Origin of the sequence: Mycolicibacterium tusciae (assembly GCF_002086795.1) — a bacterium.
GTDB classification, from domain to species: domain Bacteria; phylum Actinomycetota; class Actinomycetes; order Mycobacteriales; family Mycobacteriaceae; genus Mycobacterium; species Mycobacterium tusciae.
The window spans coordinates 401,679-513,998 of sequence record NZ_MVIM01000003.1; the positions used below are offsets into that span (position 1 = coordinate 401,679).

General features: G+C 66.2%; 111 protein-coding genes (2 of these 111 running past the window's edge). 59 read left to right on the top strand and 52 right to left on the bottom strand.

Features of this window, described 5'->3' with window-relative positions; translation table 11 throughout:
• Positions 1-270, bottom strand: partial view of an Lrp/AsnC family transcriptional regulator gene (locus BST47_RS07865; protein ID WP_083124924.1) — the 5' portion only. It extends 240 nt beyond the left edge of the window; 270 of the gene's 510 nt are visible here — the first part of the coding sequence; the start codon lies at positions 268-270; its stop codon lies off the left edge, out of view.
• A 122-nt stretch (positions 271-392) separates the two neighbouring features.
• Between BST47_RS07865 and BST47_RS07870 the strand changes: the two genes are divergently transcribed.
• On the top strand, positions 393-1,898 hold the full coding sequence (locus BST47_RS07870; RefSeq protein ID WP_083124925.1) for a gamma-aminobutyraldehyde dehydrogenase: 1,506 nt from the start codon (positions 393-395) through the stop codon (positions 1,896-1,898).
• Positions 1,899-1,921: 23 nt separating this feature from the next.
• Here BST47_RS07870 and BST47_RS07875 read toward each other — a convergent pair whose 3' ends face one another.
• On the bottom strand, positions 1,922-2,782 hold the full coding sequence (locus tag BST47_RS07875) for a universal stress protein (RefSeq protein ID WP_083124926.1): 861 nt from the start codon (positions 2,780-2,782) through the stop codon (positions 1,922-1,924).
• 8 nt (positions 2,783-2,790) lie between these two features.
• A complete protein-coding gene (locus BST47_RS07880; protein ID WP_083124927.1) occupies positions 2,791-4,299 on the bottom strand; it encodes an APC family permease in 1,509 nt (502 codons plus the stop codon).
• Positions 4,300-4,412: 113 nt separating this feature from the next.
• Between BST47_RS07880 and BST47_RS07885 the strand changes: the two genes are divergently transcribed.
• Entirely contained in the window at positions 4,413-5,336 is a 924-nt protein-coding gene (locus BST47_RS07885) for a sigma-70 family RNA polymerase sigma factor (protein ID WP_083124928.1), read from the top strand.
• On the opposite strand, the gene BST47_RS07890 is transcribed toward BST47_RS07885, so the two are convergent.
• On the bottom strand, positions 5,299-5,907 hold the full coding sequence (locus BST47_RS07890; protein WP_083124929.1) for a carboxymuconolactone decarboxylase family protein: 609 nt from the start codon (positions 5,905-5,907) through the stop codon (positions 5,299-5,301). The two genes, BST47_RS07885 and BST47_RS07890, sit on opposite strands and share 38 nt — an antisense overlap.
• 92 nt (positions 5,908-5,999) lie before the next feature.
• Between BST47_RS07890 and BST47_RS07895 the strand changes: the two genes are divergently transcribed.
• Positions 6,000-7,100 carry an AI-2E family transporter gene (locus BST47_RS07895; RefSeq protein WP_083124930.1) on the top strand — a complete coding sequence of 367 codons (1,101 nt, stop codon included), beginning with the start codon at positions 6,000-6,002 and terminating at the stop codon, positions 7,098-7,100.
• Between the two features lie 34 nt (positions 7,101-7,134).
• Here BST47_RS07895 and BST47_RS07900 read toward each other — a convergent pair whose 3' ends face one another.
• The 5 genes from BST47_RS07900 to sdhC form a co-directional block, all read right to left on the bottom strand.
• On the bottom strand, positions 7,135-7,527 hold the full coding sequence (locus tag BST47_RS07900; RefSeq protein ID WP_083124931.1) for a heme-binding protein: 393 nt from the start codon (positions 7,525-7,527) through the stop codon (positions 7,135-7,137).
• Between the two features lie 727 nt (positions 7,528-8,254).
• On the bottom strand, positions 8,255-9,046 hold the full coding sequence (locus BST47_RS07910; protein WP_083124933.1) for a succinate dehydrogenase iron-sulfur subunit: 792 nt from the start codon (positions 9,044-9,046) through the stop codon (positions 8,255-8,257).
• Position 9,047: 1 nt separating this feature from the next.
• A complete protein-coding gene (sdhA, locus tag BST47_RS07915; protein ID WP_083124934.1) occupies positions 9,048-10,802 on the bottom strand; it encodes a succinate dehydrogenase flavoprotein subunit in 1,755 nt (584 codons plus the stop codon).
• Between the two features lie 22 nt (positions 10,803-10,824).
• Entirely contained in the window at positions 10,825-11,244 is a 420-nt protein-coding gene (locus BST47_RS07920) for a succinate dehydrogenase hydrophobic membrane anchor subunit (protein ID WP_083124935.1), read from the bottom strand.
• An 80-nt stretch (positions 11,245-11,324) separates the two neighbouring features.
• Positions 11,325-11,753 carry a succinate dehydrogenase, cytochrome b556 subunit gene (gene sdhC, locus BST47_RS07925; protein ID WP_083124936.1) on the bottom strand — a complete coding sequence of 143 codons (429 nt, stop codon included), beginning with the start codon at positions 11,751-11,753 and terminating at the stop codon, positions 11,325-11,327.
• A 244-nt stretch (positions 11,754-11,997) separates the two neighbouring features.
• Between sdhC and BST47_RS07930 the strand changes: the two genes are divergently transcribed.
• The 3 genes from BST47_RS07930 to BST47_RS07940 are packed head-to-tail and all read left to right on the top strand — an operon-like array spanning position 11,998 to position 14,831.
• The gene (locus BST47_RS07930; protein WP_083124937.1) at positions 11,998-12,420 is read left to right on the top strand and encodes a cytidine deaminase; all 423 of its coding nucleotides are present in this window, start codon (positions 11,998-12,000) and stop codon (positions 12,418-12,420) included.
• A gap of 7 nt (positions 12,421-12,427) precedes the next feature.
• Positions 12,428-13,744: a thymidine phosphorylase gene (locus BST47_RS07935; protein WP_083124938.1), complete on the top strand. Its 1,317-nt coding sequence runs from the start codon at positions 12,428-12,430 to the stop codon at positions 13,742-13,744.
• Between the two features lies 1 nt (position 13,745).
• Entirely contained in the window at positions 13,746-14,831 is a 1,086-nt protein-coding gene (locus tag BST47_RS07940; protein WP_083124939.1) for an adenosine deaminase, read from the top strand.
• 15 nt (positions 14,832-14,846) lie between these two features.
• Here the strand turns inward: BST47_RS07940 and BST47_RS07945 are convergent, their stop codons facing one another.
• Positions 14,847-15,659: an alpha/beta fold hydrolase gene (locus BST47_RS07945; protein ID WP_083124940.1), complete on the bottom strand. Its 813-nt coding sequence runs from the start codon at positions 15,657-15,659 to the stop codon at positions 14,847-14,849.
• A gap of 54 nt (positions 15,660-15,713) precedes the next feature.
• On the opposite strand from BST47_RS07945, the gene BST47_RS07950 reads away from it, so the two are divergent.
• On the top strand, positions 15,714-16,061 hold the full coding sequence (locus BST47_RS07950) for a VOC family protein (RefSeq protein WP_083125130.1): 348 nt from the start codon (positions 15,714-15,716) through the stop codon (positions 16,059-16,061).
• An 11-nt stretch (positions 16,062-16,072) separates the two neighbouring features.
• Here BST47_RS07950 and satS read toward each other — a convergent pair whose 3' ends face one another.
• A complete protein-coding gene (satS, locus tag BST47_RS07955) occupies positions 16,073-17,329 on the bottom strand; it encodes a protein export chaperone SatS (protein ID WP_083124941.1) in 1,257 nt (418 codons plus the stop codon).
• Positions 17,330-17,443: 114 nt separating this feature from the next.
• Between satS and BST47_RS07960 the strand changes: the two genes are divergently transcribed.
• Positions 17,444-17,893, top strand: coding sequence for an SRPBCC family protein (locus BST47_RS07960; RefSeq protein ID WP_083124942.1), 450 nt, complete (start codon positions 17,444-17,446; stop codon positions 17,891-17,893).
• Positions 17,894-18,005: 112 nt separating this feature from the next.
• Here the strand turns inward: BST47_RS07960 and BST47_RS07965 are convergent, their stop codons facing one another.
• From BST47_RS07965 to BST47_RS07975, 3 genes are all read right to left on the bottom strand, one after another.
• Positions 18,006-25,067 carry an Ig-like domain-containing protein gene (locus tag BST47_RS07965; protein ID WP_083124943.1) on the bottom strand — a complete coding sequence of 2,354 codons (7,062 nt, stop codon included), beginning with the start codon at positions 25,065-25,067 and terminating at the stop codon, positions 18,006-18,008.
• A gap of 255 nt (positions 25,068-25,322) precedes the next feature.
• Positions 25,323-26,405, bottom strand: a complete 1,083-nt coding sequence (locus BST47_RS07970; RefSeq protein WP_083124944.1) for a C40 family peptidase — start codon at positions 26,403-26,405, stop codon at positions 25,323-25,325.
• A 2-nt stretch (positions 26,406-26,407) separates the two neighbouring features.
• Positions 26,408-26,704 carry a hypothetical protein gene (locus BST47_RS07975; RefSeq protein ID WP_083125131.1) on the bottom strand — a complete coding sequence of 99 codons (297 nt, stop codon included), beginning with the start codon at positions 26,702-26,704 and terminating at the stop codon, positions 26,408-26,410.
• 48 nt (positions 26,705-26,752) lie between these two features.
• On the opposite strand from BST47_RS07975, the gene upp reads away from it, so the two are divergent.
• A complete protein-coding gene (gene upp / locus BST47_RS07980; RefSeq protein WP_083124945.1) occupies positions 26,753-27,376 on the top strand; it encodes a uracil phosphoribosyltransferase in 624 nt (207 codons plus the stop codon).
• A 675-nt stretch (positions 27,377-28,051) separates the two neighbouring features.
• Complete coding sequence (locus tag BST47_RS07985; protein WP_234809613.1) at positions 28,052-28,924, top strand: FAD-binding protein; 873 nt, start codon at positions 28,052-28,054, stop codon at positions 28,922-28,924.
• A 13-nt stretch (positions 28,925-28,937) separates the two neighbouring features.
• Here BST47_RS07985 and BST47_RS07990 read toward each other — a convergent pair whose 3' ends face one another.
• Positions 28,938-30,578, bottom strand: a complete 1,641-nt coding sequence (locus BST47_RS07990; protein ID WP_083124946.1) for a phospho-sugar mutase — start codon at positions 30,576-30,578, stop codon at positions 28,938-28,940.
• Positions 30,575-31,039 (bottom strand): MarR family winged helix-turn-helix transcriptional regulator, encoded by a 465-nt coding sequence (locus BST47_RS07995; RefSeq protein ID WP_083124947.1) that lies wholly within the window; start codon positions 31,037-31,039, stop codon positions 30,575-30,577. The genes BST47_RS07990 and BST47_RS07995 overlap by 4 nt, the downstream gene beginning before the upstream one ends.
• 88 nt (positions 31,040-31,127) lie before the next feature.
• On the opposite strand from BST47_RS07995, the gene BST47_RS08000 reads away from it, so the two are divergent.
• Entirely contained in the window at positions 31,128-32,246 is a 1,119-nt protein-coding gene (locus BST47_RS08000; RefSeq protein ID WP_207568558.1) for an AbrB family protein, read from the top strand.
• Here the strand turns inward: BST47_RS08000 and BST47_RS08005 are convergent.
• Positions 32,192-32,986 (bottom strand): purine-nucleoside phosphorylase, encoded by a 795-nt coding sequence (locus BST47_RS08005; RefSeq protein WP_083124948.1) that lies wholly within the window; start codon positions 32,984-32,986, stop codon positions 32,192-32,194. The genes BST47_RS08000 and BST47_RS08005 overlap by 55 nt on opposite strands.
• Positions 32,987-33,043: 57 nt before the next feature.
• On the opposite strand from BST47_RS08005, the gene BST47_RS08010 reads away from it, so the two are divergent.
• From BST47_RS08010 to BST47_RS08020, 3 genes are all read left to right on the top strand, one after another.
• Positions 33,044-34,225 carry a M20 family metallopeptidase gene (locus tag BST47_RS08010; protein ID WP_083124949.1) on the top strand — a complete coding sequence of 394 codons (1,182 nt, stop codon included), beginning with the start codon at positions 33,044-33,046 and terminating at the stop codon, positions 34,223-34,225.
• Positions 34,222-35,391, top strand: a complete 1,170-nt coding sequence (locus BST47_RS08015; protein ID WP_083124950.1) for a M20 family metallopeptidase — start codon at positions 34,222-34,224, stop codon at positions 35,389-35,391. The genes BST47_RS08010 and BST47_RS08015 overlap by 4 nt, the downstream gene beginning before the upstream one ends.
• 166 nt (positions 35,392-35,557) lie before the next feature.
• Entirely contained in the window at positions 35,558-36,445 is an 888-nt protein-coding gene (locus BST47_RS08020; RefSeq protein ID WP_083124951.1) for a type IV toxin-antitoxin system AbiEi family antitoxin domain-containing protein, read from the top strand.
• A gap of 91 nt (positions 36,446-36,536) precedes the next feature.
• On the opposite strand, the gene BST47_RS08025 is transcribed toward BST47_RS08020, so the two are convergent.
• The gene (locus BST47_RS08025; RefSeq protein WP_083124952.1) at positions 36,537-37,013 is read right to left on the bottom strand and encodes a gamma-glutamylcyclotransferase family protein; all 477 of its coding nucleotides are present in this window, start codon (positions 37,011-37,013) and stop codon (positions 36,537-36,539) included.
• 79 nt (positions 37,014-37,092) lie between these two features.
• Between BST47_RS08025 and BST47_RS08030 the strand changes: the two genes are divergently transcribed.
• Genes BST47_RS08030 through BST47_RS08040 form a run of 3 tightly spaced genes read left to right on the top strand, consistent with a single transcriptional unit; the run spans position 37,093 to position 41,158 of the window.
• The gene (locus BST47_RS08030; protein WP_083124953.1) at positions 37,093-38,508 is read left to right on the top strand and encodes an NAD(P)H-quinone dehydrogenase; all 1,416 of its coding nucleotides are present in this window, start codon (positions 37,093-37,095) and stop codon (positions 38,506-38,508) included.
• A gap of 56 nt (positions 38,509-38,564) precedes the next feature.
• Entirely contained in the window at positions 38,565-40,304 is a 1,740-nt protein-coding gene (gene glpD, locus BST47_RS08035) for a glycerol-3-phosphate dehydrogenase (protein ID WP_083124954.1), read from the top strand.
• Entirely contained in the window at positions 40,301-41,158 is an 858-nt protein-coding gene (locus BST47_RS08040; RefSeq protein WP_083124955.1) for a pseudouridine synthase, read from the top strand. The genes glpD and BST47_RS08040 overlap by 4 nt, the downstream gene beginning before the upstream one ends.
• On the opposite strand, the gene BST47_RS08045 is transcribed toward BST47_RS08040, so the two are convergent.
• Positions 41,150-43,006 (bottom strand): glycoside hydrolase family 2 protein, encoded by a 1,857-nt coding sequence (locus tag BST47_RS08045; RefSeq protein ID WP_083124956.1) that lies wholly within the window; start codon positions 43,004-43,006, stop codon positions 41,150-41,152. The two genes, BST47_RS08040 and BST47_RS08045, sit on opposite strands and share 9 nt — an antisense overlap.
• A gap of 555 nt (positions 43,007-43,561) precedes the next feature.
• Here BST47_RS08045 and BST47_RS08050 point away from each other — a divergent pair.
• Positions 43,562-43,846, top strand: a complete 285-nt coding sequence (locus BST47_RS08050) for an RNA-binding protein (protein ID WP_083124957.1) — start codon at positions 43,562-43,564, stop codon at positions 43,844-43,846.
• Positions 43,847-43,875: 29 nt separating this feature from the next.
• The gene (locus BST47_RS08055; RefSeq protein WP_083124958.1) at positions 43,876-44,646 is read left to right on the top strand and encodes an SDR family NAD(P)-dependent oxidoreductase; all 771 of its coding nucleotides are present in this window, start codon (positions 43,876-43,878) and stop codon (positions 44,644-44,646) included.
• Here the strand turns inward: BST47_RS08055 and BST47_RS08060 are convergent.
• Positions 44,615-45,400, bottom strand: coding sequence for an enoyl-CoA hydratase/isomerase family protein (locus tag BST47_RS08060; RefSeq protein WP_083124959.1), 786 nt, complete (start codon positions 45,398-45,400; stop codon positions 44,615-44,617). The two genes, BST47_RS08055 and BST47_RS08060, sit on opposite strands and share 32 nt — an antisense overlap.
• 31 nt (positions 45,401-45,431) lie before the next feature.
• Positions 45,432-46,115: a TetR family transcriptional regulator gene (locus BST47_RS08065; protein ID WP_083124960.1), complete on the bottom strand. Its 684-nt coding sequence runs from the start codon at positions 46,113-46,115 to the stop codon at positions 45,432-45,434.
• A 69-nt stretch (positions 46,116-46,184) separates the two neighbouring features.
• Here BST47_RS08065 and BST47_RS08070 point away from each other — a divergent pair, with 69 nt between their 5' ends.
• Together BST47_RS08070 and BST47_RS08075 are read left to right on the top strand one after the other, a co-directional pair.
• Complete coding sequence (locus tag BST47_RS08070; RefSeq protein ID WP_083124961.1) at positions 46,185-47,237, top strand: ferredoxin reductase; 1,053 nt, start codon at positions 46,185-46,187, stop codon at positions 47,235-47,237.
• 28 nt (positions 47,238-47,265) lie between these two features.
• Positions 47,266-48,369, top strand: a complete 1,104-nt coding sequence (locus tag BST47_RS08075; RefSeq protein ID WP_083124962.1) for a fatty acid desaturase family protein — start codon at positions 47,266-47,268, stop codon at positions 48,367-48,369.
• 3 nt (positions 48,370-48,372) lie between these two features.
• Here the strand turns inward: BST47_RS08075 and nei2 are convergent, their stop codons facing one another.
• From nei2 to hglS, 5 genes are read right to left on the bottom strand one after another with little or no spacing between them, the layout of a single operon-like run.
• Positions 48,373-49,131 (bottom strand): endonuclease VIII Nei2, encoded by a 759-nt coding sequence (gene nei2, locus BST47_RS08080; RefSeq protein ID WP_083124963.1) that lies wholly within the window; start codon positions 49,129-49,131, stop codon positions 48,373-48,375.
• Positions 49,132-49,137: 6 nt separating this feature from the next.
• Positions 49,138-53,697 (bottom strand): ATP-dependent helicase, encoded by a 4,560-nt coding sequence (locus BST47_RS08085; RefSeq protein ID WP_083124964.1) that lies wholly within the window; start codon positions 53,695-53,697, stop codon positions 49,138-49,140.
• Positions 53,698-53,729: 32 nt separating this feature from the next.
• On the bottom strand, positions 53,730-54,371 hold the full coding sequence (locus BST47_RS08090; RefSeq protein ID WP_083124965.1) for a TetR/AcrR family transcriptional regulator: 642 nt from the start codon (positions 54,369-54,371) through the stop codon (positions 53,730-53,732).
• 51 nt (positions 54,372-54,422) lie between these two features.
• Entirely contained in the window at positions 54,423-55,967 is a 1,545-nt protein-coding gene (amaB, locus tag BST47_RS08095) for an L-piperidine-6-carboxylate dehydrogenase (RefSeq protein ID WP_083124966.1), read from the bottom strand.
• A complete protein-coding gene (gene hglS / locus BST47_RS08100; protein WP_083124967.1) occupies positions 55,964-57,166 on the bottom strand; it encodes a 2-oxoadipate dioxygenase/decarboxylase in 1,203 nt (400 codons plus the stop codon). Before hglS ends, amaB begins: the two co-directional genes overlap by 4 nt.
• 30 nt (positions 57,167-57,196) lie before the next feature.
• Here hglS and BST47_RS08105 point away from each other — a divergent pair, with 30 nt between their 5' ends.
• Positions 57,197-57,649: an Lrp/AsnC family transcriptional regulator gene (locus BST47_RS08105; RefSeq protein ID WP_083124968.1), complete on the top strand. Its 453-nt coding sequence runs from the start codon at positions 57,197-57,199 to the stop codon at positions 57,647-57,649.
• Positions 57,650-57,701: 52 nt separating this feature from the next.
• Positions 57,702-59,042, top strand: coding sequence for an L-lysine 6-transaminase (lat, locus tag BST47_RS08110; protein ID WP_083124969.1), 1,341 nt, complete (start codon positions 57,702-57,704; stop codon positions 59,040-59,042).
• On the opposite strand, the gene BST47_RS08115 is transcribed toward lat, so the two are convergent.
• Positions 59,039-59,599, bottom strand: coding sequence for a restriction endonuclease (locus BST47_RS08115; protein WP_083124970.1), 561 nt, complete (start codon positions 59,597-59,599; stop codon positions 59,039-59,041). The two genes, lat and BST47_RS08115, sit on opposite strands and share 4 nt — an antisense overlap.
• 119 nt (positions 59,600-59,718) lie before the next feature.
• On the opposite strand from BST47_RS08115, the gene BST47_RS08120 reads away from it, so the two are divergent.
• The 4 genes from BST47_RS08120 to usfY all read left to right on the top strand — a co-directional run bounded on the left by BST47_RS08120 (position 59,719) and on the right by usfY (position 61,853).
• A complete protein-coding gene (locus tag BST47_RS08120; protein ID WP_083124971.1) occupies positions 59,719-60,399 on the top strand; it encodes a PAS and ANTAR domain-containing protein in 681 nt (226 codons plus the stop codon).
• A gap of 69 nt (positions 60,400-60,468) precedes the next feature.
• On the top strand, positions 60,469-60,840 hold the full coding sequence (locus BST47_RS08125; protein WP_083124972.1) for a hypothetical protein: 372 nt from the start codon (positions 60,469-60,471) through the stop codon (positions 60,838-60,840).
• Positions 60,837-61,454, top strand: coding sequence for a flavodoxin family protein (locus tag BST47_RS08130; protein WP_083124973.1), 618 nt, complete (start codon positions 60,837-60,839; stop codon positions 61,452-61,454). Before BST47_RS08125 ends, BST47_RS08130 begins: the two co-directional genes overlap by 4 nt.
• A gap of 90 nt (positions 61,455-61,544) precedes the next feature.
• Positions 61,545-61,853, top strand: a complete 309-nt coding sequence (gene usfY, locus BST47_RS08135) for a protein UsfY (protein ID WP_083124974.1) — start codon at positions 61,545-61,547, stop codon at positions 61,851-61,853.
• Positions 61,854-61,915: 62 nt separating this feature from the next.
• Here usfY and mbp1 read toward each other — a convergent pair whose 3' ends face one another.
• The 4 genes from mbp1 to BST47_RS30645 form a co-directional block, all read right to left on the bottom strand.
• A complete protein-coding gene (gene mbp1 / locus BST47_RS08140; RefSeq protein WP_083124975.1) occupies positions 61,916-62,152 on the bottom strand; it encodes a microaggregate-binding protein 1 in 237 nt (78 codons plus the stop codon).
• 103 nt (positions 62,153-62,255) lie between these two features.
• The gene (locus BST47_RS08145; RefSeq protein WP_083124976.1) at positions 62,256-62,453 is read right to left on the bottom strand and encodes a hypothetical protein; all 198 of its coding nucleotides are present in this window, start codon (positions 62,451-62,453) and stop codon (positions 62,256-62,258) included.
• 75 nt (positions 62,454-62,528) lie between these two features.
• Positions 62,529-63,545 carry a DNA topoisomerase IB gene (locus BST47_RS08150; protein WP_083124977.1) on the bottom strand — a complete coding sequence of 339 codons (1,017 nt, stop codon included), beginning with the start codon at positions 63,543-63,545 and terminating at the stop codon, positions 62,529-62,531.
• An 81-nt stretch (positions 63,546-63,626) separates the two neighbouring features.
• Complete coding sequence (locus tag BST47_RS30645; RefSeq protein ID WP_165799760.1) at positions 63,627-63,794, bottom strand: hypothetical protein; 168 nt, start codon at positions 63,792-63,794, stop codon at positions 63,627-63,629.
• A 121-nt stretch (positions 63,795-63,915) separates the two neighbouring features.
• On the opposite strand from BST47_RS30645, the gene BST47_RS08155 reads away from it, so the two are divergent.
• Together BST47_RS08155 and BST47_RS08160 are read left to right on the top strand one after the other, a co-directional pair.
• Positions 63,916-64,347 (top strand): ATP-binding protein, encoded by a 432-nt coding sequence (locus BST47_RS08155; protein ID WP_083124978.1) that lies wholly within the window; start codon positions 63,916-63,918, stop codon positions 64,345-64,347.
• Positions 64,344-65,132 (top strand): RNA polymerase sigma factor SigF, encoded by a 789-nt coding sequence (locus BST47_RS08160; protein WP_083124979.1) that lies wholly within the window; start codon positions 64,344-64,346, stop codon positions 65,130-65,132. Before BST47_RS08155 ends, BST47_RS08160 begins: the two co-directional genes overlap by 4 nt.
• On the opposite strand, the gene BST47_RS08165 is transcribed toward BST47_RS08160, so the two are convergent.
• The gene (locus BST47_RS08165) at positions 65,103-65,546 is read right to left on the bottom strand and encodes an STAS domain-containing protein (protein WP_083124980.1); all 444 of its coding nucleotides are present in this window, start codon (positions 65,544-65,546) and stop codon (positions 65,103-65,105) included. The genes BST47_RS08160 and BST47_RS08165 overlap by 30 nt on opposite strands.
• A 265-nt stretch (positions 65,547-65,811) precedes the next feature.
• On the opposite strand from BST47_RS08165, the gene BST47_RS08170 reads away from it, so the two are divergent.
• The gene (locus BST47_RS08170) at positions 65,812-66,348 is read left to right on the top strand and encodes a nucleotidyltransferase family protein (protein ID WP_083124981.1); all 537 of its coding nucleotides are present in this window, start codon (positions 65,812-65,814) and stop codon (positions 66,346-66,348) included.
• On the opposite strand, the gene BST47_RS08175 is transcribed toward BST47_RS08170, so the two are convergent.
• Positions 66,349-66,693, bottom strand: a complete 345-nt coding sequence (locus tag BST47_RS08175) for a hypothetical protein (protein ID WP_083124982.1) — start codon at positions 66,691-66,693, stop codon at positions 66,349-66,351. It lies immediately after the preceding gene.
• Between the two features lie 22 nt (positions 66,694-66,715).
• On the opposite strand from BST47_RS08175, the gene BST47_RS08180 reads away from it, so the two are divergent.
• Positions 66,716-67,414, top strand: a complete 699-nt coding sequence (locus BST47_RS08180) for an SDR family oxidoreductase (protein ID WP_083124983.1) — start codon at positions 66,716-66,718, stop codon at positions 67,412-67,414.
• Positions 67,415-67,431: 17 nt separating this feature from the next.
• Here the strand turns inward: BST47_RS08180 and BST47_RS08185 are convergent, their stop codons facing one another.
• The 7 genes from BST47_RS08185 to BST47_RS08215 all read right to left on the bottom strand — a co-directional run bounded on the left by BST47_RS08185 (position 67,432) and on the right by BST47_RS08215 (position 74,128).
• Positions 67,432-69,231 carry an acetyl/propionyl/methylcrotonyl-CoA carboxylase subunit alpha gene (locus BST47_RS08185; protein WP_083125134.1) on the bottom strand — a complete coding sequence of 600 codons (1,800 nt, stop codon included), beginning with the start codon at positions 69,229-69,231 and terminating at the stop codon, positions 67,432-67,434.
• A gap of 117 nt (positions 69,232-69,348) precedes the next feature.
• On the bottom strand, positions 69,349-70,149 hold the full coding sequence (locus BST47_RS08190) for a hypothetical protein (RefSeq protein ID WP_133056205.1): 801 nt from the start codon (positions 70,147-70,149) through the stop codon (positions 69,349-69,351).
• Between the two features lie 95 nt (positions 70,150-70,244).
• Entirely contained in the window at positions 70,245-70,649 is a 405-nt protein-coding gene (locus tag BST47_RS08195) for a SufE family protein (RefSeq protein ID WP_083124985.1), read from the bottom strand.
• Between the two features lie 26 nt (positions 70,650-70,675).
• Positions 70,676-71,563, bottom strand: coding sequence for a sulfurtransferase (locus BST47_RS08200; RefSeq protein WP_083124986.1), 888 nt, complete (start codon positions 71,561-71,563; stop codon positions 70,676-70,678).
• Between the two features lie 26 nt (positions 71,564-71,589).
• A complete protein-coding gene (locus tag BST47_RS08205) occupies positions 71,590-72,231 on the bottom strand; it encodes a Maf family protein (protein ID WP_083124987.1) in 642 nt (213 codons plus the stop codon).
• A complete protein-coding gene (locus tag BST47_RS08210; RefSeq protein WP_234809614.1) occupies positions 72,228-72,461 on the bottom strand; it encodes an acyl-CoA carboxylase subunit epsilon in 234 nt (77 codons plus the stop codon). Before BST47_RS08210 ends, BST47_RS08205 begins: the two co-directional genes overlap by 4 nt.
• Before the next feature lie 26 nt (positions 72,462-72,487).
• Positions 72,488-74,128, bottom strand: coding sequence for an acyl-CoA carboxylase subunit beta (locus BST47_RS08215; RefSeq protein ID WP_083124989.1), 1,641 nt, complete (start codon positions 74,126-74,128; stop codon positions 72,488-72,490).
• Between the two features lie 95 nt (positions 74,129-74,223).
• Here BST47_RS08215 and BST47_RS08220 point away from each other — a divergent pair, with 95 nt between their 5' ends.
• Both BST47_RS08220 and BST47_RS08225 read left to right on the top strand, forming a co-directional pair.
• Positions 74,224-75,030 (top strand): biotin--[acetyl-CoA-carboxylase] ligase, encoded by an 807-nt coding sequence (locus BST47_RS08220; protein WP_083124990.1) that lies wholly within the window; start codon positions 74,224-74,226, stop codon positions 75,028-75,030.
• Positions 75,031-75,051: 21 nt separating this feature from the next.
• Positions 75,052-75,570, top strand: a complete 519-nt coding sequence (locus tag BST47_RS08225) for a PH domain-containing protein (protein WP_083124991.1) — start codon at positions 75,052-75,054, stop codon at positions 75,568-75,570.
• On the opposite strand, the gene BST47_RS08230 is transcribed toward BST47_RS08225, so the two are convergent.
• On the bottom strand, positions 75,525-76,208 hold the full coding sequence (locus BST47_RS08230) for a GtrA family protein (protein ID WP_083124992.1): 684 nt from the start codon (positions 76,206-76,208) through the stop codon (positions 75,525-75,527). The two genes, BST47_RS08225 and BST47_RS08230, sit on opposite strands and share 46 nt — an antisense overlap.
• A 93-nt stretch (positions 76,209-76,301) precedes the next feature.
• On the opposite strand from BST47_RS08230, the gene BST47_RS08235 reads away from it, so the two are divergent.
• Genes BST47_RS08235 through BST47_RS08245 form a run of 3 tightly spaced genes read left to right on the top strand, consistent with a single transcriptional unit; the run spans position 76,302 to position 79,256 of the window.
• Positions 76,302-77,522 carry a 5-(carboxyamino)imidazole ribonucleotide synthase gene (locus tag BST47_RS08235; RefSeq protein ID WP_272937631.1) on the top strand — a complete coding sequence of 407 codons (1,221 nt, stop codon included), beginning with the start codon at positions 76,302-76,304 and terminating at the stop codon, positions 77,520-77,522.
• Positions 77,523-77,546: 24 nt separating this feature from the next.
• Positions 77,547-78,080, top strand: coding sequence for a 5-(carboxyamino)imidazole ribonucleotide mutase (gene purE, locus BST47_RS08240; RefSeq protein WP_083124993.1), 534 nt, complete (start codon positions 77,547-77,549; stop codon positions 78,078-78,080).
• A gap of 12 nt (positions 78,081-78,092) precedes the next feature.
• On the top strand, positions 78,093-79,256 hold the full coding sequence (locus BST47_RS08245; RefSeq protein ID WP_083124994.1) for an acyl-CoA dehydrogenase: 1,164 nt from the start codon (positions 78,093-78,095) through the stop codon (positions 79,254-79,256).
• 3 nt (positions 79,257-79,259) lie between these two features.
• On the opposite strand, the gene BST47_RS08250 is transcribed toward BST47_RS08245, so the two are convergent.
• The 3 genes from BST47_RS08250 to BST47_RS08260 are packed head-to-tail and all read right to left on the bottom strand — an operon-like array spanning position 79,260 to position 82,870.
• On the bottom strand, positions 79,260-80,672 hold the full coding sequence (locus tag BST47_RS08250; protein ID WP_083124995.1) for a multicopper oxidase family protein: 1,413 nt from the start codon (positions 80,670-80,672) through the stop codon (positions 79,260-79,262).
• 24 nt (positions 80,673-80,696) lie between these two features.
• Positions 80,697-81,365 (bottom strand): TIGR03089 family protein, encoded by a 669-nt coding sequence (locus BST47_RS08255; RefSeq protein ID WP_207568571.1) that lies wholly within the window; start codon positions 81,363-81,365, stop codon positions 80,697-80,699.
• A 38-nt stretch (positions 81,366-81,403) separates the two neighbouring features.
• Positions 81,404-82,870, bottom strand: a complete 1,467-nt coding sequence (locus BST47_RS08260) for an LCP family protein (protein ID WP_083124997.1) — start codon at positions 82,868-82,870, stop codon at positions 81,404-81,406.
• A 67-nt stretch (positions 82,871-82,937) separates the two neighbouring features.
• Here BST47_RS08260 and rfbD point away from each other — a divergent pair, with 67 nt between their 5' ends.
• The 3 genes from rfbD to manB are packed head-to-tail and all read left to right on the top strand — an operon-like array spanning position 82,938 to position 85,823.
• Entirely contained in the window at positions 82,938-83,819 is an 882-nt protein-coding gene (gene rfbD, locus BST47_RS08265) for a dTDP-4-dehydrorhamnose reductase (protein WP_083124998.1), read from the top strand.
• 22 nt (positions 83,820-83,841) lie between these two features.
• Entirely contained in the window at positions 83,842-84,747 is a 906-nt protein-coding gene (locus tag BST47_RS08270; protein WP_083125136.1) for a glycosyltransferase family 2 protein, read from the top strand.
• Positions 84,744-85,823, top strand: a complete 1,080-nt coding sequence (gene manB / locus BST47_RS08275) for a mannose-1-phosphate guanylyltransferase ManB (RefSeq protein ID WP_083125137.1) — start codon at positions 84,744-84,746, stop codon at positions 85,821-85,823. The genes BST47_RS08270 and manB overlap by 4 nt, the downstream gene beginning before the upstream one ends.
• Here manB and BST47_RS08280 read toward each other — a convergent pair.
• Genes BST47_RS08280 through cofD form a run of 3 tightly spaced genes read right to left on the bottom strand, consistent with a single transcriptional unit; the run spans position 85,805 to position 88,688 of the window.
• Entirely contained in the window at positions 85,805-86,356 is a 552-nt protein-coding gene (locus BST47_RS08280) for an NUDIX hydrolase (RefSeq protein WP_083124999.1), read from the bottom strand. The two genes, manB and BST47_RS08280, sit on opposite strands and share 19 nt — an antisense overlap.
• Positions 86,353-87,693, bottom strand: a complete 1,341-nt coding sequence (locus BST47_RS08285) for a coenzyme F420-0:L-glutamate ligase (protein ID WP_083125000.1) — start codon at positions 87,691-87,693, stop codon at positions 86,353-86,355. The genes BST47_RS08280 and BST47_RS08285 overlap by 4 nt, the downstream gene beginning before the upstream one ends.
• The gene (cofD, locus tag BST47_RS08290; RefSeq protein ID WP_083125138.1) at positions 87,690-88,688 is read right to left on the bottom strand and encodes a 2-phospho-L-lactate transferase; all 999 of its coding nucleotides are present in this window, start codon (positions 88,686-88,688) and stop codon (positions 87,690-87,692) included. Before cofD ends, BST47_RS08285 begins: the two co-directional genes overlap by 4 nt.
• Before the next feature lie 296 nt (positions 88,689-88,984).
• Between cofD and BST47_RS31580 the strand changes: the two genes are divergently transcribed.
• Positions 88,985-89,401, top strand: a complete 417-nt coding sequence (locus BST47_RS31580) for a WhiB family transcriptional regulator (RefSeq protein WP_083125001.1) — start codon at positions 88,985-88,987, stop codon at positions 89,399-89,401.
• Between the two features lie 9 nt (positions 89,402-89,410).
• Here the strand turns inward: BST47_RS31580 and BST47_RS08300 are convergent, their stop codons facing one another.
• Positions 89,411-89,833, bottom strand: a complete 423-nt coding sequence (locus BST47_RS08300; protein WP_083125139.1) for a metallopeptidase family protein — start codon at positions 89,831-89,833, stop codon at positions 89,411-89,413.
• 128 nt (positions 89,834-89,961) lie between these two features.
• On the opposite strand from BST47_RS08300, the gene BST47_RS08305 reads away from it, so the two are divergent.
• The 4 genes from BST47_RS08305 (at position 89,962) to manA (ending at position 94,201) form a co-directional block, all read left to right on the top strand.
• Positions 89,962-90,381 (top strand): DUF3499 domain-containing protein, encoded by a 420-nt coding sequence (locus BST47_RS08305; RefSeq protein ID WP_083125002.1) that lies wholly within the window; start codon positions 89,962-89,964, stop codon positions 90,379-90,381.
• An 85-nt stretch (positions 90,382-90,466) separates the two neighbouring features.
• On the top strand, positions 90,467-91,867 hold the full coding sequence (locus tag BST47_RS08310) for a phosphomannomutase/phosphoglucomutase (RefSeq protein WP_083125003.1): 1,401 nt from the start codon (positions 90,467-90,469) through the stop codon (positions 91,865-91,867).
• Positions 91,864-92,970 (top strand): TobH protein, encoded by a 1,107-nt coding sequence (locus BST47_RS08315; RefSeq protein WP_083125004.1) that lies wholly within the window; start codon positions 91,864-91,866, stop codon positions 92,968-92,970. The genes BST47_RS08310 and BST47_RS08315 overlap by 4 nt, the downstream gene beginning before the upstream one ends.
• Before the next feature lie 4 nt (positions 92,971-92,974).
• The gene (gene manA / locus BST47_RS08320) at positions 92,975-94,201 is read left to right on the top strand and encodes a mannose-6-phosphate isomerase, class I (protein WP_083125005.1); all 1,227 of its coding nucleotides are present in this window, start codon (positions 92,975-92,977) and stop codon (positions 94,199-94,201) included.
• A 15-nt stretch (positions 94,202-94,216) separates the two neighbouring features.
• On the opposite strand, the gene BST47_RS08325 is transcribed toward manA, so the two are convergent.
• Positions 94,217-95,599: an FAD-dependent oxidoreductase gene (locus BST47_RS08325; RefSeq protein WP_083125006.1), complete on the bottom strand. Its 1,383-nt coding sequence runs from the start codon at positions 95,597-95,599 to the stop codon at positions 94,217-94,219.
• Between the two features lie 52 nt (positions 95,600-95,651).
• Here BST47_RS08325 and BST47_RS08330 point away from each other — a divergent pair, with 52 nt between their 5' ends.
• The 7 genes from BST47_RS08330 (at position 95,652) to ahcY (ending at position 102,031) form a co-directional block, all read left to right on the top strand.
• Positions 95,652-97,121 (top strand): amino acid permease, encoded by a 1,470-nt coding sequence (locus tag BST47_RS08330; protein ID WP_083125007.1) that lies wholly within the window; start codon positions 95,652-95,654, stop codon positions 97,119-97,121.
• Between the two features lie 77 nt (positions 97,122-97,198).
• Positions 97,199-98,059 carry a type IV toxin-antitoxin system AbiEi family antitoxin domain-containing protein gene (locus BST47_RS08335; protein ID WP_083125008.1) on the top strand — a complete coding sequence of 287 codons (861 nt, stop codon included), beginning with the start codon at positions 97,199-97,201 and terminating at the stop codon, positions 98,057-98,059.
• Positions 98,060-98,208: 149 nt separating this feature from the next.
• The gene (locus BST47_RS08340; RefSeq protein WP_083125140.1) at positions 98,209-99,420 is read left to right on the top strand and encodes an alkane 1-monooxygenase; all 1,212 of its coding nucleotides are present in this window, start codon (positions 98,209-98,211) and stop codon (positions 99,418-99,420) included.
• Positions 99,417-99,590: a rubredoxin gene (locus BST47_RS08345; RefSeq protein ID WP_083125009.1), complete on the top strand. Its 174-nt coding sequence runs from the start codon at positions 99,417-99,419 to the stop codon at positions 99,588-99,590. The genes BST47_RS08340 and BST47_RS08345 overlap by 4 nt, the downstream gene beginning before the upstream one ends.
• Positions 99,587-99,769, top strand: a complete 183-nt coding sequence (locus BST47_RS08350) for a rubredoxin (protein ID WP_046185478.1) — start codon at positions 99,587-99,589, stop codon at positions 99,767-99,769. Before BST47_RS08345 ends, BST47_RS08350 begins: the two co-directional genes overlap by 4 nt.
• Entirely contained in the window at positions 99,766-100,443 is a 678-nt protein-coding gene (locus BST47_RS08355) for a TetR/AcrR family transcriptional regulator (RefSeq protein WP_083125010.1), read from the top strand. Before BST47_RS08350 ends, BST47_RS08355 begins: the two co-directional genes overlap by 4 nt.
• Before the next feature lie 127 nt (positions 100,444-100,570).
• Positions 100,571-102,031: an adenosylhomocysteinase gene (ahcY, locus tag BST47_RS08360; protein ID WP_083125011.1), complete on the top strand. Its 1,461-nt coding sequence runs from the start codon at positions 100,571-100,573 to the stop codon at positions 102,029-102,031.
• Positions 102,032-102,092: 61 nt separating this feature from the next.
• On the opposite strand, the gene BST47_RS08365 is transcribed toward ahcY, so the two are convergent.
• Positions 102,093-102,458 carry a heme-binding protein gene (locus BST47_RS08365; protein ID WP_083125012.1) on the bottom strand — a complete coding sequence of 122 codons (366 nt, stop codon included), beginning with the start codon at positions 102,456-102,458 and terminating at the stop codon, positions 102,093-102,095.
• A gap of 224 nt (positions 102,459-102,682) precedes the next feature.
• Between BST47_RS08365 and BST47_RS08370 the strand changes: the two genes are divergently transcribed.
• Complete coding sequence (locus tag BST47_RS08370; protein WP_083125013.1) at positions 102,683-103,966, top strand: lipase family protein; 1,284 nt, start codon at positions 102,683-102,685, stop codon at positions 103,964-103,966.
• 9 nt (positions 103,967-103,975) lie between these two features.
• Here the strand turns inward: BST47_RS08370 and BST47_RS08375 are convergent, their stop codons facing one another.
• Positions 103,976-104,662, bottom strand: a complete 687-nt coding sequence (locus BST47_RS08375) for a DUF899 domain-containing protein (protein WP_083125141.1) — start codon at positions 104,660-104,662, stop codon at positions 103,976-103,978.
• Between the two features lie 78 nt (positions 104,663-104,740).
• Between BST47_RS08375 and BST47_RS08380 the strand changes: the two genes are divergently transcribed.
• The 7 genes from BST47_RS08380 to BST47_RS08410 all read left to right on the top strand — a co-directional run bounded on the left by BST47_RS08380 (position 104,741) and on the right by BST47_RS08410 (position 111,383).
• On the top strand, positions 104,741-105,367 hold the full coding sequence (locus BST47_RS08380) for a dTMP kinase (RefSeq protein ID WP_083125014.1): 627 nt from the start codon (positions 104,741-104,743) through the stop codon (positions 105,365-105,367).
• A gap of 145 nt (positions 105,368-105,512) precedes the next feature.
• Positions 105,513-106,199 (top strand): two-component system response regulator MtrA, encoded by a 687-nt coding sequence (gene mtrA, locus BST47_RS08385; RefSeq protein WP_014208858.1) that lies wholly within the window; start codon positions 105,513-105,515, stop codon positions 106,197-106,199.
• Positions 106,196-107,833: an MtrAB system histidine kinase MtrB gene (gene mtrB, locus BST47_RS08390; RefSeq protein ID WP_083125015.1), complete on the top strand. Its 1,638-nt coding sequence runs from the start codon at positions 106,196-106,198 to the stop codon at positions 107,831-107,833. Before mtrA ends, mtrB begins: the two co-directional genes overlap by 4 nt.
• 14 nt (positions 107,834-107,847) lie before the next feature.
• On the top strand, positions 107,848-109,614 hold the full coding sequence (lpqB, locus tag BST47_RS08395; RefSeq protein WP_272937632.1) for an MtrAB system accessory lipoprotein LpqB: 1,767 nt from the start codon (positions 107,848-107,850) through the stop codon (positions 109,612-109,614).
• Between the two features lie 95 nt (positions 109,615-109,709).
• Positions 109,710-110,354 (top strand): hypothetical protein, encoded by a 645-nt coding sequence (locus BST47_RS08400; protein WP_083125017.1) that lies wholly within the window; start codon positions 109,710-109,712, stop codon positions 110,352-110,354.
• Positions 110,347-110,916 (top strand): DUF6529 family protein, encoded by a 570-nt coding sequence (locus BST47_RS08405; RefSeq protein ID WP_083125018.1) that lies wholly within the window; start codon positions 110,347-110,349, stop codon positions 110,914-110,916. The genes BST47_RS08400 and BST47_RS08405 overlap by 8 nt, the downstream gene beginning before the upstream one ends.
• Before the next feature lie 14 nt (positions 110,917-110,930).
• Positions 110,931-111,383 carry a QcrA and Rieske domain-containing protein gene (locus BST47_RS08410; protein WP_083125019.1) on the top strand — a complete coding sequence of 151 codons (453 nt, stop codon included), beginning with the start codon at positions 110,931-110,933 and terminating at the stop codon, positions 111,381-111,383.
• 19 nt (positions 111,384-111,402) lie between these two features.
• On the opposite strand, the gene BST47_RS08415 is transcribed toward BST47_RS08410, so the two are convergent.
• On the bottom strand, positions 111,403-112,320 hold the 3' portion of the coding sequence (locus BST47_RS08415) for a DUF2252 domain-containing protein (protein ID WP_083125020.1). The gene runs 390 nt beyond the window's last position; the window shows 918 of its 1,308 coding nt (coding positions 391-1,308); the start codon falls outside the window, past its right edge; its stop codon occupies positions 111,403-111,405.

The window sequence follows — 112,320 nt, forward strand, 5'->3', positions numbered from 1 at the left end:
ACCGATCATGGCCTGGCGCGCGAAGCCCAGTTGCATCGGATCGGTGACCGCGACGATCTGCATGACACCCGCGTCGACCATGCGCTGCACCCGCTGCCGGACCGCGGCCTCGGAGAGGCCGACCGCCTTGCCGATGCCGGCATAGGAACGTCGGCCGTCCTGCTGCAGCTTCTCGATGATCTGTTTCGACAAGTCGTCGAGTTGGAACGCCGCGCCAGGTCTGGACTGGTTGACACGGAACGACACGGGTCCAACGCCCGGGTTAGCCATGCATGAGATTGTGCACGGAATCCGTCGTAGCAAGCAACTATGACCATGAAATCACTCGTTTTGACGGCTTCGCGCTGCGGGAATGCGTAGCTTGGCCGGTTGGAGTCGGTTAGCGTTGAATGATGACGGTGTCTTCTCCCAAGACCGTGACCACGACGTTGGCAGGCAGCTGGATCGAAGGGGCGCCGGTGGTCACCGCCGGCGGCGTACATCAGGTGGTCAACCCCGCGGACGGATCGACGGTGGCCGAGCTGGCGCTGGCGACTCCGGCCGACGTCGACCGCGCCGTGGCTTCAGCCCGCGCCGCGTTGCGCGGCTGGGCGACGGCTACCCCCGTCGACCGCGCCGGGGTGCTCGCCAAACTCGCCGAGCTGGTCGACGTCAACGCGGAGGCGATCATCGCCGAGGAAGTGAGCCAGACCGGAAAGCCGGTGCGGTTGGCCACGGAGTTCGACGTGCCGGGCAGCATCGACAACATCTCGTTCTTCTCCGGTGCGGCACGCCATCTCGAGGGCAAGGCCACCGCCGAGTACTCCGGTGATCACACGTCGAGCATCCGGCGCGAGGCCGTCGGAGTGGTTGCGACGATCACGCCGTGGAACTATCCGCTGCAGATGGCGGTGTGGAAGGTGTTGCCGGCGTTGGCCGCCGGATGCAGCGTGGTGATCAAACCCGCCGAGCTCACACCGCTGACGACCCTGACGTTGGCGCGGCTGGCGACCGAGGCGGGTCTGCCCGACGGAGTTTTCAACGTCGTGACCGGCGCAGGCGGCGATGTCGGCGCCGCCCTGGCCGGACACCCTGACGTCGACGTCGTCACGTTCACGGGCTCGACCCCGGTGGGGCGCAAGGTGATGGCGGCGGCCGCGGTGCACGGCCACCGCACGCAGTTGGAATTGGGCGGTAAGGCGCCGTTCGTGGTGTTCGACGACGCCGATCTGGATGCCGCGATCCAGGGCGCGGTCGCCGGTGCGCTCATCAACACCGGACAGGACTGCACGGCCGCGACGCGCGCGATCGTGGCGAGAGATTTGTACGACGACTTCGTCGCCGGTGTCGCCGAGGTGATGGGCAAGGTGGTGGTCGGCGATCCGCAGGACCCCGACACCGACCTGGGCCCGTTGATCTCGATGGCGCACCGCGCCAAGGTCGCGGGCATGGTCGAGCGGGCACCCGGTCAGGGGGCACGCGTGGTCACCGGCGGCGTGGCGCCCGACCTGCCGGGATCGTTCTACCGTCCGACGCTCATCGCCGATGTGGACGAGGCCTCCGAGATCTACCGCGACGAGATCTTCGGCCCGGTGCTGACAGTGCGGTCGTTCACGGATGACGACGACGCGCTGCGGCAGGCCAATGACACCGCGTTCGGTTTGGCGGCTTCGGCCTGGACGCGCGATGTGTACCGCGCGCAGCGGGCGTCACGTGAGATCAACGCGGGTTGTGTCTGGATCAATGACCACATTCCGATCATCAGCGAGATGCCGCACGGCGGCGTCGGCGCGTCAGGATTCGGCAAGGACATGAGCGACTACTCGCTCGAGGAGTACCTCACGATCAAGCACGTCATGAGCGATATCACCGGGGTGGCCGACAAGGAATGGCACCGGACGATATTCACGAAGCGCTAACAGGGTCTCGCCGCGATGGAGCGCTAGTCGGCCTTCGGGACCACGATCACCGGGACGTCGACGCCGGCCAGAATGCGTGCGGCGGTCGACCCCAGGAAGATCCGCCGTGGTGCCGCGAAGCGCGCGGAGCCGACGACTAGCAGGTCGCCGTCGTCCCACCGAAGCTTCTTCAGCGCGGATTCCAGGGTCATACCTTCGGCAACACGCGATTCGATCTCGGGCGCGTCCGGAAGTGCCCGCGCCGCGACAGCGAGATTCTCTTCGGCGGCAGCCTTTTGGAGCTGGCGCACCTCTCGCGCGTTGGCGGCCTCGGTGAGATTCTCGGAAGACACCAGCGACACCATCCGGATAGCCAAGCTGGCGGCGCTGGCGAGGGTGATCGCGAACGGTAGCGGGTTGTCGTCGCCCGGACGGGTCGGCACCGCGGCGGTCACGGCCGCAAACGTCTCGTCCGGGTCGTCGGCGTATCCACGCGGGGCCAACGCCACCGGAATCGGCGATGAGTGCAGCAGGGCACCGGTCACCGGTCCGATGGTGTGGCCGCCGAAGAACCCGTCGCGCGCGCCGCCGACCACGATCAGATCCGAATCCTTCTGTTCGGCAAAGCCGACGAGCGATTCGGCGAACGACTCACCCACCATCACGGTGGACGATGCGCTGACACCGTTGGCGGTAAGCCGGTCGATCGCCCGGGAGATCCATTCCTCGCCACGCTCGATGAGCAGTTGTTGGTACTCCGCTCGCCCTGGATGGCCGTCCGGAAGTTCTTGCCGCACCACGAGAACGACGTCGACCTGCGCGTCGAAGGTCTTGGCGAGAGCGCTCGCAAGCGCGACGCCGTCGTCACCCGTCGGGGTTGCGAGATAACCGACTGTCAGATGCATTGCTTCTCCTAGAAGACGTCGGGGACCTTGACTTCGGTATTCGCGTTGAGAGTCTCGCCGCGGAAGAACCGTTTGGTCCCAAATGCGAAGCACGCCAGCATCAACGGGATGCCGAGCACGAGCATGCCGACACCGAGCACGAAGACGCCGCCGATCGGGCCGAACGCGGTGTAGCCGTAGTCCGGGGCGATCATGTCCTTGGCACTGATGCCGAACGCCGTCGCCATCGCGATTCCGCCGATCAGCGGGAAGATGCCCCGGAAGAACAGGTTTCGCGCCGAGGTGAACAACGTCCTGCGGAAGTACCAGACGCACGCGAACGCTGTGATGCCGTAGTAGAACGCGACCGCGAGCCCAAGCGATGCGACCGAGTCGGCGAGCGCGTTCTCCGACAGGAAGGTCAGCAACAGGTAGAAGAACAGGGCCGCCAGCCCCATCACGATGGTGCCGAAGGCCGGGGTCATGTAGCGGGGATGGACGTACGAGAACCGTTTGGGGATGGCCTCGTACACCGCCATCGACAGCGTGCCGCGGGCGGTGGGCAGGATGGTCGTCTGCGTCGAGGACAGCGCCGAGACGGAGACGGTGAGCAGTAGCAGGGAGGCCGCGATGGTTCCGGCGACCGGCTTACCGAGCACGGTCAGCACATCGTCGGTGTTCATCGGATTGTTCAATCCGATGCCCACCTCGCTGAACCCGGAGAACGACTGCACCGCATAGGCGACCAGCACGTAGGTGCACACCAGGATCAGTGTGGTGATCACCGCGGCGATACCGGGGGTGCGGCCGGGGTCCTTGGTCTCCTCGCCGACCGCCAGACAGGCATCCCAGCCCCAGTAGATGAAGATGCAGAGGATGATCGCGGCGGCGATCGAAGACATGTCCAAACCGCTCGGCCAGAGCCAGGACAGCTGCGGCGAGATCGCCTGGGCTCCGGCGGTTCCGGAGAACACGCGCACCAGCGCGATGATGCTGACGATGACCAGCACGCCGAACTGGATGGCGATCAACACATTCTGAAACCGCTCGGACACCACGATGCCGCGCGCACTGATCAGGGTCATCGCGATGATGAAGAAGGAGCCGAGCAGCACCTTGGCAAGGATATTCTCGGCGAGGTCGTCGAGGCCGAGGAACTTGAACAGGTAGATCGCCGCAATCTCGGCCACGTTGGCCAGCACGATGATCGCCGACACCGCAAGGCCCCATCCGCCGATCCATCCGATCCACGGGCCGAAGGCCTTGGTGCCCCAGGTGAACGTGGTGCCGCAGTCCGGAGTGTCCTGGGAGAGTTCCTTGTAGGCGAACGCGACAAGGAGCATCGGGATGAACGCGAGCACGAACATCGACGGTGCCTTGTCGCCGACCGCGAGGACGACGTAGCCGAGGGTGGCGGCCAGGCTGTACGCGGGAGCCACGGCGGCGAGGCCGATGACGATGTTGCCGACAAGGCCGAGGGCGCCTGCCTGCAGCCCCTTGTCGCCGACGGCGGGGGCGTCGGGTTCCTTGATTGCCATGTGCGGAATATACGGTTTGCGCGGTTTCCGCGCGGGTTCTAACCGGGAATCGAGGAATAAGCGCGATTTCGCTTCGGAATCAGTGCACGATTCAGCGGTTCTAGACTTGGGCCATGACCCGGCTTTCGGGAACCACGCGGATCGACGAATTCGAGGAATTGCGGCCGCACCTGCTGTCGGTAGCGTACCGGCTGACCGGGACGATCGCAGACGCAGAAGACATCGTCCAGGATGCGTGGCTGCGATGGGATCGCGCCGACTCCGATGCGATCACCGATCTGCGGGCGTGGTTGACGACGGTCGTCAGCCGGCTGGCGCTCGACCGGCTGCGTTCGGCCGCCCATCGACGCGAGACTTACTACGGCGAATGGCTGCCCGAGCCCGTCGTGACCGCGCTGGACGGCGACGATCCGCTGGCCGCCGTGGTAGCCGGTGAGGACGCGCGGTTCGCCGCGATGGTGGTGCTGGAGCGGCTGAACCCCGATCAGCGGGTGGCGTTCGTGCTGCACGACGGGTTCGCCGTGCCGTTCGGTGAGATCGCCTCGGTGCTCGGCGTTTCCGACGCGGCCGCACGCCAGCTGGCATCGCGAGCGCGACGCGCGGTGGCGGCCGCACCGCCCGCGGTGTCCGACGACGTGCACGCCGAGGTGGCCGGTGCGCTGATGCTCGCGCTCGCCGCTGGCGACATGAAAGCCGTTGTGGCCCTGCTGCATCCAGATGTGACGTTCACCGGTGACTCGAACCGCAAGGCGCCGACGGCCGCGCGCGTCATCCACGGTCCGGACAAGGTGGCGCGCTTCCTGTTCGGGCTGGCCGCCCGCTACGGGCCCGGAGTAGTGTCGTCGGGTCAGCCGGCGAACATCAACGGACAGTTGGGCACTTACTTCGTCGGGTCGCCGGCAGGTGACGGCTATCCGGAGATGATGCCGCGCGTCACGGCGATGACGGTGCGCGACGGAAAGGTCTGCGCCATCTGGGATATCGCCAATCCGGACAAGTTCACCGGCTCGCCGCTGCGCCGTCAGCGTCCTCGCTAGCCCACGGCACCCGACACGCATCGCCGGAGTTGAAGCCCTGCTCGGTGATGCCCAGCGCCGCGTACATCCGCGCGCGCATGTTCTCCACCCCGATCTGGTAGCTCAGCTCGATCACGCCGTCGTCGCCGAAGCGGCGCTGGAGATCGGCGACCTGCTCGTCGGTGATGGTGTGCGGGTCGGTGGTCATGGCGTTGGCGTAGGCGATGGCCGCGCGTTCGTCATCGTTGAAGAGCGGGGACGTGGCGTAGTCGTCGATGTGCTTGAGCCGGTCGACGTCGAGGCCGTCGAGACGCTGCAGCATCGAACCGAAGTCGACACACCACGAGCAACCGACGGTGCGCGCGGTCCAGAACACGGCGAGTTCGCGCACGTTCGTGGGCAGCTTCTTGGACGCCGAACCCAGCATGCCCTCGTGCACCACGTTGGCCAGCATCAGCCGCGGGTGATGTGCGGCCACGGCGAAGGGTTCGGGTACCTCACCGAACTTGCGCTTGGCGACCCGGTAGAAGACCTTGGTCATCAGCGATGCGTGCTTCGGGGATACGGGTTCGATGCGAGATGTCTGAGTCATAACCCTTAGACGAGGCAGGCCCGAAATGTGTGACACGGTGCTTTGGAGGGCCCAGACACTTGGAACCGGCCGTTGGCGGGTAATTAAGTCCAGTGGAGGATGAATCGACGACGTTTCCCAATCGCGGATCGATCTACGGCGCCCACCTTCGGTCCAGTGCGGTGGTGGCAGTGCAGTTCGTCGCGGTCGCCGCGGCGCTGTGGGTGCTGGCGTGGGTAGTGGGAAAGACGTGGGTGATCATCCTGCCCGTGGTGCTTGCGCTGATCGTGTGCACCGTGTTGTGGCCACCTGTGCGCTGGCTACGGCGCAAAGGCGTGCCCCCGGCGGCTGCGGTCATATCGGTTCTTCTGGTGGCCATGGCGGTGCTCGCCGGTGTGGTGGCGGCGGTGGCGCCTGCCGTCGTCGAGCAGTCCGCGGAGTTGGCCGAACAGGCTTCCGCCGGCGTCGTGCAAGTGCGGGACTGGCTGGGCGGTCCACCGCTGGATATCAGTGAGGCACAACTCGATTCAGCCGTCACTGCGATCAACGACCGGCTGAACTCCAGCAGCGCGCAGATTGCATCGGGTGTGTTCACCGGCGTGGGTGCCGCGACGTCGGCACTGGTCACCCTGTTCACCACGATCGTCGTGACGTTCTTCCTGCTCAAGGACGGGCCACGTTTCATCCCCTGGTTACGCGGCGTCATGGGGCGCCCTGCTGCGCCGCACGCTGCGGAGATACTCGAACGCGTCTGGTCGACCCTGGGGGGTTTCATCCGCACCCAGGCGCTGGTCAGCCTCGTAGACGCGGTGATCATCGGGATCGGCCTCGTGATCATGGGAGTGCCGCTGGCGTATGCGCTCGCGATCATCACATTTATCGCCGGGTTCGTCCCGATCGTCGGCGCCTTCGTCGCAGGCGGTCTGGCCGTCCTCATCGCGCTGGTCTCCAACGGACTGGTCGACGCGTTGATCGTGTTGGCGATCATCGTGGCGGTGCAGCAGCTTGAGGGCAACGTGTTGCAACCGTGGCTGCAATCGAAGTCGATGAACCTGCATCCAGTGATCGTTCTGCTCGCAGTGATGTTGGGCGCTGCCGCATTCGGCGTCATCGGTGCGTTTCTCGCGGTGCCGGTTGCCGCCGCGTTGGCGGTCGTCGTCCGTTACTACGGCGAGCAGGTACAGGAGCGGGCAGCCGAAGCTTCGCCTCCCTAACGCGCGAACATCAGCGCGCGCTTGCGCCGCGCGGTCAGGGGAATGGCGTGTTCGACGGATTCGGTTGCTGGTTGCAGCGATTCAGGAAGTCGACTGCGGGTTGCTTAATGCCCTGAAGTTCGGCCCGAACCTGCGGGTTGGCGTCTAGATACGCCTGCACCTGAGGTTGCATTTCCTCCCTCGATTGGCCCTTCAGGGTGGCGAAGAAGTCATTTACGGGAGGGTGGGTGAACAAATAGGTCGACGCCGCTGCGGCAACGCCCGCCCTGACGCCCGCCCAGTCGGCCGGCGAGCAATTCGGCGGCGCCGGTGGCGGCTGAGCGCTTGAAGGCGCGGCGGTTCCGAGAAACATTGCACCGGCCAATGTGACAGCGGCGACGGCACCCACTCCGGCCCGATGCTCAGGACGTCCCGACCACAGCATCATTGCCGACCTCCTCCATGAATGCGGCTACTCCTGCAATCCGAGCGTTAAGGCTTCCTGCACCGTATGAAGGCACGATAGGTCCGCTGACCCCGGCCCGTAAGCATATTCGCCAATGAGGCGTCGGCCCCGAACCTTTCGGGTCACCCGGGGAGAACTCGCCCGACCCGGCGCAGGCTCCTGCACACCGTCATGACGCGGTTGCAACGCCCGCGCTTATTCGAGCCCCCGCAGAGCCTGCGAATCGTAGGATCTCCACGCAGAGGGCAACCGAGAGAAGACACCGATGAAGCCTTGGCTACAACGCAGCGCCGTGTCTGCCGTCGTGTTGGCACTTCTGCCGCTGATTGAACTCGCGTCACCGGCGATGGTTCGCGCCCAACCACCACCGCCGCCGCCTTGCCCGCCGGGCATGTACTGGAATTTCACGACGCTCATCTGCGAATGGCCACTCCCTCCGGCCGTGTACGTCGATCCGTGGTTGCCCGTTTATGTCCCGGACATTGTCGATGTCGACCTCGACCTCGACGTCCCGATTCCTGGCCCTCCAGGTATCGGCCCTCCGGGTATCGGGGCCCCAGGACCTCCAAATGTCGGGCGTCCAGGTCCAGGTCCCCGGCCTATCCCACGCGGTGGCGGTGGCGGTCGGCGACGCTAGAAAGGCTGCTAGCTGCAGCGCTGCGCCTGCAGCCCTGACGGGATCGGGGCGTCGCGTCGGCAAACGATTCCCTTAACGCGCGAACATGAGCGCGCGCTTGACCTCCTGGATGGCCTGCGTGACCTGAATGCCGCGCGGGCAGGATTCGGTGCAGTTGAACGTTGTGCGGCAGCGCCACACACCGTCGACCTCGTTGAGGATGTCGAGCCGTTCGGCGGCGCCCTCGTCGCGGCTGTCGAAGATGAACCGGTGCGCGTTGACGATCGCGGCCGGCCCGAAATAGCTTCCCTCGCTCCAGTACACGGGGCAGCTGGTGGTGCAGCACGCACACAGGATGCACTTGGTGGTGTCGTCGTAGCGGTGACGGTCGGTCTGGCTCTGGATGCGTTCGCGGGTCGGCTCGTTGCCCGACGTCATCAGGTACGGCTTGATCGCACGGTAGGCGTCGAAGAACGGCTCCATGTTCACCACGAGGTCCTTCTCCACGGGCAGGCCGCGGATTGGTTCGATGGTGATGGTGAGCTGCTTGCCCGCCTTTTTCGGAAGCAGGTCGCGCATCAGGACCTTGCACGCCAAGCGGTTTACGCCGTTGATACGCATGGCATCTGAGCCGCACACGCCGTGTGCGCACGAGCGCCGGAACGTCAGAGTGCCGTCCAGATACCACTTCACGTAGTGCAGCAGGTTGAGCAACCGGTCCGACGGCAGGCACGGCACGCGATAGCTCTGCCAGCCCCCTGAATCGGCGAACGTGTCGGGATCCTCCGGGTTGAACCGGGCGATCTTCAGCGTCACCATCACCGCGCCATCCGGCACCGGTGGCAGCTCGGGGTCCTCGGTCGCGACCTCGGGAGCGATAGTCATGTCAGTACTTCCGTTCCATCGGCTCGTAGCGGGTCTGCACCACCGGCTTGTAGTCCAGCCGGACGTCGCTCAACAGATCAGTGCCTTCCTTGTAGGCCATGGTGTGGCGCATGTAGTTGGTGTCGTCACGGTTGGGGTAGTCCTCGCGGGCGTGACCACCGCGGGACTCTTTGCGGTTGAGCGCCCCGACGACGGTGACCTCGGCCAACTCCAGCAGAAAGCCCAGCTCGATCGCTTCGAGCAAATCGCTGTTGTAACGCTTTCCCTTGTCCTGCACGGTGATTCGGGAATAGCGCTCTTTGAGAGCATGGATGTCGGTGAGCGCCTGCTTGAGTGTCTCTTCGGTGCGGAACACCGCGGCGTTGTTGTCCATCGACTGTTGCAGCGCGCCACGGATGTCGGCGACGCGCTCGTTGCCGTGCTCGGAGAGGATGTCGCCGACCCAGCTGACGACCATGCCCGCCGGGTCCGCGGGCAGGTCGACGAACTCGTGGCCGAGCGCGTAGTTGGCGGCCGCGATCCCCGCACGCCTGCCGAATACGTTGATGTCCAACAGCGAGTTGGTGCCCAGCCGGTTGGCGCCGTGCACCGAAACACATGCGCACTCGCCCGCGGCGTACAGGCCCGGCAGGGGAGTGGTGTTGTCGCGCAGCACCTGACCGCTGATCGTCGTCGGGATACCGCCCATGACGTAGTGGCACGTCGGGTACACCGGCACCAGTTCGGTGACGGGGTCGACGCCCAGGTAGGTGCGGGCGAACTCGGTGATGTCGGGCAGCTTGGCCTCGAGCACGTCCGCGCCCAGGTGCCGGACGTCGATGTACACGTAGTCCTTGTTGGGACCGGCGCCGCGGCCTTCGAGCACCTCGAGCACCATTGAGCGGGCCACGATGTCGCGCGGCGCCAGGTCGACGATCGTCGGCGCATAGCGCTCCATGAAGCGCTCGCCGTCACCGTTGAGCAACCGGCCGCCCTCACCGCGCACCGCCTCCGAGATGAGGATGCCGAGACCGGCCAGACCCGTCGGGTGGAATTGATGAAACTCCATGTCCTCCAACGGAAGTCCCTTGCGGAACACGATGCCCAGGCCGTCCCCGGTCAGCGTGTGCGCGTTCGAGGTCGTCTTGTACATGCGGCCCGAGCCGCCGGTCGCGAACACGATCGCCTTGGCGTGGAAGACGTGGATGTCGCCGGTGGCCAGCTCGTAGGCGATGACCCCGGTCGCGACAGGGCCCGATTGCGTCTCGGTGATCGCGATGTCGAGTGCGTAGTACTCGTTGAAGAACTCGACGTCGTGTTTGACACAGTTTTGGTACAGCGTCTGCAGGATCATGTGACCGGTGCGGTCGGCGGCGTAGCACGCCCGGCGGACCGGTGCCTTACCGTGGTCGCGGGTGTGCCCGCCGAACCGCCGCTGGTCGATCCGTCCCTCCGGGGTTCGGTTGAACGGCATGCCCATCTTTTCGAGGTCCAGCACCGCGTCGATGGCTTCCTTGCACATGATCTCGACGGCGTCCTGGTCGGCGAGGTAGTCGCCGCCCTTGACGGTGTCGAAGGTGTGCCACTCCCAGTTGTCCTCTTCGACGTTGGCCAGGGCCGCACACATGCCGCCCTGCGCCGCGCCGGTGTGGCTGCGGGTCGGGTACAGCTTCGTCAGCACTGCCGTGCGCGCTCGAGGACCGGCTTCGACGGCGGCCCGCATACCCGCGCCTCCTGCGCCGACGATCACCACGTCGTAGCGATGTTCTTGAATCATGAGGTGAGCTCCCCGTAAAAGGTCATGCGATGCTCGCGTCGAAGGTGACGAGCACGTAGCTGCCCAACACCAGGGTGAAGCCGGTCGCCAGCAACAGCAGCGAGTTCAAATAGAACTTCGTGGTGTTCTTGCGGGCGTAGTCGCCGATGATCGTGCGCATGCCGTTGGCGCCGTGGATCATCGCCAGCCACAGCAGGGCCATGTCCCAGATCTGCCAGAACGGTGAGGCCCACCGCTGCGCGACGTAGTTGAAGTCGATGCGGTACACCCCGCCGTCCCAGATCAACATGATGAACAGGTGGCCGAGCGCGAGAAAGACAAGGGCGACACCAGAAAATCGCATGAACAGCCAGGCGTACTTCTCGAAGTAGGGGATGCCACGCGGACGCCGCGGCGCCCGAGGATGGTCCAGGCTGGCCGGGCGGTCGTACTCCTTCTCCATCACCGGGGCGATGCGGCCCTCCCTGTGATGCGGCGTCCAGGTTCCTCCCACCGCCCCGCCCGGCGTCCCGTCTGGCGCGCTCACAGGAACCGCTCCACCATGTGCATCCCGATCATGCCCAGGGCGGGAATGAAGACGGCGAGAAAGATGCCGATGACGACCCACAGCATCTGTTTCTGATACCGGGGGCCCTTGGCCCAGAAGTCGATGAGGATCACCCGGATGCCGTTGAGGGCGTGGTACAGGACCGCGACGACGAGGCCGATCTCCATCAGCCCGACGATCGGCGTCTTGTACGTCTCGATGACCTCGTTGTAGGCCTGCGGGCTGACCCGCACGAGCGCGGTGTCGAGCACGTGGACGAACAGGAAGAAGAAGATGGTGGCACCGGTGATGCGGTGCAGCACCCAGGACCACATCCCGGGGTCACCGCGATAGAGGGTGCGTCTACGCGACCGTTCGGATCGCGGAGCAGGCACCTCCGTGCTCGCGGGTGTTGCAGTACTCATCTGGCCTCCAACGCCTTCGATGGACGCTTGGGCTCGGAGCCGCCACGGCGGCCGGACGGTGGCCGTGGCTGCGAACCGCTGCCCAAACCTCGGGGCGACTCTAAACCCACTTGTACTCCCTAACGAACTACCGTTTAGCCGTCGGCGCACGTAAAACGGGAAAAGTTAGGGTTACCTTGGTCACTGGCGTACCGTGGGACGGGAGCTTCGGAATGCATTCAGAATCGATCCAGGCAAGAGCGACATGACATCCGAAATCGACTGGAAAATGCTGCGCCACAAAGCAACTGAGGCGTCCGTTCATGCGTACGCGCCGTATTCGGGCTTCTCCGTCGGGGCTGCCGCGCTGGTCGACGATCACCGGATGGTGTCCGGCTGCAATGTGGAGAATGTCTCATATGGCCTAGGTCTCTGTGCCGAGTGTTCAGTGGTCTGCGCCCTTCATTCCAGCGGGGGCGGAAGGCTCATCGCGCTGTCGTGCGTGGACCGTGCGGGAGAGGTGCTGATGCCATGCGGGCGGTGCCGGCAGGTGTTGCTCGAGCATGGCGGGCCCCGGATGCTGATCGACCATCCGATGGGGCCACGGCCGCTGGGTGAGTTGCTGCCCGACGCGTTCGGACCGCAGGACCTGGCACGGCGCGAGGGACCCCAGGAAGAAGTACCGTAATCCGGTGATGCAGTTCACATTCGACGCTCCGACGATCATCAGGACCAAGCGCGACGGCGGCGTGCTCTCCGACGCGGCGATCGACTGGGTGATCGACGCCTACACCCACGGCCGGGTGGCCGACGCGCAGATGTCGGCGCTGCTGATGGCGATCTTCATCCGCGGTATGACGCGATCGGAGATCACTCGCTGGACGGCGGCGATGGTGGCCTCCGGCGAGCGCATGGACTTTACAGATCTGCGCCGCAATGGAAAGCCATTGGCGTTGGTGGACAAGCACTCCACCGGCGGGGTGGGTGACAAGATCACGATCCCGCTCGTGCCGATCGTGATGGCGTGCGGCGGCGCGGTGCCGCAAGCGGCAGGACGCGGACTCGGACATACCGGCGGCACCCTCGACAAGCTGGAGTCCATCCCCGGGTTCACCCCCGAGTTGCCGAAAGCCCAGATTCGTCAACAACTTTGCGATATCGGCGCCGCGATCTTCGCCGCCGGTGAGTTGGCGCCGGCGGACCGAAAGATCTATGCACTGCGCGACGTCACGGCCACGACCGAATCACTGCCATTGATCGCCAGCTCGGTGATGAGCAAGAAGATCGCCGAGGGGGCCGCGTCGCTGGTGCTCGATTGCAAGGTGGGCTCGGGCGCGTTTCTCAACACCGAGGAGGAGTGCCGAGAACTGGCCCATACGCTCGCCGAGCTGGGCACCGAAGCCGGGCTGGTGACCCGGGTGCTGCTGACCGACATGTCGACGCCGCTGGGGCGTACGGTGGGCAACGCCATCGAGGTCGCCGAGTCTCTGGAGGTGCTGGCCGGCGGAGGCCCGTCAGACATCGTGGAGCTGACGCTGGCGCTGGCAGTGGAGATGCTCGACGCCGCCGGGATCGACGGTGTCGATCCGGCTCAGACGCTGCGGGACGGCACCGCCATGGATCGGTTCCGCAAGCTGGTCGCCGCGCAGGGCGGCGATCCCGGCGCCCTCTCTCCGGACGCGTTGCCCATCGGCGCCTATACCGAGACCGTCACCGCACCGCGTGGTGGCACCATGGAAAGCATCGACGCGATGGCAGTTGGTCTTGCGGTGTGGCGGCTCGGTGCGGGTCGCTCTGTGCCCGGTGAGCGCGTGCAGTCCGGTGCGGGTCTGCGTATCCACCGCCGTCCCGGCGAGCCGGTAGCACCCGGTGAGCCGCTGTTCACGCTGTACACCGAGACGCCGGAGCGTTTCGAAGCCGCGATGGCCGAGCTGGACGGCGGCTGGCGCGTCGGGGACCATGCGCCGCCCGAGCGCCCGCTGATCATCGATCGGATCACGAGCGGAGATTGAAATGGCTGCACTGACGTTGGAGTCGATCCGGCAGGCGCCCAAGGCGCTGCTGCACGACCACCTCGACGGCGGGCTGCGACCGGCCACCGTGCTCGAGCTCGCCGACGCGAACGGCTACAGCGACCTGCCGGCCACCGACGTCGACGGACTTGCCGAGTTCTTCCGCACAGCGGCGCACAGCGGGTCGCTGGTGCGCTATCTGGAGCCTTTCGCACACACCGTCGGAGTGATGCAGACACCCGAGGCCCTGCACCGGGTGGCCTTCGAATGCGTCGAGGACCTTGCCGCCGACAACGTGGTCTACGCCGAGATCCGTTTCGCGCCTGAACTTCACATCGACGCCGGCCTGTCGCTGGACGCGGTCGTCGATGCCGTGTTGGCCGGTTTCGCCGATGGAGAGAAGGCGGCCAGCGCCGAGGGCCGCTCCATTGTGGTGCGATGCCTCGTCACGGCGATGCGGCATCAGGCACGGTCGCTGGAGATCGCCGAGTTGGCCATCCGGTTCCGCGATAAGGGCGTGGTGGGCTTCGACATCGCGGGTGCCGAGGCCGGGTATCCGCCGACGCGACACCTCGACGCGTTCGAGTACATGCGGGGCAACAATGCCCGGTTCACGATTCACGCTGGAGAGGCGTTCGGGCTGCCGTCCATCCACGAGGCGATAGCGTTCTGCGGCGCCGACCGCCTCGGTCACGGGGTGCGGATCGTCGACGACATCACCGAGCGGCCGGACGGGACGGTGGAGTTGGGCAGATTGGCGTCGTTGTTGCGGGACAAGAGGATTCCGTTCGAGATGTGTCCCAGCAGCAACGTGCAGACCGGTGCGGTCGGCAGCATCGGCGAGCACCCGTTCGATCTGCTGGCCCGGCTGCGATTCCGCGTCACCGTCAACACCGACAACCGGTTGATCAGCGACACGACGATGAGTCAGGAGATGCTGCGACTCGTCGAGACGTTCGGTTACGGGTGGAGCGACCTTCAGCGCTTCACCATCAACGCGATGAAGTCGGCTTTCATCTCGTTCGACGAGCGCCTATCCATCATCGACGACGTGATCAAACCGCGTTTCGCGGTCCTGATCGGTTGACTTTCTGCTCGCCGATTACTGCAAGACGGCTCGCAGGGTATCGGCGAACTCCATTGGCGCACCCATGAATCCGCCATGGTCGCCGGGGAACACAACGGGTGCGCTGCCCAGCAGTTCGGCCAGAGCCGTGGAGGTCCGGTGCGTGAGCAGCTTGCCGGAGTCCGCGCCGATACCGACCATCACCCGCGTCGGGCCGGCCGTCAGCGCGCCGACGTCGGGCTCGTAGTAGCACGTCGGGCGCAGGTCGATGTCGAAGAAGCGGGCGGCTTGGCGCTGGCCGTCGGGCGAGGGCTCCGCGTCGGACTGCCGCGCATCGCCGGGTGACACGTCGAATCCGGCATTGACCATGAAGTGTGCCCATCCGGCTTCGAACCCCTCGCGGTGGAAGGTGTCGATGACCGCCTCGGTATTGGCACGCTGCTCGGTCGCGTCGGGCAGCAGCAACAGCGACGGCGGCTCGTGGGCGACCAGGGTGCGGATCCGCCCGGGATGCCGCGCTACGAGCGCCATTCCAGTCACGGCTCCGCCGCTGGATCCGAAGAGGTCGGCCGCCTCTGCGCGCAGGTCGTCGAGGATCGCGTTGACGTCGTCGGCGCGCTGTTCGACGCTGCATGGCGCATCCGGGTTATCGACGGTGCTGGCCGCGTAGCCCCGAGGGTCGTAGGTGACGACAGTGTGGTCGCTCGCCAGCGCGTCGGCCAGCGGGGCGAACTCGGCCGACGCCATCGGGGAGCCGATGACCAGTAGTAATGGTCCGTCGCCGCGGATTTCGTAGTGCAGCAGCGCTCCGGGCACGTCGACGGATCGGGTGGCGATAGGCAGGGTCATACGCGTGCAGACCGTAGGGCGGGCGAAAAGTCATCGCGGCGTACGGTGTCGTTCGTGATCACCGGGGCCCATGTCATCGTCTACAGCAGCGACGCCGAAGCAGACCGCGCGTTCTTCCAGGATGTGTTGCAGTACCCCAGCGTCGACGCCGGCGGGGGTTGGTTGATCTTCAAACTGCCGCCCGCTGAGGTAGCCGTGCACCCAGCCGAGGGCGCAGGTTCGCATGAGTTGTACCTGATGTGCGACGACGTCAACGCAACGGTAAACCACCTCAAGGCCGCGGGCGTGACGTGTGGCCCCATCAGCGACGAGGGCTGGGGCCTGCTCACCAGCATCAGACTCCCCGGTGGCGGTGACCTCGGCCTCTACCAGCCGCGCCACCCGAAAGCGACCGAACTGTAGGCGTATTCGTTCTATTCGGCGCGGAGCCGCGATTCGAGGAAGGCTTCCAGCGACTCCCACTGTGCAACCGCCTTCGCGTACGGGGGTGTCGGTTTCCGGACATTTTCCGGATCCAGCACGTACGAAACGATCTTGCCCAGCGGCTGGTCGGCGTCCAGGGACTCCTCGACCACGGTGTCCTCGGCGTAGTCGCCCACGTCCCTGAGCAATTCGACGGCCAGGTCCAGCTGGTCACGGTCGATCGCGTCGGGTCCTTCGGCGAGATAGTCGACGATCTCGGTGAGTACGTACACGTTCTCGTCGGCGACGTTCACGCGCAGCGACCCATCGTTGGCGGCCGTGCGGATGTCGTCGTATGTGGCCAGGTTTGAAATGTCGTGGTCGTGCTCGTCGGCCAGATACCGCGCCAATGCACGCTCGGATCCGAACACGCTGATGCGGCCGTTGCGACCGAGGAAGACAGGCTGATCGTCGAGGTAGCACCGCAGGGTGTAGTACGTACCGCCGGTGGTCATGATCCGCACCGGGTCGATGCCGACCTTGACCCAGAAGTCGTCGTCGCTGCCGAGCACCGCACCGCCGGCGTGGTCCTCGAGTTCGTCGGTCTCCTCGACGTCGTCCTCGCCGGTCTCGTCGACCTCGTCGACAACCTCCTCCTCGAGTTCGGGAGCGTCCTCGGCCAGTTCCTCGGCAGCCTTCTCAGCAGCCGCGGCGTCGACATCGGGGGTGCTGATGAGCTCGTCGATGGCATCGACGACGTTGTCCCAGCTGCGACCGATCGCCGACTCGATCTCGGCCCACCGCTTGCGGCCGGAGCGGCCTGAGAACGCGTCGACTCCGCCGCCGAGCTGGCTGAGCCCCGGGTTGCCGTTGAAGAACTTGCTGATCGCGGGGAGCTCGCAGACCGATCCGATGGACGATGCGATGGCCAGCGACCGGTGCAACTGCGTCACGGTCTCGTCGCTGGGCTTCTCCGCGGCCAGCTCCGGGACACCGACGACGTCGTACTGCCGCTCCTCGGTGGGGTTCAGCCGGTGCGCGTTTGCCTGAGTGAGCTTTTCCCAGGCGGGATGGTCGGCGAGGTCGTTGTCCTTGTTGGTCCTGACGAACGCGACCAGGTCAGCCACCGTTTCAAAAACATAGAGATCCTCGTCCTTGCCGAGAAACGCCTCCCACTCATCGCCCTCGTCGCGCCACCGCGGCGCCCATAGCGTGTAGAGGTCGCCCTTGGTCAGCCCAAGCCGGATCGGCACGATGTCAGCAGCCATGGCGCACAGAATAGCCACCGCGTTTGAGGGTGAGGCGTTCGCCGTCAGTAGGAACACAGCCGGAACCCGCGTTCGGCCCGATCTGGCTTTCCTGCGCGCGCGTACGATCTCCTGATGCACGGAGCGGTGACAGTCCATATCGAAGCTTCGCCACTGGACATCTGGAAGCTGGTCGCCGATGTCCGCAATACCGGCAAATTTTCGCCGGAGGTGTTCGATTCCGAATGGCTCGACGGAGTGACCGAGCCCGCCCTGGGGGCTCGATTCCGCGGTCATGTCAAGCGCAATGAGATCGGCCCCGTGTACTGGTCGACGTGCCGGGTGACGGCGTGCGAGCCGGGTAGAGAATTCGGTTTTGCCGTGTTGGTCGGCGACCGCGCTGTGAACAACTGGCACTACGCCTTCGCCCCTAGCGGTCGCGGAACCGACGTTACCGAGTCCTTCCGGACCATCGAATCGCCGGTCTTGCGGCCGCTGGAGTTCCTCTTCTACCTCCGCAAGCGACGGAACCTGCGTGATATGCGGACAACGCTCGAACGCATCAAGGCCGTCGTCGAAGCCTGATTTGTTCACGCGGTGGGTTGCCAGACCCCCTGAAAGCCTTGGCCTGCGTTGCCGGTTCGGGGCTTGCAAGAGCGCGAATAGCTCTCGGACACTGGCGGTTTCAGGGCTTCGCTCAGCTGACGTTCAAGGTGACCGTGGCAATCGGGCTGTCGACGGTCCCGTCGTTGACCTTGTAGGTGAAGGAGTCCTCACCGACGTAGTCGGTGTTGGGCTTGTAGGTGAACACGCGTTGGACGCCGTCGAAGAACAGTTCGCCGTGCGTGGTGCCGCTGATCAGCGTTGCGGTCAGGGTGTCGTTGTCGACGTCGGATGATCTGTTTTGCAGGCTGAAGCCGATGAAGCCGTTCTTGGGGAAGGGGATCGTGTCGTTGTTGATCACCGGCGCGTCGTTGACCGGAGTGACGGTGATGTTCACCGTCGTCGACGCCGATTTGTCGATGCCGTCGGAGACTTGGTAGCTGAAGGAGTCGGGGCCGTTGTAATTCAGCGACGGCGTGTAGGTGAACGAGCCATCAGGGTTGATTGCAAGAGTTCCGTGCGTTGGCGCGATCGCATCGGTGATGAGCAGCTGCTGGCCGTTGGCGTCGGTGTCGTTTGTGAGCAGTCCGGGGGCGGGGATGGTCAGCGTGGTGTCCTCGGCGGTGGTGTAGGCGTCGGTGTTGCCCACCGGGGGGGCGTTGTCGGGGTCGTCGACGGGGGTGATGGTGAAGTTCACTGTGATGGGCGCCGAGGTCACGGTGCCGTCGGACACTCGGTAGGTGAAGGAGTCGGTGCCGTTGTAGTTGGCCGTCGGCGTGTAGGTGAAGGCACCGTTCGACAAGACTTCGATCGTGCCATGCGACACCGAGGTGCGGTTGCTGATAGCCAGGGGGCCTTCGGCGTCAAAGTCGTTGGCGAGCAGCCCAGGGGCGGGGATGGTCAGCGTGGTGTCCTCGGCCAGGGTGTAGGAGTCGGAGGTGCCGACGGGGGCGTCGTTGACGGGGTTGACGGTGACGTTCACGGTGGTGACGTTGCTGTTCAGCGTCCCGTCGTTGGCCGTGTAGGTGAATGAGTCTGACCCGGAGTAGTTGGCCGCGGGGGTGTAGGTGAACGATCCGTTGGGGTTGAGCGTGACCGTCCCGTGCAGGGGATCGGCGACCTTCACGGCGGTCAACGGGTTGCCCTCGACATCGGTGTCGTTGCCCAGCACGCCGGCACCGGTGATGACGAGCGGGGTGTCCTCGTTGGTGCTGTACGCGTCGTCGGTCGCGGCTGGGGCGTCGTTGACCGCATTGACTGTGATGGTCACGGTGGCCGTGTCGCTGTCGAGGGTGCCGTCGTTGACCTTGTAGGTGAACGAGTCGGGCCCGTTGTAGTTGGCGGTGGGGCTGTACGTGAACGATCCGTTGGGGTTGAACGTGACGGTTCCGTGGGCGGGGTCGGTGACCTTCACGGCGGTCAACGGGTTGCCGTTGGGGTCGGTGTCGTTGGCCAGCACGCCGGCTCCGGCGATCACCAGCGTGGTGTCCTCGATGGCGGTGTAGGCGTCGTTGGCCGCGGTCGGCGCGACGTTGGCCGCATTGACCGTGATGTTCACGGTGGCGACGTTGCTGTCCAATGCGCCGTCGTTGACCTTGTAGGTGAACGAGTCGGGCCCGTTGTAGTTGGCCGTCGGGGTGTAGGTGAACGATCCGTTGGCGTTGAGCGTGACGGTTCCGTGGGCGGGGTCGGTGACCTTGACGGCGGTCAACGGGTTGTTCTCGGCGTCGGTGTCGTTGCCCAGCACGCCAGATCCGGTGACGACGAGGGCGGTGTCTTCGTTGGTGCTGTACGAGTCGTTGGTCGCGGCTGGGGCGTCGTTGACGGGGTCGACCGTGATGTTGACCGTGGCGACGTTGCTGTCGAGGGCGCCGTCGTTGACCTTGTAGGTGAACGAGTCGGGGCCGTTGTAGTTGGCGGTGGGGCTGTACGTGAACGATCCGTTGGGGTTGAACGTGACCGTCCCATGCGCGGGGTTGCTGACCTTCACGGCGGTCAACGGGTTGTTCTCGGTGTCGGTGTCGTTGCCCAGCACCCCGGGTCCGGTGACGACGAGCGCAGAGTCCTCGCTGGTCGAGTAGGCGTTGTTGACCGCCACCGGTGGGTTGTTGGCGGTCGCAGCCACCGTGACCTCGGTCACCTTTCCGGGTGCACCGACCCTCCCGCCTGCGACGTAAACGCGCTGGCCGTCGGGATGTGCCAATATTCCGACGCTGGACACGCTCGGGGAGCCGGCAATCAGGCTCAGCACCGCGGCGGATCTCGCGATGTCGAACACCTGTACCTGGGCGGCGTTTTGTTCTGCGACGTATAGGAGCGAGCCATCGGGACTGACCGCTAGAGCTACCCGAGTGCTGAAGCCGCCAAGGGGGATGGACGTAATGCCGTTGGTCGGATCGTTGTCGGTGTCGACAAGAGCGTTGGTCGCTGCGTCGATGACGCTCACCGAATGCGAGTTCAGGTTGAGGACGTAGACCCGGTCGCCGCTGACCGCGATCGAAATTGGCGAGGCGCCCACGGTGATGTTCGTGGTGCCGTTGGTCGGGTCGTCGTCGGTGTCGACGACCGTGTTGGTAGTCGTGTCGATCACCGCCACCTGGCCGGGACTGCTCTGGTTGCCGAGCAGCCCGACGTAGACGCGCCGACCGTCGGCGCTCGCCGCCATCGCGCGGGGACCGACCCCGACGGGGATGGTCTGTACCACGGTGTTCGTATAGGGGTTGATCACCTTTACATCGGAAGTGCCCGTCACGTATACACGCTGCCCGTTAGCCGTGTCCACGAATGTCACCCCCAACGCGTCGCCGCTGAACAATGTGGTCCCAGTGACGGTGTTGGTTTCGGTGTTGATTATTGTCACCGTTCCACTGCCGCTTACAGCGAGCCGTCTACCGTCCGGGCTGAGTGCCATGCCGAAAGAACCCCCGTTGACTGGGATGTTCTGGATCACGGTGTTGGTTTCGGTGTCGATCACCGCGACCGAGCTGGGCGAGCGTTGGGCGACGTAGAGGCGTGTGCCGTCGAGGCTGAGCACCATCCCGGCAGGACTTTCACCGGCGAGGTTGATGGTGTCGCTGACGGTGGCCTGGATGACCGTGACCGTGACAGTGGCGGTGGAAGCCCCGTTGAGGGTGTAGGTGAAGGTGTCGGTGCCGTTGAAGTCGGCGTCGGGGGTGTAGGTGACGCCGGTGCCTCCGGCAGTGATGACTGCGGTGCCGTGGGCGGGATCGGTGACGCTTTGCACTTGTTTGGCGCCACCGTCCACGTCGGTGTCGTTGGCCAGCACATTCAGCGTGGTCACTCTGTTCTGAGCGACGGTGGCGATGTCGTTGGCGGCGACTGGGGGGGAGTCGGCCGCGATGACAGTAACCGTGACGGTGGCGGTGGAGCCGCCGTTGAGGGTGTAGCTGAAGGTGTCGGTGCCGCTGAAGTTGGCGTCGGGGGTGTAGGTGATGGAGCTGCCGTCGGCGGCAGGGACTGTCGTGCCATTGGCGGGATCCGTGACCTCTACTACCGTTTTCAGTCCGGCGTCGATGTCGGTGTCGTTGGCCAACACCTGGATGACGGTGCCGGTGCTGTCCTCGGCGACGGTGGCGGCGTCGGGGATCGCGACCGGTGCGTCGTCGACGGCGGTGACGGTGATGGTGACGATGGCTTCGTTGCTGGTGGCGCCGTCGACATCGTTGACCCGGTACGTGAAGCTGTCGGACGTCACCTCGGTGCCGTTGGAGGCGTAGCTGACGGTGCCGTTGGGGTTGACGGTGACACTTCCGGCGGTGGGCTGTCCGGTGATGACGACCGTCGCCGGGTTGATACCGCCGTCGACGTCGGTGTCGTTGGCGGTGAGCGCGATGGTGGTGCTGGCGCCCTCGGCGACGGTTGCCGCGTCGTCCACCGCGACCGGCGGATCGTTGACGGGGATGGCGGTGGTCGAGGACATCAGGACTGTGTGACCCACGCCCGCGGCGACCTGCGTGTAGGTCACTCCGGCCGGGAGCGCCGGGATGTTCTCCCCGCCGGAGTCCGAGAAGTCGCCGCCGACACCGATGACGGTGCCGTCGGAGCGCAACAACACCGTGTAGTTGATGGCGACGTCGACTTGGGTGTAGGCGACCCCGGCTGGCGGCGCCGGGATGTTGAGCAGCCCGCCGAAGGTCTGGCCGATACCCACTGCGGTGCCGTCGGAGCGCAGCAGCACCGTGTTGCCGAAGACGCCGGCGGCCACCTGGGTGTACTTGACCCCGGTCGGCAGTGCCGGGATGTTGATCTGCCCGGAGCTGTTGCTGCCGACGCCCACGGCGGTGCCGTCGGAGCGCAGCAGCACTGTGTGGTAACCGGCGTTGCCACTGCCGCCGGCGGCAACCTGGGTGTATTCGACTCCCGTCGGCAGTTCGGGGATGGCGGGGCCGCCGATGGTGACGGCGGTGCCGTCGGAGCGCAGCAACACCGTGTGAGTCACGCTGGCCGCCACCTGGGTGTAGGTGACGCCGTCGGGCAGCTCCGGGATCGCGGGTCCGCCGAGGGTCACGGCGGTGCCGTCGGAGCGCAGCAACACCGTGTGATCGGCGCCGCCGTCGGAATCGAAGACCTTCGTGTAGGTGACGCCTTCCGGCAGCGGGGGGATGTTCGTCTGACCGTAATAGTTGAAACCGACGGCGACGGCGGTGCCGTCGGAGCGCAGCAACACGGTGTGAAGGCGGCCGGCACCCACCTCGGTATAGGTGACCCCGGCGGGCAGTGCCGGGATGTTGAGCTGACCGGCATTGTTCAGACCGACGGCGGTTACGTTGTTGGCGGTGCCGATGTCTCTGGTGTCGGTGGAACTGGTGCCGTGGGTATCGGTGACAGTGACGGTGACCGGCACGAGGGCGCCGGGATTGGCGGCCGCCCAGGTTGGGTCGGCGACCACCTGGAAGCCGCCGCCGGGCAGTGGGGTCACCGTGACCGGGATGGTGGCATCGGCGGCGGTCACCGTGGTCGATATCGCGTCGCCGTCGATATCACTCGCGGTCACCGACACGACCCAGGTGTTACCGACCCCCGGCGTGGACGTCACTTGCTCGATGACGGGGGCGGCCTCGTTTACGGCGGTGATGGTGACGGCGACGGTGGCGGTGGAGCCGCCGTTGAGGGTGTAGGTGAAGGTGTCGGGGGCGGTGGTGGTGAACGCGTCCGGGTTGGGTGTGTAGGTCAGCGTGGTGTCGGTGAAGGTGACGGTGCCTGCGGTGGGTTGGGTGACCGCGGTGATCTGTTTGGGGCCGGCGTCGGGGTCGGTGTCGTTGGCTAGTACGTCGATGGTGGCGGTGGGGCTGTCTTCGGTGATGGTGGCGGTGTCGTTGACTGCGACCGGGTTGTCGTCGACGGCGATGACGGTGAAGGTGACGGTGGCGGTGGAGCCGCCGTTGAGGGTGTAGGTGAAGGTGTCGGTGCCGTTGAAGTCGGCATCGGGGGTGTAGATGATGGCGGCGCCCTCGCCGATGACGGCAGCAGTGCCGTTGGTGGGCTGGGTGACTGCGGTGATTTCTTTGGGGCCGGCGTCGATGTCGGTGTCGTTGTACAGGGCGTCGAAGATGAAGGCGCTGTCTTCGTCTGTCGTGGGGAAATCCGGATTGGCCACCGGGTTGTCGTCGACTGCGGTGACGGTGACGGTGACGGTGGCGGTCGATTCGCCGTTGAGGGTGTAGGTGAAGGTGTCGGTGCCGTTGAAGTCGGCGTCGGGGGTGTAGGTGACCGTGGTGTCGGTGAAGGTCACCGAGCCGCCGGCGGGGTCGGTGACGCTCTGCACCTTGATGGGTCCGGCATCGGCGTCGGTGTCGTTGGCCAACACCTGGATCAGGGTGGGACCGCTGTCCTCGGCGACGCTGATCGGGCCGTCGTCGATGGCGGTTGGGGTGTCGTCGACGGGGGTGATGGTGATGGTGGCGTTGGTGGTGGAGGTGTGTCCGCCGCCGAAGGACAGACCATCGAGGCCGTGGACGTGCCAGGGGCTGGCTTCGTCGGAGACGGTGTAGCTGAAGCTGTCGGTGCCGGTGTAATTGGCGTTCGGGGTGTAGGTGAACGTGCTGTCCTCGTTGAGCACCACCGAGCCGTGGGCGGGTTGGGTGTAATCGGTCACGGTCAGCACGTCGCCGCCGGGCAGGCCGGCGACCGGGGCACTCACGTCGGCATCAATGTCGTTGGCCAGCACCGCAATATTCACGCCGGTGTCTTCAGAGGTGGTGATCGTATCGAGCACCGCGGTGGGAGACTTATTGAAGAAGCTGCGTTGCAGTTCGCGTTGCACCCACCCGAGCACGATGAACAGCATCATCGGCGGGGCGGGGGTGGCCGGGCCTGGCGAGAAGATTGACGTCAGAAGTGTGTTGATCGCGGTGATGGCGATGTTGGCCAGCGCCGCCGGCGCCCCTGATAGCGCGTCGATCAGATTGGCTGGCTGAGCGGTCAGCGGCGTGGGGGCTGGGGTGAGCGGCCCGGCGGTGGTGAACATCTGCGGTGCTGCGGGGTCTTCGACGGTCAACGTGCTCATCGTGCGGGCGCTGGGCTGCCCGACGCTGAACTGCCCGGCGTCCGCGTCACTGCCTTGGTCGGTGGGGCCGGTGGGATCCCCGATCAGGGTGCGGCCGTTGGTGTCGGCGGGTGGGAGTAGGTCGTCGGTCGGCGGCTCGGGTGTCACGACCGCGGTGTCGATAGCCGCGGCCGGCGGAGGGGTCTCCGCCTGCGTTACTGGCGTCTGGGGGGTTTGCACGATCGGGGTCGGGGTGGTGGCGCCCTGCTCGGCGTCCTCGCCTGGATCGGCGTCCTCGTCGCGGTCGGAGTCTTCGTCCAGACCGGATAGGTGCGCGCCGCCGGTGTTGGAGAAGTTCATCTCCGGCACTGTGGGCCCGGTGCCGGTCGTGGGGCCCTGTGCCGGCGCGCTGTCCGGAGTGGTCTGCGGCACAGCGGTATTGATGACGGTGTCGGCGGGACCGGACGGATCGTTTGATGGGGCATCGGCAGAGTCATTGGCAGTGTCTGGCGCGTTGTCCGAGGATTGCGTACCGTCCTCGGCCCATGCCACCGCTGGGCTGCCGATGCCGAATCCGGTCGCCGCTGCGACCCCGACACCCAACGCCACGGCCAACGCACCAACCCGACCGATATACATCGCATGACCCATGTCAGCATCCCTGACGACCCAGAGGTCGCCGCGAAACCAGGGTCGATGAGGTTTCGGTCGGTGCCAGCCCGATCGCGTCGCCAGTAAAGGAGACAGCAAATTAACTGTGCCGTCAAAGCCTAGCCGAAACCCGCGTCCTTCGGGGCAAGATTGGCCTTGGCGCCGTCTTCGCGACCTCGCCGAGGCACTCGCACGCGGCGGGGCCAGTCATCGCGGCCACGCCGCCGGTAGCAAGACGATGCCCTGGACGCGTCGTCACGCCGTCGGCCGCCAGAAGCCCTGGAAGCCCTGACCGGCATTCGTGGCCCGGATCGGCGACAGTTGCACCGGGTCGCCGGCCTCGACCATCTGGCCGTTGCCGACGATCATCGCGACATGGCCATCCCACACGGCGAGGTCGCCCGGCCGCAAATTGCCTGCCGCGACAGGCGCTCCCACGTCTTGCTCCTGTGCCAGTCGCGGAAGACTCAGTCCCGCTTCGGAATACGCCCACTGGGTGAGTCCGCTGCAGTCCAAACCGATTCCCGGCGTCGTGCCGCCCCAGTCGTACGGCACTCCCAGCTGCGTCAGAGCATGGCGGACAGCGCTGGCCGCCGTCGCATTCGGCGCCGTGGCGGTGCTGCCATCGGGGAGCCGGATCGCGACGCCGTCGCCGAAGACACCGGCTTCCGGTAACGATGCCGGCGGATCCGGCTTGAACAGCGAAGCCAGATCACCGAAACCCGAACCCGAGGTGTCACCGGACAAGGGGCTCATCGGCGCAGCTCCGCCCATTCCCGAGCCCATCGACGGCATTGCCGACCCGATCCCGGACGGTGCCGTTGATGCCGCTGGCGGAGCCGACGGGCGGGCCAGTGCCGAGGCGTGCTCGTCCAGCTCGGCCTGAAGTTCCTCGACCACTGAGAGGGCGTCGGCGAGCGACCGCTGCGCCTCGGCCCGCAGCGCCGCGACGACCTCGGGTGAATCCAGGAACGGCTCCAGGGCTGCGGCGCGCGATTCGAAGTCCTCGATGATGTCGCGCAGCCGCTCATGCGCGCGTGTCACTGCGGCCCCGGCGGTGCTTGCCACCGCATTCATCCGGTCGGCACGATCGGCCAAGCTGTCGATGGCCGACTGCGTCCTCGCCATGAAGGCAGCTGCCCCGTCGGCGCCCGCCCCGGTCCATTCGGTCTGACGCCACGACCGTCTGGTCGCCGCCGATATGTCGGAAAGCGCGTCTCGCGCCCGGGCCAGTGCCGCGACTGGCTCGGCAGCAGTATCTCCGGACCATCCCGGACCGACCATCGACTGCACCGCTCGCAGTGGTGCCGTCAGCGCAGCGACCAGAGCGCCGGTCATGGTCAGGCGTCCGCGATGCGGGTGCCCGCGGTGCTGTCGGCCGAGTCGTAAGCGGACGCAACGGCGTACGCCGCGGCATCCGACGCCCACAGTCGCTCGCTGAGTGTGGCGGCCGCGCGGGATCCGTCGGCCACGGCCTCGGTCAGGGCGGACAGGAAGCCGGCGCCGACGGGTCCCAGAGACCGTCCGGATGCCGCAATCGGCAGCGAAGACAGCGTGGCGGCAACGTCGGCGAGGTCGTCGGCGTGAGCTGAGTTGGCGGATCCCAGCGCACGTATCGCATCGGTATCGGCGAACATGCGCTTATGACGGCCTCCGGGCCCGATCGGTTCCACTAATGTGCGCGCATGGACGTTCGTGTCATCGACCATCCGCTCGCCGCGGCGAGGCTGACCACGCTGCGCGACGCCAATACCGACAACGCGGCGTTCCGGGCGGCGCTGCGCGACCTCACCCTGATGTTGGTCTACGAGGCCACCCGTGACTCCGCCACCGAAACCGTCACGGTCCGCACCCCGCTCGCGGAGACCACCGGGCACCGGCTGGCCAATCCGCCGCTGCTCGTCCCCGTCCTGCGAGCCGGCCTCGGCATGGTCGACCAGGCACACGCGTTGATCCCGGAGGCGCGTGTCGGCTTCGTCGGCGTCGCTCGCGACGAGACAACACACCAACCCACACCGTATTTGGAGTCGCTGCCCGACGATCTGAGCACCCAACCTGTCATCGTGCTAGACCCGATGCTGGCCACCGGTGGTTCGATGGCCCACACGATCAAACTGCTACAGGCCCGCAATGTGGTTGATGTGACGGCCATCTGCGTCGTGGTCGCACCCGAGGGCCTCGCGGCGCTGGAAAGCGTGGCCCCGGATCTGCGTCTGTTCACCGCGACGATCGACGAACGACTCAACGACATCGCCTATATCGTTCCCGGCCTCGGCGACGCGGGGGACCGACAGTTCGGGCCGCGTTAGCCGCCTACGGGCTGCGCGCCGAACCGTGAGGATTAGCGGAAAGCCTTTACCGTCGGTCACTAAACAATTGGCTATAAAGTCGTAATCTTTCCCACGTTTGGGAATTCTGACCCAGCGCTGCGGCATCTCGAATTTCGTGCTATTTCGCTTTGCTAAAAATCCGTTATGACGTCTCTTGCGGTAGCTGCGTCATGCTGGACCCGCTATGAGGACATGTTTGCGTGACAGCCGTACTGCTTGGCCGCGGCTGACATCGGTTGCGGCGATAGCATGCGGTCAAGCGGCGATAAATCGAAACTGCCAGTAACCAATGGCAATATTCTTGCACGTAAATAAGGGATTGCCGCGAGGCTTTCCTGGCGCATCGGTATTGCATCGATTTCCTGGCCTGGCTAACCTTGGTCCGCGCGTGAGGTGCTGAGGGGTGTCACCCACGGCGTCCCGGCGGTCGAGTTGAGTTCGTCACAGCGCAGTGCGGCAAGACTGGCTAACTGTTAGCCTCCGCGCATAGCAATGAATTTGTCTGACTCGCAGTTTCTGTTCAGAAACGAGACGCGGTAACGGCGTAGCCAGCTAGTGACTAAATCGGTAGGGGAATGCGTTGCTGAAAGTGTGCAGATGCGTCGATTTTGCACAGGGCGCCGGCGTAGTGGTCGACCGTGTCGCGGTCGCGCCGTGAGTGCCGAGATGGAGCTCATGACCATGTTCAACAGCGAACTCGTCGACATCGTCTGTATCGGATCGGGCAGTGCCGGCCTGGCTGCGGCCATCGCGGCGGCGGATGAGGGCCTATCCGTGTTCGTGGCGGAGCCGCGTCGACGGTTGTCGCAGGCGGTCGACGCCGACGCCGAATCGTGGGTCACCGTGATCCAGCGGCATTGGGGCGTCGAGGAGTTCGACGGACCGACGGCCGGCTACCTCCATGAGCTCACCCATGACCTGGGATCGCCACGCCGATCACATGCGCAGGGTCACCTGCCGATCGGTTCCGTCGAATCGTTCGAGGATGCGAGCATCGACCGGTATGGGGCCGTCCCGCCGTTCCGTGGCAGCGAGATGGGGCTGTGGGCGCGCGACTGCCTGACTTCGCCGTACGGCCTTATTTTCAGCCGGTTGTCACCGCTTTCGATGTCCGAGGTGCGGATGCAGGACGGCACGATGATCAGAGCCCGTGCCATCGCGGAGATCCCGCCGTCTCGCCGATCTGGGATGACGCTTCGTCATTGGTTGCGAGACATGGCAAAGGAGCGAGGGGTCAGGATCCACGGGTCGAGCGCCATCCAGCGTCTGCTCTTCAGCGAGGGCCAGCCCGTCGGCGCCGTGCTCGAGACCCCTGACGGCATCCGCCACGTCCGGGCAAGCAGCGGTGTGCTGCTCGGCACCAGTAACTCGATGGCCGACGACCTGCTCGTCAGGCACCCGGAGTCTGTCCTGCGCGATGGCCGGCTGTCCCTGGTGAGCAGGAACGCAAGTCGATTCGCCCGATTGGAACTGCTGACCACCGCGGAGAGTATGAGTCTCTGCGCACAGCAGAGTCAGCTGGCGTGACCTGACCAGCGGTTCACCACCGCTGCGCCTGATGCCTCAGCTGTGCGGCCAGCGCTTCGGCACGTGAGCGCGCCTCACCAAGATCGTGGACGTCGCCGCAGCGAACTTCGATGTAGCACTTCACTTTCGGCTCCGTTCCCGACGGCCGCACGACGACCCGGATCGTGGTCGGTCCGTCCTCGCTCGAGAGGACCACCGCGTCGGTGCGCAGCGGCTCGGTCGCGTGCCGGAGATCGGTGAGCGTCACGTCGAATCCTGCGAGTACGTCCGGTGGCGCCGTGCGTAGCCGGTCCATCACTGCTTCGGCCTCACCGGAATTCGCGACCTGTCGCGACACCGTGGTCGTGGTGTGCACTCCGTGGCGGCGGGCCAACTCATCGAGCGCATCGAGCAGCGTGTGACCGCGATGCCGGAGTGCGACCACCAGATCACATATCAGTACCGCAGCGCTGATGCCGTCCTTGTCGCGTACGGATGCGGGATCTACGCAGTGCCCGATCGCCTCTTCGTACGCGTAGACCAGCGTGCAGGCCGGCAGGTCGTGGTCGGCGCGCACCAGCCATTTGAACCCGGTCAACGTCTCCACATGGCATGCGCCGTGCCCGGCGGCGATGGCCGCGAGCATTCGCGACGACACCACCGAGTTCGCCACCACAGTGGCCGCCATGACGGGGCCGGGTTCGATCTGGGAGAGGATGTAATCGCCTAGCAACCAACCAGTTTCGTCGCCGGTGAGCATCCGCCAACCGTCGGGTGTGGGTACGCCGACCGCGCATCGGTCCGCATCGGGATCCAGCGCGACCGCGATGTCGGCGTCGATGTCGGCGGCCAGTTTCAGCAGAGCGTCCACGGCGCCCGGTTCTTCGGGGTTGGGTAGCGCCACCGTGGGGAAGTCTGGATCGGGGGCGAACTGACTGTCGACGACGTGCACGTCGTCGAAGCCGGCACGAACCATCGCGTCGAGCACGAACTCCCCGCCGACACCGTGCAACGGCGTGAGCGCTAGTCGCATCGATCCGTGGGTGTGTCGCACCTGGGCCGCGCGTTCGACATAGCGCTGAACGACGTCGACGCCCGAGGGGGTGACCGCCTGCCGGCGAATCTGGTCGGCGTGCGGGGCGTCGGCCATCGCCTGCTCGATCTCCCGGTCGACCGGTGGCACGATGGGGAACCCGTCGTCGAAGTAGACCTTGTAACCGTTGTCGGTCGGCGGATTGTGTGACGCCGTGATCTGGATGCCCGCGACCGCACCGCCGTGCCGCACGGCGAACGCGACGATCGGAGTGGGCACCGCGGTGAACATCAACTGCGGGGAAAACCCATGAGCGGCAAGCACTTCAGCGGCGGCAAGGGCGAAATCGTCAGAGCCGTGCCTGGCGTCACGGCCGACCACGACCTCGTGGCCCTGCAGGCCGCGGTTGGTGAGCACCTTGGCCAGAGCCCAGGTGGCGCGCAGCACAACCGCGAGGTTCATTCCGTTCGGTCCGCCGCGCAAGGGCCCGCGCAGTCCGGCGGTCCCGAACGTCAGGGGATGTGCGAACCGCTCGTCGAGATCGGCGTCGGTGCATTCGAGAAGTTCGGCGACGGTCCTCGGGTCGGGATCGTGAGCGATCCACTCCTGCGCGGCGGTCGAGGTCCACTGTCGCGCTGTCATTCGTTCAGTGTGCCCACTTTGGAGTCGGCGTATGCGAGCTTGCGCAGTACCGGCGCCACGAGCATCACCAGGTCGAACTCGAGCTCCGAGAGATTGTCGCGCATGGTCGCGTGGAGCCACGCGTCGCGCTCGGCGCGGTCGGCCTCGAGTAGTTCGGCGCCTGCGGCGGTGATCTCGATGAGCTGGCGGCGGCGATCGACCTCGTCGGGCCTGCGCGCGATCAGCTCACGGCTCTCCAGCGCGTTGATGCTGTCCGTCAGCGACTGCACCCGGACGCCCAGCCGGACGCCCAGCTCGGCCGGGGTGGTCACACCGGCGCGGCTCACCTCTGCGAGCAGTTGCATCTGGCTGAGGGTCAGCCCGTGATCCGGGCGGTGGCGGCGCATCTGCTGATTGACGGCGACGATCGATTCCCGCAGCTCGGTGGCAGCAGATCTGCGTGCGGGCTCAGCATCGTCCATATACAAGTTATACCTTGGTAATTAGCGATAGTCGACGACAGTAGTCGCAGTTTGCATCGTGAGTTTACTAAGAGGATACTTGTAATCAATGGTGATAAGAACGTTGCCCAGATGGTCGCTGCTGGTAGCGGTGACCGTCGCTGTCACCTACCCGCTGACCCTGGTTGGGGTGCCGTCGGCAGCGCTGTTCGCCGCGCTTGCCGTCGGCATCGCATTGGCGCTTTCGTCCCTGGCCCCCACCCGGGTACCCCGGCCGGCGGGTATCGCTGCGCAGGGCGTACTCGGCGTCTACATCGGCACGATGGTCGACCAGAACGCCGTCCACGCGCTCGGTCCACACTGGCCGATCGTCATCGCCGTTGCGGTCGCCACTCTGTTGCTCAGCGTCGTGTGTGGTGCGCTGCTGTCGTTGCACCGCGATGTCACTCCACTGACGGGGTCACTGGCGCTTGTGGCAGGCGGCGCGTCCGGACTGGTGGCGATCGCCCGTGAGCTCGGCGGTGACGACCGCGTCGTGTCGGTGGTGCAATACCTGCGGGTGGCGTTGGTGACGGCGTCGATGCCCGTGGTGGTGACGCTGGTCTATCACGCCGACAAGTCGCATCCCGGCGCGGTGATGACCCAATCCGACTCCGCTCCTTGGTATCTGAGCATCGGCATGCTCATCGCACTCGTCCTGGTCGGTGCCACCGTCGGCAAGCTGATCCGGCTGCCCGGCGCGGGTCTGCTGGGGCCTCTGGCGCTGACGGTGCTCCTCGAGGTGACTGGCCTGGACTTCGGCTTGTCAGTGCCGATGGTGCTGGTGCAGCTGGCCTATGCGTTGATCGGGTGGCAGGCCGGACTGGCGTTCACCCGCGATGCGATGCGCGCGGTCGGACGCCTACTGCCGACGGCGATCGGCTTGATTGTCGTGCTCAGCGTCGCGACGGCCGGGCTGGGCGTCGTGTTGGCGCACTTCGCCGGACTCACCCCCCTCGAGGGTTACCTGGCCACCAGTCCCGGCGGCGTCTACGCCGTATTGGCCACCGCCGTCGAGACGGGATCCAACGTCACGTTCATCATCGCCGCGCAGGTGGTGCGGATCCTGCTGATGCTGTTCGCCGCGCCGCTGCTGGCCCGCAGCATGGTGTGGCTGAACTCCCGACTCACCCGTCAGAGCCGGGCGATGACCCCGGCGAGCAGGGAACCCATCAGCGTCGCGGACTGACGGCCCGCCGCCAACACTTCGTCGTGGCTCAGCGGCTGACCCGTCATTCCCGCCGCGAGGTTGGTCACCAGCGACACCGCCAGGACCTGTGCGCCGGCGGCGCGCGCAGCGACGGTCTCGTGCACCGTCGACATGCCGACAAGGTCCGCCCCGAGCGTGCGCAGCATCCGGATCTCGGCCGGCGTCTCGTACTGGGGTCCGTTCAAACCGGCATAAACGCCCTCGGCGAGCGCCGGGTCGATCTCGCGGGCGACGGCGCGCAGCCTGGGGGAATAGGCGTCGACCATATCGACGAAATGTGCCCCGATCAGCGGTGACCGGCCCGTCAGATTGAGGTGGTCGCTGATCAGCACCGGTTGTCCGACGGCGAAATCCTCACGCAGGCTGCCCGCCGCGTTGGTCAGCACGATCGTGCGCGCACCGGCCGCGCACGCCGCGCGCACCGGATGGACGACGTGGCGCAGATCGTGGCCCTCGTAGGCGTGAATTCTGCCGACGAACACCAGCACCCGACGGTCACCGATGTGCAGCGAGAGCATCTGGCCGCCGTGTCCCTCGGCCGTGGGTGGAGTGAATCCGGTCAACTCGGCGACCGGTACCACCGCGACCGGGTCGCCGAGTTCGTCGACCGCGGGAGCCCAGCCCGAACCCAAGACAATCGCGACGTCGTGCTGTTCGACGCCGGTGCGCGCGCGGATCTGTGCCGCCGACTCGGCGGCAACCGCATCCGGCGTCGTCACGGTGGGCAGCTTAACCGTCGAATCGGCACTCAATAGGTGCAGTGAGATACTTCGAGGATGCCCAGAGCCACCGCGTCGAGTTGCGTCGAGGACGCGGTCAACCGACGCCGCAGTGATCTGGTCGAGCTGTCGCATTCGATTCATGCCGAACCCGAACTCGCGTTCGCCGAACACCGCAGCTGCGCGAAGACGCAGGCGCTGGTCGCCGACTTCGGTTTCGAGATCACGAAGGGGCTCGGCGGCCTGGACACCGCCTTCAGGGCCGACTACGGCAGTGGCCCGTTGGTCATCGGGATCTGCGCCGAGTACGACGCGCTGCCCGGCATCGGACATGCCTGCGGCCACAACATCATTGCCGCATCGGCGGTCGGCACGGCGCTGGCGCTGGCCGAGGTGGCTGATGAGCTCGGGTTGACGGTGGCGCTGCTCGGGACTCCCGCCGAGGAGGCCGGCGGCGGGAAAGTGTTGCTGCTCAACGCGGGAGCGTTCGACGACATCGTCGCCACCGTGATGCTGCACCCCGGTCCGCTGGACATCGCGGCCGCGCGTTCGCTGGCGCTCTCTCAGGTCGCCGTCGACTACCGCGGGCGAGAATCGCACGCTGCCGTGGCGCCGTACCTGGGCATCAACGCCGTCGACGCGATCACCGTCTCGCAGGTCGCGATAGGGCTGCTGCGTCAGCAGCTCGCGCCCGGCCAGATGATGCACGGCATCGTCACCGACGGCGGACAGGCCACCAACATCATTCCGGGCTACGCCCAGATGCAGTACACGATGCGGGCCAACGATGCCGCGTCGCTGCGTGAACTCGAGCAGCGGATGTCCGACTGCTTCCTCGCCGGTGCCGTCGCGACGGGCTGTGACTACACGGTGGCGGAGACCGAGCCGCCCTACGACGAGTTGGCCCCCGATTCGTGGCTCGCCGACACCTTCCGCGACGAGATGGTGCGGGTGGGCCGCACGCCGGTGCCGGCCGAGGTCGAAGCGGCTTTCCCGCTGGGCAGCACCGACATGGGCAACGTCACCCAGGTGATGCCCGGTATTCATCCGATCGTCGGGATCGACGCGGGCGGTGCGTCGGTGCATCAACCGGCGTTCGCAGCGGCGGCGGCCGGGCCCACCGCGGACGCAGCGGTGGTCGAGGGTGCGATCATGCTGGCTCGTACGGTGGTCAGGCTCGCCGAGACAGCGGCCGAAAGAGATCGCGTGCTCGAGCTGAAGGCGAGGCGAGCGGCATGAGTCTGCGCGACGCAACCGAACTCTGGCTCGACGCCCACTACCCGGACCTGGTCGCATGGCGCCGCCACATGCACGCCCACCCCGAGTTGGGGCGTCAGGAGTTCGCGACCACCCAGTTCGTCGCCTCGCATCTGGCCGACGCGGGTCTCAACCCGAAGGTGCTGCCCGGCGGCACGGGTCTGACGTGTGACTTCGGACCCGAGCACGGGCCCAGGATTGCATTGCGTGCCGATATGGACGCGCTGCCGATGGCCGAGCGCACCGGCGCTCCTTACGCATCGGTGGTGCCCAACGTCACTCACGCCTGCGGTCACGACGCGCACACCTCGATCCTGTTGGGCACCGCCCTGGCGCTGGCGTCGGTGCCGGAGCTACCCGTCGGTGTGCGGCTGATCTTCCAGGCCGCCGAGGAGCTGATGCCGGGCGGCGCGGTCGACGCCATCGCAGCGGGAGCGTTGTCGGGGGTGTCGCGCATCTTCGCGCTGCACTGTGATCCGCGGCTGGCCGTCGGCAAGGTCGCGGTTCGGCCCGGTCCGATCACCTCGGCCGCCGATCAGCTCGAGGTGACGCTGCACTCGCCCGGCGGGCACACGTCGCGACCGCACCTGACCGGCGACCTGGTCTACGGAATAGGCACCCTGATCACGGGCGTGCCGGGGATCCTGTCCCGGCGCATAGATCCGCGCAACAGCACGGTGATGGTGTGGGGTGCGGTCAATTCGGGCACCGCGGCCAACGCGATTCCGCAGACGGGCACCCTGGCGGGCACCATCCGCACGGCCAGCCGGGATACTTGGGAAACGCTGGAAGACATTGTGCGCGAGGCGATTACGGCGTTGCTGTCACCGTTGAACATCGATCACACCGTGCAGTACCGGCGTGGAGTGCCGCCGGTGGTCAACGAGGAGATCTCGACACGCATCGTCACCCATGCGATCGAGGCGATCGGCCCCGAGGTGCTGTGCGACACCCGCCAGTCCGGTGGCGGCGAGGACTTCTCGTGGTACCTCGAGGAAGTGCCCGGTGCGATGGCGAGGCTGGGGGTGTGGTCGGGTCGCGGGCCGCAACTGGATCTACACCAGCCGACCTTCGACCTCGACGAACGCGCGATGGCGGTCGGGGTGCGGTTCCTGGTCAACATCGTCGACCAGGCCGCGCAGTTCTAGCTTCAACCCATCTGTCGCGAGCGGCCGTGTTTGTACGGCGACACGCGGGTAACCGCGTGCATTTCGGGGTCGCTCATCCCCTGTCACTGTCCACAAATCCCGACCCATCCACAGATGGTCGTCAGGCCCTGCTGGACGAGCGTGCGCTATCCGATGCTGTTGACTCATGGATCCAGAACTTCAGCTGCTGTTCGATAGGCAACGGGGCGTAGCGACGAGTCGTCAGATCCTGACGTACATGACCAGGCGTGCATTCGAGTCTGCAGTGGATTCCGGTGCCCTGGAGCGGATTTGGCAGGGCATCTATTGCCTCGGTGAACCGGACGACGGTCTCCGCCTACGCGGACTCGATCTGTCCTGTGGAACCACGGTCGCCACCTGTCTCGGCACCGCCGCGGCGATGTACGGCTTCGACACCGAAGACCCGGCCGACCTTCATGTGCTCAATCCGCCGAATTCGCACCTGAGATCGGCCGATGGACTGGTGGTGCATCGCCGTGATGGTGCGCCGCTGACGACGATTGACGGCCGTCCGGCTACGGCCCCCGCTTGGACGGCGGTCGAAGTGGCGCGCTCACTGTGGCGGCCGCGTGCCTTAGCGACGCTGGATGCCGCGCTGCGCAGCGGTACATGCACGCGGCCAGAGATGTGGCGAGCAGCACTTGCTCAGGCGGGGCGCCGAGGCGTCGTTGCCGTCCGGGACCTGATCCCGCTGGCTGACGGGCGCGCGGAGTCGCCGATGGAGAGCGAGGCGCGGTTGGCGATGATCGACGGTGGCCTGCCCATTCCCGAGGTGCAATACGAGATCATCGACGGAAACGGCGGGCTCAGACGAGTAGATTTCGCTTGGCCGAAGGAGCGAATTGCCGTCGAATACGACGGTCTCGATTGGCACAGCGGACCCGACGCCATGCGCCGCGACCGCAGGCGCACAGCCGCGCTGCAGGATGTCGGTTGGACGGTGATCGCGATCGTCTTCGAGGATGTGCGGTATCGCAGCAAGGAGTTCGTCGCTCGTATCGATGCGCAGTTGCGGCGCGCTCAGGCCGCGTGAGGGACCGCAAAATGGACGCAAATCACGGCGTGTCGGCGTACAAACACGGCCGTCCCCTGCTTGCGCGGGGGCCCACGCGCAGCAGGAGGTTCTAGGTGGTGCCCGGACCGATGTTACGAGCCGGGCGGGTGCGTAGACTGTGCACGTATTCCTCTGGCGCGCCGGCAATTTCAGCGGCATCGGCCATCACGCCGATATAGCGCGCCGAGGGCAGGCCGCCCTCCCATGCGTCGACCACGTACAGCCACGCGAGCACCGGCTCGAAACTGGTGTCCGACGCGGTGCGATGCACCCGGCACCGGATCTTCTTGTGGATGCCCAGCTCCGAGCCCTCCCAGCGGTCGAGGTTCTGCTCGTCGTCCTTGGTCATGTCGTAGAGCACGACGAACACGCTCGACGTGGGATCCTCGACGACAGTCGCCAGCGCGCCTTCCCAGCCGATGTCCTCGCCGCCGAACGTCAGCCGCCAGCCGTGCAGCCACCCGGTGCCGGCCATCGGTGAATGAGGGGCCCGCTCCTGCATCTGCTCTGGATGCATGTTGGAGCCGTAGGCGGCGTAGAGCGGCACCAGGAAACTCTAAGGCTTGCGGGCCCGGCTTTGCCGACAGGCTGGGCGATCGACCGTCGGCTTGGCTAGCGTTGAGCCCGTGGCAACGCGCATCGTCATCATCGGCGGCGGCCCCGCCGGCTATGAGGCCGCACTGGTGGCCGCCGCTCGCGGACCCGAGGTCGCCGAGGTCACCGTGGTCGACACCGACGGAATCGGCGGTGCCTGCGTGCTCTGGGACTGTGTCCCGTCCAAGACGTTCATCGCCTCCACCGGCGTGCGTACCGAGCTGCGTCGCGCCTCTGGCCTCGGGTTCGACATCGCGATCGAGGACGCCAAGATCTCGCTGGACCAGATCCACAACCGCGTCAAGACCCTGGCGAAGTCGCAATCCGCCGACATCGGTCATCAGCTGTTGCGCGAGGGCGTCACCGTCGTCCACGGACGCGGCGAGTTGGTCGACGACACCTCGGGCATGGCCCACCACCGGGTCAAGGTCACCACGGCAGGCGGTCGGGTCGGCACCCTCAAGGCCGACGTGGTGCTGATCGCGACGGGGGCCAGCCCGCGGGTGCTGCCGAACGCGAAGCCCGACGGTGAGCGGATCCTGAACTGGCGTCAGCTCTACGACCTCACCGAACTGCCCGAGCATCTGATCATCGTCGGGTCCGGTGTCACGGGAGCTGAGTTCTGCAACGCCTACACCGAACTCGGCGTGCAGGTGACCGTGGTCGCCAGCCGCGACCAGATCCTGCCGCACGAGGACCGCGACGCGGCGGCTGTGCTCGAAGAAGCTTTCGCCGATCGCGGCGTGAAGCTGGTCAAGAACGCCCGCGCCGAATCGGTGACCCGAACCGCCGACGGCGTGCTGGTCACAATGGCCGACGGCAGAACCGTCGAGGGCAGCCATGCGCTGATGACGGTCGGCTCGGTGCCCAACACCTCGGGCCTGGGGCTGGAGAACGTCGGTATCGAGCTGGATTCTGGCAACTATCTGAAGGTCGACCGGGTGTCGCGCACGTCGGCGTCGGGGATCTATGCGGCGGGCGACTGCACCGGTCTCCTGCCGCTCGCCTCGGTGGCCGCCATGCAAGGGCGCATCGCGATGTATCACGCCCTGGGTGAGGGAGTGACGCCGATCCGGCTTCGCACCGTCTCCGCGGCGGTGTTCACCAGGCCCGAGATCGCCGCGGTCGGGGTGCCGCAGACGGCGATCGACAGCGGAAACGTGCCCGCGCGGACACTGATGCTGCCGCTCAACACCAACGCCAGGGCCAAGATGTCGCTGCTGCGGCTGGGCTTCGTCAAGATCTTCTGCCGCCCCGCCACAGGCGTCGTCATCGGCGGCGTGGTCGTCGCCCCGATTGCCTCAGAACTGATCCTGCCGATCGCGCTGGCGGTGCAGAACAACCTCTCGGTGACCGACCTGGCCCAAACGCTGTCGGTATACCCGTCACTGTCCGGGTCGATCGTGGAGGCGGCACGAAGGTTGATGGCGCACGACGATCTGGACTGAGCCCACGTAACCTGGGACAGGGCGAACGTACCGACCAGTAACTAGGAGCCGTTTCAGTGAGCGACCCGATCCCCGCGAACGGGCAGACACTGCTGAGTCCGGAGCAGCGCGCAGAGGCCTGGGAGCGCCTCGGCAGCGAGCAGTTCGACGTCGTGGTCGTCGGTGGTGGGGTGGTCGGCGCGGGTGCCGCCCTGGATGCGGCGACGCGCGGCCTCAAAGTGGCCCTCGTCGAGGCGCGCGACTTCGCGTCCGGCACGTCGAGCCGCTCGTCGAAGATGTTTCACGGCGGCCTGCGCTACCTCGAGCAGCTGGAGTTCGGGCTGGTTCGCGAGGCGCTGCACGAACGTGAGCTCTCGCTCACCACACTGGCACCGCATCTCGTCAAGCCGCTGCCGTTTATGTTCCCGCTGACCAATCGGGTGTGGGAGCGGCCCTACATCGCGGCGGGGATCTTCCTCTACGACCAGTTGGGCGGCGCGAAATCCGTTCCGGCGCAGAAGCATCTGACGAAATCTGGCGCACTGCGGTTGGCGCCAGGGCTGAAGCGGTCGTCGCTGATCGGCGGTATTCGCTACTACGACACCGTCGTTGACGACGCGCGCCACACCATGACGGTGGCGCGTACTGCGGCGCACTACGGAGCGGTGGTGCGGACCTCGACGCAGGTCGTGTCGTTGCTGCGCGAGGGCGACAGGGTCGTCGGGGTCGAGGTGCGGGACTCCGAGAATGGCCACGTGACAGAAGTGCGGGGTCACGTGGTGGTGAACGCCACCGGTGTGTGGACCGACGAGATCCAGGCGTTGTCGAAGCAGCGCGGGCGTTTTCGGGTGCGGGCGTCCAAGGGTGTGCACATCGTCGTTCCGCGCGACCGCATCGTGAGCGAGGTGGCGATCATTCTGCGCACCGAGCAGTCGGTGCTGTTCGTCATTCCGTGGGGCACGCACTGGATCATCGGCACCACCGACACCGACTGGAATCTCGACCTGGCCCATCCGGCGGCGACCAAGGCGGACATCGACTACATCCTCGAAACCGTCAACACGGTGCTCGCGACGCCGTTGACACACGACGACATCGACGGCGTGTACGCCGGTCTGCGTCCGCTGCTGGCAGGTGAGAGCGAGGAGACGTCCAAACTCTCGCGCGAGCACGCGGTGGCGGTTCCCGCGCCCGGCCTGGTGGCGATCGCCGGCGGCAAGTACACCACCTACCGGGTCATGGCCGCCGATGCCATCGACGCTGCGGCCGAATACGTTCCGGCCCGGGTGGCGCCGTCGATCACCGAGAAGGTGCCGCTGATGGGCGCCGACGGCTACTTCGCGCTCATCAACCAGACCGAACACGTCGGGGTGCATTACAAGTTGCATCCCTATCGGGTGCGGCATCTGCTCGACCGGTACGGCTCGCTGATCGGTGAGGTACTGCAGATGGCTGAGGGCCGGCCCGATCTGCTGACGCCGATCACCGAGGCCCCGGTGTATCTGAAGGTGGAGGCGTGGTACGCGGTCGCGGCCGAAGGAGCGCTGCATCTGGAGGACATCCTGGCGCGGCGGATGCGCATCTCGATCGAGTACCCGCACCGCGGCGTGGACTGCGCGCGCGAAGTCGCCGAAGTGGTTGCGCCCGTGCTGGGTTGGAGTGACGACGACATCGACCGCGAGGTGACGACCTACCTGGCGCGGGTCGAGGCCGAGGTGCGCAGCCAGCAGGAACCCGACGATGAATCCGCCGACGCTCTGCGGGCCGCCGCGCCGGAGGCGCGCGCCGAAATTCTCGAACCGGTACCGCTCAATTGAGGCGTCCCGCACCGTTGCCGGTCCGCGACGGACTCGGCCCGGCACGGGTGCGATTGCGGGGCGGATCGGTGCTCGTCGAGTTGGCCTCGCGGTTCGGGGAAGCGGCTGCGGAGAAGATTCGTAGCGGGGAAGTGGTGACGGCCGACGGCAGCGTCGTCGGGCTTGGGACCATTCTGCCGCCAGGCGCCTTCGTCTACCTGTATCGCGAACTGGGCGAAGAGGTTCCGGTGCCGTTCGACATGCCGGTCCTGTATCGCGACGATGACATCGTCGTGGTCGACAAACCGCACTTCCTTGCGACGATGCCGCGGGGCAGGCACGTCGCGCAGACGGCGCTGGTGCGCTTGCGCCGTGAACTAGACCTGCCTGAGTTGTCGCCGGCGCACCGATTGGACCGGTTGACGGCGGGCGTGCTGTTGTTCACGGTGCGGCGCGAGGTGCGCGGCGCGTATCAAACGATGTTCGCGCGGGGGCTCGTCGATAAGACGTATCTAGCGAGGGCGGCGGTGTCGTCGCGGGAACTCCCAGTGGTCCTGCGCAGCCGGATCGTCAAGCGACGCGGACAGTTACAGGCGTTCGAGGAGCCGGGCGAGCCGAATGCCGAAACCCTGATCGAGCATCTCGGCGACGGGTTGTACCGGTTGACGCCGCGCACCGGACGTACGCATCAGCTGAGGGTGCACATGGCCGCGCTGGGGCTCCCGATCGCCGGCGACCCGTGGTATCCCAACGTGGTTGACGTGGCGCCCGACGATTTCTCCGCGCCGCTGCAGCTGCTGGCTCACCGTCTCGAATTCGACGATCCGCTCTCCGGTGAACGGCGGGTGTTCGTCAGCAGCCGATCGCTAGCGTGACCCCGCGGCGATGACCGCCCGGTTGCGGCCCGCAACCACCGGCAGGTCGACCTTCATGATCTGCCGGTCGTAGGTCAGGTAGCCGTTGACTTCGTTTTCGACATCCGTTGTCTGCGTGTAGATCGCGCCTGACAATCCGATCTCGTGCACGACCCGCTCGAGATCGACGCTGACCTCGACGTAGCGCTGGGTCAGCCGCGCCTTGCTGTCGGTCATCTCGTAGGCCATCGGCGGTCCCGGCCACCGGTTGCGTTCTTCGATCAGGCCCAGGCCCCCGTACTCACCGTTGACGGTCACCCTGCCGTCGCGCACCACCGGCTGACCCGGACCCACGTAGGTGTGGTCATCAAAGATGTCGCCGGTCCGGCTGTCGCCGCGCGACTTACAGCAGTTGGCCCCGCTGTTCGGGACCACCAAGCGCGTGCGGTCCTCGGCCTTCACCGCCCTGGCGATCCTGGCCGTGTCGTACTCGCCCCAGCCCTCGTTGAAGGGCACCCAGCCGACAATCGACGTGACACTGCTCAGCTGGTGGACCATCTCGGACAGTTCGTTTTCGAAGTGCGCCTGGGCGTCGCGACGCGGTGTCGGTGCCGGCCCCGTCGGGACGTCGAGCGACACGTCCAGTGACGGCATGTCCTGCCACACCAGCAGTCCCAGCTTGTCGGTCCAGTAGTACCACCGCGCGGGTTCGACCTTGGCGTGCTTGCGGACGAAGTTCATGCCGAGCGCCTTGATCTGCTCGAGGTCGAACTTGATGGCATCGTCGGTGGGTGCGGTATAGATTCCATCCGGCCAATAGCCCTGATCCAGCGGGCCGTGCAGGAACGTGATCTTGCCGTTCAGCGCGATCCGTGCCCTGCCCTGTGCGTCCTTCACCGTGCTGATCGTGCGCAGGCCACCATAGCTGGAAACCTGGTCGACGACCTTGCCCGAACGGGTCACCAGCCGGGCCGTCAGGTCGTAGAGGTACGGATCTTCCGGTGTCCACAGGTGCGGGGACGGCACCCGCACGCGCAGCGTCGCACCCGGCTTTCCCGACGCTCGTGCGACGACCTCCCCACCCGGCTTGGAGACGACGACTTCGGCTCGCTGATCGCTCGCGCCCGAAACGCGCGGCGTCACAGTAAAACTGGCCAGATCCGGCGTGATATCGAGCTTCTCGATGTGGGCGACCGGCACCGGTTCCATCCACACCGTCTGCCAGATGCCCGACGCTCCGGTGTAGAACAGGCCGGCGGGGTTGTAACGCTGCTTGCCGACGGCGAAGCCGCCCCTTTCGTTACGGTCCTCGACGCGGACGGTCAGTTCCTGCCGTCCCGACGGCCGCAGCGCGCTGGTGACGTCCGCGCTGAACTCCGTGTAGCCACCCTCGTGACGCGCCACCTGCTTGTTGTTCACCCAGACAGTGGCGATCTGGTCGACGGCGCCGAAGTGAAGCAGCACATGCCGGTTGTCCCAGTCCCGAGGGATCTCGAACACCTTGCGGTACCACATTTGATCGTCGTGTCGCTGTATCCCGGACAGTGCGGACTCCGTCGGAAACGGCACCAGGATCTGCTCGCGGTAGTCGCGTTCCGGCGGCGGCGTGGTTGCCCCGGCCTTGGCGGGCCTGCCGGTGTAGCCCCACAAACCGTTGAGGTTCAACCATTTCTTCCGCGCGAGCTGTGGGCGCGGATACTCGGGCAGCGCGTTGTTCGGTCCGACCAAGGCGGTCCACCTCGTCGACAACGGCGGAGTCTTCGGCTGCCAGACGTCGGCCGCATGGGCCGGAGTGGTCGCGATCGTGATGCTGCCCAGCAGTACCGCCGCCACAGTCAAAGTGATGCGGACGAGTCGAATCCTCGTCATTGCGGGGGTGCCGGGAGGGTACGACCGGTGGCGCGAGCAGGCATGAACATCCCCCAGGGATCGAAAGAACCAAGGACCTGACGTGGCGGCGCCTACCTCCAAGGTCCCCCGGCACACCGATGCGTCGCAGCAAACGTAGCGGGAAGTCGCCGCCGAGGGAAGTGGGCGAGCCTGGCAATTTCCGAAGAATCATGTGGCGCAACGTTCAGGCTGCGGACGCCGATCCTGCGTGTGCGGCACGCCGATAGGCGTGAAAACGCTTTCTACCAAGTCGTTGTCGACGGGTATCCGGGTTGCGAAGGTTCACCGAGCAGGATCTCGGCTCTCGGCGGACCGCCATGCGGTCCCGGCCCACCGCTGACGTTTGTGCGGGCCGGTGCACAGCTGCGGCGCATATCACACAGCAAAGTGGGTGCGGGCGGGTGGGTGACACCTTCGGCCGATGCTGATCCACTTGGCCGTCAACTCGCCCGGTTCTTTCCGATCGTGATGCGCGGGCGGGTGCAACAATTTGTTGCGCGCCGTCCTATCGGCGCCCCTTTCAGAGGAGCGAACGTGCGCAAGACATTGCTCTGTGCCGCGGCGGTGTTGTTCGCGGGCGGTCTGGTGAATGCCGGCACGCCCACCGCCGACGCCACACTGTGCGGATCCGTCGGTGGCAGGTTCGTCGACGTGACCGGCTGCAGCGACCCGTTGTCCTATCTCAATGACGCACTTCCCCCGCCTCCACCTCCGCCGCCGCCACCGGTGCGTAGTAGGGCGGCGGCGGAGGCGGTGGCGCCGAACGTCGATGTCTGCGCCAGCGTTGGTCGGCGCATCAGCGTCAGCGGTTGCATCTAGCCTCGACCGGCGTCTGTTTGACTGACCGCGTGGACCGCGCAACGTTTGACCGCTTGTTCGACCTGACCGACCGCACCATCATCGTCACCGGCGGCACCCGCGGCATCGGGTTGGCCCTGGCCGAGGGTTTCGTCCTGGCGGGCGCCCGGGTGGTGGTCGCCAGCCGCAAACCCGACGCGTGTGAGCAGGCCGCACAGCACCTGCGCGCGCTCGGTGGTGAGGCCGTCGGAGTCCCCACCCACCTCGGAGACGTCGGCGCACTCGAGGCCCTCGTGGACAAGACAATCGAGGCGTTCGGCGGCATCGACGTCCTGGTGAACAACGCCGCGAACGCGCTGGCGCAGCCCCTCGGAGAGATGACCGCCGACGCGCTGGCGAAGTCGCACGAGGTGAACCTCCGCGGACCTGTGCTTCTCGTGCAGGCGGCACTGCCGCACCTGAAGGCCAGCTCACACGCTTCCGTGGTGAACATGATCTCCACGGGGGCGTTCAACTTCGCGCCGGGAACAGCCATCTATTCGTCGAACAAGGCGGCGTTGATGTCCTTCACTCGATCGATGGCCGCCGAGTACGCCTCGGCCGGTATCCGGGTGAATGCCATCGCACCGGGGCCCGTCGACACCGACATGATGCGAAACAACCCGCAAGAGGCGATCGCCCGCATGGCCGGCAGCAACCTGATGAAGCGTCTTGCCCAACCGGATGAGATGGTCGGCGCCGCATTGTTGTTGGCATCCGACGCGGGGAGCTACATGACCGGAGCGGTGATCATCGCTGACGGTGGCGGAACGCCTCGGTAGCGTCTGCCATCACCCCGCCCGTCGACGCCAGGATCTGGCTGCGATTCTCCAGGTGTAGCGCCGCCTCGAGGCTTGACGCGTCCAGGTTGGCCCATAGCACCTGCTTGGTCGACTCCACGCCGAATTTGCCGTAGCCACACAGTGTTTCGGCGATGGCCCGGGCGTCGTCGACCACCGAGCCGTCCGCGGAGATCCGAGAAACCAAACCGAGCCGCAGTGCCTCCTCGGCGTCGACCGCACGCGCGGTCAGGATCAGGTCGAACGCCGGGCCGGCCCCGACTATCCGCGGCAGGGTGTAGCTGACGCCGATGTCGCAGCCGCCGAGGCCGAGCTTGATGAACTGAGTGCAGAAGCGTGCGGACTCGGACGCGATGCGGATATCGCAGGCCAGCGCGATACCCATCCCGCCGCCGTAGGCCGCCCCGTTGACCGCTGCGATCACCGGCTGCCGAAGGCGATGGATCTTCGCGGTGAGGTCGGCGATCCTTTCCTGCCAACGCATTCCGGACCGGGGGAACTCGGTCCCTCCGCCGGCCTTGTTGGGGTTCGGATCGGTCAAATCCAGGCCCGAGCAGAACCCGCGTCCGGCGCCGGTCAGCACGACGACGCGCACGTCGTTGTTCGCCCGGATCCCGTCGAGGGCGGTGTGCAGGTCCTCGACCAACTCGTAGGACAGTGCGTTGAGCTTCTCCGGCCGGTTCAGCGTGAGGACGGCGATGTCGGGCCTGGGGTAGGTCAATTCGAGATGGGGCATGGGCGAAACGTTAGCCCGGTGCCGGATGGCCTCAGACGGTGCTGCGCCAACCGGTGACGCCCACGACGATCATCCGCAGCTGCTTGACCGCAATGCGCCTGATCTCGTCGAGCGCGACCGAGTCGTTGGCGTCCTCGATGGCCTCCGCGATCGAGATCATCGCGTTGACGAACAGGCTGGCCAAGATGTTGAGATCCTCGCCGCTCCACGTATTGAGCCCGGGGAAGCGGGCGAGGTCGATCGCCAGTTCCGACGTGATCAGACGGATCTCGGTACGGATGGCGTACCTCAGCACGGTCACGCCGCTGGATCGCTCACGGCCGATGAAACGCCAGTGTTCGCGACGCTCGTTGACGCCCTCGATCAAGATGTCCACCGACGACTCGATGACCCGGTTCGGATCGAGCTTGCCCGCCCGCGCACCGCGCAGCATGTCGCGAAGGGCGCGGAAGGATTCGTCGATGAGCACGAGGCCCAGCGCCTCCATCGACTCGAAGTGGCGGTAGAAGGCCGCAGGCACGATGCCCGCCTCACGAGTCACCTCGCGCAGACTGAGCGCCGCGAAGCTGCGCTCCTCCAGCAGGCGCAGGGCAGCGGCGACTATCGCCCGCCTGGTCGTCTCCTTGCGCTCCTCCCTGGAGAGGGTGTCGCGGGACCGGGGCTTGCTTGACCTGCTCGAACGGCTCGTTCGTGAACTGGGCGTACGATTGTTCACTTTGTGAAACCTACCACAACCTGGGCGAATCGGTTGACGCGCACCCCGCGAACGGCGCACGGTATACACATGTTCACTCAAACTTTGACACGCCGCGTGCGACGGTCGCCTCTTCTGGAGTTGCTGACCGGCCCCCACGGCGTGGATCGATACACCGAGCTGGTCGACCCGACCTGGACGCGGGCAGACGCCCGCGCGAAGGTGATCGCAGTGCGACGGCAGACCCCCCGCAGCGTCACTCTGACGCTGGAACCGAATCAGGCGTTCACTGGTTTTCGCGCCGGACAGCACATCAACCTCACCGTCGAGATCAACGGCCGTCGCCGCACCCGCCCTTACTCACCGGCAAGTGCCGAAGGCTCCCCGTACATCGAGCTGACGATCGGCCGCCACGACGGCGGGCTGGTCTCCACCTACCTCTGCGACCACGCCCGCCCCGGAATGGTCGTCGGGCTGGACTCCGTCGGCGGCGACTTCGCGCTGCCGACCGAGCGGCCCCGCCGCGTGCTGTTCGTATCGGGCGGTAGCGGCATCACCCCGGTGATGTCGATGCTGCGCACGATGCGGAACGAGGGGTCCGATCGCGAGATCGCCTTCATCCACTACGCACGAAACGCGCAGGAAGCCTGCTACGCAGACGAGCTCGGCGCGATGTCTGGTGTCCGGGTACTGCACGGCTACACCCGGGCCGGACAGGGCGATCTCACCGGCTACTTCGATGCGGACCACCTGGCCGCGGCGATGCCCGAGCCCGACGCGGTCTACGTGTGTGGTCCGCAGGCACTCGTCGATGCCGTCCGGACACACGTCCCGAACGCGTTGTCGGAAAGCTTTGTCCCGCCTGCATTCGCCCCGTCGACCGAGACATCCGGCGGCCGAATCGCATTCACCGACAGCGGTGTCGAGCTGACCGACGACGGCCGGCCACTGCTCGAGCAGGCCGAGGCATCAGGCCTCACGCCGGAAAGTGGATGCCGGATGGGCATCTGCGGCAGCTGCACCCGCCGCAAGACCAGCGGCGTCGTCAAGAACCTGATCACCGGAACCGTATCCAGTAACGAATCGGAAGACGTGCGTATCTGTGTGTCCGCTCCCGTCGGCGACGTCGACATCGCGCTTTAGATCCGAAACGGACCAGAAAGGACAAGCCATGACTACAGCCACCACCCAACAACCGAAGACCATCTCGAAAACCGTTGGCGGCAAGACCGTCACCATGAGCCCCGAGCAGGCCGACGCGTTCGGCCGCGAACTCGACGCGCTGAAGGAGCGTGTGATCGCCGACCTCGGCGAGCGCGACGTCACCTACATCCGGCGGATCATCAAGGCGCAGCGCGGTCTGGAGGTCGCCGGCCGTGCGATGCTCTTCGGCGGGATCTTTCCGCCGTTCTGGCTCGCAGGCACTGCGATGCTGGGTATCTCGAAGATCCTCGACAACATGGAGATCGGCCACAACATCATGCACGGCCAGTACGACTGGACCGGCGATCCGACGCTGGCGGGCAAGAACTTCGAATGGGACACCGCCTGCCCGGCCGACCAGTGGCGGCACTCGCACAACTACATGCACCACACCTACACCAACATCGTCGGCATGGACCGCGATGTGGGCTACGGGATCTTGCGGATCACCGAGGACCAGAAGTGGAAGCCGTACTTCCTCGGCAATCCCGTGTGGGCATTCCTGCTGATGGTGCTGTTCCAGTACGGCGTCGCGCTGCATGAGATGGAGACCGAACGCATCACCGCGGGCGAGATCTCGATTGCGGACAAGCGCGAGATCCTCGAAGGGATCTGGCGTAAGACCAAGAAGCAGACCCTCAAGGACTACGTGGCGTTTCCGCTGCTGGCCGGCCCATTCGCGCCCTGGGTGTTCGCCGGGAACATGACGGCGAACCTGATGCGCAACGTCTGGTCCAACGTGATCATCTTCTGCGGACACTTCCCGGAGGACGTGCAAGAGTTCTCCATCGAGGAAACCAAGGCCGAGACGCGTGGCCAGTGGTACTTCCGTCAGATTTTGGGATCGGCGAACCTGACCGGCGGCAAGCTCTTTCACATCTTGAGCGGCAACCTGTCGTTCCAGATCGAGCACCATCTGTTCCCCGACATCCCGGCGCACCGCCATGCCGAGATCGCGCCCGAGGTGCAGAAGATCTGCAAGCGCTACGGCATCCCCTACAACACGGGACCGCTGCCGCGGCAGATCGCCACTGTCTGGCGCAAGATCTTCAAGCTCGCGCTGCCCAGCTAACTGTTACGTCTGACAGTTCGGACACCAGTAGGAGACACGGTCTCCGCTGGTGTCCGACTGTATGAGGGTGCCGCAGCGCCGGCATGGACGTCCCACCCGGCCGTAGACCCACAGGTCGCGGCCGGCGCGGGTGTCACCGGTCGTGGTTCGATTGATCCGAGAGCGGTTGAGCCACAACATGTCACGAGCCCGCTGCACCATGCGCAGCGGGTCTTTGACGTCTCCCGCCGGTGTCGTCGGCAGATACCCGGTGACAAAGCACAGTTCGTTGGCGTAGACGTTGCCGACGCCGGCCATCACCCGCTGATCCAGCAATGCCTCGGCGAGCGGGCGCTGCGGGTCGGCCACCAGGTTGTCGCGCGCGATACGCGGTTCCCAGTCGTCGCCGAGCAGGTCGGGTCCGAGATGTGCGACGACGTCCATGTCATGGTCGCGTTTGAGAATCTCCAGTACTCCAAGATCGATACCGGCGGTGCGGGAATCGTCGGTTTCCAGGATGATTCGGATCTTGTGGGGCTGCACTCGGCGGATCTGCCCGCCGACCAGCCACGCCCCGTCCATTTTCAGGTGCGAGTGGATACTCGCATCCCCGACGCGGATGAAGAGGTGCTTACCCCTGCTGATCACCTCGTCCACGACGCAGCCCGTCAGATCCACCGTCGCAAACTTGGGAACTCGGACGTCGCACCGTGTGAGTGTCTTACCGGCAAGCGCCTCCCGTAGCTTGGTCGCAGCACGAAAGACGGTGTCACCCTCAGGCATCGGCCGTCACCGCAACCTGAGTCCTCGCGGCGTGCGTGAGAAGCCGGCGCCGATCAGGGCGTCCTGAACGGCGGCCCGCTGACCGCCCCCACCCGGTTCGAGCACCGGCACGCCGTTGACCTTTTCGACGAGGAACGACTGCACCCGCCCCGCGCTCACCAGATCCGCCAGGGCGGCCCCGGCCGCGATGTGCGCGTCGGCGTCCTCGGTGAAGCTCAGCAGCGAGCGTCCACCGCGTTCGAGGAACCACACCAGTTCACCGTCCACCAGCGCGACGAGAGCCCCGGCTTTACGGCCCGGCCTATGCGCGACGTCTTCGTCGGAGGTGGCGCGAGTCGGCCATGGCAGCGCTGCGCCGTACGGATTGGCCGGGTCGGCGGCTGCCATCGCGACCGCGTGGTATTCGCGGTGATCGGGGTCGATGCCGTCCAGGTAGGAGCGCAGCCTGTCGACCGTCGACGCCACCGCGAACTGGGCGCCACCGAGTGACTCGACGAAGTACCCGCGCTGACACCGGCCGGCGTCCTCGAATGCCGTCAACACCTTGTAGAGCATGGCGAAGCCGCCAGGCACCTGTTCGGATGTCACCGCGCCCTTGGTCAGCACGCCGTGCCGACCGAGCAGCAACTCGGCCTGGAAATGTGCTCGCACTGTCGATTCCGGTTCGGCCGTCGGGAGCGCGGACCAGCGGCCGGCCACCACGGGATCGGAGGTGCGCGTCTGCGCGTGTGCGACGCTGTATCGACTCAGCCGCGGCGGGCGTTGACGCTGGCGGTGTGCCGGGGAACCATGGCGGCCCGACGAGCGGCGGGGACCCGTCAGCATCGCTCGCACCGGCGCGAAGGTATCGCCGCTGACCCAACCCGCCCAGATCAGTTCCCACAGCGCCTGTTTCAGTTCGTCGGCCGGGTTATCGGCGAGCTGGCGGAAAAAGTAGGCGCCGCCGCCGCCAAGCGTCTCCATGATCTGACGGTGCGTGTCCGTGAACTCGATCTCCGTCGGTGCCGCCAGCGTCATCGGCGCCGAATCTGCCGGGTGGAAGGCGATCCACCCGTCGCCGCCGCCGATTTGTCCCACACCCGACCAGGTGACCTCCCCGGACGCCAACAGCTCGTCGAGCATCGCGGGCTGGTAGTCGCGCACCCGCAACCCGAACACCAACGGCTCCACCGCTGAGGCCGGAATCGGCACTCCCGCCAACTGATCGATGACCGCCGCGAGCCCGTCGACACCGCTGTTGTGGGTCGACCCGATCTGCTGCCACGCGGGTAGGAAGCGCCCATAGGCGGCGGTACTGACCGGCTCGACCTGCGCCCGCAGCGCGGCCAGCGATCGGCGGCGCAGGATCTTCAGGACGTCGGAGTCGCACCATTCGGTGGAGTCGCCCGCTGTGTTGCGTGTCGCCGCCGGGGCGGCTCCGGAGGTGAACTCGCCGCGAATCAACCTGCCGTCGGTCGCCATACGGCCCAGCACATCGGCGGTGACCCGCAGGCCGAGACCGAACCGGGCGGCCGCGTCATGTGTGGTGAACGGACCGCGGGTGCGGGCATACCGGCTGAGCAGTTCGCCCAGCGGATCGTCGACCGATTCGGTGAAGGCCGTCGGCACCCCGACCGGGACGGCGACCCCGACCCCGTCGCGCAGCAGCCCGATGTCCTCGACGGCCACCCACCACGACCGGTCGGCGTACGTCACCGTCAGCGCGCGCTTGCTGGCCAGTAACCCGTCGAGCCAGCCGCCAACCTCGGAAGTGATGCAGCGTTCGGCGATTTCGGGCTCCGTGAGTGGGCCCAACACCCGCAGCAGGTCGGCCACGCCTTCGGCATCGCGCGCCCGCCGGTCGTCGCTGAGGTGTTGCAACTGCCGCGTGGTCGAGGCGATGACCTGCGGATCGAGCAGCTCGCGCAGCTCCACCCTGCCGAGCAGTTCGGCCAACAGCACGCTGTCCAAGGACAGCGCGGCCGCGCGCCGCTCGGCCAGTGGGCTGTCGCCCTCGTACATGAATGCGCCGACATAGCCGAACAGCAGCGACGCCGCGAACGGTGACGGCGTGGTTGTCTCGACCTCGACCAGCCGCAGCCGGCGTTGCGCGACGCGGTTCATCAGCTCCGTCAGCGCCGGCACGTCGTACACATCCTGCAGGCATTCGCGCACCGCCTCCAGCACGATCGGGAAGTCCGGATACTTGCGTGCGACGTCCAGCAGCTGGGCGGCCCGTTGCCGCTGGTGCCACAGAGGCGACCGTTTGCCGGGGTGGCGGCGGGGGAGAAGCAGTGCGCGGGCGGCACATTCGCGAAACCGCGAGGCGAACAGTGCCGAACCGCCGACCTCCGCGGTGACGATGGGTTCGATCTCGTCGGCGTCGAAGACGAAGAGGTCGGCACCTGGCGCGGCGTCCTCGGTGTCCGGCAGTCGCACGATGATGCCGTCGTCAGACGCCGTCGGCTTCTCGTCGATGCCGTAGCGCTCGCGGAGTCGGCGCGAGACAGCCAAAGCGAGTGGGCCGTGCACCCGCAATCCGTACGGGGAGTGCAGGATGACGCGCCAGTCGCCGAGTTCGTCGCGGAACCGCTCCACCACGAACGTCGTATCCGTCGGCACAACCGACGTGGCTTGACGCTGCTCGTCGAGCAGTTGCCACAGGTTGTTGGCGGCGTACTCGTCGAAACCCATTGTGTGGCAGCGCTCGTCGAATTCGTCACGGCCGAGTCGGGCCAGCTCACCGGTGAACGCGCCGACGGCCGCTCCGAGTTCGGCCGGTCTGCCTACGCTGTCGCCGCGCCAGAACGGCAGCCGGGCGGGCTGCCCAGGCGCGGGAACGACCAGCACTCGGTCATGGGTGATCTCGGTGATGCGCCAGCTCGTCGCACCGAGAGAGATGACGTCGCCGGGTCGCGACTCGTAAACCATCTCCTCGTCGAGTTCGCCCACCCGCGAGGGCTTTTCCGAATCGGTGGCCAGATAGACGGTGAACAGGCCGCGGTCGGGGATCGCGCCGCCGGACGTCACGGCCAGGCGCTGCGCACCGGGCCGGGCGGTCAACGTCCCCGCATCACGGTCATACACCAGTCGTGGACGCAGTTCGGCGAACTCGGTGGACGGATACTTCCCGGACAGCAAGTCGAGCGTTGCCTCGAATGCGCTGCGCGGCAACGTCGCAAAGGGTGCGCTGCGGCGAACCGCGTCGAACCAGCGGTCGGCGTCCAACGGCTCGAGTGCTGAAGCCGCGACGGTGTGCTGGGCGAGGACGTCGAGCGGATTGGTCGGCACCCGCATGGTCTCGATGTCACCGCTGAGCATCCGCTTCACGGTGACCGCACATCCGATCAGATCCGTGCGGTGCTTGGGAAACAGCACACCCTGGGAGATCTCACCGACCTGGTGCCCCGCACGTCCGATGCGCTGCAGCCCGCTGGCCACCGACGGCGGCGCCTCGACCTGGATCACCAGATCGACCGCGCCCATGTCGATACCCAACTCGAGGCTGGATGTGGCGACGACGGCCTTCAGTCGGCCCGACTTCAGATCGTCCTCGACCTGTGCGCGTTGCTCCTTGCTGACCGAACCGTGGTGCGCGCGGGCCAGCAGTGTCGGGGCGCCCAACGACGCGCCGCTGGCCATCAGCTGCGCCGGGAAGCCCCCGCCCACCTTCGGGTTGTGCTCCATGGACACACCTTCGCCAGTGCGTTCGGCGTGAATCTCGTTGAGCCGCGACGTGAGTCGCTCGGCCAGCCGCCGGGAGTTGGCGAAGACGATCGACGAATTGTGCGTCTCGATCAAGTCGACGATGCGTTCCTCGACGTCGGGCCAGATGGTGTTGTTCTCGAGGTTGGCCATATCGGGAACGGGCACCGTCACGGACAGGTCGAAGGTCTTGGCCGCGGGTGGCGCCACGATGGTGGTGCGGGCCTGGCCGGACAGGAACCGCGCGACCTCCTCGGGCGGGCGGACCGTGGCGGACAATCCGATGCGTTGCGCAGGCTGGTCCAGTAGCTGGTCGAGCCGCTCCAGCGACAACGCCAGATGCGCGCCGCGCTTGGTCGCTGCGACGGCGTGCACTTCGTCGACGATGACCGTCTGCACCTCGGTGAGCGTCTCGCGGGCAGCGGAGGTGAGCATCAGGAACAGCGACTCCGGCGTGGTGATCAGGATGTCCGGCGGCCGGGTGATCAGCTCGCGGCGCTGAGCGGGTGTGGTGTCACCGGAGCGGACGCCGACGCTGATCTGGGGTGCGGGACTGCCACTGCGCTCGGCGAGGCGGCCGATGCCCGTCAACGGGGTCCGCAGGTTGCGCTCCACGTCCACGGCCAGCGCCTTCAGGGGCGATACGTATAGGACCCTCGTGCCTGCCGACGCGGGCCTGGGTTCCGAGGAGGCGAGGCGGTCGATCGCCCACAGAAACGCCGCGAGCGTCTTGCCGGAGCCGGTGGGCGCGATGACCAGTGTGTTGTCGCCGTCGGCGATGGCGGACCATGCCTGCGTCTGCGCAGGGGTCGGCTCGGCGAACGTTCCCGTGAACCAGTCGCGGGTCAGCCCACTGAACCGGGCAAGGGGACTGGTGCTCATCTAGCCATCGTGCAGCAGGACACCGACAACTGTCAGGGACGTGCGGCCGCGATGGTCTCTGCCAGCGCTTCGGGGATCCCGGGAACCCGCGAGACCGAGTCCAGCAGAGCGTGCGTGCACGCATCGGCGACGACGTCGACGTCGGTCGACGGGTCCATCATGCGTTGCCTGCACATCTCGAGGGTGAAGGCCAACCATCCGTAGACGACGATGCGCAGGTCGCGTTCGACCTTGGCGTCCAGCTGATCGCCGGCGAGGCCGGCGACGATGCGTTCGGCCTGCCGGTCGTTGTCGACGTCTTCGATGCCGCGCAGGACGGGATCGGTGCGGCCGAGGCCCACGTGGGCCGCCCAGGCGACGTTCGGGTTCTCGTCGTAGTAGCGGAGGTAGGCGATGACACCTTCACGTAGCTGGTCGAACAGGCTCAGGTCGGGTCGTGGCTGCGCGTTGGTCGCGTTGAACAGGCGCTCACTCTCGGCGCTCACCACCGCCGCGAAAAACGCCCGCTTGTCCGGAAAGTAGTGGTACATCAGCGCGCGCGATACGCCCGCCCGCTCGGCGATCTCGTCGATGCGGACCTCGTCGTAGGGTCGCTGTCCGAACACCTCGGCGCCGAGGGTGAGAAGTTCATTGCGGCGCTCGTCGGGAGACAACCGCCGTCGGGGCCCAGCCATCAGGCCATCTTAGTTGACATATGTACAACAGTGCGAACGTGTCACGCCGGTTCAGCCGAAGTGCACACCCTGGGCCAGCGGCAGCTCCGACGAGTAGTTGACGGTGTTGGTGGCCCGGCGCATGTACGCCTTCCACGAGTCCGACCCGGACTCACGCCCGCCGCCGGTCTGCTTCTCGCCGCCGAAGGCACCGCCGATCTCCGCGCCTGAGGTGCCGATGTTGACGTTGGCGATGCCGCAGTCAGAACCGTCGGCGGCCATGAACCGTTCCGCCTCACGCATGTCCGTCGTGAAGATCGACGACGAAAGACCCTGCGGCACCGCATTGTTCATCGCAATCGCGTCGTCCAATTCGTCGTAGGTCAACACATAGAGAATCGGTGCGAACGTCTCGGCGTGCACTACGTCGGTCTGCGCGGGCATGCGGACGACCGCCGGGGCGACGTAGTAGGCGCTGTCGTCACCCAGTTCGTGGCGCTCGCCCCCGAACACCTCGCCGCCGTCGGCGCGTGCCCGCTCGAGTGCCCTGACCATGTCGCGGTAGGCGGTCTCGTGGATCAGCGGACCGACCAACGTGCCGTCGGCCGTCGGCTCACCGATCGGCAGCTGCCGGTAGGCCGCCACGATCCGGCCGACGAGTTCGTCGGCGACCGACGAGTGCACGATCAGCCGGCGCATCGTCGTGCATCGCTGTCCGGCGGTGCCCGCGGCGGAGAACACGATGCCGCGCACCGCGAGATCCAGATCGGCCGACGGCGTGACGATCGCGGCGTTGTTCCCGCCGAGCTCGAGCAGCACCTTCCCGAATCGCTGAGCCACCCTCGGCCCGACCTGCTGACCCATCCGAACCGAACCCGTAGCGGACAGCAGGGCCACCCGGGGATCGTCGACCAGGCGCTCGCCGACCTCTCGGCCACCCTGGATCAGCCGGCTGACCTCCCGCGGGACGCCCACTTCGTCGGCGGCTCGCTCGATCAGCGCCTGGCACGCCAGCGCCGTCAGCGGCGTCAGCTCCGAAGGCTTCCACACCACCGTGTCACCACAGACCAGCGCGATCGCCGTGTTCCAGGCCCAGACCGCCACCGGAAAGTTGAACGCAGTGATGACCCCGACCACGCCCAGCGGATGCCACGTCTCCATCAGCCGGTGCCCCGGCCGCTCGGACGCGATGGTCTTGCCGTAGAGCTGACGCGACAGTCCGACGGCGAACTGGCAGATGTCGATCATCTCCTGCACCTCACCGAGCGCCTCGGACGTGATCTTGCCCGCCTCGAGAGTGACGAGCGCCGCGATATCGGCCTTGTGCTCGACCAGCAGCTCGCCAAGGCGTGCGACCAACGCGCCGCGGACCGGCGCGGGAGTGGTCCGCCATGTCGTAAATGCCTGCGCCGCTTCGGCAATGGCTGCATCAGCCTCGTGCGGGCTGGTCGCTGCGACGGTGAACAGCACGTCGCCGGTGATCGGGGTGCTGGCTTGCAGGCCGTGACCACCCGGCTCAGCGATTTCGGCCGGCGAACCGACAGCTGCCAGGGCGCTGCGTGCCTGGGCCCGCAAAGCGTCGGCGGTGGGGAGGTGAGACTTCTGCATGGTCGTCATTGTGATGCGGCTTTCTCGTAGAGCTCGTAGGGATCGTGAATGTGGTGGCCGATTCGTCCGGCCATCCAGTGCAGGCTGTACTGCGAACTGTCCGCCTCGTCGGCGGCTTGCGCGTCGGAATCGAGGTTGGAGCGGAAGATCCCGGCCGCTGACGCGGGCAGAAAGTCCTCGTAGACAACCGGTTTCGACGGATCGCCACCGCGGTAATAGGCCAGCCCCGACGTTGCCATGGCCTCGTCGGTCGTGGGGAAGTATGTGCTCCACATCGCTGCCGGGTCAGCTTCAGCCATGGCCTGGTCGTAGCGTCGCCTGCCCTCGGCGGTCAACGCGACGCCGCGCGACTCGACCTCCCCGAAGCGGACGCGCAACGTGCCCTCGGATACCTGGCCATTCTCGTCGCGGAAACGTCTCGGTTCGGACAGCGCCCGAAACGACGTCTGCCGCAGCAGCACGGCGGGCCCGTCGCAGCGCGGGGGTCCCTGAATCGCGTCGATCATCGCTACGCCCCGCCGCGACATCCGCAGGTACAGCTCGTCGATGTCAAGAACCCGCGGCGTCAGGTGATTGATGTGTGTGGTTCGCACCCCGGCGATGTCGGCGGCGACCGCGGACACGCGGGCCAACTCGTCGTACCACGCCCGGTCGATCGGCTCACGTGATAGGGCGAACGCGTCGACGGCGGCGGCAACGAACCGGTCGGCGCTGTCGCGATCGGTGCCTGCGTCGGACGCGATGCGCCGCGCCTCGGCGATCAGCGCGGGATCGAACAGCTGCCTGCCGGCCAGGAACCGCTCTACTCGGGCGCGCAGGTCAGGGGCGAAGAATCTCTCGTCGGCCGTGGCCAACATCGAGGTGAACACCCGAAACGGGTTGTGCTCCAACTCGTCTGAATCGATCGGCCGAAACGCCGTCGACACCACCGGCACGGGGGAGCCGGCGTCGCGAAGATCGTAGAAGCCGACCGGGAACATGCCGAAGGCGGCGAACAGGCCTGCGACGTCGGCGAGTTCGCGTGGGCTGCCGACCCGGATCGCGCCGTGACGCTCGGTGATCACCCGTTCGGTAGCGCCCAGTTCGCGGTTCACCTCGGCGCTGACCTCGACGAGCGTCGAGTACAGCGGCACCTCGGCGGCGTACAGCCGAGACAGCGCGGCGGCGAACTCCGCACGCAACTGCCAGGTTTGAACGCGGGCCGTCATTTTGCGCCTCTGCTCGGATACAGTGCCGCCATGAGCGAACCGCTCGATGACATCGACCGTGTGCTGGCGCGTGAGTTGGTGGCCGACGGACGCGCGACGCTGGCGCACCTCGCGGAAACCGCTGGACTTTCGGTGTCGGCGGTCCAGTCCCGTGTCCGAAGACTGGAGTCGCGCGGCGTTGTGACGGGATACACGGCGAGAATCAACCCCGAAGCCGTCGGGAAGATGCTGTCGGCGTTCGTGGCCATCACTCCTCTCGATCCCTCTCAACCCGATGATGCTCCTGCGCGGCTCGAACACATCGACGCCATCGTGTCGTGTCACTCGGTGGCCGGCGAGGAGAGCTACATCCTGCTCGTGCGTGTCGAGACCCCGCGGGCGCTCGAAGACTTACTGCAACAGATACGCACAGCGGCGAACGTACGCACCCGAAGCACCGTCATCTTACAGACTTTTTACGATGGACGCGACTATGTGCCGTAATAGTTACGGCTTTGGAGTCATTTGACCGTAAAAGTTCTGCTAATATTGGCTCATGACCGCTGTCCTGACGCAATCTGCCCAAGATGTCTCCGCGGCCTCGCTGGTCCGTCCGGCCGACGTCCATGACGTGCTGGCCCGCAGCATCCTGGCCGACGGTATGGACCTCGTGCTCGACATCGACCGATCTTCCGGCTCGTACCTGGTCGACGCCCGTACCGGCAAGCGCTACCTCGACATGTTCACGTTCTTCGCGTCGTCGGCCCTCGGGATGAACCATCCGGCGCTCGCGGATGACGAGGACTTCCGCGCCGAACTCGCCCAGGCCGCGGTCAACAAACCCAGTAACTCCGACATCTACTCGGTGCCGATGGCGCGTTTCGTGTCGACCTTCGCGCGCGTGCTCGGCGACCCGGCGCTGCCTCACCTGTTCTTCGTCGACGGGGGAGCGCTGGCCGTCGAGAACGCGTTGAAGGTTGCGTTCGATTGGAAGAGCAGGCACAACGAGGCGAACGGGATCGACCCCGCCCTCGGTACCAAGGTGCTGCATCTGCGCGGCGCCTTCCACGGCCGCAGCGGCTACACGCTCTCGCTGACCAACACCGACCCCAACAAGGTCGCCCGGTTCCCGAAGTTCGACTGGCCGCGCATCGACGCGCCGTACCTGAGGCCCGACGCCGACATGGATGCGGTGGAGGCGGAGTCGCTTCGCCAGGCCCGAACGGCGTTCGAGGCCCACCCGCACGACATCGCGTGCTTCATCGCCGAGCCCATCCAGGGTGAGGGCGGCGACCGCCATTTCCGGCCGCAGTTCTTCGCAGCGATGCGCGACCTGTGCGACGAATTCGACGCGCTGTTGATCTTCGACGAGGTGCAGACCGGCTGCGGAATGACCGGAACCCCCTGGGCGTACCAGCAATTGGGCGTTGCGCCCGATGTGGTCGCATTCGGCAAGAAGACGCAGGTGTGCGGCGTCATGGCCGGCGGCCGGGTCGACGATGTGCCCGACAACGTGTTCGCCGTCAGCTCCCGCATCAACTCGACGTGGGGCGGCAACCTCGTCGACATGGTGCGATCTCGGCGCATCCTCGAGGTCATCGAGTCCGATCAGCTGACGATCCGGGCCGCCCATGCGGGTCGATACCTGCTCGACCGGCTCGCTGAGCTTGCGGTGGAGTTCCCGGAGCAAGTGTCCGATGTCCGAGGGCGCGGCCTGATGTGCGCATTCAGCCTGCCCAGTGCGGCACAGCGCGACGAGCTGATCGCCAAGCTGTGGGACCGCGGCGTGATCATGCTCGCCAGCGGACCGGACAGCCTGCGGTTCCGGCCCGCGCTGACGGTATCGCGCCCAGAGATCGACGCCGCCGTCGACGCGGTGCGGGACGCGCTGCGCTAAACCTCGGTCGGTGTGGTGGGCACTGTCAGGCGTTGGATGACCGCCCGCAGGCGGGGCAGATCTGAGCCGCCGACCAGTTCACAGCCGTGCAGCTCCGCCAGTTTGCGTGCGGCAGCGGTGAATTCGTGGTTCGTGACCACCATGGTGCTGGCACAGTCGTGCATCGGAGCACCCGCAACTACCTCCTGGATGGCGCCCGCGCCGACGGGTCGCGCCTGCCGTTTGCACTGAATGGCAACGCGATTGGGACGCCTGCCGACGATGATGTCGACGCCCCAGTCGCCGGTGGTCGACGTCATGATCACCGGCGCGCCGCTGGACCGCGCGATCCGTGCAACAAGGTCCTCGAACTCGGTGCCCGACATCGCCGCGGCCACATTCTCGCGGCGGTGGGGGGTACTGATGCCGTGGATCGCGCCGCGGATGAAGTGCGGCACCGCGCCGATGACCACCGGAGCCGCCGCGGCGACCACCAAGCTCCACCCCGGCGTCATGCCCAGCATCCAGGCGACCGCGCCGAGGCAGCCCGCGGTGAGCAATTGCCACTTCAGCGCCACGCGGCGAATGGTAGAGGCGCGCGCCGACATCGGTTCCCAGCCACGCCGCAGACTGTCCGATATGCGAAAGGTCGCACCAGCTGCAATACGCACTGGCAGAATCCCGCGATAATCTGTCAATGACCGATGAGCTGGCCGAACTCGGAGGGCAGACGCCCATCGAGCACGCGCTGGCCGGAGGCGATCCGCAGCGTGTTGGTTCGTTCAAGTTCTTCTTCGCCGACGAACGCTGGGAGTGGTCAGCCCAGGTTCAGCGGATGCACGGTTACGAGCCGGGCAAAGTGCAACCGACCACTGATCTGGTGCTCTCGCACAAGCACCCCGACGACTACGGCCAAGTCGCCGCGACGCTGGACGAGATCCGCCGGACGTCGGGCGCCTTCTCCACCCGGCACCGCATCATCGACACCCACGGTGAGATTCACCACGTCGTGGTGGTGGGTGATCAGCTGCTCGACGACGCCGGGGCGGTGGTGGGGACACACGGTTTCTATGTCGACGTGACACCCTTCATGCAACAACGTCACGACCGGATCCTCAGCGAGGCGGTCGCGGAGATCGCGGAGACCAGAGGCGGCATCGAGCAGGCAAAAGGCATGCTGATGGTGGTCTACCGGATAAGTGCCGACTCGGCGTTCGAGCTGCTCAAGTGGCGCTCACAGGAGACAAACACCAAGCTGCGGGACCTGGCCGAACAGATCAGCAGAGATTTCCTGGAGCTGCGGTACGACGAGGTGTTGCCGCCCCGCAGCGCGTACGACCGCCTGCTGCTCACCGCGCATCAGCGCCTCTCGACCTAGGGTTTACCAGTTCAACGCGCAGGGAATCTTCTACCCGTTCTGATCGGTGACTTTCGGGAGAGTCCAGCCGTGTACCAAAGCCCTGAGCGTGTGCGACAAGACGACGCCAACGTGCGTGACGCTGTGCGTTTCGGCGCGGCGTTCGCCGTGGCAGGCATCGCGTTCCTGTTCACCGCCGCCGTCTGGGTGAGTACGTGCAGCGGCGCGACCGCGGACACGGTTGCTTGCGGCGTACCCCAACGCACCCTGCTTGCCCTCGGGGCACCCGTCATCCTGCTGATCGGCGGGCTGCGCGCCTTCTTCCGCACGTACCAGACGTGGCGCAGGCAGGAAACGTGGTGGGCATGGCAGGGCGTCGGCTGGTTCCTGCTGACGACGATGCTGCTGGTGCTGACGATGAGCATGCCGCCGCTGGCCGGATCTGCGGTGTTCGGCGGATGACTGATCAGCCGCTGACGGCGGTTGCACTCGTTTGCAGCCTCAAGCCCAGCCCGGCACCATCGAGTAGCGAGTTGATGGCCGAGCACGTCTGCGAACAGCTGCGTGAGCAAGGCGTGAAGACCGAATCGCTGCGTTGCGTCGATTTCGCCATTTCGCCCGGTGTCGAGGCCGATATGGGTGACGGCGACGAGTGGCCGAAGATCCGCGAAAAGGTGTTGAAATCCGACATTCTGGTGCTGGCCACGCCGGTGTGGCTGGGCAATCCGTCGAGTGTCACGCAACGAGTACTGGAACGCCTGGACGCCGAACTGTCCAACACCGACGACGCGGACCGGCCGCTCATGGTCGGCAAGGTTGCGGTGGTCGCGGTCGTCGGCAACGAAGACGGCGCGCACAAGGTCATTGCCGATTGCTTCCAGGGGCTCAACGACATTGGATACGCGATTCCCGCGCAGGGTTCGACGTATTGGAACGGTGAGGCCATGCAGTCCAAGGACTACAACGACCTCGACGAAGTGCCCGAGGCGATCGCTTCGGCCACGGCGGCGGCGGCCCGCAACGCTGCTCATCTGGCGAGCTTGCTGCGCGAACGGCAATACCCGTCCTACCGGTGATGTTCGTTTCTCCCACAGCGGAGTCGGGTAGTTCTACCGTTGAATCAGCCCGTTTAGGGCGGCCACAGGTATGCCTAGAGAGGAGTACCGATGAAAGGCCCGAAGGATCCCGTCGACCATGCGAGAACTACCCGTCCGCATGCCGGGGAGTCAATGAAAGACAACAAAATCATGCCGGGGCTCATCCTGATAGGAGTGGCCCTGGTGCTGTTCGTCTCTTGCCTGGCGGCATTCGCCACCAAGCATCATGACGTCGGACTGATGCTGGCTTCTTTGGCCGGCGTCGGATTCGTCGCCGGTGGCGGATGGCTGATGATCGAGCACCTGAGGGTGCGGCGAATCGAAGACCGTTGGTACGCAGAGCATCCCGATGCCCTGCGGCAGCGACCGAGCAGTTAAAGACGCCGCGACAGGAAAAGGCCCAGCCGACTGGCCGGGCCCTTTCTCCGTGCGTCTTGACGCTACTGCTCGGACTTCTGACGCTCCTCGGCTGCCTTGGCTCCGCCTCGTGCGGCTTCGGCCTCCGCTTCCTTCTTGGCGGCGTCCTGCTGGGCGTCGGCCTTGTCCTGCTGGGCCTTGCCTTCGCGGACCATGTCATCGCGGCCGGTCACCGTGCCGACGGCTTCCTTCGTCTTGCCCTTGACATCCTCAACGGCACCCTTGATGCCTTCTTCAGGGCCACTGTTCTTCTCAGTCATATGCTGCCTTTCCGCTAGCTAGTGGAATCGGTCCAGCCCACTTCTTGAGCGTGGGGCCGCAGGGATTGCCCCGCGATCAAAGGGTTACCCGGGGCTGTGGACGCTAAACGCGATCGTCGTCGGGGTCGATGTCGACCGTTTCCAGCTGTTCCTGCCAGTCGGCGGCGGCGGCCTCGAGGGGCAACTCGCCGGGGGGCTCGGCAGCTGCTTCCTCATCCAGACCCGGTTCGCTCACCGGCCGTTGTTGGTCGGCGGCGTCGGCGTCGGGAACGTCGTAGGGGAGGTCTTGATCGTCGCGCATGATGCTCGACGATACTCCGTCCCGGATCCGAAAACGTTTTGGTGCTTGAGTTTTTGGTCTCGTACGGCCTTGGCGCTAGCTCTTTGCGACCTTGCGGATCAGGCGTGCGGTGCTGCGGTCCAGAAGCTCTTGCCGCTTGGCTGGGGCTCGGGTCTTCGCGGCGCGCTTGGCGGCGGCCACGATAGTCAGGCCGGATTCATAACCCTCGACGACGCGGGGATCCACGTACGAGCGGCGCGCCACGGCTGGGGTATTGCCAAGTTCCTCGGCGACCTCCTTCATGACGGCCGATTCCACGCGCTTGATCACGGACTTGTTCTCCGGCGGATCGGCGTCGACGAATGCCGCCGCCGCCAGCACCGTGCCGTGCCATGTGCGTAGATCCTTGACCGTGTACTCGTCGCCGACCAGTTCCTTGAACCGGCTGTTGAGATCGTCGGCGTGCAGGTCGGTCCACCCGGAACCGTTGCGGCACACCAGTAACCGCTCACCCCGATGCGGTCTGCGTATCAGCGCGCGCACCGATCTGACGACCTCAGGATCCTCGATCAGCAGGGTGCGGCGAACCCCGCTCTTGGCCGGATAGTCGAACTCAACCGCGTCGCTCTGCAGCGTCACATGTTCGCAGAGCAACGTCGCAAGGCCGAAGGAGTTGTTCTCCTCGACGTACTGTTCTGACCCCGAACGGAAGTAGCCGAGGTCGAGCAATTGCAGCGCCAGAGCGATCACCCGGTCGCGGGTGAGCCCCCGGCCGCGCAAGTCCGACGCGATCTGGCGCCGCATGTCGGGCAGTGCCGCCGACATGTCCAGGGCCCGGTCGAATTTCTCCTCGTTCCGCTCCTGCTGCCACTTCTGGTGGTAGAGGTACTGGCGTCGGCCGGCGGCGTCTGTTCCCACCGCCTGGATGTGGCCGTTGGGATGAGGGCAGATCCACACCTTCTTCCAGGCCGGTGGGATGACAAGCCCTTTGATGCGGTCGAGCGTCGTGGTATCGGTGATCGACGCACCGTTGGCGTCGTAATAGGAGAACCCGCGGCCGCGCCGGACTCGGCGCAGTCCGGGGCCACGGAGTTCGCTACGACGCAGCCGCATGTTTGGCGGACGACCACGTGAGGGTAAGGGACCTGGACCATGGCGAATCACGAACCACGCTGGACAAGCTCATCTGCGGCATCACTGCATCATCGGCGCGAGGATGAGGAACGCCCCGGCATATATCGCCACCAAGATCAAGATCAACGCCAACAGGACCATTCCGGCAGTCACGATGATTCGGCGCAGTCCCCGGGTGCCGCCCGGGTCTGCGTCGTCGAGTCGGCTGTGCGACCCCGTGTGCTTCATGACCGGGGTTTACCCGGCTCGGGCGCATGCCACACTTTGGTACCGACTGCTTGCGGTAACGCCCGTGGTTAGCCGGGAGCGGACCTGGGGTAACCTCGCTTCGATATTGCCGGGAGGTCAAATGGCCGACGTTGCCAACACGAACGGGCACCTACGGAACGCCGGGTCGGTCGAGCTTCGGGTCGCCGCCACTCTGGAAAACCTTGCAGTGCTGCGCACGCTCGTGGCGGCGGTCGCCACATACGAGGATCTGGACTTCGACTCCGTCGCCGATCTGCGGTTGGCGGTCGACGAAGCGTGTACGCGCCTCATTCGCTGCGCGGTCCCCGATGCCACACTGCTGCTCGTCGTCGATCCGCGCGAAGATGCGGTTGTCATCCACGCGTCGGCGCCATGCAAGAGTCCCGACATCCTGGCCCCCGGCAGCTTCAGCTGGCACGTGCTGAGCTCCCTGACCGACGATGTACAGACTTTCCAGGACGGGCAGGGCCCTGAGGAAGGACAGGTCTTCGGGATCTCGATGACGACAAGGCGAGCGAGCTCGTTGCAGTGAGCCCTTCGACGTCACAGGGTTCGTCATCGCGATCGAACTCTGAGTACGCGGATGTCGCGGACATGTTTCGCGAGCTCGAGGGCGTACCCGAAGACAGCGCGGCCTTCCAGCGACAGCGAGACCGCATCGTGGAACGCTGCCTGCCTTTGGCCGACCACATCGCCCGTCGGTTCGATGGGCGCGGCGAGTCCCGCGACGATCTCGTCCAGGTCGCCCGTGTCGGTCTGGTGAACGCGGTGATCCGCTTCGATGTGAACGCCGGATCGGACTTCGTGTCGTTCGCGGTGCCGACGATCATGGGCGAGGTCCGGCGACACTTCCGGGACAACAGCTGGTCGGTCAAGGTGCCCCGGCGGCTCAAAGAGCTGCACCTGCGGCTGGGCGCCGCCACAGCTGAACTGTCTCAGCGACTCGGCCGCGCACCCACCGCCTCGGAACTGGCCATCGAACTGGAGATGGACCGCGACGAGGTCGTCGAGGGTCTGGTCGCAGGCAGCTCCTACAACACGCTGTCCATCGACAGCGGCGGTGGAGGTAACGAGGACGCGCCCGCGATCGCCGACACGATCGGCGACGTCGACCTGGGACTAGACCAGATCGAGAACCGGGAAGCGTTGCGGCCCTTGCTCGCAGCGTTGCCCGAGCGGGAACGAACGGTTCTGCTGCTGCGCTTCTTCGAATCGCTCACGCAGACCCAGATCGCCGAACGAGTAGGTATTTCGCAGATGCACGTGTCCCGGTTACTCGCGAAATCTCTAGCGCGGCTGCGGGACCAACTGCAGTAGGCGGGGCGGTTCTCCCTGAACCGCCGACAGAGCGGTGTCGACGCCGCCGAAGAACGGCAGAAGCGAATCGGGATCACAGATCTGCAGCAGCCGCGCGACCGCCGGGCTGGGTACTGAAGCCCAGGCGATGGATTCGCCGGCGCAGCGCACGTTGAGTGTGTGCAGCGCCGAAAAGCCGGATGTGCCAAAGAAATCGACGCCGCTCAGGTCGAGCACCAAGCGGTTGATGTGATCGCCGTGTCGCAGCGCGTAGTCCACGAGTGCCTGCGCGTTCGCCGCGTCGATCTCGCCGTGCGCGGTGACCACAGCGGTGTTCGGCGGTAGCGAACGGGTCGCGAAATGCGCCGAATGCGACTCGGCGTGCTCGATCAGGGCCTCCGGTGGTGTCGGAGCATCTTGGGTTGAGGTAGACATTGTGACTCCATCAGTGGTGAATACATCGATTCGTACTGTGGCTCACGTCAAATCTGGGCCCTGCGCTTTTGAAAGCCTGGCTGCAGGGCCACAGCCCTGCACGTCGATGACGTTTGCAGCTGGCTGTGATTTCAACCTGACTCGAACCCTACGCCACACGATTGGAAACGACAACGTGAATGACGCGGACGTCATAAGTCCAGTTCACAGCGGTGGACGCGGCGCCCGTTTGTCTGAAACGCCTGGTAGACCCACACTTGTCGACATGTCGACCACGGCCGCCGGTATTTTGCTCGCCGCTGGGGCGGGCGTGCGGTTCGGTATGCCGAAAGTGCGTGCTGTACAAGGTGAGTGGCTGAAATCAGCGGTGGCGGCCCTACATCACGGCGGGTGCGACGACGTAATAGTCGTGCTGGGCGCCGCGATCGTCGATGTGCCTGCTCCCGCCCGCGCCGTCATCGCGACTGACTGGTCAGACGGGTTGTCGGCATCGTTGCGTACGGGTCTGTCGGCCGTGGCGGCCGACTTCGCGGTGCTGCACACCGTCGACACCCCCGACGTAGGCGCCGAAGTGGTGGACCGGGTGCTGGCCGCAGCGCGATCATCGACGTCGGGCCTCGCGCGCGCGTACTTCGGCGACACGCCCGGCCACCCCGTCGTCGTCGCCAACCGGCACTGGACCGAACTACTCCGAGGACTGCGCGGCGACGAGGGCGCGCGCACGTTTCTCTCAGCACGCTCAGATGTCGTCGAGGTGGACTGCGCCGACCTGGCGACCGGCCGCGACATCGATACCCCGTGATCAGCCGCCGATCGGATCAGTGATCGTCAGCCCCAGCATCGCCGTCGCGAAGCGTCGCACCGCCTGCTCGGCAACCGCGACGGCGTCGTCGTGGCCGTCGCGCGCTCTGGTCCGCAGAGTGCGGGCCACCGGATCGATACTCACCTCGGCCAACATCTCACCCGTCGTCGGTTCGCAGACCGCCCACGTGTATCCGGTGTCGGAGGCCCATCGCGCCGTACAGCGCGCCACGTAGCCAGGATCGGACTCGCCCATTGCGGCGAGCGCGGGACGGTCGTCCATCAACTCGTCCGCACGCAGTGCGCGCAAATACCAAGCGCCGGCGTTAATCTCCACGGGCTCCACCCGTCGATGGTAGGCATGGCCTATGAGGATCACAGTGATCGGTGCGAGCGGTCTGATCGGCACCAAGGTGGTGGCCCTACTCGAGGCTGACGGGCACGAGGTCGTCGCGGCATCGCGTGGATCTGGTGTCGACGTCCTCAGCGGCGACGGGCTCGGCGAGGCGCTGGCGGGGGCCGACGCGCTCGTCGATGTCACGAATTCTCCGTCGTTCGAAGACGGGCCGGTGTTGGAGTTCTTCACCAAGGCGACGGCGAATGTGGCGGCGGCCGCGAAGAACGCCGGGGTCGGACACTATGTTGTGCTGTCGATCGTCGGTGTGGACGGTCTTCCGCTCAGCGGGTACATGCGGGCCAAGGTCGCGCAGGAGAAGCTGCTCAGTCAATCCGGAATGCCCTACACCATCGTGCGCGCCACGCAGTTCGCCGAGTTCACCGACGCCATCACCGGATCGATGACCGTCGGCGACGAGGTACGCGTTCCCGATGCGCTGATTCAGCCCATCCCGGCGGACAGGGTCGCCTCCGATGTCGCGCGCGCCGCCGTCGCCGGACCGCTGAACGGTGTCGTGAACATCGGTGGGCCGCAGAAGATCCCGTTTGAGCAGATGGCCCGCGACACGTTGGCCCGGCAGGGCGACGACACCAAGACCGTCGTCGTCGACCCCGAGGCCGGCTACTTCGGCACGCCACTACAGCGCAACAGCCTCGTCACGCCCGATTAGCTCGATTCGGGTGAGGCCTACTTGATCTCGGCGAGCACCGTGCCCTGCGTGACGGCCGCACCGGGCTCGACCGCGAGGCCGGTGATGACGCCGTCCTTGTGCGCGGTGACCGGGTTCTCCATCTTCATCGCCTCGAGAACCACGACGAGATCGCCGGAAGCAACCTCCTGACCCTCTTCGACAGCCACCTTGACCACAGTGCCCTGCATCGGTGCCGTCACCGAATCGCCGGATGCCGCCGCGCCGCCGGACGAACCGCGCTTGCGTGCCTTGGGCTTCTTGCGGACGACGCCGCCGCCCGCGGGCGCACCACCGCCGCCGCCGATGGCCAGATCACCGGGCAGCGACACCTCGATGCGCCGGCCTCCCACCTCGACGACGACCGACTGCCGCGGAATGGTGTCTTCCTCTTCGATCGCTTCACCGCCGGTGAAGGGTTCGACGGTGTTGTCCCACTCGGTTTCGATCCACCGGGTGTGCACGTCGAACTTCTCGCCGTCTCCGATGAACGCCGGGTCGGACACCACGGCGCGGTGGAACGGAATGACCGTCGCCAGGCCCTCGACATGGAACTCGGCCAGCGCGCGGCGCGAGCGGGCCAGCGCCTCCTCGCGGGTGGCGCCGGACACGATCAGCTTCGACAGCATCGAGTCGAACTGGCCGCCGATCACCGAACCGGCCTCGACGCCGGAGTCCAGCCGCACACCGGGACCGGTGGGGATGTCGTAGCGGGTGACCGGGCCGGGCGCTGGCAGAAAGCCGCGGCCAGCGTCCTCGCCGTTGATGCGGAACTCGAACGCGTGCCCGCGCGGCGTCGGATCCTCGGTGATGTCCAATGCCTCGCCGTTGGCGATCTTGAACTGCTGCAGGACCAGGTCGATGCCCGCGGTCTCCTCGGTGACCGGATGCTCGACCTGCAGGCGGGTGTTCACCTCGAGGAATGAGATCAGCCCGTCCTGGCCGACGAGGTATTCGACGGTGCCTGCGCCGTAGTAGCCGGCCTCCTTGCAGATGCGCTTGGCGGACTCGTGAATCTCCTTGCGCTGTGCGTCGGTCAGGAACGGCGCGGGCGCCTCCTCGACGAGCTTCTGGAAGCGGCGCTGCAGCGAGCAGTCGCGGGTGCCTGCGACGACGACGTTGCCGTGCGTGTCGGCGATGACTTGAGCCTCGACGTGGCGCGGCTTGTCCAGGTAGCGCTCGACGAAGCACTCACCGCGGCCGAACGCCGCGACGGCCTCACGGGTGGCCGACTCGAACAACTCCGGGATCTCTTCGATCGTGCGGGCGACCTTCATGCCGCGGCCGCCGCCGCCGAACGCCGCCTTGATGGCCACCGGTACGCCGTACTCCTCGGCGAACGCAACGACCTCGTCGGCGTCCTTGACTGGGTCGGGGGTTCCCGGAACCAGCGGCGCCTCGGCGCGCGCGGCGATGTGCCGGGCGGTGACCTTGTCGCCGAGATCGCGGATGGACTGCGGGCTGGGCCCGATCCAGATCAAGCCGGCGTCGAGCACGGCCTGAGCGAAATCGGCGTTCTCCGAAAGGAATCCGTAGCCGGGATGGATGGCGTTCGCGCCGGATTTCTCGGCCGCCTCCAAAAGCTTTTCGAAGACGAGGTAGGACTCGGCTGAGGTCTGGCCGCCGAGTGCGAAGGCTTCATCGGCGAGCCGCACGTGAGGTGCGTCGGCGTCGGGTTCGGCGTACACGGCCACGCTTGCAAGCCCGGCGTCCTTGGCTGCCCGGATCACCCTGACCGCGATTTCCCCGCGATTGGCGACGAGCACCTTGGAGATCTTTGAGCTGGCGTGACTTGCCACTGCGCCTCCTGACGGCATGGATTTTAAGAAACGTCTTTAAGAATGTATCGGAGGCAGTTTAGGCGGCAGCACGACGCCCACGCCAAGCCGGTATCGGTTACTCCCGGGTAGCCCCATTCACTGTGCTCGGTTGCGCATCAATTGATCGGCGCTGGTTCGCCGTTTGCGCTTGGCGTCGCGCCGCGCCCTCACCGCTCGAACGAGCGAGCCCTCCCGTCCATAGGGATGGCCGTACTGCAGCACTAGCGTCACTCGCAGAGTGTCGTTGGCCCAGGGCAGCACGGCGTGAAGCGCGCGGTATCCCCTGAAGAGGTACGCATCGCCGGGCCTGAGCGGGATGGTGAATGCGGACGGATCGCCCTGATAGCGGCGGCGCATCCGGCGCCCGTATATCTGTTTGTGCACGAGCAGTCGCTCGGCCGCGCTCAGCGCGGCCCAACGGCGGTGCGGGCGATGGTCGGGGAATATCGCCACCTGACCCGCCCCGTCGGCGGGAACGACGATCGGAACAAGCATGGTCACCGCATTCGCGTCGTAATGCCAGTCGAACGGCGGGGTGTCCGCGTCCGAACCGTCGAGTATGCGAAGGACTCGCTGCTGATAGCCCGCGTAATCCGATTCCGATTCGGGGAACGACGTCAGCGAATGCAGAAAGGCTTCGACGCGCTGGTCCTCGGCCAGTGCCGCGATGGTCGGGCACTCCCAGGAGTCCCCGTAGACCAAGCTGTGCTCACGCCACCCGTGGCGAGCAAGGTAGTCGTTCACCTCGGTGCGCGCCGCGCTGAGCCACTCCGTCGGGATGACGCCCTCGAGTGTGACGAGTCCGTGCCGGTGAAGGTCAGCCTGGGCGTGGTCGACGCGGCTCGGCAGGCTCACCGCTACCGCAGTATTGAGGCGCTGACCGTCCGCTTCGATCACCGCAGAGTCATACCCGGAAGGTCGTGGCTCTATTCGCTGTTGGTCGCCGCACACAGATCGCCGACCGGTGTGGACAGGCTCATCGTCGGGTGTGACTATCTCAGCCGCTTCTTGATGCGGGCGAGCATCGCGGACATGCCACGCAGTCGCAATGGGCTGATCAGCGCGGCCAGGCCGAGTTCGCTGTAGAAGTCGTCGGGTACCGCGAGGATGTCATCGGCGGGCTGTGAGTCGAGTCCGGCCGCCAGGATCGCCGCGAAACCACGCGTGGTCGGCGCCTCCGCGGGGGCGCTGAAATACAGCCGGACGTTGTCCCGGTCGGCGGCGTCGACGTGGAGGAACAGCGGTGACTGACATTCGGGCACCGGCTCCATGGCCGCCTCTTCCAGTTCGGCGGGCAGCGGCGGCAGTTCACCCGCGAACTCCAGTAGCAGCTGCAGCTTGTCCTGGCCCTGCATCTCCTTGAAGTCGGACACCACCTCGGCCAGCGCGGTGGGCATTGGGCGGGGTGGTGGGACGACCGAAGTCATGTCGCTTCGCCAGGCTCTTCCCCGACGGCCACGGGCACCCGCACCGCGTTGCCCCACTCGGTCCAGGAGCCGTCGTAATTACGCACGCCTTCGCGGCCCAGCAGATGCGTCAGCACGAACCAGGTGTGGCTGCTTCGCTCGCCGATGCGGCAGTACACGACGGTTTTGTCGTCGTCGGACAGGAAGCCGTACAGCTCGTCGAGTTCAGCGCGGGTGCGGAACTGGCCGTTGTCCCTGGCCGCCTTGGCCCACGGGATCGACCGTGCGGTCGGGATGTGCCCGCCGCGCAGCGCGCCCTCCTCGGGGTAGTCGGGCATGTGGGTGCGCTCCCCGGTGTACTCCTGCGGTGAGCGGACGTCGATCAGCGGCTGCGAGCCGATGATCTCCAGCACGTCCTCCTTGAACGCGCGGATCGGCGCGTCGTTGCGTTCGACGACGGGGTAACCCGTGGTCTGTTTGGACGGTACGTCCAGGTTCGTGTCGCGGCCGTCGGAGATCCACAGGTCGCGTCCACCATCGAGCAGGCGCACGTCGGGGTGGCCGAACAGCGTGAACACCCACAGGGCGTAGGCGGCCCACCAGTTGCTCTTGTCGCCGTAGATGACGACGGTGTCGTCGCGGGAGATGCCCTTGCGGTTCATCAGCTCGGCGAACTGGGCGCCGTCGATGTAGTCGCGGACCGTCGGGTCGTTGAGGTCGGTGTGCCAGTCGATCTTCACCGCGCCGGGGATGTGGCCGGTGTCGTAGAGCAGCACGTCCTCGTCGGATTCGACGATGGCCAGACCGGGCCTACCTAGGTTGCCCGACAACCAATCGGGGGTGACCAGGCGTTCCGGGTCGGCGTACTCGGCCAGGGCGGGGGCGGGATCGGCGGGTAGCGGCACAACTGCGAGCCTACCCACGCACCGGATCAGCGCAGCGGGTTGGCGGACCAGAGTTCTGCGATCGACAGGCCCCCGTCGGCGAGCAGTCGACGGATCAGCGGCAGTCCGATGCCGATCACCGAGGACGGGTCGCCGTCGACACCGTCGACGAACCAGCCGCCCAGGCCGTCGAGCGTGAATCCACCCGCCACCGCCGCGGGCTCGCCGCTGTCGACATAGGCATCCAGATCCGCCGTGGACGGGTTGCCGAACCGCACCGTGGTCACCGTGGCGTCGGCACCGCGCCACGCTATTGCGTTGTCCCGCAACCGAATCACGCTATGGCCGGTGTAGAGCTCGCCCGAAGTCCCCGCCATCTGCTGCCAGCCGACGCGCGCCGCGTCGGCGGTGGTGGGCTTACCGCGCAATGCCCCATCGTGGTACAGCATCGAATCACAGCCGATGACAACGCAGTCGGCTGCGACGCCGGCATCCAGGACCCCGACGACGGCTTCCGCCTTCGCGGCGGCCAGCGTGGTGGTCACGTCGGCTGGGGTGGCCGACGGTTCCAGACGGGCAATGGCGGCGTCCTCGTCGACACCGGAGACGATGACAAGTGGGTCGATTCCCGCCTGGCGCAACACCTTACGGCGGCCGGGCGATGCCGACGCGAGAACGAATCGCGTCATCGATGGCGCATGTGCGTCCGTTGCTGAAGGGTCACCTTCTGCCAGCTGAAGAACGAATAGCGCAGCCGGTCGACCGGATGGCCCCACAGGTTCTCTTCCTGCTCCCGCGGCTCGGCGGGAGTACCCGAAGCGGCGGCGAGCACGGCGATGACCGCGCCGATCTCCTCATCGGTCGGCTTGCCCTTCACGACCTGGATGGGCGCTTCGTGGTGTTGCGGTTCCTCGCTCACAGTCTCGTCCCCGCTCACAGACCCGCTCACAGTGGAATGTTTCCGTGCTTCTTCGGCGGCACCTGCGTGATCTTGCGTTCGAGCAGGCGCAGGGCCGTTGCGACGTAGCCGCGGGTGTGCGACGGCGGGATCACCGCGTCCACATAGCCACGCTCGGCGGCGATGTACGGATTGACGAGGGTGTCCTCGTACGTCTGCTGCAGCTCCAAGCGAAGCGCGTCGACGTCCTGACCCTCCTTGGCCGCCTTGGCCAACTCCTGGCGGTATACGAACCCGACCGCGCCGGCGGCGCCCATGACCGCGATCTGCGCGCTCGGCCACGCGACGTTCACGTCGGCGCCCATCTCCTTCGAACCCATGACGCAGTACGCGCCGCCGTAGGCCTTGCGGGTGATGACGGTGATCTTGGCGACGGTCGCCTCGCCATAGGCGTACAGCAGCTTCGCGCCGCGGCGGATGATGCCGTTGTATTCCTGGTCGGTGCCCGGCAGGAAGCCCGGCACATCGACCAGCATCACGATCGGCACGTTGAAGCAGTCGCAGGTGCGGATGAACCGCGCCGCCTTTTCCGAGGCGTTGATGTCCAGGCAGCCCGCGAACTGGGTCGGCTGATTGGCGACGATGCCGACCGGTCGGCCTTCGATGCGGCCGAACCCGACCAGAATGTTCCCGGCATAGCCGGCCTGTACCTCGAGGAATTCGTCGTCATCGAGGATGCGGGTGATGACTTCGTGCATGTCGTAGGGCTGGTTCGGCGAATCGGGGATCAGGGTGTCCAGTTCGAGGTCCTCGTCGGTGAGGTTGTCCTCGATCGCGCCCTCCGGCACCGCGGCCGGGTAGCGCGGCGGGTCGGCGTAGTTGTTGGCGGGCAGGTACGACAGCAGCTCGCGGACGTAGTCGAAGGCGTCCTGCTCGCCGGTCGCCACGTAGTGCGCAGTGCCCGACTTGGCCATGTGCGTGTGTGCGCCGCCGAGTTCCTCCATCGTGACGTCCTCACCGGTGACCGTCTTGATGACGTCTGGTCCGGTGATGAACATCTGGCTGGTCTGGTCGACCATGACGACGAAGTCGGTCAGCGCGGGGGAATACACGTGGCCGCCCGCTGCGGCGCCCATGATCAACGAGATCTGCGGGATCACGCCGGACGCCATGATGTTGTTGTGGAAGATCTTGCTGTACAGGCCAAGTGACACCACGCCCTCTTGGATTCGCGCGCCCGCGCCGTCGTTGATGCCGATGAGCGGCCGGCCCGTCTTGATCGCGAGGTCCTGCACCTTGACGATCTTTTCGCCGTAGACCTCGCCGAGGCTGCCGCCGAAGACCGAGACGTCCTGGCTGAAGATGCAGATCTCGCGGCCGTCGATGGTGCCGTAACCAGTCACCACGCCGTCGCCGAACGGGCGCTTCTCAGCCAGCCCGAAGTTCGTGCTGCGGTGCCGGGCCAACGCGTCGAGTTCGACGAACGAACCCTCGTCCAGCAGCGCCAGGATGCGTTCGCGGGCGGTCAGCTTGCCCTTGGCGTGGATCTTCTCGACCGCCGCCTCTCCGACCGGGTGCAGCGTCTCTTCGGTGCGCCTGCGAAGATCCGCCAGCTTGCCTGCGGTGGTGTGGATGTCGATCTCGTGCTCGCCCGCGGGCTCGACCGACTGATCGCTAACGCTCGTCATGAGCGTCGATGCTAACGAACCGCGTGAACGACGCGGACAGCGCGTCCTTAATATCTCCTTAAGCAGGCGTGCGCAGGGTCGCTTACGTTTGGCCGATGACTGCTGAGCGCGCTCCCCTGGACGAAACGACGTTGCGTGCCGCCATCGAAGGCGGCCCGGTGTGGCGGACGGTCGAAGTGGCGGCCGAGACCGGATCCACCAACTCCGACCTGATCGCGCGCGCCAACAGCGGCGCCGACATCGCGGGCGCTGTCCTGATCGCCGAACACCAGACCGCCGGCCGCGGCAGGCAGGGGCGCAGCTGGTCGGCGGCGCGGTACGCCCAGATCACGCTGTCGGTGGCGATCGATGCCGCCGCAGTGCCGACGGACGCCTGGGGCTGGCTTCCGCTGGCGACGGGGGTGGCCATCGTCGACACCGTGACCGGCATCGGCGTCGACGCCGGATTGAAGTGGCCCAACGACGTGCTCGCCGGTGGCGGCAAGCTGGCGGGAATCCTCGCCGAGGTCGCCGCCGAGCAACGGGTGGTCGTCGTCGGCATCGGTCTCAACGTGTCACTGCGTGGTGACGAGGTGGGCGTGGACGGTGTGACATCCCTCGTCGGGCTCGGCGTCGCCGCACCGGATCGTGGCGAACTCATCGTTCGGCTGTTGACGGAGTTGGGCCGTCGCGTCGATGCCTGGCGCAGTGCCGGCGGCGCGGACCCGGAACTGATCGCCGACTACCAGGCCCGCAGCCTGACCCTCGGGATGCCGGTCCGCGCGATCCTCCCCGGTGACCGCGAGATCGTCGGGGTGGCCCGCGATGTCGACGACCAGGGCCGGCTCTCGATCGACACCGACGGGCAGACGACGACGGTCGCCGCAGGTGACATCGTCCACTTGCGACCCGCGGGCACCTGATCCGGAATAGGGTCTTCGCTCATGGGATATCCGGAGAAGGTGCTCGCCAAAGACGAGCATGTGGTGCTGCACCGCCATCCGCATTGGAAGCGTCTGATCGGCCCCATCTTGATCCTGTTGGTGATCACTGCGGTCGCGACGTTCGCGGCGGGCTACGTCAACACCACCAATTGGGATCCCACCGCCCGCAACGTCGTGATGATCGTGATCGCGGTCGTGTGGGCGGTCATCGTCATCTGGCTGACGATCTGGCCGTTCCTCAATTGGTGGACGACCCATTTCGTCATCACCGACCGCAGGGTGATGTTCCGGCACGGGCTGCTGACCCGCTCAGGCATCGACATTCCACTGGCCCGGATCAACAGCGTGGAATTCCGCCACGGCGTGCTCGATCGCATGCTGAGAACCGGCACGCTGATCATCGAGTCAGCTTCTCAGGATCCGCTGGAGTTCTCCGACATTCCGCGAGTGGAAGAGGTCCACTCGCTGCTGTATCACGAAGTCTTCGACACCCTGGGCTCGGAGGAATCGCCGAGCTGAGCCAGCCGCCGCGCGCGGCGGGTCGGCCTGCGCAGCGGTGTCACGTTGCCGTCCGCGGCGTCGGGGTGCAGAGCCGGGTCGCGCACATCCTCCACGGCCTCGGCGATACCGCCCCCGGTGAGCGTGGCCTCCAGTGCCTTGTCCGGGTTGCGCCCGAACTCGTCGGGGAACACGAAACGCCTGAACGCCCAGAATCGGAAGGCCATCTGCAGCAGGTTGCCGATGACGTAGGCGGCGACGAAGTCGGAGATGTTCTCGACCGTCAGGCTGACTTCGGGGACACGCAGCATCAGTACGTAGCTGGAGAACCACAGCGGCGCCATCGACAGCAGCACACCGACGCCGCTGAACGCGAAGAACATCAGCGCCTCGTGGTGCCGTTCGCGGCCGCCGCGGTCGCGGAAACTCCATTCGCGGTTGAGGATGTACGACGCGATCACCGCGACGACGCCGGCGATGATCTTCGCCGTCACAGGCTTGGGCTCCAGCACCGTGAGCTTCAGCGTGAAGAAGACCGTCGAATCGATGACGAAGGTGGTGGCGCCGACGATCGCGAACTTGATGAGCTCGTGGTGCCGTTCGAAGTACGGCCGGATCGGGCGTGGAAGCCGCGCGATCGTGGCATCGGTGAAGGACACAACAGGGCAGTGTACGGAAATTGACCAACTCACGCGTACCTGTGCAGGTCACCGCGGGGAAACACGGCGGCCGCCGCATGACAACATAGGCACGTGCCGCGCAATTCGACGAAGCCGCCGCTGGTGACCATGATCGGCGGCGGACAGCTGGCGAGAATGACCCATCAGGCGGCCATCGCGCTCGGTCAGACACTGCGTGTGTTGGCCGTCACACCCGAGGATCCCGCGGCGCAGGTGACCCCCGACGTGGTCCTCGGCGCGCACGACGACCTGGATGCGCTGCGGCGTGCGGCGGTGGGCGCGGACGCGCTGACGTTCGACCACGAGCACGTGCCGACCGAAATGCTCGAGAAGCTGATCGCGGAGGGGGTGAACGTCGCGCCGCCGCCGACGGCGCTGATCCACGCCCAGGACAAGCTGGTGATGCGACGACGCCTGGCGGCGCTCGGTGCGCCGGTGCCGCGGTTCGCGGCTGTGACGTCGCCTGGTGACGTGGACGATTTCGCGGCCGGTTCGGATACCGCGCTGGTGCTCAAGATCGTGCGCGGGGGCTACGACGGGCGCGGCGTCACGCTGGCGCGCGACATCGTCCACGCGCGTGAGGCAGCCGCCGAGTACCTGGCGTCTGGGGCCGATGTCCTGGTCGAGGAGAAGGTCGAGATGCGGCGCGAACTCGCCGCGCTGGTGGCCCGTTCACCGTTCGGTCAGGGTGCGGCGTGGCCGGTGGTGCAGACCGTGCAGCGCGACGGCATCTGCGTGGAGGTGATCGCACCGGCTCCCGACCTCGCCGACGACGTCGCCGGTGCCGCAGGCGGTCTCGCGCTGCGTCTTGCCGAAGAGCTCGGCGTGGTCGGTGTGTTGGCGGTCGAACTGTTCGAGACAACCGACGGCGGGCTGCTGGTGAACGAGTTGGCGATGCGGCCCCACAATTCGGGGCACTGGTCGATGGACGGTGCGCGCACCAGTCAGTTCGAGCAGCATCTCCGTGCGGTGCTGGACTATCCGCTGGGGGAGACCTCACCGATCGCGCCGGTGACCGTCATGGCGAATGTGCTTGGCGCTCAAGAAACCCCGACGATGAGCATGGATGAACGAGTGCATCACCTGTTCGGGCGAATGCCAGAGGCCAAGGTGCATCTGTACGGCAAGGGCGAGCGTCCCGGTCGCAAGATCGGCCACGTCAACGTCCTCGGCGCGGCGTGGGGATCCCCGGACGACGCCGCATATGTCGCGGAGGTCCGGGAACGCGCGACGCGCGCGGCGCACTGGTTGTCGCATGCGGAATGGACCGACGGATGGAGTGGGCACCGATGAGCGCTTGCGCGAAGAGAGGCAACCATGAGTGACGGCACGACGCCACGCGTCGGCGTGATCATGGGCAGCGACAGCGACTGGTCGGTGATGGAGGACGCGGCACTTGCGCTGGCCGAGTTCGACATTCCGTTCGAGGTCGGCATCGTGTCCGCGCATCGCACGCCCGATCGGATGCTGGACTACGCGAAGTCGGCCGCCGCGCGCGGCATCGAGGTGATCATCGCCGGTGCCGGCGGAGCCGCGCACCTGCCGGGCATGGTGGCTTCGGCCACCCCGCTGCCCGTCATCGGCGTTCCGGTGGCCCTGGCCAAGCTCGACGGCCTCGATTCGCTGCTGTCGATCGTGCAGATGCCCGCCGGGGTGCCCGTGGCGACCGTGTCGATTGGTGGCGCCCGCAACGCCGGGCTGCTGGCCGTGCGGATTCTCGGCTCGTCGGATGCCGCACTGCGCAAGCGCGTCGAGGCTTTCCAGAGCGCGCTGTCGGACGTGGTGCTGCAGAAGGACGCGGCGCTGCGTGACCGTCTGCTCATCCGGGACGGTAAAGTTACCGACGAGTAGCAAGGAGTTGTCATGGCCATCGGAAACCCGTCGTTCGACGCTTTCAAGCTTTCTGACGAGCACACTGAGTTGCGCGCGGTGTTGCGCGACCTGTGCGACAAGGAGATCGCTCCGCACGCCGCGGACGTCGATGAGAAGGCGCGCTACACCGACGAAGCCGAAGCGGCGCTGACTGCGGCCGGAATGGCCGCGATCCACATCCCCGAGGAGTACGGCGGCCAGGGCGGCGATTCGGTGGCCGCCTGCATCGTCATCGAAGAGGTCGCGCGGGTGTGCGCGTCGTCGTCGCTGATCCCGATCTGCAACAAGCTCGGCACCATGGGCCTGCTGCTGCGGGGGTCCGAAGAGCTCAAGAAGCAGGTGCTGCCGAGCATCGGCGCGGGCGAGGCGATGGCGTCCTATGCGCTGTCGGAGCGTGAAGCCGGTAGCGATGCGGCGTCGATGCGGACCCGTGCGCGCCGTGACGGCGACGACTGGGTGCTCAACGGCACCAAGTGCTGGATCTCCAACGGCGGGCATTCCACCTGGTACACGGTGATGGCGGTGACCGATCCGGACAAGGGCGCCAACGGCATCTCGGCGTTCGTCGTGCACAAGGACGATCCGGGGTTCGCGGTCGGCGCCAAGGAACGCAAGCTGGGCATCAAGGGGTCCCCGACGACCGAGTTGTATTTCGAGGACTGCCGCATCCCCGGCGATCGGATCATCGGCGACGAGGGCAGCGGCTTCAAGACCGCGCTGGCCACTCTCGACCACACCCGCCCGACGATCGGCGCCCAAGCTGTCGGTATCGCTCAGGGCGCGCTCGAGGCCGCGATCGCATACACCAAGGAGCGCAAGCAGTTCCGTCAGCGCATCGCAGATTTTCAGGCGGTGCAGTTCATGCTCGCGGATATGGCGATGAAGATCGAGGCGGCCCGATTGATGGTGTACACCGCGGCCGCCCGCGCCGAACGTGGCGAGCCCGACCTCGGTTTCATCTCCTCGGCGTCCAAGTGCTACGCCTCCGACGTCGCGATGTCGGTGACGACCGATGCGGTGCAGCTGTTCGGCGGCTACGGCTACACGGTGGACTTCCCCGTCGAGCGGTTCATGCGCGACGCCAAGATCACGCAGATCTACGAGGGCACCAACCAGATTCAGCGTGTGGTGATGTCACGCGCACTGCTCAAGTAGGCATCAGCCGGCGTACTGGAGGAAGAACGCCATCCCCGCCTCGAGGTGATAGGTGTTGTGGCAGTGGGTGATCCATTTTCCGGGATTATCGGTGTCGAAGTCGACATCGACGGTCTGCAGCGGCGGCACCAGCACGGTGTCCTTGCGGGCCTTCGGGGTGTCACCGTTCATCACCTGGAACGTGTGGCCGTGCAGATGGAACGGGTGAAACATCATCGACTCGTTGATGTAGCGGATGCGGACCCGTTGGTTCGGCCTTACTGCCACCCCATCGCGCGGCGGGTCGTACAGCTTTCCGTTGATCGGCCAGTTGTAGCCGTCGACGGGTCCGGCCAGGCGGGCGTCGATGATCTGATCGGGTTCTTTCGCGGGCAGCGTCACCTCCGGCGCGGGTGACAGCGTCGCGGTGTCCAGCGGTGCCCGAGTACGCACCGACGCAACGAACTCGTCGACGTTCACCATGGCGGGCCTATTGTTGACCCGCATGTTCAGCTGGGCGTGGCCCGGCTTGCCGTAGGGCACGGCGACGACCGGCAGCGACTCGTTGACGGTGATGATCGCGTCGACCCGCTCGCCCATGCCGAGGATGACCGAGTCCGCCTGCACCGGTACCACCGGGTAGCCGTCGGTCTGGATGACCGTCATGGACGTGCCTGGCACCGCTACCCGGAACGCCGTGTCGGAGCCGGCGTTGATCACCCGCATCCGAATCCGTTGGCCCGTACGGTAATTCGCGACCTGCGGATCTTTCGCGACGCGACCGTTGATGATGAAGTAGGGGTAGGTGACGTCGCCGCCGTCTTGACCGAGCGGAGTCGCCGGAGTCACGCCAGGACCGCCGGGTTCCATCGGCTTCATCCCTGTCTTGCGCAGGTTCTCGAACACCCGGTCGGGGTTGGTGCCGGTGCCGTCGATCCAGTCGTCCAGCACGACAACGAGCTCGTCGTCGTAGTCGACCTTCGCGTCGGGGTCCTCGATGATGAGTGGCCCGTACAGGCCGCGGTCCAGTTGGGTGCCGACATGCGAATGGAACCAATACGTTCCGGCGTCGGGCACCACGAAGTCGTAGGTGAACGTCTGACCATTGGCCACCGCCGCCTGCGTCAGGGGCGGCACCCCGTCCATGTCGTTGACGATCGCGATGCCGTGCCAGTGCACCGTTACGCCCTGCGGCAGGGCATTGGTCAATTCGGCCCGGAGTCGCTCCCCCTTGCGCAGGCGAATTTCACGAGCGGGTACCTGGTTGTTGTAGGCCCAGGTGCGAAGCGTGACGCCGGCGAGGTCGATGTCGGTTTCACCGGCCGCCAGAGTGAGGTTCGCGGGTCCGGCTGACGGTGCCTTCGACTGCGAGCAGGCGGCGGCCACCCCCGCGAAGCCCATCGCGCCCACGACCATGAACTGCCGTCGACTGATCATGATTTTCAGCGTGGCACTGTTCGCTCAACCGCGGGTGATCTTCTCCATTTGTCTCCGGCGACCCATCACAGCGGCATCCTGATGCGCCACCTGCACCAGCGACGCACCGGCCGCGAAGACTGCCAGCAGATTCTCGGTCAGGTCGTTTGCGTTGGTCCAGTCGGCCGTCGACATCACGCGGTCGTCGGCGGTGAGACCCTGTGCGGCAGCGGACGCCTGCGCTCCGGCCAGCACGTCGTCCACCGACCGGCCGTCCAGTGCGGTACCGGGATGGCGTTCGGGGATGATCTGGTCGCCGTGTACACGCACCGCGGTGGCGTAGTCGGTCACGCCAACGGGTAGATCGGGCGCCGGCTTGCCGAACGGATCGAGCGACAGTACGGCGATCTCGCCCACTCCGACGGCGTCGTCGGCCTCGTCGAACCGGTCCGCGGTACACAACGCGATGTCGGCTTCTCCGGCGGTGACGACTTCGGCGCCGATCCACCAGATTCCGAACAGTACGGCCGCGGTCTGCCAGTGCGCGGGCAACAGCACCGCGACCCTGCTGGACGGCCCCGCGCCCAATTCGTCACGCAGCAGGTTGCCGGTCTTGGCCGCCCAGTTCCACAGTGTGGCGGTGGACAATTCGATGCGTTCACCGGTCGCATCGTCGTAGTAGGTGATCCGCGGACCGGCAGGATCGGACGCCATGAGCGGATCGAGAATCGCCGAACTGACTGTGCTCACAGCTAGTTGACGCACTCCGGGTCGTTCGAGCCGGCGGTGATGATCGGTGACGCCAGTGGGTCTTCCGCCGTGGAGCCGGCCGCGACGGGGTCGGCGGTGGTCAGCGTCGGGTCGATACCGTCGAGGCCCGAACCGGGACCCGTGTAATCGGCAGCGAGCACCACCCGCACCGAGCCGGGCGCCACCGACGCGTCCTCGACGATCGGCAGTCCGCCCAGATCCTTGGCAATCGCCTGCGCGCCGAGGTCATCGGCCTTGGCCGCCTGCACCTGGCTGCCCGTGACCGGGGCGCCTTCATGGTTTCCCGTGCTGCCGGGGGAGAAGCCCTTGTTGGTCAGCACCTGTGAGACCGCGGAGGCCAGACCGTTGACGTCGCTGGCGTTGACCACGTCGGCGGTCGTCTTCTCGGGCGTGTAGGCCAGTTCCTCGGTCTTGCCCTCGTCCTGGTCGTGCAGCAGGCTGTCGACCCAATCCTTGACCTCGCCGGCATCGATTCGCACCACGCTCTGCATGCCGTCGTCACTCCAACCGTTCTCCTGGAGCACGGGAATCGTGGCGAAGGCGACATTGCCCGCCGCAAGCTTCTGCAACTGTTCGGCGAATTCCATGACGTCCCAACCGTCGGACAGCACGACGGAGCGCTGTACCGCGTCCTCGAGCCGGTTCAGCGTCGCCGGGCTGGACAGTGTCTTGCTCGAAATGACTTCGTGGGCAAGCGATGCCATGACCGCCTGCTGGCGCACCACCCGGTCCAGGTCACCGCGGGGCAGGTCGTGACGTTGGCGAACGAAGCTCAGCGCTTGCGGACCGCTCAGCTTCTGCCAGCCGGCCGCGAAGTCGGCACCCGAAAGCGGTTCGTAGACAGGGTTCTTCAGGCAGACATTCACGCCGCCGAGGGCATCGGTGATGAGCGAGAACCCGAGCAGCCCGATCTCGGCGTAGTGGTCGACGGTGACGCCGGTCAGATTGGCGACCGTCTTGATCAACGCCTCGCGGCCTGCCTCGACGGCCTCCGGTTCCGCCTGCGCCTTCTCCAAACCGTCCTGTTCGACCAGCTCGACGAGCTTCTCGAAATGGGCCGAGCCGTAGACACCGTTGATCTTCATCTTGCCGACCCCGGGCGCCTCCACATAGGAGTCGCGCGGGATCGAGATCGCGGTGGCGGACTTACCGTTGTTGGGGATTCGCACCAGGATGATCGTGTCGGTATTGGTCGCCTCGTCATCGCCCGCCCGCAGCGTCGCGAGCTCTTCCTGGCTCAGCGGGTTTCCGTGCGCATCGGTGCGGCTGTCCACGCCGACCAGCAGGATGTCGATCGCACCGTCTTCACCGCCGCCGCCCAGCGAGATGGGGGAGATGTGATTGATGCCTGATTCGAACGATCGGATCTTGCCCCAGGCGACGCCGGTACCAACGACGATCGCCAGTGCCATCGACACGGCGATGACACGGAGAGTACGAGCGGGCATCAGCCCAGGTTACTTGCGATAAGGGCGCAGAGCCGGTAGCGCGGGTCGGCGTGCCAGACTCGTCACCATGGGTTTCCAAGAATCTGCCCGAATCGTTATCTCCGGCGCCGGTGGCATGGTCGGACGCGAATTGGCAGCTCAGGCGCGCAGTCGGGGCCGCGAAGTGCTGGCCCTGACCTCCTCTGAGTGGGATATCACCGACGCGCCGGCGGCCGAGCGTTTCATCGAATCCGGTGACGTGGTGATCAACTGTGCCGCCTACACCAAGGTCGACGCGGCGGAGTCCGACGAGGAGCGCGCCCACGCCGTCAACGCCGTGGGGCCCGCCAATATCGCGCACGCCTGCGCCCGCGCAGGAGCTGATTTCATCCACATCTCCACCGACTACGTCTTCTCCGGCCCGAAGCGCACCCCGTTCGAGATCGACGACGAGACCGCGCCGGTGGGCGTGTACGGCCGCACCAAACTCGCAGGCGAGTTCTCGGTGCTCGCCGCGATGCCCGATGCGCACATCGTCCGGACGGCGTGGATCTACGAGGGCGGCGACGGGGGTGACTTCGTGGCCGTGATGCGGCGTCTTGCCGCCGGAGATCAGACCGTGGACGTGGTGGCTGACCAGATCGGCTCGCCCACCTACGCCGCCGACCTGGTGGGCGCCCTGCTCGAGGTGGCAGAGGGAAACATTCGAGAGCCGGTCCTGCATGCCGCCAACGCGGGCGAAGCGAGCCGCTACGAGCAGGCACAGGCGGTCTTCGAGGCCGTGGGAGCCGATCCTGCCCGGGTGCGCCCCGTCGGCACCGACCGCCATCCGCGGCCCGCTCCGCGGCCGCAGTACTCGGCGCTGTCGGCCCGGCTGTCCGCCGATGCCGGGCTGACCCCGCTGCGGCCCTGGCGCGACGCGCTCGCCGCGGCGATCGCCGACCACAGCCCATTAACCTCTACGCCGTGAAGCATGAGTGGGTAGCCGTCGCGTGAGTGACGAGCTCGTAGTGGTCACGGTGACGTACTCGCCGGGGCCGCATCTGAACCGGTTCCTGGCGTCGCTGTCGCATGCCACCGATCGTGCGGTGACGGTCATCATGGCCGACAACGGGTCGACCGACGGCGCGCCTGAAGAAGCGCTGGCGCACTATTCCAACGTGCGCCTGTTGCGCACGGGAGCCAACCTGGGTTACGGCAGCGCGGTGAATCGTGCCGTCGACGAGTACCTGAAAGGTGACTTGGCTCAAGCGATCTCGGGGGACTCCGACTTTTTCATCGTTGCCAACCCCGACGTGCAGTGGGGCCCGCGCAGCATCGACATCCTCATCGACGCCGCATCCCGCTGGCCGCGCGCAGGTGCACTGGGGCCGATGATCCGCGACCCCGACGGCACGGTGTACCCGTCGGCGCGACATCTGCCCAGCCTGATCCGGGGCGGTATGCACGCGGTCGTCGGACCACTGTGGCGATCCAATCCGTGGACCGCGGCCTACCGGCAGGCCAGGGAAGCCCCTAGCGAACGCGCCGTCGGATGGTTGTCGGGGTCTTGCTTGTTGCTGCGGCGGGCTGCATTCGACGAGATCGCGGGGTTCGACGAACGCTATTTCATGTACATGGAGGACGTTGACCTGGGAGATCGTCTGGGACGCGCGGGCTGGCAGAATGTGTACGTGCCATCGGCGGAGATTTTGCACGACAAGGGCCACGCGACAGGGCGGGACCCAGCCCGCAACTTGGCCGCCCACCACACCAGTACCTACACTTTTCTCGCGGATCGCTATCCACACTGGTCACAGGGGCCTTTGCGGTGGACAATCAAGGCCGCTTTAGCTGCGCGCGCTGGCCTGGTCGTGCGCAATTCCCGGCGCAAACAGGCGAAGGGGGGTCGGGTCTGATGAACCCTGCGGATGTAGATGCCGTCATATTGGTCGGCGGTCTGGGTACCCGGTTGCGCCCATTGACGCTGTCGGCACCCAAACCGATGCTGCCGACCGCGGGTTTGCCGTTCCTCACCCACCTGCTGTCGAGGATCGCAGATGCCGGCATCGAGCACGTGGTGCTCGGCACGTCGTACAAGGCGGCGGTCTTCGAGTCGGAGTTCGGTGACGGGTCCAAGCTCGGGTTGCAGATCGAATACGTCGTCGAGACCGAGCCGCTGGGCACCGGCGGCGGCATCGCCAACGTGGCGTCCAAGCTGCGGCACTCCAATGCGCTGGTTTTCAACGGCGATGTGTTGTCCGGCGCTGATCTGCGCGCGCTGCTGGACAGCCACGAGAACAACGACGCCGATGTCACCCTGCATCTGGTTCGCGTCGGCGATCCTAGGGCATTTGGTTGTGTGCCAACGGATTCCGATGGTGTCGTCACCGCGTTCCTGGAGAAGACGCAGGACCCGCCGACAGATCAGATCAACGCCGGATGTTACGTGTTCAAGCGCGAGGTCATCGATCGCATCCCGAAGGGACGTGCGCTGTCCGTCGAACGCGAGGTGTTCCCGGGCCTGCTCGCCGACGGCCTCCGGGTGTGTGGCTACGTCGACTCCACGTACTGGCGGGACATGGGGACACCCGAGGATTTCGTGCGCGGCTCGGCCGATCTGGTCCGCGGTATCGCGCCGTCACCCGCGCTGCACGGGCACCGCGGCGAGGAGCTCGTCCACGACGGGGCGAGCGTCGCGCCAGGTGCGCTGCTCATCGGCGGCACTGTCGTCGGCCGAGGCGCCGAGATCGCCGGTGGTGCACGTCTGGACGGTGCGGTGATCTTCGACGGCGCCAAGATCGGAGCAGGAGCGGTGATCGAGCGGTCGATCATCGGCTTCGGAGCGCGCATCGGACCTCGCGCCCTCATCCGCGACGGCGTGATCGGCGACGGCGCCGACATCGGTGCACGCTGCGAGCTGTTGCGCGGTGCGCGGGTGTGGCCGGGGGTCACGATCCCGGATGGCGGCATCCGCTACTCGACGGACATCTGACCGCGCCGAGCGGCGGCCGCCAACTGAGTGAGGCCGAAGTCGACGTCGTCCGGCAATGAGTCCAGTCGCCACCACCGAAGGTCCAGTGACTCGTCGCTGCGCGCGATTTCCGCACCTGCGGGCGCGCGCACAATGAACTGCATATCGAGGTGACGGGTCGGCACGCCCAGCGAACAAGTGACCGGGTGTACGTGCAGCGCGGCCAGCACCGGATCGATCTGCAGACCGTCGATGCCCGACTCCTCGGTGGCCTCCCTCAGCGCGGCGGCGACGATGTCGGCGTCGGATTCCTCGCAATGCCCGCCCAGTTGCAGCCACCGGCCGAACCGTGGGTGGAGCGTGAGTAGCGCGTGGGTTCCGGTGTGGTCGAGCACCAGGGCCGAACCGGTCACGTGCCCCGGCTCGCACGACCGCAGACAGCCGTCGTGTCGCGCGGCCAGAAACGTCAGCACGGCATGGCGCAGCGAGTCCTGGCCGGGATCGGGTGCATGCCATTCGGTCAACGCGTGGACCGCCGATGCGTGCAGGGTCACTTGCGCACCAGCAGATCGTCGGTCGGCACCGGATCGCGTGGACCCGGCTGCTCGGGCGGGAAACCGATCGCGATGGCGCCCAACGGCTCCCAATCGGCTGGCAGGTCGAGCTCGTCGCGCACCAGATCGGCGGCGAAGATCGTGGACCCGATCCAGCAGCTGCCCACACCGCGCACCGCCAGCGCTACCAGCAGGGCCTGCACGGCGGCCCCGACCGCGACGGTGAACATCGTGTGCTCGGCAGCGGTGCGGTCGGCGTCTGGATAACTGTGCGCACCGTCAGGCACCATGAACGGGATGACGAGTTCTGGTGCGTCGTAGAGGATCTGGCCACGGTCGACGCGGCGTTCGACGGTATCGGCCGGTCGGCCATCGCCGGTGAGATCCGCGCGCCACTTCGCCTTCATTCGATCCAGAAGTGCCAGCCGCGTGTCCGGGTCCTGCATCCACACGAACCGGACCGGCCGGGTGTGGTGCGGTGCTGGAGCGGTGAGCGCTTCGCCGATCGCGGTCTCGATCAGCTCGGGTGGAACGTCCTCGTCGGTGAAGGTGCGTACCGACCGACGCAACAACTGCGCCTGACTGCGACCGAGCGCAATGGCCTCCTCGGTGCCCAGCCAGAACAGATCATCCTCTCCGGCGCGCACCAGGCGACGGGCATTGGACCCGTCATCCGGCAGGGACAACCCGCGCACCACTGCGACCGGGATACCGGTCAGCTTGCCTTTGACGAGATCGGCGGCCGCGGCGATCTCGTCGGCGATCGCGATCTCGGTGACGATCAACTCGTTGCCGTGCCGGTCGCGCGACCCTTCGTAGCCGTGCAGCACCCGCAGTCCGGCGGCGCCGATCGCGACGTCGGTCTGCCCGTTGCGCCACGCACGTCCCATGGTGTCGGTGACCACCACCCCGACGGTGACTCCGAGGCGTTTGCGCAAACCGCTTCGCAACGCCGCAGCGCTGGCATCGGGATCCGTCGGCAACAAGGCGAGTTCTGCCGAGTCGACATTGGAACCGTCCACCCCGGCCGCTGCCTGTACCAGGCCGATCGCGTTCTCGGTGATCAGTGTTCTGCCCTTGCGAGCCAGTACCCGCACGGCTTCGGCGTCGATCAGCTGGCGTCGCAGGATATCTCGCTGTTCGGCGTCGACGGGTGCATCGACGATACGGCCCTCGCATTTGGACATCACCTTGCTGGTGACCACAAGGATGTCGTCGTCGCGGAGCCAGGGTGCGGCCGAGGCGATCGCCTCGGCAAGGTCGTCGCCTGGGCGAAATTCGGGCAGCCCTGGCACAGGCAGGATTTCGACGGCTGCCGCGGATCCGTGTTCGGTCATCGCCGTGGATCCACTTTCAGCCCGGCGACCTCCACTCCGGTGCGCACCATGTCGGCGGTCGTCGCCGGATCCTTCATCAACAGTGGTACGGCGCGCACCTCGACACCGTCGATCTCGGCGTGATCGCCTTCGTGGATCAACCAGGCGTCGAGGATGCCGGTGCCACTGCGCGCCCCGTAGTGCATTCCGACTGCTTCAGAGGTGCTGTCCACACCGATGACAGACAGACATTCGTCGGCCATGCCGCGCAACGGCTTACCGTCGATGATCGGGGAGTAGCCGATGACCCGTGCCGACGTCGTGCGCAGCGCGCCGCGAATGCCGGGGATGTTCAAGATCGATCCGATGCTCACCACCGGATTGGATGGGGCAATCAGCACGACGTCGGCGGTTTCGATGGCTTCGACGACGTCGGGACCGGCATTCGCCGCCTCGGCACCGACGAACGCGAAACTGTGGGTGGGTACCTGCGCGCGGTATCGCACCCACCATTCCTGGAAGTGGATCGCCTTCTTCTCGCCGTCCTCGGGATCGGTGATCACGACATGGGTTTCGCTGCGGTCGTCGCTCGCGGGTAACAATCGTGCACCGGGTGACCAACGGCCACATAACGCCTCGGTCACCTGTGACAGCGGATAGCCGGCACGCAACATCTGGCTGCGCACGAGGTGGGTGGCGAGGTCGCGGTCGCCGAGGCCGAACCAGTCGGGCTGCACACCGTAAGCGGCGAGTTCTTCCTTGGCATGCCAGGTTTCGTTGCGATGACCCCAACCGCGTTCGGGGTCGATGCCTCCGCCCAGCGTGTACATGCAGGTATCGAGGTCCGGGCAGATCCGTACCCCGAACATCCAGGCGTCGTCGCCGACGTTGACGACGGCGGTCAACTCGTGTGCCGACGTCCCGGAATCCTGGAATTGGCCCAGCCCCAACAGGTGCTGTACGCCGAGCAGGAAGCGGGCGCCGCCTACCCCGCCGACCAGAACCGTGACTTTCACAGTGACCGACACTAGGCCGTCGCGCGCGATCGGGGGGCACGTGGCCGAGGGGTGTGACAGACACGCCGATATTCCGACGCGCCGAATTCCGGTCACGGAATGGTATGAATTTCTGTTCCAACGCTTGACCGCGGCCGCTAGCGCGTGTGTAATCACACCAGTGTCATTTCGCGGTTGGCCAGCCGGTTTCGGTGTCGCAGACCGAGATTCGATCATATGTTCGAATCTGAAATGGCCACACAGTAAATAGTGGGGCTCAAGTTTCGGATCTACGACATCAGGTGAGGAGGCGGAAAATGTCTTTTGAGTACAGCGATTTCGATCATGCGGTTCGGTTCGACGACCGACTGCTCGGCTCAGTTGACAGCGCGCCGCACACCAATACCGGGCCGGCACCGTTCGAGACGCCGCGGCGTCCCCAGTTAAGTCTGGTGCCTGCCCCGATTGATGTGCCGTCGGCAATACCGGCAATGCCGGCAATGCTGACGCCGGAGGACGACCTCTGGCAAGAGAAGGCGCTCTGCGCGCAAACCGACCCCGAGGCGTTCTTCCCCGAGAAGGGCGGCTCAACTCGTGAGGCCAAGCGCATTTGCCTGGGCTGCGAGGTGCGCGACGCGTGCCTCGACTATGCGCTGGCCCATGACGAGCGCTTCGGTATCTGGGGCGGGCTCTCCGAGCGTGAGCGCCGTCGCCTCAAGCGCGGCGTGATCTAGGCGAGTTGTTCACTCGTCCTCGATAGTGGGGTCGATAACGGAGGGTTCGACACCCAGATAAGTGGCTACTTGTGCCACCAGGACTTCGTGCAGCAGCTCCGAGAGTTCGGCGGTGTCTTTCGCCCGTCGTTCGATCGGCTTGCGGAACAACATAATTCGCGCCCGAGTGGCGTTGCCGCGGACATCGACGCCCGCGGGGATCAGCCGGGCCAGGGCCACCGGCCCGTCGGCGATGACTTCGGGCGGCCATTGCACGCTCTCGGGATCCTTCGGCGCGATGCGGGGGATTTCGTCGACTGCGATGTCCAGCGTCGAGACCCGATCCTGCCACCGGCGTTCGATCGGCTCGTAGGCCTCGAGCACCGCCATGTCGAACAGTTCGGCGCGGCTGCGCCAGCCTGGCACGGTCGGTGGAAGGAGCGGCCCGCGCATGTCGCGGCCGCGGCGTGATCGGTGGTGTCCGCGTTCGGCCACGGAGCGATCGTAACGGTTGAAGATCGACCCTCCGAAGGCGCGCGTGTCCGGCGGCTTGCGCCGTTTGCGCACGATAACCTCTCGCTGTGAACGTTCCCCGTCGCTGCTGCCGGCCCGGGTGCCCCCACTATGCGGTCGCGACGCTGACATTCGTCTACTCCGACTCGACGGCAGTCGTCGGCCCGCTGGCCACGGTGTCCGAGCCCCACTCGTGGGATCTCTGCGTCCTGCACGCCGGCCGGATCACCGCGCCTCGCGGATGGGAGCTGGTTCGCCACGCAGGTCCACTGCCGTCGCACCCCGACGAGGACGATCTGGTGGCGCTCGCCGACGCGGTGCGCGAAGGACGCGATATGGCGCCGCCGATCAACGGAGTCGCCGCAGGGTTTTCCGATCCGGTGACCGGTGTGTCCGGCGGCGCGCTGATGGCACCGCCGGCCCGCAGGTCCGAGTCCAACGGGCGCCGACGGGGCCACCTGCGGGTGTTGCCCGACCCGCCTGAATAGCCGAGCGCTCGGCGAGGGCTAGCGCACATGCCTCTTTCATTCGACGGTTAGGCTGGCGCCAGTAGCCCACGTCACAAGGAGTTGTATGTCCCGGCCTGCCGCGGCTGTCCATCGCGTCATCAAGGCGTATGACGTGCGCGGCCTGGTCGGCGAAGAGATCGACGAGGATTTCGTCCGCGACGTCGGCGGCGCGTTCGCTCGGCTCATGCGCGGTGAGAACGCCACCCAGGTGGCGATCGGCTACGACATGCGAGACAGCTCACCGTCGCTCGCGGAGGCATTCGCCGAGGGTGTGGTCGCGCAGGGCCTCGACGTGGTGCGCGTCGGCCTGGCGTCCACCGATCAGCTGTACTTCGCCTCAGGTCTGCTGGACTGTCCGGGCGCAATGTTCACCGCGAGTCACAACCCGGCCGCCTACAACGGCATCAAGCTGTGCCGCGCAGGCGCCAAGCCCGTCGGCAAGGACACCGGGCTGATGGCCATCAGCGAGGACGTGATCGCCGGGATACCGGCGCACGACGGGCCGCGTGGCTCGAAATCGGACCGCGATGTCCTGACGGATTACGGCGACTTCCTGCGATCACTGGTCAGCCTGGCCGGGTTGCGACCGCTGAAGGTCGCCGTCGACGCCGGCAACGGAATGGCGGGCCACACGGCGCCGGCGGTGCTGGGTTCGATTGCAGGGATCACGCTCGCTCCGTTGTTCTTCGAACTCGACGGCACGTTCCCGAATCACGAAGCCAATCCACTGGACCCGGCGAACCTCGTCGACCTGCAAGCGCACGTCCTAGCCAGCGGTGCCGACATCGGGCTGGCGTTCGACGGCGACGCTGACCGCTGCTTTGTGGTCGACGAGCTGGGTAAGCCGGTTTCGCCGTCGGCGGTGACCGCGTTGGTCGCCGCGCGCGAACTCGGTCGCGAGATCGGCGCGACGGTGATTCACAACTTGATCACCTCAAGGGCCGTGCCGGAACTCGTGGCTGAACGGGGCGGCACCCCGTTACGTTCGCGCGTCGGACACTCCTACATCAAGGCGCTGATGGCCGAGACCGGGGCGATTTTCGGGGGCGAGCATTCAGCGCACTACTACTTCCGCGACTTCTGGGGCGCCGATTCCGGCATGCTGGCGGCGCTGCACGTCCTGGCCGCGCTCAGTGAGCAGGACCGGCCGCTGTCCGACCTGATGGCCGACTACCAACGCTACGAAGCGTCGGGCGAGGTCAACTTCACGGTCACCGACGCCGAAGCGTGCATCGACCGGGTGCTGTCCTCCTTCGCGGCCCGCGTCCACTCGATTGACCACCTCGACGGAGTGACCGTCGATCTGGGCGACGGATCCTGGTTCAACCTGCGGATGTCCAACACCGAGCCGTTGTTGCGGCTCAACGTCGAGGCGCGGACCACGGAAGAGGTCGACGCGATCGTCGAACAGATCGGGGCACGGATCTCCGCGCCAACTGAGGCGGCCTCCGAGGTGCCCAAGTGAACGCCACCCACTCTCTCGTCGACCTCGACGACGTGGAAGGACTGCTGGCCGCCGACCGCGACGGATCGCTGCGCGCGGCCGCGATGGCCGGCGCGCAGGTGCGCGCCACCGCCGCCGCGCTCGACGAGGGCGAACTTGATCCGCTGCGAAGCACCGAGCCCCCGCGCACCGTGATCTGGGTGGCCGGTCGCGGAAATGCCGAAGCGGCAGGGTCATTGCTCGCCGCTGCGCTGGGTGGTTCGGTCGCCGCACCGATCGTCGTCGCCCCTGAGGTGCCGCCGTGGATCGGCGCGCTGGACGTGCTGATCGTGGCCGGCGACGATCCCGGCGATCCCGCTTTGGTGGCGGCCGCTGCCACCGGAGTGCGTCGCGGCGCCCGCGTCGTCGTCGTTGCGCCCTACGAGGGGCCGTTGCGCGACGCCACCGCGGGACGATCCGTCGCACTGGCCCCGCGGGTGTGGGTGCCCGATGAATTCAGCTTCTCCCGTTATCTGGCCGCCGGCCTGGCGACACTGCACATGGTCGACCCGGGGCTACGGGTGGACCTGGCGGCGCTGGCCGACGAGCTGGACTCAGAAGTGTTGCGCAACAGCGCTACTCGGGAGCTGCTTACGAATCCCGCGAAGGCGTTGGCCGAGCGGATGTCGGGCGCCCAGGTCGTCATCGCCGGCGACAACGCGGCGACGCTGGTGTTGGCGCGGCACGTCGCGGCCGTCATGTTGCGGGTCGCTCATCGGGCGGTGGCCGCGGTGGGCCTGGCCGAGGCGATGGTGGCGCTGCGCGGCGGAATGGGGGAGGCATCCGCCGCCGATCGCGAGCAGTCGATATTCCATGACGAGCAGATCGACGGCCCGCTGCCGCCACGGGTTCGGACCTTTGTGCTCGCCACCGATGCCGAACGAGCCGTAGTCGCCGCCAGGGTCGCCGGGCTGGACGGCGTCGACGTGATCCACGCCGAGGATGTGCCGGAGACGCTCGAAGCCTCTGACATCGAGCGCCTGCCTGCCGCTCCGACCAGTCCAGGCCGCCTGGAAGAGCAGCTGGCGATGCTGGCTGTCCGGATGGAGATGGCGGCCGTCTATCTGAAGCTGGTTCGAGGTTGAGCAAGTGAACTTGCTACGTGGAGCGGTGCGGACCTATGCCTGGGGGTCACGGACCGCGATCGCTGATTTCACCGGACGGCCAAGCCCGACAATGCATCCGGAGGCCGAGCTGTGGTTCGGGGCTCATCCGGGCGATCCCGCGTGGCTGGATACCGAAGAGGGCGAACGGTCGTTGCTTGACACGTTGCGCGATGATCCCGAGGGGCAGCTCGGGCCCGGTGTGCGCACCAGATTCGGTGACACGCTTCCGTTTCTGCTCAAGGTGCTCGCGGCCGACGAGCCGCTGTCGCTGCAGGCGCATCCGAGTGCGCGGCAGGCGGCGGAGGGCTTCGCCCGCGAGGACCGATTGGGGATCCCCGTCAACGCACCCAATCGCAACTACCGCGACCCCAGCCACAAGCCCGAAATCCTGGTCGCTCTGGGGGAATTCGATGCGCTTGCGGGATTCCGGCCCCCCGAGCGCACCGTCGAGCTGTTGCGTGCGCTCGCGGTGACCGATCTCGACCCGTATGTGGCCCTGCTGGCGGGTCAGGCCGACGAGTTCGGATTGCGGGCACTGTTCACCACGTGGATCACCGCACCGCAGCCAGATCTCGACGTACTGGTGCCCCAGGTGATCGAGGGCGCGATCCACTATGTGCGTTCGGGTAACAAGACATTCGCGGCCGAGGCAAGGACGGTACTCGAACTCGGCGAGCGTTACCCGGGTGATGCAGGTGTGCTGGCCAGCCTGCTGCTCAACCGCATCACCCTGCAGGCCGGCGAAGCCATCTATCTGCCCGCCGGCAACCTGCACGCGTATCTGCACGGCGTTGGCCTCGAGGTGATGGCCAACTCGGACAACGTGTTGCGCGGTGGACTCACCCCGAAGCACGTCGACGTGCCCGAACTGCTGCGCGTGCTCGACTTCACGCCTGCCAGCGAGGATTTGATCCGCCCCACGACCACAAGGGACGGAATGGAATTGGTGTACAACACACCGGCTCCGGAGTTCGCGGTGTCAGAGCTGCGCATCGACGGCGAGCATGTCGGTCACGAGATCGACGCGCCGAGCCGCCATGACGGGCCGCAGATCCTGTTGTGCACCGAGGGGTCGGCGGTGGTCTACGCCAAGGGCGGCATGGTCACATTGCAGCGCGGATCGGCCGCGTGGGTGGCGGCCGACGAGGGGCCGATCCGCCTGACCGCCGAGGCTCCGACGAAGCTCTTCAGGGCCACCGTCGGAATCTAGCGGCGTCACGCCGAGCTATCGACCGGCGACCAGCTCCTGATCGGGCCTTGAGCGGGCCCGACGCTTCTCGGCAAGGAGCGCCCGCATGTTGTGCCGGATGGTGCGGCCGACCAGGCGCGCCGACGGCACCATGTACAGGCTGTCGAGCAGGCTGAATCGGCGCAGAAACCACTCGGCCAGAACGGGATCCGTCTCGGCAGCCCCGAGGAACTGGTCGAAGAGCGCGCCCACCGGCTTGTACCAGAACGGCACCTTGTCGGTTGTGGTGGCGTCGTGCAGCGCCAGGTCGCCGATCACCGTCATCATCCACACCGGGTACGTCGTCTTGGCCGTGGCTTTCGCGAGTTGCTTCGCGACGTCCGGAACGCCCGACTCGAGGGTCTTGCGCAGGTTGCCCGCTTGGATCGCAGTCATGGTCATGCCCTGCCCGAACGTCGGGTTGAAGCTGACGACGGCGTCGCCGAACGGGACGATGCCCTCGGGAAAGCTTTGCAGCTTGTCGTAGCGACGCCACCGGCTGGTCGGGTATTTGTGAAACGCCATCTCGCCGAGCGGGGTGCCCCGCCGTAGCGCGGATGAAAAATGCTCGGGCAGGATCTCGTCGACCAGGTCGCACATCTGCGCAAAGTTCTGCGGCGGCTCGGCCTTGGCGATACCGAAGGCGGTCACGTTCCAGACGCCGTCTTCGTAGAACAGCGCGCCTACGCCGACCGGATGCTCATGGGACGCACCCGCCACCACAACCTTTTCGGCGACAAGGCCGTCAGGAACCCGCACGCGTTGGCTGGCGTACGCGATGCCCACGTCGACGGTTTCCTCGCGGGGTCGCGGATAGCCCCACTTTTCCAGCCACACCGGCAGGCGGGTGCCCCGGCCCGTCGCGTCGACGACGAGGTCGGCCGGCACGACCTCGCCCGAGTTGAGCAGTACGCCGGTGACGCGGCGGCGCGCACCGTCGTACGTGGCCTCGGTGATCGTCGCGTGCACGATCTTGACGTTCTCGATCGCCATGACGCGCCGCCGGATCTGCCACTCCAGCATCGGCCTGCTCGGCACGTAGGCGGTGAACTCGTCCTGCAGTCGGTGTGCGGTCCCCAGCACGTGACCTGCGGCGCCGAAGTGGATGCAGTCGGGCCGGTTCTCGAGAATCGGCACGCCGTCGGCGACCATGTCTTCGAGCAAGCCCGGGAAGTGGCTCTCGAATTCCTGAGCTCCCCGTGCCATCAGCAGGTGGACGTGCCTGCCCTGCGGGACGGCCGTCCGGTTGGCCGGGCCGTCCGGCAGTCCGTCACGCTCGTAGACCGTCACGCGCTCGCTGACATCGGAGAGCACCCGCGCTGCGCACAGGCCTCCCAGGCTGGCGCCGATGACGGCTACGTGTTTATAACTCCGCCCCATTGGGTGGACAGTACTCGGTACATTCCCGAGACGGACCACGGGAGGAACGCCGATGCCAAGGCGAACGAAGTCGGTTGAGCAGTCGATCGCGGACACCGACGAACCGGAAACTCGCCTGCGAAAAGATCTGAACTGGTGGGACCTCACCGTCTTCGGTGTCTCCGTGGTCATCGGCGCCGGCATCTTCACGATCACGGCGTCAACGACGGGAAACATCACGGGTCCTGCGATTTCGATCTCGTTCGTCTTCGCCGCGATCGCGTGCGGTCTGGCCGCGCTGTGCTACGCCGAGTTCGCCTCGACGGTGCCGGTGGCGGGCAGTGCCTACACGTTCTCCTATGCGACGTTCGGCGAGTTCGTCGCGTGGATCATCGGCTGGGATCTGATCCTCGAATTCGCGGTGGCGGCCGCAGTCGTGGCCAAGGGCTGGTCCAGTTATCTGGGCACGGTGTTCGGCTTCGGCGGTGGCACGGCGGATCTGGTTGGGCTGCAAGTGGATTGGGGCGCGCTCCTGATCATCGTCTTCGTGACGGTGATCTTGGCGTGGGGCACCAAACTCTCCGCGGAAGTCAGCCTGGCGATCACGGTGATCAAGGTGGCGGTCGTGCTGCTCGTCGTGACCGTCGGCGCGTTCTACATCAAGGCGGAGAACTTCACCCCGTTCGTCCCTCCCGCGCAGGCAGGCGAAGGTGGTTCCGGCACCGATCAGTCGCTGTTCTCCCTGCTGACCGGCGCCGGAGGTAGTACGTACGGCTGGTACGGCGTACTGGCCGGTGCGTCCATCGTGTTCTTCGCGTTCATCGGCTTCGACATCGTCGCCACCACGGCCGAGGAAACCAAGAATCCGCAGCGTGACGTGTCGCGCGGCATCCTTGCCTCGTTGGCGATCGTCACCGTCCTCTACGTCGCGGTGGCCATCGTGATCTCGGGCATGGTGAACTACACCGAGTTGCGCGAGGCGGGTGAAAAGGCGAACCTCGCAACCGCATTCGCCGCCAACGGCATCGACTGGGCGGCGAAGATCATCTCGATCGGCGCGCTGGCGGGACTCACCACAGTGGTGATCGTGCTGGTGCTGGGACAGACCCGTGTGCTGTTCGCGATGGCGCGGGACGGGCTGTTGCCGCGGTCGCTGGCCAAGACCGGAAAGCACGGCACGCCGGTTCGGATCACCCTGATCGTCGGTGCGCTGGTGGCGGTCACGGCAACGGTGTTTCCGATCGACAAGCTCGAGGAGATGGTCAACATCGGCACGCTCTTCGCATTCGTGCTGGTGTCCGCCGGGGTGATCGTCCTGCGTCGCACCCGCCCAGATCTCGAACGCGGCTTCCGCGCGCCGGGCGTGCCGTTGCTGCCGATCGCGGCGATCGTCGCGTGCGTCTGGTTGATGCTCAACCTCACGGCGTTGACCTGGATCCGATTCCTCATCTGGATGGCGCTTGGCGTCGTCATCTATTTCATCTACGGGCGCAGGCACTCGCTGCTCGCTCATCGGGAGTCGACTGCGAATTCGGCGCGCTGATCAACCGTGGCGGTTCGTTCGCGCGCCCGATTCGCAAGATAGAGAACCGCCGAGGGGCTCCGTCCGTCTGATCAATCGTGCTCAACGATTATTTGCGACGCCACGACGGCGTCATCACTCTTGATCAGGCGCGCGCGGCCGGACTCAGCGCGCGGGTCGTTCAGCGCAGGCTGAAGTCGGGCGATTGGGTTCGCTGCAGTCGTGGCGTGTACTTCGTCAACGACCGGCCGTTCTCCGACGCCGCACGCATCCGTGCGGCGGTGTGGGGCTACGGGGTCGGTGCCGCAGCCAGCGGTCTGACGGCCGCGTGGTGGCATGCTTTGACCCGGTTCGCACCCGAAATCGCCGAAGTGACCGTGCCGCGGGACAGTCACGGTCGCCGTCATACAGACACCAGGGTGCGCCGCCGCAGCCTCGACGAGTGCGACATTGTCGAACGTCGTGGACTGCGAGTGACGTCGCTGCCGTTGACCGTCGTCGAGGCCGCCGCCAAGCGCGGCGGTGGACCGAAGCTGATGGACAACGCGTTGCAGCGCCATGTTGATCTCAACAGCTTGTGGCACGCCCACCTTCGCAATAAAGGCCGAACAGGTGCACCACGCTCGCGGCGACTCCTGCAGGCGGCCTCCGACGGATCGCGGTCCGTCGCCGAGCGACTGCTGATCAAAATCCTGAACGACGCAGGCATCACGGGATGGAAGGCGAACTACCGAGTCGGGGACTACCGCGTCGACGTGGGGTTTCCCGGTCCGCGGGTGGTCCTCGAAGTCGACGGGATGGCCTTCCACACCGGCGCCGAGGAGTTCCAGATCGACCGTCAGCGTCAGAACGCCATCGTGCTCAACGGATGGCAGGTGCTGCGCTTCACCTGGCTGGACCTCACCGAGTACCCCGATCGGGTGGTAGCCGTCATTCGAGCTGCGATTTCGGCGCGCTGACGCACCGCCATGGTCGCTCAGCGCGCCCGATTCGTCGTCAGTGCTTTACAAAACATGAGTCTGTGTCTAGACAGACGACAAAACTGGCTCTATAGTCAAGTTCAGTCGTGATGGCACTCACATGAGGAGGCACCTTAGTGACCATGCAGATGTCCGAGCTCGAGATCGAACAGTGGCGCGACAAGAAGCGCTATCTGTGGTTGATGGGGCTGATCGCCCCGACCGCACTGTTCGTGGTGATGCCGCTGGTGTGGGCGTTCAACCAGTGGGGCTGGCATGGCGCGGCGCAGGTGCCGTTCTGGATCGGCCCGATCCTGCTGTACATCCTGTTGCCCGCCCTGGATCTGCGGTTCGGACCCGACGGTCAGAACCCGCCCGACGAGGTGATGGAGCGACTCGAGAACGACAAGTACTACCGCTACTGCACCTACATCTACATCCCGTTCCAGTACGCCAGCGTCATCTTCGGTGCGTACTTGTTCACGGCCTCGAACTTGAGCTGGCTCGGATTCGACGGCGGGCTGGCGTGGCCGGCCAAGATCGGCCTCGCGCTGTCGGTCGGGATGCTCGGTGGGGTGGGCATCAACACCGCGCACGAGATGGGGCACAAGAAAGACGAGCTCGAGCGGTGGCTGGCGAAAGTCACGCTGGCCCAAACGCTTTACGGCCATTTCTACATCGAGCACAACCGGGGTCACCACGTTCGCGTCGCCACTCCGGAAGATCCCGCCTCGGCTCGCTTCGGTGAGACGTTCTGGGAGTTCCTGCCGCGCAGTGTGTGGGGGAGCGCGAAGTCCTCGTGGGAGCTGGAGGCCAAGCGGCTCGAGCGTGCAGGCAAGAGCAAGTGGCACTGGTCCAACGACGTGCTCAACGCCTGGGCGATGTCGGTCGTGTTCTACGGCGTGCTGATCGCGGTTTTCGGCGCGGCGCTCATTCCCTACATCCTCATCTCGGCGGTGTTCGGTTTCACGCTGCTCGAGACGGTGAACTACCTCGAGCACTACGGGTTGCTGCGGCAGAAGACCGAAAGCGGCCGCTACGAGCGGTGCGCACCGGTGCACAGCTGGAACTCCGATCACATCGTGACCAACCTGTTCCTGTATCACCTGCAGCGGCACAGCGATCACCACGCCAACCCGACGCGTCGGTATCAGACGTTGCGCAGCATGGAGGGTGCGCCGAACCTGCCCAGCGGCTACGCGTCGATGATCGGGCTGACGTACTTCCCGCCGCTGTGGCGCAAGGTGATGGATCACCGGGTGCTCGATCACTACGACGGCGACATCACCCGGGTCAACATCCACCCGCGCGTCCGCGACAAGGTGCTGGCCAAATATGGAGCGGCAGAGGCCGCCGCATGAGCGCCTACCGTTGCCCCGGCTGCGACTACGTCTACGACGAGACGAAAGGTGCACCGCGGGAAGGGTTTTCCGCGGGCACCGCATGGAACGACATCCCCGACGAATGGTGCTGCCCCGACTGCGCCGTACGCGAGAAGGTCGACTTCGAAGAGATAGGAGCGAGGAAATGAGCGACTACAAACTGTTCATCTGCGTGCAGTGTGGATTCGAGTACGACGAGGCGAAGGGTTGGCCGGAGGACGGCATTGCCCCCGGGACGCGTTGGGACGACATCCCCGACGACTGGAGTTGCCCGGACTGCGGGGCCGCGAAGTCCGACTTCGAGATGGTGGAGGTGGCACGTTCGTGACCGTTAGTGTCGCGAGGGTGAGAAGCTCTCGCGACCGCCGGACCGCGCAGCGCATCCCGTACGCCGAAGCGTCGAGGGTGTTGCTGCGCGATTCGATTCTGGACGGCATGCGCGAGGAACTGCTCAGCCGGGACTGGTCGGCGATCACGCTGTCGCACGTCGCCAAGGCCGCGGGTATCAGCCGCCAGACCATCTACAACGAGTTCGGCTCGCGCCAAGGGCTGGCGCAGGCGTACGCGCTGCGCCTGGCCGACCGGCTCGTCGACCAGATCGACGACGCGATCGTCGGCAACGAGGGCGACGTGCACGCGGCCTTCGTCCAGGGCTTTCGCGACTTCTTCACCGAATCGGCCGCCGATCCGCTGGTGATCTCGCTACTGACCGGTGACTTCAAACCCGATCTGCTCCAGCTGATCACCACCGACAGCGGTCCGATCATCACGCACTGCTCTCAGCGACTGACTGCGACGTTCGTCGACAGCTGGGTCAGATGCGGCGATGAGGACGCGGGAGTGCTGGCGCGGGCGATCGTCCGCCTCGCCATGAGCTACGTGTCGATGCCGCCCGAAGCGGACTCCGCCACGTCGCCGGCCCGCGGGCACGACGTCGCATCTGACCTGGCCCGTTTGATGACGCCGTTCGCCGAACGCTACGGTGTTGGGGATACCTCTTAGCTGTCAGAGCGCCTTCGTCGTTTCAAATGCACGAGCGCCTGTCCCGCGAGCCCGCAGGCCGAGGGGTTGGCTGGGCACATCTGTGCCCCCAGAGGCAAAGACGAACGAAGAAGGGCTCTAGAAATCCATGACTGAGTTGAAGGTCGACGTCCGCAACGGCATCGATTACAAGGTGGCCGACCTGTCGCTGGCCGAGTTCGGCCGCAAGGAAATCCGGTTGGCCGAGCACGAGATGCCCGGGCTGATGGCGCTTCGCCGCGAGTACCACGATGTGCAGCCGCTCAAGGGTGCGCGCATCTCGGGCTCGCTGCACATGACGGTCCAGACCGCCGTGCTGATCGAGACCCTGGTCGCGCTCGGCGCCGAGGTGCGGTGGGCGTCATGCAACATCTTCTCCACCCAGGACCACGCGGCGGCGGCCGTCGTCGTCGGACCGAACGGGACTCCCGAGGAGCCCAAGGGCACTCCGGTGTTCGCCTGGAAGGGCGAGACGCTCGAGGAGTACTGGTGGGCCGCAGAGCAGATGCTCACCTGGGAGGGTGAGCCCGCCAACATGATCCTCGACGACGGTGGCGACGCGACCATGCTGGTGCTGCGCGGTGCGCAGTATGAGAAGGCCGGCGTGGTCCCGCCCGCCGAGGACGACGACTCGGCCGAGTGGAAGGTCTTCCTGAACCTGGTGCGGACGCGGTTCGAGACCGAGAAGGACAAGTGGACGAAGATCGCCGAGGCGGTCAAGGGCGTCACCGAGGAGACCACCACCGGCGTGCTGCGCCTGTACCAGTTCGAGGCGGCCGGTGACCTTCCCTTCCCCGCGATCAACGTCAACGACTCGGTCACCAAGTCCAAGTTCGACAACAAGTACGGCACCCGGCACTCACTGATCGACGGCATCAACCGTGGCACCGATGTGCTGATCGGTGGCAAGGCCGCCCTGGTCTGCGGTTACGGCGACGTGGGTAAGGGCTGCGCCGAGGCCCTCAAGGCTCAGGGCGCCCGAGTCGCGGTCACCGAGATCGACCCGATCAACGCGCTGCAGGCGTTGATGGATGGCTTCGAGGTCAAGTCGGTCGAAGAAGCGATCGGCTGGGCGGACATCGTCATCACGGCGACCGGTAATCAGGGCATCATCACCCTCGAGCACATGAAGGCCATGAAGCACCAGGCGATCCTGGGCAACATCGGTCACTTCGACGACGAGATCGAGATGGCGCGCCTGGAGCGCTCGGGCGCCACCCGGATCAACATCAAGCCGCAGGTCGACGAGTGGGTCTTCGGCGATTCCGGTAAGTCGATCATCGTGCTGTCCGAGGGCCGCCTGCTCAACCTCGGAAATGCGACCGGCCACCCGTCGTTCGTGATGAGCAACAGCTTCTCCAACCAGGTGATCGCGCAGATCGAGCTGTGGACGAAGAACGACGAGTACGACAACGCGGTCTACCGCTTGGCCAAGCACCTCGATGAGAAGGTCGCGCGGATCCACGTCGAGGCACTCGGCGGCACGCTGACCAAGCTCACCAAGGAGCAGGCGGAGTACATCGGCGTGGACGTCGAAGGTCCGTACAAGCCGGAGCACTACCGCTACTGAGATCCACTCGCCAAAGCGAAGCCCCTGACACATTCGTGTCAGGGGCTTTTGCTCTGCGCGGTCAGGGATTGACGATCGAGCCGCAATGATTCTTGATGTCCATCAACGGCTGACGGATGCCGGTCATCTCCGCCTTCTCCTGCGGATGAGTCTCCATGTAGCTCGTGACGTGCTCGGCGACCTGTTCGCGGGACAGGCCAGAAAGCGTGTTCATGAAGCCGTTCAGGTCGGGGTGGGTGAACAGATAGGCCGACGTCGACGCATCCACCCCTGCCCGGACACCTTCGAGGTCGGCCGTGGTGCAGCTGGGCGGATTCATCCCGTTGTCCGCCAACGCGATAGGGGATACGCCAAGCAGTGCGGCGCACGAAGCCGCGCCGGCGAACAGGGGAATCGCCAGCCGGCGTGCGGTCTGAACGTTGAGCATCGAAAAACTCCTCATGTCTTACGGAGGTGCGGCTGTCTGTTGCCAGTCTGGGGTTTGCCGTCTGCCGGTGCGTGGTTTCCCAAGGCCTTGCACAGGAAACCGACAGTGGCCGCACATCTGCCCCGCCCGCGACATAACCGAACTTATTGGCTGACAAGACTTGCCGTCGGCCATACCGATTCTGTTACGGTCCCTGTGTGCGCTGGGGGGTCATAGTCGTCGCCATGCTCATTGCTCTCGCAGCGCCTTTCGTGCCGTACGCGCACGCGGACGACCCGACCATTGACGACCATCACCCGTACTTCAACGAAGACGAGTATCAGGTGTTCTACACGCCCCCGGTGCCGTTACCGCCCGGACAGCCGGGCGATCTGATCCGCACCGAGCCGTCGCGGTTGGTGCTGGAACCGTCGGGCGAGCTGGGCATGATCATGGCCGACGGGACGCGAATCATGTACCGCAGCACCGATGCTCGCGGAAATCCGATGGCGGTGACGGGCACCTACTTCGAGCCCCACAACGCTTGGCCGGGCAAGGGGCCCCGTCCGCTGATCGTGTACGGCCCAGGCACCCAAGGGCAGGGCGATCAATGCGCGCCGTCGCGGCAGTTCAACCAGGGCATCCACTGGTCGCCGTGGCTGGACCTAGCGTTCAACTACGAGGAGTTGTTCGTCTCGACTATGGTGGCGCGCGGCTTCGCAATCGTCATGACCGATTACCAGGGGCTCGGCACACCCGGACTGCATACCTACGTGAACAGGGTCGCTCAGGCGAACGCGATGCTCGACGCCGGCCGCGCAGCGATGCGACTGCCAGGTACGTCGCTGGATCCACATGGCCCCGTGGCCTTTTGGGGCTACTCGCAGGGCGGTGGCGCAGCGGCAGCAGCCGCCGAGTTGGCGTCGTCGTATGCGCCGGACCTTCGTGTCGTCGGGACATACGCGGGGGCGCCGACCGCCGATCTGAAGGAACTGTTCCCGTACGCGGACGGCAGCGCGCTCGTCGGTGTGGTCGGATACGCGTTGAACTCCGTCATCACCACCTATCCGGAGTTCGAGCAGACGATCCGGGCGAAGATGACGCCGCGGGGAGCGGACCTGCTGTACAAGGTGCAGGACCAGTGCATCGCGGAGACGATCACGAAGTTCATGTTTCGGCACCTGCAGCCGTACTTCAACGAGGACATCTTCGAGCTCGTCAAGCAGGAGCCTTTCACCACACTTTTCGAGATGCAGAAGATCGGCAAGTACAAACCCAATGCGCCGGTGATGATCTTGAGTAATCGGTTCGACCCGTTGGTGCCGTGGGGGCCCGCCAGACAGCTGGGCATTGACTGGTGTGCCCAGGGCGCCGATGTGCAGTTCTGGACGAACGAGCAGCCGCCGTTTCTCAACAAGCTTGTGGTGAACCACGCGTTGCCGATGCTCGTGGACGGTGAGCGCGCGATGCAGTGGATTGCCGACCGGTTCAACGGATTACCGACGACACCGAACTGCGGCCAGTTCTGAGCCTTCGCGCTAGGTGTCGTACTCGTCGCGCTTACGTGGCCAATCGGAGAAGTCGTCACCGCGCCCCTTCGGCGCACGGTCGAGCAACTGCCACGTCGCGTTCAACGCCTCGGTGCCACGGTCGTACGTCGAATACGTATGGAAGACGGTGCCGTCCTGCAGCGCGAAGCAACTCAGCGCCATCAGCTCCATCACGTCGAGCATGCTGCCGCCGCCCGGGCCGGGATCGCGCCGCGGCGTCGGAACATACATGTGCTCGAAGAAGTCGGCGTCGAAGTCGCTGGCACCGGACGACACCCACTCCACGTCCCAGCCCATCCGCTCCTTGTACGCGGTGAGGACCGGCAGCGGCGAGCGCGACGCGAGCAGAAACGTCACATCCCGGTGCGCCAGATGCGGCACGGCGCCGACCAGGTTGTCCGTTTCGAACGTGCACCCCGGGCAGCCCTCCGGCGTCTTGGGCCCGTGCATGAAGTGCCGCACGATCAACTGCGACCGGCCGTCGAACAACTCGGCGAGCGTGCGCTGGCCGGCCGACGTGTCGAATACGTACTCCTTGTCGACCGGCACCCAGGGCAGTTGTTGCCGCGCCCGCGCAAGCTCGGTCGCTCGACGCGTCAGCTCCTTCTCGTCGGCCAACTGTCGCTCATAGGCTGCCCGCCACTGTTCGCGCGTCCCGACCGCGTGCGTTGTCATCGCGTCATTCTCCTCGCCTCCGATGGGTCTTCGGTGTAGACCGTCGGCCCCGGCGAAACTCACCGTTACGCTCGCTGCGTGCTCATCGTGATCGAAGGTGTCGACGGCGCCGGCAAGCGCACGCTGACCAACGGTCTGCGCACCGCGTTCGAGGGCGCCCGAAAGACCGTCACCACCCTGGCCTTTCCGCGCTACCACGAATCGATCACCGCCGACCTCGCCGCCGAGGCCCTGCACGGCGCCCACGGCGACCTCGCCGAGTCGGTCCATGCGATGGCCGTGCTGTTCGCCCTCGACCGTGCCGGTGCCAAAGCCGAGATCGCTCGACTCGCCGACACCTACGATGTGGTGATCCTCGACCGCTACGTCGCCTCCAACGCGGCCTACAGCGCGGCCCGGCTGCACCAGGGCGCCGACGGTGAGGTCGTCGGATGGGTGCGCGACCTCGAGTACGGCCGCCTCCAGCTGCCCAAGCCCGACGCCCAGATCCTGCTGGCGGTGCCGATCGAGCTCGCCGCCGCACGCGCCGACCACCGTGCCCGCGAGGAAGCCGACCGCGCGAAGGACGCCTACGAGCGCGACGACGGCCTCCAGCGCCGCACCGGGCAGGTCTACGCCGAGCTGGCCGCCGCGAACTGGTGTGGGCAGTGGAAAATCGTCCCCCCGGAAGTCGATGCCGCGAAGCTGGCCGCAGAGCTGTCGTGACGGGCTGAAGCACCTCGCGGAGTGTGCGCTCAGATCGCGAATCCGCCCCCGATCACGCCCAATCGCGATCTGAATGCACACCAGAGCCGGTCAACACGCAAAACGCGCGTGTGGTAGCCAGGGTTTATCGCGATCTGGTGACACCATGGACTCCATGAGGCAAAGGATTCTGGTTGTCGATGACGACCCTTCGCTCGCCGAGATGCTGACCATCGTGCTGCGCGGGGAGGGCTTCGACACCGCGGTCATCGGTGACGGCACCCAAGCGCTGACCGCGGTCCGCGAACTGCGGCCCGACCTGGTGCTGCTCGACCTGATGCTGCCCGGCATGAACGGCATCGATGTGTGCCGCGTTCTGCGCGCGGACTCCGGGGTGCCGATCGTCATGCTGACGGCCAAGACCGACACCGTCGACGTCGTCCTCGGCCTGGAGTCCGGCGCCGACGACTACGTGATGAAACCGTTCAAGCCGAAGGAACTGGTCGCTCGCGTGCGCGCCCGCCTTCGCCGCAACGAGGACGAGCCCGCCGAGATGCTGTCGATCGCCGACGTGGACATCGACGTGCCTGCTCACAAGGTCACCCGACTGGGAGAGCAGATCTCCCTGACGCCGCTGGAGTTCGACCTCTTGGTGGCGTTGGCGCGCAAACCGCGGCAGGTGTTTACTCGAGATGTGCTGCTTGAACAGGTGTGGGGGTACCGGCACCCGGCGGACACTCGTTTGGTGAACGTGCATGTCCAGCGTTTGCGGGCCAAAGTTGAAAAGGACCCGGAGAATCCGCAGGTGGTGTTGACCGTTCGAGGAGTGGGGTATAAGGCCGGACCTCCGTGATCTGGAGCTCGCGAAGGCGCATCCATCGGCGTTCGGCACCACTTGTACGCGGATTGGGCGCGCTGGGTCGAGCGATGGGTCTCGCCTGGCGGCGCTCCCTGCAGCTGCGCGTCGTCACCTTGACGCTGGGCCTGTCACTAGCCGTCATCCTGGCCCTGGGCTTCGTGTTGACCAGCCAGATCACCGACCGCATCCTCGAGGTGAAGGTGCGGGCCGCCACCGAGGAGATCGACCGGGCACGTGGCACCGTCAGCGGCATCGTCGGCGGCGAGGAAACGCGCTCGCTCGACAGCAGCCTGCAGCTGGCCCGGAACACCCTGATCGACCGCACCGCCGACGCGGGTCCCGGCCTCGCCGGCGCCTTCGACGCGGTGCTCGTCGTGCCCGGCGACGGACCCCGAGCCGCCACTGCGGCGGGTCCGGTGCAGCAGGTGCCGAACGCGCTGCGTGAGTTCGTGAAGGCCGGCCAGGTCAGCTACCAGTACGCGACCGTCAACACCGAGGGCTTCTCCGGCCCGGCCCTGATCATCGGCAGTCCGACGTCCTCGCCGGTCGCCAATCTCGAGCTGTACCTGATCTTTCCGCTGAACAACGAGGAGTCCACCATCGCGCTGGTGCGCGGCACGATGGCAACCGGCGCCGTCGTGCTGCTCTTCCTGCTGGCCGTGATCGCCCTCGTGGTGGCCCGGCAGATCGTGCTGCCCGTGCGGTCGGCCTCGCGGATCGCCGAGCGATTCGCCGAAGGGCACCTGACCGAACGCATGCCGGTGCGCGGCGAGGACGACATGGCGCGGCTGGCCGTGTCGTTCAACGACATGGCCGAAAGCCTGCACCGGCAGATCACTTCACTGGAAGAGTTCGGCAACCTGCAGCGGCGGTTCACCTCCGACGTCAGCCACGAACTGCGCACCCCGCTCACGACGGTCCGGATGGCCGCCGACCTCATCCACGACCACAGCGACGACCTCGACCCGGCGCTGCGCCGTTCGACGGAGTTGATGGTCAGCGAACTCGACCGCTTCGAGACGCTGCTCAACGACCTGCTGGAAATCTCGCGTCACGACGCCGGTGTCGCCGAGCTGAGCGTCGAGGCGGTCGATCTGCGCGCGACGGTGCAGAGCGCGCTCGACAACGTCGGCCACCTGGCCGCCGACGCCGAGATCGAGCTGATCGTCGACATGCCCACCGAGGACGTCATCGCCGAGGTCGACCCGCGCCGGGTCGAGCGCATCCTGCGCAACCTCATCGCCAACGCCATCGATCACGCCGAGCACAAGCCGGTGCGCATCAGGATGGGCGTCGACGAAGACACCGTGGCCGTCACGGTGCGCGACTACGGCATCGGGTTGCGACCGGGCGAGGAGAAGCTGGTGTTCAGCAGGTTTTGGCGCTCGGACCCGTCGCGCGTGCGCCGCTCCGGCGGCACCGGCCTAGGCCTGGCCATCAGCATCGAGGACGCCCGGTTGCACCAGGGGCGGCTGGAGGCGTGGGGCGAGCCCGGCAAGGGCGCCTGTTTCCGGCTCACCTTGCCGCTGGTGCGCGGCCACAAGGTCACCACGAGCCCGCTTCCGTTGAAACCCGTTGAGCCCGACCGTCCTCCGCGGCGCTCGACTCGGGAAACGGAAACTGTGTGAAGCGCCAAGACCTGATTGCGCACTATGCGCGCGGTCTCGCTGCTGTCTTGATGCTGGGCTTCGTCGTCACCGGCTGTGCAGGAGTGCCCAGTTCATCGTCACCGCAGGCGATCGGCACCGTCGACCGGCCCGCGCCGCCGAGCCTGCCCAAGCCCACGCCCGGCATGGATCCCGACGTGCTGTTGCGGGAATTCCTCAAGGCCACCGCCGACCCCGCCAACCGCCATCTGGCGGCGCGGCAGTTCCTCACCGAATCGGGTTCCAGCGCATGGGATGACGCGGGCAGCGCGCTGCTGATCGACAACGTCGTGTTCACCGAAACCCGGGGTCCGGATCGCGTGACGGTGCGCATGCGCGCCGACATTCTGGGGTCGCTGTCGGACCTGGGTGTGTTCGAGACCGATGAGGGGGCGCTGCCGGACCCGGGACCGATCGAATTGGTGAAGACGTCCGGCGGTTGGCGTATCGACAAGCTGCCCAACGGGGTTTTCCTTGACTGGCAACAGTTTCAGGCCACCTACAAACGCAACACCCTTTACTTCGCCGACCCGACGGGCAGCACCGTCGTCCCCGATCCGCGCTACGTCGCGGTGTCCGACCCTGACCAGTTGGCCACCGAACTGGTCAGCAAGCTGATCGCCGGACCGCGTCCGGAACTGGCCAAGAGTGTGCGCAACCTGCTGGGGCCGCCGCTGAAGCTGCGCGGACCGGTGACCCGCGCGGACGGCGGCAAGGCGGGCGTCGGCCGCGGCTACGGTGGCGCGCGAATCGACCTGGAAAACCTGTCGACCACCGACCCGCACAGTCGCCAACTGCTTGCGGCGCAGATCATTTGGACGCTGTCGCGCGCCGGCATCAACGGGCCGTACGTGATCACCGCCGATGGCGCCGCACTCGACGACCGCTTCGCCAACGGCTGGGAGACCTCCGATGTGGCGGCAACCGACCCGGGGGCATTCCCGGGTGCGGCGGCAGGCCTGCACGGATTGATGGGCGGGTCGCTGGTGTTCCTGGACGGAACCCGCACGCCGCGTGTTCCAGGAGCATTCGGCGCGACGCCCAACCAGACGTCGGCGGCGATATCGCGGACCGGACAGAACGTGGCGTCGATCGTGACCTTGCGCGCGGGCGCCCCCGACATGGCGTCGTCGTTGTGGCTCGGTCCATTGGGCGGCAACGCCTCGCAGGCGCTGGACGGCCGCAATCTGTCGCGCCCCAGTTGGGCGCTCGACGACGCCGTCTGGGTCGTGGTCGACGGCAACAACGTGGTCCGCGTCATTCAGGACGCATCCGGTCAACCGGCGCGCATACCCGTCGACTCCACGCCCGTGTCGTCCCGGTTTCCCGGGGCGATCCGGGAACTGCAACTGTCGCGGGACGGCACCCGCGCCGCGATGGTCATCGACGGTCAGGTCATCATGGCCGGGGTGGAGCAGACACCCGGTGGGGGATACGCGTTGACGTATCCGCGCCGACTCGGGTACGGGCTGCGAAACACCGTCGTCTCCCTGTCCTGGCGCACAGGTGACGACATCGTCGTCAGCCGCACGGATCCGCAGCATCCGGTTTCTTACGTGAACCTCGACGGCGTCAACTCCGACGGACCCAGCCGTAACCTGCTGATGCCGGTCACCACCGTCGCGGCGAACCCGTCGACGGTCTACGTCGCCGATGAGCGCGGCGTGCTGCAGCTGACGGGTTCTGCGGCCGACAACGATCCGGTGTGGTCTGAGGTGCGGCCGCTGATGGTGCCCGGCGCGCAACCGGTGCTACCTGGCTGACCATCTGTTGAAGTTGCACTGAACCATCTGCTCTCGACTCCCGTTGTGCTGACGAACCGGCGCTAGAAGCGTTGGCCGACAGCCAAGGAGAGACGATGAAAGTTCGTGGTCCACTGGTCACCCTCAGCGCGGTCGCGGTGTTGGGTGCCGGCCTCTTGTTCGCCAACATCACCCAGGAGCAGGCGTCGGTGGTGACCGGCACGCCGGTGGCCGCGCCGCCGGCGACGACAACCATCACCGCCTCGCCTGCGCCCGCCTCGCCCACGTTCCCGGCCAAGGCGGACTACGTCGCCAAGATCCCGACCGCCAAGGGTGTCATCACCTTGGATATCGCCGTGGAGGGCGACAAGGCCGTCGCCTATGCCTGTGACGGCAACGCGATCGAATCGTGGATGCGAGGCCCAGCGCTCAACGGCACCGTCAGCCTGACGAGCAAGGACAAGACCGGCCGACTCGAGGGACGCCTGGACGGCACGGCGGTCGTCGGAACCCTCTGGATCGGCGCGAAGAAGTGGGACTTCACCGCAGAACCCGCGCAATCACCCGCCGGACTGTACGTATACGAGCAGGACGGGGTCCGCAGCAGCTGGATCGTGGATACGTCGGGCAAGGCGTCCGGCGTGCTCCGGCGAGACGATGGATCGACAGCGCCCGCTCCGGGGTTGGCGGCCGACGGCAGCGCGATCATCGACGGGAACACGGTCATCGCGGAACGGGTGGGGGGCAGCAGCGATGTCTGAATCGCTCGACACAGAGCGGATCACGGCGTCGCGGGGCGACGCGGCGGTGTTGACCGCCGTCCTGATCGGCTCGCTCGTCGCCGTCGGGCTCGGCGTATTCGGCAAAATCCATGAGCCCCAGTTCTTTTCGGTGAACGTGGCGGGTTTCTCCAGTGGCACGGCGGTGAAGGCGTGGCTGGGGACGCTCGCCGTGGTTCTCGCGCTGTTCCAGCTTGCGTCTGCCTTCGTGATGTACCGACTGATTCCCGGCGGCAGGGCACCCGCGTGGATCAGCATCGCGCATGTGTGGTCGGGGCGGCTGGCGGTGCTGGCCAGCGTTCCCGTCGCCGTGCACTGCCTGTACGCCCTGGGATTCGCCGAGACCGACAGTCGTGTGCTGTTCCACTCGCTGTTCGGATGCTTGTTCTACGGCGTCTTTGTCACCAAGATGATGTTGCTGACCCGCAAAGGCCTCCGCGGCTGGGTGATCCCGATCGCGGGCGGGTTGCTGTTCTTCGTTCTCGTATACGTCTGGTTGACCTCAGCCCTTTGGTTCTTCCAGACCAGCGGAATCACGTTCTAGTGGAAAGGCTTTCTATGTCACTCACAGACTTGCGCATCCCACGGCAGAAGGTACTGATCGGGGCCGGCGTAGGACTGCTCGCGTCGGTACTCGCCGCCTGCTCGACCTACGGTAAGAATCCGGAGGCGTCCGGTGACACCGCGACGACGACCGCTGCGCCGACGACGGGCGGTACGGCCCCGGAACAGAACAAGGCGATCGCCAAGACATCGGAGGTGCCGGTCGGGTCGGGGCTCATCGTCGGCGACGTCGTCGTCACCCAGGCGGCGGCAGGGGACTTCAAGGGGTTCTCGTCGACCTGCACACATGCCGGATGCACGGTGAACGAAGTGGCCGACGGCACCATCAACTGCCCGTGCCACGGCAGCAAGTTCAATTTGGACGGCTCCGTTGCCGCCGGGCCGGCGACGAAACCGCTTGCGTCACAGCCCGTCACGGTCCAGGGGGATTCGATCGTTCTGGGCTGACCGCCCGACGAACGCGGGTCTAGGTGGACGTGACTCCGGGAATGCGTCCCTCCCGGAACGCCTCGACGAAATGGCGATGGTCATCGCGGACCGTCGCGGCGTACTCCAGACCGAAGGAAACCATGTCGTCGACGAATTCGTCGTCGCGGTCGGCGATCACGTCGACGATCGCTTCTTCGGTCTGGAACGACACGAGCTCCTGGTCGCTGTCGGCATCGCCGACGCAGTGCACCTTGGCGACCGCGCGCCCGAGCTGGTCGATCACCTCGGTCAGTTCGTCGGGTTCGGTCAGCTCCGACCAATCCAGGTCGGACTCGTACGGCGACAGTTCGGCGACGACGAAACCGACACCGTCGATTTCGGTGTAGCCGAGCAGGGGATCGGCATGCGCCTGCAAAGCACGCTGGGACACGGCGGTGCGGTGGCCTTGATGCTTGAAGTAGTTGTGCACCGCCTCGTCGTCGACAACACGGCTCGGCGCGGCGACGTTGCCCTGCTTCATCGACAGGACGATGTCGTTGTCGAGAGCCTGGTTGAACCCTTCGATCAGCACGTTGTAACTCGGCAACCCTGCGCTGCCGATCCCGAACCCCGTTCTGCCGACGATGTCCTTGACGTCATAGGCCACTTCCCGGAACCGCTTCGATTCAGGGATGGTGTCCTGGTAGGCCTCGAACGCGGCCTCCACTTTCGCGTATTCAGCGTCGTCAAGTCGGCGTACGCCGTGGGACTCTCGGAACCGGCGATCCGATTCGTCGACGCGGGTCATCCGGTCGAGCATCTTGTCACGCGTTGACAGCCGGGCGTCCTGCAACGCCGTCAGCACGGCGCCGCGCGCGGTTTCCAGGTTCAGCGAAAAGGCCGCATCGTCGTCGGTCTGAAGGAACCAGCGCACCTGATCGAGATACGACGAGGCGAACGTCGTGATCAGATCGCG

Excerpts from the sequence above, each read along its gene's own strand:
- BST47_RS07975 (WP_083125131.1), bottom strand. The coding sequence starts at position 26,704 with ATGTTCGCCGATACCGATGCGATACGTGCGCTGGGATCCGCCAACTCA.
- BST47_RS08170 (WP_083124981.1), top strand. The coding sequence starts at position 65,812 with ATGTCGACCACGGCCGCCGGTATTTTGCTCGCCGCTGGGGCGGGCGTG.
- purE (WP_083124993.1), top strand. The coding sequence starts at position 77,547 with ATGAGTGACGGCACGACGCCACGCGTCGGCGTGATCATGGGCAGCGAC.
- BST47_RS08300 (WP_083125139.1), bottom strand. The coding sequence starts at position 89,833 with ATGCGCGGGCCGCTCCTTCCACCGACCGTGCCAGGCTGGCGCAGCCGC.
- BST47_RS08350 (WP_046185478.1), top strand. The coding sequence starts at position 99,587 with ATGAGCGACTACAAACTGTTCATCTGCGTGCAGTGTGGATTCGAGTAC.
- BST47_RS08365 (WP_083125012.1), bottom strand. The coding sequence starts at position 102,458 with ATGCTCAACGTTCAGACCGCACGCCGGCTGGCGATTCCCCTGTTCGCC.
- BST47_RS08165 (WP_083124980.1), bottom strand. The coding sequence starts at position 65,546 with ATGTCTACCTCAACCCAAGATGCTCCGACACCACCGGAGGCCCTGATC.
- BST47_RS07870 (WP_083124925.1), top strand. The coding sequence starts at position 393 with ATGACGGTGTCTTCTCCCAAGACCGTGACCACGACGTTGGCAGGCAGC.
- BST47_RS08045 (WP_083124956.1), bottom strand. The coding sequence starts at position 43,006 with ATGACGAGGATTCGACTCGTCCGCATCACTTTGACTGTGGCGGCGGTA.
- BST47_RS07885 (WP_083124928.1), top strand. The coding sequence starts at position 4,413 with ATGACCCGGCTTTCGGGAACCACGCGGATCGACGAATTCGAGGAATTG.
- BST47_RS08405 (WP_083125018.1), top strand. The coding sequence starts at position 110,347 with ATGTCTGAATCGCTCGACACAGAGCGGATCACGGCGTCGCGGGGCGAC.
- BST47_RS07890 (WP_083124929.1), bottom strand. The coding sequence starts at position 5,907 with ATGACTCAGACATCTCGCATCGAACCCGTATCCCCGAAGCACGCATCG.
- BST47_RS08155 (WP_083124978.1), top strand. The coding sequence starts at position 63,916 with ATGGCCGACGTTGCCAACACGAACGGGCACCTACGGAACGCCGGGTCG.
- BST47_RS07910 (WP_083124933.1), bottom strand. The coding sequence starts at position 9,046 with ATGACTATCGCTCCCGAGGTCGCGACCGAGGACCCCGAGCTGCCACCG.
- BST47_RS08145 (WP_083124976.1), bottom strand. The coding sequence starts at position 62,453 with ATGCGCGACGATCAAGACCTCCCCTACGACGTTCCCGACGCCGACGCC.
- BST47_RS08075 (WP_083124962.1), top strand. The coding sequence starts at position 47,266 with ATGACTACAGCCACCACCCAACAACCGAAGACCATCTCGAAAACCGTT.
- BST47_RS08410 (WP_083125019.1), top strand. The coding sequence starts at position 110,931 with ATGTCACTCACAGACTTGCGCATCCCACGGCAGAAGGTACTGATCGGG.
- BST47_RS08285 (WP_083125000.1), bottom strand. The coding sequence starts at position 87,693 with ATGACCGAACACGGATCCGCGGCAGCCGTCGAAATCCTGCCTGTGCCA.
- lat (WP_083124969.1), top strand. The coding sequence starts at position 57,702 with ATGACCGCTGTCCTGACGCAATCTGCCCAAGATGTCTCCGCGGCCTCG.
- sdhC (WP_083124936.1), bottom strand. The coding sequence starts at position 11,753 with ATGAGTACTGCAACACCCGCGAGCACGGAGGTGCCTGCTCCGCGATCC.
- BST47_RS08250 (WP_083124995.1), bottom strand. The coding sequence starts at position 80,672 with ATGATCAGTCGACGGCAGTTCATGGTCGTGGGCGCGATGGGCTTCGCG.
- BST47_RS08015 (WP_083124950.1), top strand. The coding sequence starts at position 34,222 with ATGAGTCTGCGCGACGCAACCGAACTCTGGCTCGACGCCCACTACCCG.
- BST47_RS08400 (WP_083125017.1), top strand. The coding sequence starts at position 109,710 with ATGAAAGTTCGTGGTCCACTGGTCACCCTCAGCGCGGTCGCGGTGTTG.
- amaB (WP_083124966.1), bottom strand. The coding sequence starts at position 55,967 with ATGACGACCATGCAGAAGTCTCACCTCCCCACCGCCGACGCTTTGCGG.
- satS (WP_083124941.1), bottom strand. The coding sequence starts at position 17,329 with ATGGCTGCTGACATCGTGCCGATCCGGCTTGGGCTGACCAAGGGCGAC.
- BST47_RS07960 (WP_083124942.1), top strand. The coding sequence starts at position 17,444 with ATGCACGGAGCGGTGACAGTCCATATCGAAGCTTCGCCACTGGACATC.
- nei2 (WP_083124963.1), bottom strand. The coding sequence starts at position 49,131 with ATGCCTGAGGGTGACACCGTCTTTCGTGCTGCGACCAAGCTACGGGAG.
- BST47_RS07920 (WP_083124935.1), bottom strand. The coding sequence starts at position 11,244 with ATGGAGAAGGAGTACGACCGCCCGGCCAGCCTGGACCATCCTCGGGCG.
- BST47_RS08000 (WP_207568558.1), top strand. The coding sequence starts at position 31,128 with ATGGTGATAAGAACGTTGCCCAGATGGTCGCTGCTGGTAGCGGTGACC.
- BST47_RS08255 (WP_207568571.1), bottom strand. The coding sequence starts at position 81,365 with ATGGCGTCCGATCCTGCCGGTCCGCGGATCACCTACTACGACGATGCG.
- upp (WP_083124945.1), top strand. The coding sequence starts at position 26,753 with ATGGACGTTCGTGTCATCGACCATCCGCTCGCCGCGGCGAGGCTGACC.
- BST47_RS08340 (WP_083125140.1), top strand. The coding sequence starts at position 98,209 with ATGTCCGAGCTCGAGATCGAACAGTGGCGCGACAAGAAGCGCTATCTG.
- BST47_RS08150 (WP_083124977.1), bottom strand. The coding sequence starts at position 63,545 with ATGCGGCTGCGTCGTAGCGAACTCCGTGGCCCCGGACTGCGCCGAGTC.
- BST47_RS08245 (WP_083124994.1), top strand. The coding sequence starts at position 78,093 with ATGGCCATCGGAAACCCGTCGTTCGACGCTTTCAAGCTTTCTGACGAG.
- BST47_RS08180 (WP_083124983.1), top strand. The coding sequence starts at position 66,716 with ATGAGGATCACAGTGATCGGTGCGAGCGGTCTGATCGGCACCAAGGTG.
- BST47_RS07965 (WP_083124943.1), bottom strand. The coding sequence starts at position 25,067 with ATGGGTCATGCGATGTATATCGGTCGGGTTGGTGCGTTGGCCGTGGCG.
- BST47_RS08225 (WP_083124991.1), top strand. The coding sequence starts at position 75,052 with ATGGGATATCCGGAGAAGGTGCTCGCCAAAGACGAGCATGTGGTGCTG.
- rfbD (WP_083124998.1), top strand. The coding sequence starts at position 82,938 with ATGGGTTTCCAAGAATCTGCCCGAATCGTTATCTCCGGCGCCGGTGGC.
- BST47_RS08370 (WP_083125013.1), top strand. The coding sequence starts at position 102,683 with ATGCTCATTGCTCTCGCAGCGCCTTTCGTGCCGTACGCGCACGCGGAC.
- BST47_RS07940 (WP_083124939.1), top strand. The coding sequence starts at position 13,746 with ATGGCTGCACTGACGTTGGAGTCGATCCGGCAGGCGCCCAAGGCGCTG.
- BST47_RS08130 (WP_083124973.1), top strand. The coding sequence starts at position 60,837 with ATGACTGATCAGCCGCTGACGGCGGTTGCACTCGTTTGCAGCCTCAAG.
- BST47_RS08085 (WP_083124964.1), bottom strand. The coding sequence starts at position 53,697 with ATGAGCACCAGTCCCCTTGCCCGGTTCAGTGGGCTGACCCGCGACTGG.
- BST47_RS08060 (WP_083124959.1), bottom strand. The coding sequence starts at position 45,400 with ATGCCCCATCTCGAATTGACCTACCCCAGGCCCGACATCGCCGTCCTC.
- BST47_RS07935 (WP_083124938.1), top strand. The coding sequence starts at position 12,428 with ATGCAGTTCACATTCGACGCTCCGACGATCATCAGGACCAAGCGCGAC.
- BST47_RS08310 (WP_083125003.1), top strand. The coding sequence starts at position 90,467 with ATGTCCCGGCCTGCCGCGGCTGTCCATCGCGTCATCAAGGCGTATGAC.
- ahcY (WP_083125011.1), top strand. The coding sequence starts at position 100,571 with ATGACTGAGTTGAAGGTCGACGTCCGCAACGGCATCGATTACAAGGTG.
- BST47_RS07945 (WP_083124940.1), bottom strand. The coding sequence starts at position 15,659 with ATGACCCTGCCTATCGCCACCCGATCCGTCGACGTGCCCGGAGCGCTG.
- BST47_RS08215 (WP_083124989.1), bottom strand. The coding sequence starts at position 74,128 with ATGACGAGCGTTAGCGATCAGTCGGTCGAGCCCGCGGGCGAGCACGAG.
- sdhA (WP_083124934.1), bottom strand. The coding sequence starts at position 10,802 with ATGATTCAAGAACATCGCTACGACGTGGTGATCGTCGGCGCAGGAGGC.
- BST47_RS08010 (WP_083124949.1), top strand. The coding sequence starts at position 33,044 with ATGCCCAGAGCCACCGCGTCGAGTTGCGTCGAGGACGCGGTCAACCGA.
- usfY (WP_083124974.1), top strand. The coding sequence starts at position 61,545 with ATGAAAGGCCCGAAGGATCCCGTCGACCATGCGAGAACTACCCGTCCG.
- BST47_RS07880 (WP_083124927.1), bottom strand. The coding sequence starts at position 4,299 with ATGGCAATCAAGGAACCCGACGCCCCCGCCGTCGGCGACAAGGGGCTG.
- BST47_RS08020 (WP_083124951.1), top strand. The coding sequence starts at position 35,558 with ATGGATCCAGAACTTCAGCTGCTGTTCGATAGGCAACGGGGCGTAGCG.
- mtrA (WP_014208858.1), top strand. The coding sequence starts at position 105,513 with ATGGACTCCATGAGGCAAAGGATTCTGGTTGTCGATGACGACCCTTCG.
- BST47_RS08345 (WP_083125009.1), top strand. The coding sequence starts at position 99,417 with ATGAGCGCCTACCGTTGCCCCGGCTGCGACTACGTCTACGACGAGACG.
- BST47_RS08070 (WP_083124961.1), top strand. The coding sequence starts at position 46,185 with ATGTTCACTCAAACTTTGACACGCCGCGTGCGACGGTCGCCTCTTCTG.
- BST47_RS30645 (WP_165799760.1), bottom strand. The coding sequence starts at position 63,794 with ATGAAGCACACGGGGTCGCACAGCCGACTCGACGACGCAGACCCGGGC.
- BST47_RS08205 (WP_083124987.1), bottom strand. The coding sequence starts at position 72,231 with ATGACGCGATTCGTTCTCGCGTCGGCATCGCCCGGCCGCCGTAAGGTG.
- BST47_RS07995 (WP_083124947.1), bottom strand. The coding sequence starts at position 31,039 with ATGGACGATGCTGAGCCCGCACGCAGATCTGCTGCCACCGAGCTGCGG.
- BST47_RS08105 (WP_083124968.1), top strand. The coding sequence starts at position 57,197 with ATGAGCGAACCGCTCGATGACATCGACCGTGTGCTGGCGCGTGAGTTG.
- BST47_RS07900 (WP_083124931.1), bottom strand. The coding sequence starts at position 7,527 with ATGATGCTGTGGTCGGGACGTCCTGAGCATCGGGCCGGAGTGGGTGCC.
- BST47_RS08325 (WP_083125006.1), bottom strand. The coding sequence starts at position 95,599 with ATGGGGCGGAGTTATAAACACGTAGCCGTCATCGGCGCCAGCCTGGGA.
- BST47_RS07875 (WP_083124926.1), bottom strand. The coding sequence starts at position 2,782 with ATGCATCTGACAGTCGGTTATCTCGCAACCCCGACGGGTGACGACGGC.
- BST47_RS07930 (WP_083124937.1), top strand. The coding sequence starts at position 11,998 with ATGACATCCGAAATCGACTGGAAAATGCTGCGCCACAAAGCAACTGAG.
- BST47_RS08090 (WP_083124965.1), bottom strand. The coding sequence starts at position 54,371 with ATGGCTGGGCCCCGACGGCGGTTGTCTCCCGACGAGCGCCGCAATGAA.
- BST47_RS07970 (WP_083124944.1), bottom strand. The coding sequence starts at position 26,405 with ATGACCGGCGCTCTGGTCGCTGCGCTGACGGCACCACTGCGAGCGGTG.
- BST47_RS08330 (WP_083125007.1), top strand. The coding sequence starts at position 95,652 with ATGCCAAGGCGAACGAAGTCGGTTGAGCAGTCGATCGCGGACACCGAC.
- BST47_RS08375 (WP_083125141.1), bottom strand. The coding sequence starts at position 104,662 with ATGACAACGCACGCGGTCGGGACGCGCGAACAGTGGCGGGCAGCCTAT.
- BST47_RS08195 (WP_083124985.1), bottom strand. The coding sequence starts at position 70,649 with ATGCCCACCGCGCTGGCCGAGGTGGTGTCCGACTTCAAGGAGATGCAG.
- BST47_RS31580 (WP_083125001.1), top strand. The coding sequence starts at position 88,985 with ATGTCTTTTGAGTACAGCGATTTCGATCATGCGGTTCGGTTCGACGAC.
- BST47_RS08120 (WP_083124971.1), top strand. The coding sequence starts at position 59,719 with ATGACCGATGAGCTGGCCGAACTCGGAGGGCAGACGCCCATCGAGCAC.
- BST47_RS08220 (WP_083124990.1), top strand. The coding sequence starts at position 74,224 with ATGACTGCTGAGCGCGCTCCCCTGGACGAAACGACGTTGCGTGCCGCC.
- hglS (WP_083124967.1), bottom strand. The coding sequence starts at position 57,166 with ATGACGGCCCGCGTTCAAACCTGGCAGTTGCGTGCGGAGTTCGCCGCC.
- mbp1 (WP_083124975.1), bottom strand. The coding sequence starts at position 62,152 with ATGACTGAGAAGAACAGTGGCCCTGAAGAAGGCATCAAGGGTGCCGTT.
- BST47_RS07990 (WP_083124946.1), bottom strand. The coding sequence starts at position 30,578 with ATGACAGCGCGACAGTGGACCTCGACCGCCGCGCAGGAGTGGATCGCT.
- BST47_RS08260 (WP_083124997.1), bottom strand. The coding sequence starts at position 82,870 with ATGCCCGCTCGTACTCTCCGTGTCATCGCCGTGTCGATGGCACTGGCG.